This window comes from Halomonas cerina, assembly GCF_014192215.1.
Lineage (GTDB): Bacteria > Pseudomonadota > Gammaproteobacteria > Pseudomonadales > Halomonadaceae > Halomonas > Halomonas cerina.
In genome coordinates, this window is the sequence record NZ_JACHXP010000008.1 from 1 (window position 1) to 113,616 (window position 113,616).

The 113,616-nt window shown below is 66.7% G+C and carries 98 protein-coding genes, 3 tRNA genes, 3 pseudogenes and 2 riboswitches (1 of these 106 only partly in view); of the genes and pseudogenes, 34 read left to right on the forward strand and 70 right to left on the reverse strand.

Annotated features, from left to right (window positions below; translation table 11 throughout):
* Positions 1-148: 148 nt before the first annotated feature.
* The gene (locus tag FHR94_RS09220) at positions 149-1,273 is read right to left on the reverse strand and encodes a phospholipase D-like domain-containing protein (protein ID WP_183325396.1); all 1,125 of its coding nucleotides are present in this window, start codon (positions 1,271-1,273) and stop codon (positions 149-151) included.
* A gap of 126 nt (positions 1,274-1,399) precedes the next feature.
* Here FHR94_RS09220 and plsB point away from each other — a divergent pair, with 126 nt between their 5' ends.
* Complete coding sequence (gene plsB / locus FHR94_RS09225; RefSeq protein WP_183325398.1) at positions 1,400-3,841, forward strand: glycerol-3-phosphate 1-O-acyltransferase PlsB; 2,442 nt, start codon at positions 1,400-1,402, stop codon at positions 3,839-3,841.
* A 2-nt stretch (positions 3,842-3,843) separates the two neighbouring features.
* Here the strand turns inward: plsB and FHR94_RS09230 are convergent, their stop codons facing one another.
* The 6 genes from FHR94_RS09230 to ampD form a co-directional block, all read right to left on the reverse strand.
* Positions 3,844-4,617 carry a class I SAM-dependent methyltransferase gene (locus FHR94_RS09230; protein WP_183325400.1) on the reverse strand — a complete coding sequence of 258 codons (774 nt, stop codon included), beginning with the start codon at positions 4,615-4,617 and terminating at the stop codon, positions 3,844-3,846.
* Positions 4,614-5,318 (reverse strand): tRNA (adenosine(37)-N6)-threonylcarbamoyltransferase complex dimerization subunit type 1 TsaB, encoded by a 705-nt coding sequence (gene tsaB, locus FHR94_RS09235; protein WP_183325402.1) that lies wholly within the window; start codon positions 5,316-5,318, stop codon positions 4,614-4,616. The genes FHR94_RS09230 and tsaB overlap by 4 nt, the downstream gene beginning before the upstream one ends.
* Before the next feature lie 105 nt (positions 5,319-5,423).
* On the reverse strand, positions 5,424-6,080 hold the full coding sequence (adk, locus tag FHR94_RS09240) for an adenylate kinase (protein WP_183325404.1): 657 nt from the start codon (positions 6,078-6,080) through the stop codon (positions 5,424-5,426).
* A gap of 243 nt (positions 6,081-6,323) precedes the next feature.
* Entirely contained in the window at positions 6,324-8,327 is a 2,004-nt protein-coding gene (aceF, locus tag FHR94_RS09245; RefSeq protein ID WP_183325406.1) for a pyruvate dehydrogenase complex dihydrolipoyllysine-residue acetyltransferase, read from the reverse strand.
* Between the two features lie 76 nt (positions 8,328-8,403).
* Positions 8,404-11,076 (reverse strand): pyruvate dehydrogenase (acetyl-transferring), homodimeric type, encoded by a 2,673-nt coding sequence (gene aceE / locus FHR94_RS09250; protein WP_183325408.1) that lies wholly within the window; start codon positions 11,074-11,076, stop codon positions 8,404-8,406.
* Positions 11,077-11,389: 313 nt separating this feature from the next.
* Positions 11,390-11,962: a 1,6-anhydro-N-acetylmuramyl-L-alanine amidase AmpD gene (gene ampD / locus FHR94_RS09255; RefSeq protein ID WP_183325578.1), complete on the reverse strand. Its 573-nt coding sequence runs from the start codon at positions 11,960-11,962 to the stop codon at positions 11,390-11,392.
* A gap of 78 nt (positions 11,963-12,040) precedes the next feature.
* Here ampD and nadC point away from each other — a divergent pair, with 78 nt between their 5' ends.
* Together nadC and tsaA are read left to right on the forward strand one after the other, a co-directional pair.
* Positions 12,041-12,892, forward strand: a complete 852-nt coding sequence (gene nadC / locus FHR94_RS09260; RefSeq protein ID WP_183325409.1) for a carboxylating nicotinate-nucleotide diphosphorylase — start codon at positions 12,041-12,043, stop codon at positions 12,890-12,892.
* Between the two features lie 7 nt (positions 12,893-12,899).
* Positions 12,900-13,622, forward strand: coding sequence for a tRNA (N6-threonylcarbamoyladenosine(37)-N6)-methyltransferase TrmO (gene tsaA / locus FHR94_RS09265; protein ID WP_183325411.1), 723 nt, complete (start codon positions 12,900-12,902; stop codon positions 13,620-13,622).
* A 63-nt stretch (positions 13,623-13,685) separates the two neighbouring features.
* Here the strand turns inward: tsaA and purC are convergent, their stop codons facing one another.
* The 6 genes from purC to FHR94_RS09295 all read right to left on the reverse strand — a co-directional run bounded on the left by purC (position 13,686) and on the right by FHR94_RS09295 (position 18,739).
* Positions 13,686-14,399: a phosphoribosylaminoimidazolesuccinocarboxamide synthase gene (purC, locus tag FHR94_RS09270; RefSeq protein WP_183325413.1), complete on the reverse strand. Its 714-nt coding sequence runs from the start codon at positions 14,397-14,399 to the stop codon at positions 13,686-13,688.
* A 39-nt stretch (positions 14,400-14,438) separates the two neighbouring features.
* Positions 14,439-15,239, reverse strand: a complete 801-nt coding sequence (locus tag FHR94_RS09275; protein ID WP_183325415.1) for an MBL fold metallo-hydrolase — start codon at positions 15,237-15,239, stop codon at positions 14,439-14,441.
* Positions 15,239-16,204 (reverse strand): lipoprotein-34, encoded by a 966-nt coding sequence (locus tag FHR94_RS09280; protein ID WP_343064654.1) that lies wholly within the window; start codon positions 16,202-16,204, stop codon positions 15,239-15,241. Before FHR94_RS09280 ends, FHR94_RS09275 begins: the two co-directional genes overlap by 1 nt.
* Entirely contained in the window at positions 16,201-17,085 is an 885-nt protein-coding gene (gene dapA / locus FHR94_RS09285) for a 4-hydroxy-tetrahydrodipicolinate synthase (RefSeq protein WP_183325417.1), read from the reverse strand. Before dapA ends, FHR94_RS09280 begins: the two co-directional genes overlap by 4 nt.
* Positions 17,086-17,393: 308 nt before the next feature.
* The gene (locus FHR94_RS09290) at positions 17,394-18,494 is read right to left on the reverse strand and encodes an AI-2E family transporter (protein WP_183325419.1); all 1,101 of its coding nucleotides are present in this window, start codon (positions 18,492-18,494) and stop codon (positions 17,394-17,396) included.
* Entirely contained in the window at positions 18,491-18,739 is a 249-nt protein-coding gene (locus tag FHR94_RS09295; protein ID WP_183325421.1) for a sulfurtransferase TusA family protein, read from the reverse strand. Before FHR94_RS09295 ends, FHR94_RS09290 begins: the two co-directional genes overlap by 4 nt.
* A gap of 148 nt (positions 18,740-18,887) precedes the next feature.
* Between FHR94_RS09295 and FHR94_RS09300 the strand changes: the two genes are divergently transcribed.
* Positions 18,888-20,333 carry a M48 family metalloprotease gene (locus FHR94_RS09300; RefSeq protein ID WP_183325422.1) on the forward strand — a complete coding sequence of 482 codons (1,446 nt, stop codon included), beginning with the start codon at positions 18,888-18,890 and terminating at the stop codon, positions 20,331-20,333.
* Positions 20,334-20,509: 176 nt separating this feature from the next.
* On the opposite strand, the gene nadA is transcribed toward FHR94_RS09300, so the two are convergent.
* From nadA to radD, 9 genes are all read right to left on the reverse strand, one after another.
* A complete protein-coding gene (gene nadA / locus FHR94_RS09305) occupies positions 20,510-21,538 on the reverse strand; it encodes a quinolinate synthase NadA (protein ID WP_183325424.1) in 1,029 nt (342 codons plus the stop codon).
* 167 nt (positions 21,539-21,705) lie between these two features.
* Positions 21,706-22,767, reverse strand: coding sequence for a M14 family metallopeptidase (locus FHR94_RS09310; RefSeq protein ID WP_183325426.1), 1,062 nt, complete (start codon positions 22,765-22,767; stop codon positions 21,706-21,708).
* Positions 22,768-22,770: 3 nt separating this feature from the next.
* Positions 22,771-24,261 carry a glutamate-cysteine ligase family protein gene (locus FHR94_RS09315; RefSeq protein ID WP_183325427.1) on the reverse strand — a complete coding sequence of 497 codons (1,491 nt, stop codon included), beginning with the start codon at positions 24,259-24,261 and terminating at the stop codon, positions 22,771-22,773.
* A 136-nt stretch (positions 24,262-24,397) separates the two neighbouring features.
* Positions 24,398-24,473, reverse strand: a tRNA-Lys gene (locus FHR94_RS09320).
* 28 nt (positions 24,474-24,501) lie between these two features.
* Positions 24,502-24,577, reverse strand: a tRNA-Lys gene (locus FHR94_RS09325).
* A 66-nt stretch (positions 24,578-24,643) separates the two neighbouring features.
* Entirely contained in the window at positions 24,644-25,495 is an 852-nt protein-coding gene (gene rluB / locus FHR94_RS09330) for a 23S rRNA pseudouridine(2605) synthase RluB (protein WP_183325429.1), read from the reverse strand.
* The gene (gene scpB / locus FHR94_RS09335) at positions 25,492-26,367 is read right to left on the reverse strand and encodes an SMC-Scp complex subunit ScpB (RefSeq protein ID WP_183325431.1); all 876 of its coding nucleotides are present in this window, start codon (positions 26,365-26,367) and stop codon (positions 25,492-25,494) included. Before scpB ends, rluB begins: the two co-directional genes overlap by 4 nt.
* A complete protein-coding gene (locus tag FHR94_RS09340; RefSeq protein WP_183325433.1) occupies positions 26,364-27,302 on the reverse strand; it encodes a segregation and condensation protein A in 939 nt (312 codons plus the stop codon). Before FHR94_RS09340 ends, scpB begins: the two co-directional genes overlap by 4 nt.
* Before the next feature lie 84 nt (positions 27,303-27,386).
* Positions 27,387-29,210 carry a DNA repair helicase RadD gene (gene radD / locus FHR94_RS09345; protein ID WP_183325435.1) on the reverse strand — a complete coding sequence of 608 codons (1,824 nt, stop codon included), beginning with the start codon at positions 29,208-29,210 and terminating at the stop codon, positions 27,387-27,389.
* 94 nt (positions 29,211-29,304) lie between these two features.
* On the opposite strand from radD, the gene FHR94_RS09350 reads away from it, so the two are divergent.
* Positions 29,305-29,514 carry a hypothetical protein gene (locus tag FHR94_RS09350; protein ID WP_183325437.1) on the forward strand — a complete coding sequence of 70 codons (210 nt, stop codon included), beginning with the start codon at positions 29,305-29,307 and terminating at the stop codon, positions 29,512-29,514.
* A 76-nt stretch (positions 29,515-29,590) separates the two neighbouring features.
* Here FHR94_RS09350 and purL read toward each other — a convergent pair whose 3' ends face one another.
* Complete coding sequence (gene purL, locus FHR94_RS09355) at positions 29,591-33,526, reverse strand: phosphoribosylformylglycinamidine synthase (protein ID WP_183325439.1); 3,936 nt, start codon at positions 33,524-33,526, stop codon at positions 29,591-29,593.
* 157 nt (positions 33,527-33,683) lie between these two features.
* Here purL and mltF (FHR94_RS09360) point away from each other — a divergent pair, with 157 nt between their 5' ends.
* Positions 33,684-35,150 carry a membrane-bound lytic murein transglycosylase MltF gene (mltF, locus tag FHR94_RS09360; RefSeq protein WP_183325580.1) on the forward strand — a complete coding sequence of 489 codons (1,467 nt, stop codon included), beginning with the start codon at positions 33,684-33,686 and terminating at the stop codon, positions 35,148-35,150.
* Here mltF (FHR94_RS09360) and tadA read toward each other — a convergent pair.
* Positions 35,147-35,623, reverse strand: a complete 477-nt coding sequence (tadA, locus tag FHR94_RS09365; RefSeq protein ID WP_183325581.1) for a tRNA adenosine(34) deaminase TadA — start codon at positions 35,621-35,623, stop codon at positions 35,147-35,149. The two genes, mltF (FHR94_RS09360) and tadA, sit on opposite strands and share 4 nt — an antisense overlap.
* A 90-nt stretch (positions 35,624-35,713) precedes the next feature.
* Between tadA and FHR94_RS09370 the strand changes: the two genes are divergently transcribed.
* Both FHR94_RS09370 and FHR94_RS09375 read left to right on the forward strand, forming a co-directional pair.
* On the forward strand, positions 35,714-36,532 hold the full coding sequence (locus tag FHR94_RS09370; RefSeq protein ID WP_183325441.1) for an acyl-CoA thioesterase: 819 nt from the start codon (positions 35,714-35,716) through the stop codon (positions 36,530-36,532).
* A gap of 52 nt (positions 36,533-36,584) precedes the next feature.
* A tRNA-Thr gene (locus tag FHR94_RS09375) sits at positions 36,585-36,660 on the forward strand.
* A gap of 1,350 nt (positions 36,661-38,010) precedes the next feature.
* Here FHR94_RS09375 and FHR94_RS09380 read toward each other — a convergent pair.
* The 11 genes and pseudogenes from FHR94_RS09380 to FHR94_RS19970 form a co-directional block, all read right to left on the reverse strand.
* Positions 38,011-38,205, reverse strand: coding sequence for a ribbon-helix-helix domain-containing protein (locus FHR94_RS09380; protein ID WP_183325442.1), 195 nt, complete (start codon positions 38,203-38,205; stop codon positions 38,011-38,013).
* A 233-nt stretch (positions 38,206-38,438) separates the two neighbouring features.
* Positions 38,439-39,194: a hypothetical protein gene (locus tag FHR94_RS09385; protein WP_183325444.1), complete on the reverse strand. Its 756-nt coding sequence runs from the start codon at positions 39,192-39,194 to the stop codon at positions 38,439-38,441.
* A 44-nt stretch (positions 39,195-39,238) separates the two neighbouring features.
* Entirely contained in the window at positions 39,239-39,814 is a 576-nt protein-coding gene (locus FHR94_RS09390; protein ID WP_183325446.1) for a hypothetical protein, read from the reverse strand.
* A gap of 110 nt (positions 39,815-39,924) precedes the next feature.
* Positions 39,925-41,886: a DUF927 domain-containing protein gene (locus FHR94_RS09395; RefSeq protein ID WP_183325448.1), complete on the reverse strand. Its 1,962-nt coding sequence runs from the start codon at positions 41,884-41,886 to the stop codon at positions 39,925-39,927.
* Positions 41,876-42,844: a toprim domain-containing protein gene (locus FHR94_RS09400; RefSeq protein WP_183325450.1), complete on the reverse strand. Its 969-nt coding sequence runs from the start codon at positions 42,842-42,844 to the stop codon at positions 41,876-41,878. The genes FHR94_RS09395 and FHR94_RS09400 overlap by 11 nt, the downstream gene beginning before the upstream one ends.
* Before the next feature lie 87 nt (positions 42,845-42,931).
* Positions 42,932-43,174, reverse strand: a complete 243-nt coding sequence (locus FHR94_RS09405) for a hypothetical protein (protein WP_183325452.1) — start codon at positions 43,172-43,174, stop codon at positions 42,932-42,934.
* Positions 43,171-43,614 (reverse strand): hypothetical protein, encoded by a 444-nt coding sequence (locus tag FHR94_RS09410; protein ID WP_183325454.1) that lies wholly within the window; start codon positions 43,612-43,614, stop codon positions 43,171-43,173. Before FHR94_RS09410 ends, FHR94_RS09405 begins: the two co-directional genes overlap by 4 nt.
* The gene (locus tag FHR94_RS09415; protein ID WP_183325456.1) at positions 43,611-43,919 is read right to left on the reverse strand and encodes a hypothetical protein; all 309 of its coding nucleotides are present in this window, start codon (positions 43,917-43,919) and stop codon (positions 43,611-43,613) included. The genes FHR94_RS09410 and FHR94_RS09415 overlap by 4 nt, the downstream gene beginning before the upstream one ends.
* Positions 43,920-44,006: 87 nt before the next feature.
* Positions 44,007-45,020, reverse strand: coding sequence for a hypothetical protein (locus FHR94_RS09420; protein WP_183325458.1), 1,014 nt, complete (start codon positions 45,018-45,020; stop codon positions 44,007-44,009).
* A gap of 96 nt (positions 45,021-45,116) precedes the next feature.
* A complete protein-coding gene (locus FHR94_RS19965; protein ID WP_343064655.1) occupies positions 45,117-46,205 on the reverse strand; it encodes a tyrosine-type recombinase/integrase in 1,089 nt (362 codons plus the stop codon).
* 70 nt (positions 46,206-46,275) lie between these two features.
* A pseudogene (locus FHR94_RS19970) lies at positions 46,276-46,485 on the reverse strand (site-specific integrase); the annotation flags it as partial.
* 744 nt (positions 46,486-47,229) lie between these two features.
* On the opposite strand from FHR94_RS19970, the gene FHR94_RS09430 reads away from it, so the two are divergent.
* Positions 47,230-47,451 (forward strand): amphi-Trp domain-containing protein, encoded by a 222-nt coding sequence (locus FHR94_RS09430; RefSeq protein ID WP_183325460.1) that lies wholly within the window; start codon positions 47,230-47,232, stop codon positions 47,449-47,451.
* 966 nt (positions 47,452-48,417) lie between these two features.
* On the opposite strand, the gene FHR94_RS09435 is transcribed toward FHR94_RS09430, so the two are convergent.
* Positions 48,418-49,188: a VIT1/CCC1 transporter family protein gene (locus tag FHR94_RS09435; RefSeq protein WP_183325461.1), complete on the reverse strand. Its 771-nt coding sequence runs from the start codon at positions 49,186-49,188 to the stop codon at positions 48,418-48,420.
* Between the two features lie 59 nt (positions 49,189-49,247).
* Positions 49,248-50,000, reverse strand: a complete 753-nt coding sequence (locus FHR94_RS09440; protein ID WP_183325463.1) for an SDR family NAD(P)-dependent oxidoreductase — start codon at positions 49,998-50,000, stop codon at positions 49,248-49,250.
* Positions 50,001-50,358: 358 nt separating this feature from the next.
* Here FHR94_RS09440 and FHR94_RS09445 point away from each other — a divergent pair, with 358 nt between their 5' ends.
* Positions 50,359-52,332 (forward strand): acyl CoA:acetate/3-ketoacid CoA transferase, encoded by a 1,974-nt coding sequence (locus FHR94_RS09445; protein ID WP_183325466.1) that lies wholly within the window; start codon positions 50,359-50,361, stop codon positions 52,330-52,332.
* A gap of 29 nt (positions 52,333-52,361) precedes the next feature.
* Here FHR94_RS09445 and FHR94_RS09450 read toward each other — a convergent pair whose 3' ends face one another.
* Positions 52,362-54,257: a putative bifunctional diguanylate cyclase/phosphodiesterase gene (locus FHR94_RS09450; RefSeq protein ID WP_183325467.1), complete on the reverse strand. Its 1,896-nt coding sequence runs from the start codon at positions 54,255-54,257 to the stop codon at positions 52,362-52,364.
* A gap of 113 nt (positions 54,258-54,370) precedes the next feature.
* Between FHR94_RS09450 and FHR94_RS09455 the strand changes: the two genes are divergently transcribed.
* Positions 54,371-55,648, forward strand: coding sequence for an MgtC/SapB family protein (locus tag FHR94_RS09455; protein WP_183325468.1), 1,278 nt, complete (start codon positions 54,371-54,373; stop codon positions 55,646-55,648).
* Between the two features lie 76 nt (positions 55,649-55,724).
* Here FHR94_RS09455 and FHR94_RS09460 read toward each other — a convergent pair whose 3' ends face one another.
* Positions 55,725-56,180 (reverse strand): aminoacyl-tRNA deacylase, encoded by a 456-nt coding sequence (locus tag FHR94_RS09460; RefSeq protein ID WP_183325469.1) that lies wholly within the window; start codon positions 56,178-56,180, stop codon positions 55,725-55,727.
* A 181-nt stretch (positions 56,181-56,361) separates the two neighbouring features.
* Between FHR94_RS09460 and FHR94_RS09465 the strand changes: the two genes are divergently transcribed.
* Positions 56,362-56,811, forward strand: coding sequence for a RidA family protein (locus FHR94_RS09465; protein WP_183325470.1), 450 nt, complete (start codon positions 56,362-56,364; stop codon positions 56,809-56,811).
* 10 nt (positions 56,812-56,821) lie between these two features.
* On the opposite strand, the gene FHR94_RS09470 is transcribed toward FHR94_RS09465, so the two are convergent.
* Positions 56,822-57,358 (reverse strand): DUF4231 domain-containing protein, encoded by a 537-nt coding sequence (locus FHR94_RS09470; RefSeq protein ID WP_183325471.1) that lies wholly within the window; start codon positions 57,356-57,358, stop codon positions 56,822-56,824.
* 234 nt (positions 57,359-57,592) lie between these two features.
* Between FHR94_RS09470 and FHR94_RS09475 the strand changes: the two genes are divergently transcribed.
* A complete protein-coding gene (locus FHR94_RS09475; protein ID WP_183325472.1) occupies positions 57,593-58,063 on the forward strand; it encodes a glycine zipper 2TM domain-containing protein in 471 nt (156 codons plus the stop codon).
* Between the two features lie 8 nt (positions 58,064-58,071).
* Positions 58,072-59,058, forward strand: coding sequence for a hypothetical protein (locus FHR94_RS09480; protein WP_183325473.1), 987 nt, complete (start codon positions 58,072-58,074; stop codon positions 59,056-59,058).
* Here FHR94_RS09480 and FHR94_RS09485 read toward each other — a convergent pair.
* Entirely contained in the window at positions 59,055-63,356 is a 4,302-nt protein-coding gene (locus FHR94_RS09485; protein ID WP_183325474.1) for an nSTAND1 domain-containing NTPase, read from the reverse strand. The genes FHR94_RS09480 and FHR94_RS09485 overlap by 4 nt on opposite strands.
* Before the next feature lie 109 nt (positions 63,357-63,465).
* A complete protein-coding gene (locus FHR94_RS09490) occupies positions 63,466-65,343 on the reverse strand; it encodes an ABC transporter ATP-binding protein (RefSeq protein ID WP_183325475.1) in 1,878 nt (625 codons plus the stop codon).
* Between the two features lie 255 nt (positions 65,344-65,598).
* Between FHR94_RS09490 and FHR94_RS09495 the strand changes: the two genes are divergently transcribed.
* Positions 65,599-67,038, forward strand: coding sequence for an FAD-binding oxidoreductase (locus FHR94_RS09495; protein ID WP_183325476.1), 1,440 nt, complete (start codon positions 65,599-65,601; stop codon positions 67,036-67,038).
* Between the two features lie 89 nt (positions 67,039-67,127).
* Here the strand turns inward: FHR94_RS09495 and FHR94_RS09500 are convergent, their stop codons facing one another.
* Complete coding sequence (locus FHR94_RS09500; RefSeq protein ID WP_183325477.1) at positions 67,128-67,349, reverse strand: hypothetical protein; 222 nt, start codon at positions 67,347-67,349, stop codon at positions 67,128-67,130.
* 128 nt (positions 67,350-67,477) lie between these two features.
* The gene (locus FHR94_RS09505) at positions 67,478-68,665 is read right to left on the reverse strand and encodes a M24 family metallopeptidase (protein WP_183325478.1); all 1,188 of its coding nucleotides are present in this window, start codon (positions 68,663-68,665) and stop codon (positions 67,478-67,480) included.
* A 158-nt stretch (positions 68,666-68,823) separates the two neighbouring features.
* Between FHR94_RS09505 and FHR94_RS09510 the strand changes: the two genes are divergently transcribed.
* Positions 68,824-69,552, forward strand: coding sequence for a YebC/PmpR family DNA-binding transcriptional regulator (locus tag FHR94_RS09510; protein WP_183325479.1), 729 nt, complete (start codon positions 68,824-68,826; stop codon positions 69,550-69,552).
* Positions 69,553-69,561: 9 nt separating this feature from the next.
* Here the strand turns inward: FHR94_RS09510 and FHR94_RS09515 are convergent, their stop codons facing one another.
* Both FHR94_RS09515 and FHR94_RS09520 read right to left on the reverse strand, forming a co-directional pair.
* Positions 69,562-70,464, reverse strand: coding sequence for a PA4780 family RIO1-like protein kinase (locus FHR94_RS09515; RefSeq protein WP_183325480.1), 903 nt, complete (start codon positions 70,462-70,464; stop codon positions 69,562-69,564).
* A 48-nt stretch (positions 70,465-70,512) separates the two neighbouring features.
* Positions 70,513-70,689, reverse strand: a complete 177-nt coding sequence (locus FHR94_RS09520; protein WP_183325481.1) for a hypothetical protein — start codon at positions 70,687-70,689, stop codon at positions 70,513-70,515.
* A gap of 324 nt (positions 70,690-71,013) precedes the next feature.
* Between FHR94_RS09520 and FHR94_RS09525 the strand changes: the two genes are divergently transcribed.
* From FHR94_RS09525 to FHR94_RS09545, 5 genes are read left to right on the forward strand one after another with little or no spacing between them, the layout of a single operon-like run.
* Positions 71,014-72,198: a 4Fe-4S dicluster domain-containing protein gene (locus FHR94_RS09525; RefSeq protein WP_183325482.1), complete on the forward strand. Its 1,185-nt coding sequence runs from the start codon at positions 71,014-71,016 to the stop codon at positions 72,196-72,198.
* Positions 72,191-73,024, forward strand: coding sequence for an FAD/NAD(P)-binding protein (locus FHR94_RS09530; protein WP_183325483.1), 834 nt, complete (start codon positions 72,191-72,193; stop codon positions 73,022-73,024). The genes FHR94_RS09525 and FHR94_RS09530 overlap by 8 nt, the downstream gene beginning before the upstream one ends.
* Before the next feature lie 34 nt (positions 73,025-73,058).
* The gene (locus FHR94_RS09535; protein WP_183325484.1) at positions 73,059-73,877 is read left to right on the forward strand and encodes an NADH-quinone oxidoreductase subunit B family protein; all 819 of its coding nucleotides are present in this window, start codon (positions 73,059-73,061) and stop codon (positions 73,875-73,877) included.
* Positions 73,874-75,175 carry a Ni/Fe hydrogenase subunit alpha gene (locus FHR94_RS09540; RefSeq protein ID WP_183325485.1) on the forward strand — a complete coding sequence of 434 codons (1,302 nt, stop codon included), beginning with the start codon at positions 73,874-73,876 and terminating at the stop codon, positions 75,173-75,175. Before FHR94_RS09535 ends, FHR94_RS09540 begins: the two co-directional genes overlap by 4 nt.
* Before the next feature lie 7 nt (positions 75,176-75,182).
* On the forward strand, positions 75,183-75,683 hold the full coding sequence (locus tag FHR94_RS09545) for a hydrogenase maturation protease (RefSeq protein ID WP_183325486.1): 501 nt from the start codon (positions 75,183-75,185) through the stop codon (positions 75,681-75,683).
* On the opposite strand, the gene FHR94_RS09550 is transcribed toward FHR94_RS09545, so the two are convergent.
* The 3 genes from FHR94_RS09550 to FHR94_RS09560 form a co-directional block, all read right to left on the reverse strand.
* Positions 75,680-76,543, reverse strand: a complete 864-nt coding sequence (locus FHR94_RS09550; RefSeq protein ID WP_183325487.1) for an alpha/beta fold hydrolase — start codon at positions 76,541-76,543, stop codon at positions 75,680-75,682. The two genes, FHR94_RS09545 and FHR94_RS09550, sit on opposite strands and share 4 nt — an antisense overlap.
* The gene (ftsH, locus tag FHR94_RS09555; protein ID WP_183325488.1) at positions 76,540-78,465 is read right to left on the reverse strand and encodes an ATP-dependent zinc metalloprotease FtsH; all 1,926 of its coding nucleotides are present in this window, start codon (positions 78,463-78,465) and stop codon (positions 76,540-76,542) included. The genes FHR94_RS09550 and ftsH overlap by 4 nt, the downstream gene beginning before the upstream one ends.
* Before the next feature lie 74 nt (positions 78,466-78,539).
* Positions 78,540-80,531: a putative bifunctional diguanylate cyclase/phosphodiesterase gene (locus FHR94_RS09560; protein WP_183325489.1), complete on the reverse strand. Its 1,992-nt coding sequence runs from the start codon at positions 80,529-80,531 to the stop codon at positions 78,540-78,542.
* A 218-nt stretch (positions 80,532-80,749) separates the two neighbouring features.
* Between FHR94_RS09560 and FHR94_RS09565 the strand changes: the two genes are divergently transcribed.
* Both FHR94_RS09565 and FHR94_RS09570 read left to right on the forward strand, forming a co-directional pair.
* The gene (locus FHR94_RS09565; protein ID WP_183325490.1) at positions 80,750-81,679 is read left to right on the forward strand and encodes an aldo/keto reductase; all 930 of its coding nucleotides are present in this window, start codon (positions 80,750-80,752) and stop codon (positions 81,677-81,679) included.
* 11 nt (positions 81,680-81,690) lie between these two features.
* A complete protein-coding gene (locus FHR94_RS09570) occupies positions 81,691-82,365 on the forward strand; it encodes a DUF6064 family protein (protein ID WP_183325491.1) in 675 nt (224 codons plus the stop codon).
* Between the two features lie 60 nt (positions 82,366-82,425).
* On the opposite strand, the gene dbpA is transcribed toward FHR94_RS09570, so the two are convergent.
* The gene (gene dbpA, locus FHR94_RS09575) at positions 82,426-83,820 is read right to left on the reverse strand and encodes an ATP-dependent RNA helicase DbpA (RefSeq protein ID WP_343064656.1); all 1,395 of its coding nucleotides are present in this window, start codon (positions 83,818-83,820) and stop codon (positions 82,426-82,428) included.
* A gap of 276 nt (positions 83,821-84,096) precedes the next feature.
* On the opposite strand from dbpA, the gene mltF (FHR94_RS09580) reads away from it, so the two are divergent.
* On the forward strand, positions 84,097-85,494 hold the full coding sequence (mltF, locus tag FHR94_RS09580; protein WP_343064657.1) for a membrane-bound lytic murein transglycosylase MltF: 1,398 nt from the start codon (positions 84,097-84,099) through the stop codon (positions 85,492-85,494).
* 62 nt (positions 85,495-85,556) lie between these two features.
* Here the strand turns inward: mltF (FHR94_RS09580) and FHR94_RS09585 are convergent, their stop codons facing one another.
* Positions 85,557-87,224: a mechanosensitive ion channel family protein gene (locus tag FHR94_RS09585; RefSeq protein WP_183325493.1), complete on the reverse strand. Its 1,668-nt coding sequence runs from the start codon at positions 87,222-87,224 to the stop codon at positions 85,557-85,559.
* Between the two features lie 269 nt (positions 87,225-87,493).
* Here FHR94_RS09585 and FHR94_RS09590 point away from each other — a divergent pair, with 269 nt between their 5' ends.
* Positions 87,494-87,811 carry a hypothetical protein gene (locus tag FHR94_RS09590; protein ID WP_183325494.1) on the forward strand — a complete coding sequence of 106 codons (318 nt, stop codon included), beginning with the start codon at positions 87,494-87,496 and terminating at the stop codon, positions 87,809-87,811.
* A gap of 202 nt (positions 87,812-88,013) precedes the next feature.
* Entirely contained in the window at positions 88,014-88,289 is a 276-nt protein-coding gene (locus FHR94_RS09595; RefSeq protein ID WP_183325495.1) for a hypothetical protein, read from the forward strand.
* A 56-nt stretch (positions 88,290-88,345) separates the two neighbouring features.
* On the opposite strand, the gene FHR94_RS09600 is transcribed toward FHR94_RS09595, so the two are convergent.
* A complete protein-coding gene (locus FHR94_RS09600) occupies positions 88,346-88,999 on the reverse strand; it encodes a LysE/ArgO family amino acid transporter (protein ID WP_183325496.1) in 654 nt (217 codons plus the stop codon).
* Positions 89,000-89,133: 134 nt separating this feature from the next.
* On the opposite strand from FHR94_RS09600, the gene FHR94_RS09605 reads away from it, so the two are divergent.
* Entirely contained in the window at positions 89,134-90,003 is an 870-nt protein-coding gene (locus tag FHR94_RS09605) for a LysR family transcriptional regulator ArgP (protein ID WP_183325497.1), read from the forward strand.
* 22 nt (positions 90,004-90,025) lie between these two features.
* Here the strand turns inward: FHR94_RS09605 and FHR94_RS09610 are convergent, their stop codons facing one another.
* The gene (locus FHR94_RS09610) at positions 90,026-91,390 is read right to left on the reverse strand and encodes a glutamate--cysteine ligase (protein ID WP_183325498.1); all 1,365 of its coding nucleotides are present in this window, start codon (positions 91,388-91,390) and stop codon (positions 90,026-90,028) included.
* A gap of 219 nt (positions 91,391-91,609) precedes the next feature.
* Between FHR94_RS09610 and FHR94_RS09615 the strand changes: the two genes are divergently transcribed.
* Both FHR94_RS09615 and FHR94_RS09620 read left to right on the forward strand, forming a co-directional pair.
* Complete coding sequence (locus FHR94_RS09615) at positions 91,610-92,497, forward strand: S66 peptidase family protein (RefSeq protein ID WP_183325499.1); 888 nt, start codon at positions 91,610-91,612, stop codon at positions 92,495-92,497.
* Between the two features lie 75 nt (positions 92,498-92,572).
* Positions 92,573-92,683, forward strand: a riboswitch (TPP riboswitch).
* A gap of 88 nt (positions 92,684-92,771) precedes the next feature.
* Positions 92,772-94,217: a sodium:solute symporter family protein gene (locus FHR94_RS09620; protein WP_221188437.1), complete on the forward strand. Its 1,446-nt coding sequence runs from the start codon at positions 92,772-92,774 to the stop codon at positions 94,215-94,217.
* A 12-nt stretch (positions 94,218-94,229) separates the two neighbouring features.
* Here the strand turns inward: FHR94_RS09620 and FHR94_RS09625 are convergent, their stop codons facing one another.
* The 4 genes from FHR94_RS09625 to FHR94_RS09640 form a co-directional block, all read right to left on the reverse strand.
* Positions 94,230-95,525 (reverse strand): LLM class flavin-dependent oxidoreductase, encoded by a 1,296-nt coding sequence (locus tag FHR94_RS09625; RefSeq protein ID WP_246389882.1) that lies wholly within the window; start codon positions 95,523-95,525, stop codon positions 94,230-94,232.
* Positions 95,525-96,307, reverse strand: a complete 783-nt coding sequence (locus FHR94_RS09630; RefSeq protein WP_183325500.1) for a 3-oxoacyl-ACP reductase — start codon at positions 96,305-96,307, stop codon at positions 95,525-95,527. Before FHR94_RS09630 ends, FHR94_RS09625 begins: the two co-directional genes overlap by 1 nt.
* 38 nt (positions 96,308-96,345) lie before the next feature.
* A riboswitch (TPP riboswitch) is annotated at positions 96,346-96,446 on the reverse strand.
* 70 nt (positions 96,447-96,516) lie between these two features.
* Positions 96,517-97,398, reverse strand: a complete 882-nt coding sequence (gene yghU, locus FHR94_RS09635; protein ID WP_183325501.1) for a glutathione-dependent disulfide-bond oxidoreductase — start codon at positions 97,396-97,398, stop codon at positions 96,517-96,519.
* 113 nt (positions 97,399-97,511) lie between these two features.
* Complete coding sequence (locus FHR94_RS09640; RefSeq protein WP_183325502.1) at positions 97,512-98,990, reverse strand: extracellular catalytic domain type 1 short-chain-length polyhydroxyalkanoate depolymerase; 1,479 nt, start codon at positions 98,988-98,990, stop codon at positions 97,512-97,514.
* A gap of 256 nt (positions 98,991-99,246) precedes the next feature.
* Here FHR94_RS09640 and FHR94_RS09645 point away from each other — a divergent pair, with 256 nt between their 5' ends.
* Complete coding sequence (locus tag FHR94_RS09645) at positions 99,247-99,402, forward strand: hypothetical protein (protein WP_183325503.1); 156 nt, start codon at positions 99,247-99,249, stop codon at positions 99,400-99,402.
* Between the two features lie 62 nt (positions 99,403-99,464).
* Here the strand turns inward: FHR94_RS09645 and FHR94_RS09650 are convergent, their stop codons facing one another.
* Together FHR94_RS09650 and FHR94_RS09660 are read right to left on the reverse strand one after the other, a co-directional pair.
* Entirely contained in the window at positions 99,465-99,929 is a 465-nt protein-coding gene (locus FHR94_RS09650) for a DUF2267 domain-containing protein (RefSeq protein ID WP_183325504.1), read from the reverse strand.
* A 650-nt stretch (positions 99,930-100,579) separates the two neighbouring features.
* The gene (locus FHR94_RS09660; protein WP_183325506.1) at positions 100,580-101,014 is read right to left on the reverse strand and encodes a hypothetical protein; all 435 of its coding nucleotides are present in this window, start codon (positions 101,012-101,014) and stop codon (positions 100,580-100,582) included.
* Positions 101,015-101,191: 177 nt separating this feature from the next.
* On the opposite strand from FHR94_RS09660, the gene FHR94_RS09665 reads away from it, so the two are divergent.
* Complete coding sequence (locus FHR94_RS09665) at positions 101,192-102,862, forward strand: winged helix-turn-helix domain-containing tetratricopeptide repeat protein (RefSeq protein WP_183325507.1); 1,671 nt, start codon at positions 101,192-101,194, stop codon at positions 102,860-102,862.
* Positions 102,863-102,912: 50 nt separating this feature from the next.
* Here the strand turns inward: FHR94_RS09665 and FHR94_RS09670 are convergent, their stop codons facing one another.
* The 3 genes from FHR94_RS09670 to FHR94_RS09680 form a co-directional block, all read right to left on the reverse strand.
* On the reverse strand, positions 102,913-103,509 hold the full coding sequence (locus FHR94_RS09670; protein WP_183325508.1) for a cytochrome P460 family protein: 597 nt from the start codon (positions 103,507-103,509) through the stop codon (positions 102,913-102,915).
* 186 nt (positions 103,510-103,695) lie between these two features.
* A complete protein-coding gene (locus FHR94_RS09675) occupies positions 103,696-104,553 on the reverse strand; it encodes a CheR family methyltransferase (protein WP_183325509.1) in 858 nt (285 codons plus the stop codon).
* Positions 104,550-105,008: a YchJ family protein gene (locus FHR94_RS09680; protein ID WP_183325510.1), complete on the reverse strand. Its 459-nt coding sequence runs from the start codon at positions 105,006-105,008 to the stop codon at positions 104,550-104,552. Before FHR94_RS09680 ends, FHR94_RS09675 begins: the two co-directional genes overlap by 4 nt.
* Positions 105,009-105,257: 249 nt before the next feature.
* On the opposite strand from FHR94_RS09680, the gene FHR94_RS09685 reads away from it, so the two are divergent.
* Positions 105,258-106,874 (forward strand): sensor domain-containing diguanylate cyclase, encoded by a 1,617-nt coding sequence (locus tag FHR94_RS09685; RefSeq protein WP_183325511.1) that lies wholly within the window; start codon positions 105,258-105,260, stop codon positions 106,872-106,874.
* Between the two features lie 83 nt (positions 106,875-106,957).
* Here FHR94_RS09685 and FHR94_RS09690 read toward each other — a convergent pair whose 3' ends face one another.
* From FHR94_RS09690 to FHR94_RS09720, 7 genes and pseudogenes are all read right to left on the reverse strand, one after another.
* The gene (locus FHR94_RS09690) at positions 106,958-107,431 is read right to left on the reverse strand and encodes a group I truncated hemoglobin (RefSeq protein WP_183325512.1); all 474 of its coding nucleotides are present in this window, start codon (positions 107,429-107,431) and stop codon (positions 106,958-106,960) included.
* Positions 107,432-107,665: 234 nt separating this feature from the next.
* Entirely contained in the window at positions 107,666-107,917 is a 252-nt protein-coding gene (locus FHR94_RS09695; RefSeq protein WP_343064658.1) for a cation:dicarboxylate symporter family transporter, read from the reverse strand.
* Between the two features lie 69 nt (positions 107,918-107,986).
* Positions 107,987-108,250: pseudogene (locus FHR94_RS09700) on the reverse strand (glutathione-dependent disulfide-bond oxidoreductase); the annotation flags it as partial.
* A gap of 147 nt (positions 108,251-108,397) precedes the next feature.
* Positions 108,398-108,802 (reverse strand): VOC family protein, encoded by a 405-nt coding sequence (locus FHR94_RS09705; RefSeq protein WP_183325513.1) that lies wholly within the window; start codon positions 108,800-108,802, stop codon positions 108,398-108,400.
* A 168-nt stretch (positions 108,803-108,970) separates the two neighbouring features.
* Positions 108,971-109,750: a PhzF family phenazine biosynthesis protein gene (locus FHR94_RS09710; protein WP_183325514.1), complete on the reverse strand. Its 780-nt coding sequence runs from the start codon at positions 109,748-109,750 to the stop codon at positions 108,971-108,973.
* A 42-nt stretch (positions 109,751-109,792) separates the two neighbouring features.
* Positions 109,793-109,993 (reverse strand): annotated as a pseudogene (locus FHR94_RS09715) (type I restriction enzyme endonuclease domain-containing protein); the annotation flags it as partial.
* A 44-nt stretch (positions 109,994-110,037) separates the two neighbouring features.
* The gene (locus FHR94_RS09720; protein WP_183325515.1) at positions 110,038-110,556 is read right to left on the reverse strand and encodes a GNAT family N-acetyltransferase; all 519 of its coding nucleotides are present in this window, start codon (positions 110,554-110,556) and stop codon (positions 110,038-110,040) included.
* A gap of 107 nt (positions 110,557-110,663) precedes the next feature.
* Here FHR94_RS09720 and FHR94_RS09725 point away from each other — a divergent pair, with 107 nt between their 5' ends.
* Together FHR94_RS09725 and FHR94_RS09730 are read left to right on the forward strand one after the other, a co-directional pair.
* A complete protein-coding gene (locus FHR94_RS09725) occupies positions 110,664-111,056 on the forward strand; it encodes an HIT family protein (RefSeq protein ID WP_183325516.1) in 393 nt (130 codons plus the stop codon).
* Positions 111,053-112,171: an HNH endonuclease domain-containing protein gene (locus tag FHR94_RS09730; RefSeq protein ID WP_183325517.1), complete on the forward strand. Its 1,119-nt coding sequence runs from the start codon at positions 111,053-111,055 to the stop codon at positions 112,169-112,171. The genes FHR94_RS09725 and FHR94_RS09730 overlap by 4 nt, the downstream gene beginning before the upstream one ends.
* A 114-nt stretch (positions 112,172-112,285) precedes the next feature.
* Here FHR94_RS09730 and guaA read toward each other — a convergent pair whose 3' ends face one another.
* Positions 112,286-113,616, reverse strand: partial view of a glutamine-hydrolyzing GMP synthase gene (gene guaA, locus FHR94_RS09735; RefSeq protein ID WP_183325518.1) — the 3' portion only. Its footprint extends 247 nt past the window's final position; 1,331 of the gene's 1,578 nt are visible here — the last part of the coding sequence; its start codon lies off the right edge, out of view; the stop codon is at positions 112,286-112,288.

The following is a 113,616-nucleotide window of genomic DNA, read 5'->3' on the forward strand; positions in this document are numbered from 1 at the left end:
GGGCTTCGGGCTTCGGGCTTCGGGCTTCGGGCTTCGGGCTTCGGGCTTCGGGCTTCGGGCTTCGGGCTTCGGGCTTCGGGCTTCGGGCTTCGGGCAGTCTCCGTCACATCGGGTTCGCTGCCAACCGCTCGTAGCTCGTAGCTCGTAGCTAACGTAGCCGTGTCACCATGGCGTCGAGCACGCCGAACAGCCATTCCTTGAGGCGCTGCATGCGGGGCCGCCGCGACCAGGCCTTGGGGTCGATCTCCCGGCTGGCGGCGAAGTGTCGCTCGAAGAGCGCCGCCACCTCGGCGGCGAAGCGGGTGTCATCCACCTCCTGGTTCGCCTCGAGGTTCCACTGCAGGCTCCAGTGGTCGAAGTTGCAGGACCCCAGGCTCACCCAGTCGTCGGCCAGCGAGAACTTGGCATGGATGAAGATGGGCTGGAATTCGAAGATCCGCACACCGGCGCGTAGCAGCCGCCCATAGAAGCGCTGCCCGGCATAGCGCACGCCAGGATGGTCGTGGTGGGCGTCGCCGGGCAGTAGTAGGCGCACGTCCATGCCACGCCGGGCCGCCTGCACCAGGCGCCGCCGGAGGCTGAGCGTGGGTACGAAGTAGGGGGTGCAGATCCAGATGCGGCGCTGCGACTCGCCGATTTGACGCTGCAACGAGTGGCGGATCGCCTGGTAGCGGTAGCCCTGCCCCCACACCACGCGACCGCGCATGCCATGGTAGTCCGTATAGACCCGGGGGTGGGCCTCGATCCCCCGCACCAGGGAAGCGTCGCCACGGCCCCGAGTCATCGGCGAGTCCCAGAGACGACAGAACAGCCGCACCCAGTCGGCGACCACCGGCCCCTCGATACGCACCGCCAGCTCATACCAGGCCTCGAGGAACGCATCCACAGCCCCGAAACCACCGGTGAAGGCCACCTCGCCGTCCACCACCACCAGCTTGCGATGATCGCGGGTCAGATTGCGGGCCAGGGAGTGGAACCCCAGAGGATTGAACAGCCTGAGTGCCACCCCGCCGGCTTCCAGCCGACGACGATCCCCGGCCGCCAGGCTCATGGCCCCGTAGCCGTCGAGCAGCAGCAGAACGGTCACGCCCCGTGCCACGGCCCGCTGTAGGACCTCGATCAACGCCGTGGCCAGGCGCCCCGACTCCATCAGGTAGAGCTCGATCAGGATCGAGTCGCGAGCGTGCTCGATCGCCTCGAACATCGCGGGCAGAAACCGTGTCGCCTCGGGCAGCAATGTGAAGTGGTTGCCGTCCCGCCATATACCTTGCATGACCTTCATCCCTGTCGGACACGACGGGCATTGACGCATGTTTGTCTAGCCATGGAAAGCCGTCTCGACTGACCGGTCCAGACCGCATCGCTATACTGGCCACTCACCCCCGGCGAAGGCGGACCCATGGCCCCTGCCAGGACCTTGCGCACCCTGCTACGTGTCCCGCTCAAGCGGCTGCTGGCCGCCTGGGTGGAGATTCGATTGATCGAACCTTCCCCCGAGACGCTAGACCTCGACCCGGCCCTGCCCACTCTTTATGTCCTGCCCCGCGCCGCGCTCTCCGATACTCTGCTGCTGGAGACGCTGACCCGACGTCACGGCCTGCCCGGGGCGAGCGGACGCCGTCCTCTTGGGGGGCGCGAGATCGACGCCTGCCTGGCCCTGCCGTCGCCGGCCCGGCGTCGTTGGCGATGGGCCTTTCGCCCCCGATCTCCTTTCCTGCCGCTGATCGAGGCCTGTCGGGCCAGTGGGCAGGATGTACAGCTGGTACCGGTCAGCGTCTTCTGGGGGCGCGCGCCCGGCAAACCGTTCGGCATCTGGCCACTGCTGGCGTCCGACAGTTGGCGACTCACCGGTCGCCTGCGACGCCTGCTGTCGGTGGTGGTCAACGGTCGCGATGTGGAGGTCTACCTCGGCACACCGCTGCGCCTCGCGGCGCTACTCGATGACCGCGAGACCGAGCTGAACGGGCGCAAGCTCGCCCGTCTGCTGCGCGTCCACTTCCGGCGCCTGCGCACCCGAGTGCTCGGCCCGGATCTCTCCCATCGGCGAATGCTAATCGAGGGGGTGGTGACGAGCCCTGAGGTACAGCGGGTGATCGACGAGGTGGCCACGGCCGAACACCAACCGCCGGCACGCCTGGCGCGGCGTGCCCGACGCTACGGACGCGAGATCGCCTCGGACATGACCTATCCGGTGATGCGCTTCCTCGCCGGGGCGCTGAAGCACCTGTGGAACCGCCTCTACGATGGCGTCGAGGTGCACGGTCTGGCGCGGGTCAAGGCCCTGGCCGGCGACCATACGCTGGTCTACGTGCCCTGCCACCGCAGCCATATCGACTACCTGCTGCTCTCCTACGTCCTCTACCAGGAGGGGCTGATGCCGCCGCACATCGCCGCCGGGCGCAACCTGGACATGCCGCTGATCGGACCGCTGCTGCGCCGCGGTGGCGCTTTCTTCATGCGCCGCGGCTTCCGCGACAATCGCCTCTATGGGGCGGTGTTCAACGAGTACCTGCACCGCCTGCTCGCCAGGGGCCATCCGCTGGAGTACTTCATGGAAGGCGGTCGCTCGCGTAGCGGTCGCCTGCTGCCGGCACGGCCGGGCCTGCTGGCCATGACCCTGCGCTCCTTCCTGCGCAGTCGCGCGGGGGGCGGCCAGAGCGTGGTCTTCGTGCCGGTCTACCTCGGCTATGAACGGATCCTGGAGAACGCCAGCTACCAGCGTGAACTGCGCGGCGCGCGTAAGCGCAAGGAGTCGCCGCTGGCGCTGCTCGGCGTACTGGGTCGGCTGCGCCAGCCCTTCGGCCGGGTCGCGGTCAACATCGGCGATCCGCTGTCGCTGGACACCTTCCTCGACGAACATGCCGCCGACTGGCGCCAGGCATCCGGTACGACACGTCCCGCCTGGCTCGCCACGGTGGTTCCCCGACTGGGCCGGACACTGGCGCAGCGGATCAACGCCGCCGCCGCCCTCAACCCGGTCAACCTGGTCGCCCTGGCCTTGCTGGCCACGCCGCACCATGCCCTCGAGGCCAGCCAGCTCGAACGCCAGCTCGCCCTGCTGGTCGCCCTGCAGCGACGCCTCCCCGGGGGACCGGCGCTCAATCTGCCCGACGGCACGCCCGCCGAGTGGCTGGCCCGGGTGGTGGCGCTGGGCATGGTCGAGCGCCGCACCCACCCCCTGGGTGACCTGGTGGTGGCGAGTGCCGACCAGGCCGCCCTGCTGGCCTGGTATCGCAACAACGTATTGCACCTCTTCGCCCTGACCGGGCTCACCGCCTTCGCCTTTCGCCACCAGCCGTTCCATCGGCTCGACGGGCTGGAGGCCCTGCTCGCCCCGGCCTGGCCGAGCCTGGCCCGGGAGCTCTCGGTGGCCTCCCCCCGCCCCCTGCACGAGGCCCTGGAGAAGACGCTCGAGGCGCTGGCCGCCGAAGGCCTGCTGGAGCGGGAAAGCGATGGCTGGCGCCGGCCCCGGACCTCCCTGGCGGCCGGCGAACGGCTGAAGATGCTGGGCCGCCTGATGCAGCCCCCGCTGGAGCGTGGTTACCTGCTGCTCTCGGTGCTGCTCGGCGCCCCCTCAGGCCATTTCAGTCGCGAGGCACTGACCGAGCGCAGCCGCCAGTTGGCCGAGCGACTGGCCCTGCTCACCGGGCGCGATGCGCCGGAATTCTTCGATACCCGGCTGTTCGCCGGGCTGGTGGAGAGCCTGGTGGAAGACGGCTGGCTGGACGAGCGGCAGGAGCGGCTGTGGTTCGATGACCGCCTGCGCGACGCGGCCTACCGCTCGCAGGCCCTGTTCGACCCGACCCTGCGCCATCAACTGCAGCTGGTGGCTCGCCCCTGAGCTCAGTCGGCCAGCGCCCGGTGCACATAGAGGTCATAGCGACTGGTCTTGCCCGCGATGACATGGCGCGGCGCCGGTCCGGCGATAGGCGGCGCCTTGCGCGGCCGCTTGACCACCACCCGGTGGGTCGCCACGTCCAGGGCAGCCTCCAGCAGGCGCGGGGCATCCGTGTCGTCACCGGCCAGGTCGCGGAACAGGCGCATTTCCTTCTTGACCAGCGCCGACTTTTCGCGATGGGGGAACATCGGGTCCAGGTGGATCACCTGGGGCGTCACGCCACTGTCGACGACTAGCGACACGAGGTCGCGGGAGGCATCGCCATGGGCGAGACACATCCGCGCGGCGATCCTGCGGACCTCGGGATCGGATGCGGCCCGGGCACGGGCCAGGCCATCCTCCAGCAGCGCGGCGATCGCCGCCACCCGCTCCACCAGCAGTACCTCGGCGCCGAGCGTGGCCAGCACGAAGGCGTCACGCCCCAGGCCGGCGGTGGCGTCCACCACGCTGGGGGTCACCCCCTTGGCCAGCCCGCAGGCCCGGGCCACCAGCTGGCCACGTCCCCCGCCGAAGCGCCGCCGATGCGCCGCCTTCCCGGTGACGAAGTCCACCAACAGGGGATGGCCATAGCGCTTGAGGTCGCCGGCCAGCACCAGTCGCCCATCGTCGCGGCGCAGCACCAGGGGCGTCGCCTGGCCGGCCGGCGAGGCCTGTTCGGGTAACGACCAGCGCTTGGCCAGCGCGGTTTCCCCCTCGACGGCGACCGGCACCTGGGTCATCGGCTCTTCTGCCAGGCGACCCAGTTGCGCAGATAGACCGGCTGCACCTCATGGGCGAGCCGCCCCTCCCCTTCGGCGAAGGCCTCGGCGGCCAGCAGCACCATGTCCTCGGCGGACGCTTCCATCTCGGGCAGGCACTGGCCCAGCGCGGCCTGGACCTCGGCGGACATGCTGTCCCATAGCATCCAGCCTGAGCCGACCCCCACCCAGTCATGGTCGTCATGGCCCAAGGGCAACCGCAACCGTCCGGGGGGCATCACGGCCTCCTCGCTCAGGGCGTCCACCCCACCCTCGCGACACTGCCAGGCGGCCACGTAGATCTCGCCCATGCGGGCATCCAGAGCGGTGACCAGGTAGCGGTAATGGTGGCGGCGATGGGCCCCTAGCGCCAGGGCCTGCAGGGTCGAGACCCCGAGCAGGGGCCGGTCCAGACCGAAGGCCAGCCCCTGGGCGGCCCCGGCGGCGATGCGCAGGCCGGTAAAGGAGCCCGGGCCCCGGCCATAGGCCACCGCGTCCAGGGCCGACGCCGACAGGCCGGCCTCGGCCAGCACCTCATCGACCATCGGCAGCAGTCGGCGAGTATGCTCGCGAGGGGTCAGCGCGAAGCGGGAGAGCAGCTCGTCATCGAGGCCCTCGCGGCGGCGCAGCAGGGCGGCGGAACAGGCGCGCGAGGAGGCATCCAGGGCCAGCAGGATCGGCATGAGACAGATATCGTAGCAAGAAATGTCGAGGGCATTATACGCCCGCCATGCCCGACGACGAAGGCCCGCACAGGGCGGGCCTTCGCGACACGGCGGAATGGGGGATCAGCCTTCCAGGGCCTTGGTCACCTGGGCGGTGATATCGTCGACGCTGCCCACGCCTTCCACCCGGTGGTAGGCCGGGGCCGCCTCGGGGTCTTCCTTGGCCCATTGCCGGTAGTAATCGACCAGCGGGGCGGTCTGCTCATGATAGACCGCCAGGCGGTTGCGCACCGTGCTCTCCCGGTCGTCGTCGCGCTGGATCAGTGGCTCGCCGGTCACGTCGTCCTTGCCTTCCTCTTTCGGCGGATTGTGGTCGACATGGTAGACACGGCCGGAGGCGGGGTGGACGCGACGGCCGGCCAGGCGATTGACGATTTCCTCGTCGGGCACGGCGATCTCGAGCACATGGTCGATCTTCACGCTCGCCTCCTTCATGGCATCGGCCTGAGGAATGGTGCGGGGGAAGCCGTCGAACAGGAAGCCGTTGGCGCAGTCGGGCTGAGCGATGCGCTCCTTGACCAGGGCGATGATGATGTCGTCGGACACCAGGCCGCCACTGTTCATGATCTCCTTGGCCTTGAGCCCCAGCTCACTGCCCTCCTTGACCGCGGCGCGCAGCATGTCGCCGGTGGAAATCTGCGGAATGTTGTAACGCTCGCAGATGAACTGGGCCTGGGTGCCCTTGCCGGCACCCGGGGCGCCTAACAGGATCAAACGCATCTGGCTGCTCCTTGAAGTGTGAATCGCAGTACGAAGAAAGGGGTGAAACGAACGATAACCGCGGCGTCCCCGGCAGACAAGCAAGCGACGCCCGAAAATCCGGCCAGGGGCAAAAAGTTTCCCTGTATTTCATGGCATTAGTCGCTGAATTACACTTTGGTCTCCCGCGACCGGCAATCACCTTGCCCAAAACGACGACGGCGCCGCAGGGCGCCGTCGTCGAATCTCCTCACCGGCCGTGCCTCACAGCAACAGGCGACGAATGTCGGTGAGCACCTGGCCGAGAAAAGCGGTGAAACGGGCCGCATCGGCGCCGTTGACCGCCCGATGGTCATAGGAGAGACACAGCGGCATCATCAGCCGCGGCGCGAAGTCGGCCCCATTCCACACCGGCTTCATCTGCGCCTTGGAGATGCCGAGGATGGCGACCTCCGGGGCGTTGACGATGGGCGTGAAGGCGGTACCGCCGATCGAGCCCAGGCTGGAGATGGTGAAGCAGCCACCGGTCATCTCCTCGCGCTTGAGCTTCTTTGACTGCGCCTTGCCGGCCAGCTCCACGGACTCCTTGGCCAACTCGATCAGCGACTTCCGGTCGGCATCGCGGATCACCGGCACCATCAACCCGTCCGGGGTATCCACGGCCACCCCGATGTGCACGTACTTCTTGTGCACCACGGTTTCGCCGTCGCTCTTCAGGCTGACGTTGAACTGCGGGAACTTCTTCAGTGCGAAGGCACAGGCCTTGATCAGGAAGGGCAGCGGCGTGAGCTTGGCGCCCTGGGCCTCGGCCTCGGCCTTCATCGACTTGCGGAAGGCCTCGAGCTCGGTGATGTCGGCCTCGTCGAACTGGGTCACGTGGGGCAGATTGACCCAGCTGCGGTGCAGGTTGGTGGCGCCCATCTTCATCAGGCGCCCCATGGGCTTTTCTTCCACCTCGCCGAACTGGCTGAAATCCTGATCCGGGATCGGCGGGATGCCGCCCCCCGCCTGGGCCGCCGGCGCGGCGGCCGGGGCCTGGGCCTTGCCCGCCATCACCTGCTTGACGTAGGCGTGGACGTCTTCCTTGAGCACTCGGTCCTTGGGCCCGCTAGGCTTGACCATCCCCAGGTCGACGCCGAGCTCACGGGCCAGCATGCGCACCGCCGGACCGGCGTGGACCAACTTGCTATCGCGGGGCTTGTGGGCCGCCATCTGGGCCTCGGGGCTCGGTGAGCCCGAGGGTGTGGCCGACGGCTTGTCGGCACTGGGGGCCGGTGCCTCGGCCGGCTTCGCCGCGCCTTGCTGTGGCGCCGCCTTCTGGGGCGCGGGCTTGCTGCCGGCCACCGGGGTGCCGGCCACCTCGATATAGCCGATCAGGTCGCCCTCGGAGACGGTGTCACCCTCCTTGACGGTCAGCTCGATGAGCTTGCCCTTGTAGGGGCTCGGCACGTCCATGGAGGCCTTATCGGACTCCAGGGTGATCAGCGGGTCCTCTTCCTCGACCTCATCGCCGGCGCTGGCCGCGATCTCGATGATCGGCACATCGCTGGACCCCGAGAGATCCGGCACGCGGATTTCCTTGCGCTCCGGCTCGCCGGAAGACGCTTCTTCCTCTTGCGGCTCGGGCTTCTCCGCCTCAGGCGCGGCGGCAGCAGGCGCCTCGGACGGAGCTTCATCACTCCCCTCTCCCGCGACTTCCATGGTGCCGATGACGTCGCCCTCGGAAACGGTGTCCCCTTCCTTGACCGTCAGGCTGACCAGCTTGCCGGCATGGGGGCTCGGCACGTCCATGGAGGCCTTGTCGGACTCCAGGGTGATCAGGGTATCTTCCTCGGCGACCTCATCGCCTTCGGCCACCGCCACCTCGATGATCTCCACATCGGAGGAGCCGCCGAGATCGGGCACCTTGATGTCTACGGTACGGCTGCCGCCAGCCTTGGCCGCGGGCTTCTCCGCCTCGGGCGCCTTCTCGCGCTCGGCCGCCGGGGCCTCGGCAGTCTCGCCGGCCTCACCGCCGGCATCGCCACTCCCCTCGGCCTCGAGTTCGACGATATCGTCGCCCTCTGAGACGCTGTCGCCCTCCTTGACCAGCACCTTCAGTACCTTGCCGCCCTTGGGGGCCGGCACGTCCATGCTGGCCTTGTCGGACTCCAGCGTGATCAGGGTGTCCTCGGGCTCGATGACGTCGCCTTCCGACACCGCGATCTCGATGATTTCCACATCGGTATCGCCACCGATGTCGGGCACTTTGATGATTTCGCTACTCAAGGTCGCGCTCCTTCAAACTCTTGACGGGGGCGGGTCCCTCGGGCCCGCCATGCCACCGGATCAGCCGGTCGACGCCTCACACCTCAAGCGGGTTGGGCTTATTGGGGTCGATGCCATACTTCTTGAGCGCCTCGCCCACGACCTTGCGATCCAGCTCACCGCGATCGGCCAGCGCCTTGAGCGCGGCCACGGTGACGAAGTAGCGATTGACCTCGAAGAAGTGACGCAGCTTCTCGCGGGTGTCGGAGCGGCCATAACCATCGGTGCCCAGCACATGGTAGTCGGCGGGCACCCAGGCACGAACCTGGTCGGCGAACAGCTTCATGTAGTCGGTAGCGGCGATCGCCGGGCCCTGACGCCCCTCCAGGCACGCCGTGACATGCGGCTTGCCCGACTCGGCCTCGGGATTGATGAAGGCCTGGCGGTCGATCTCGAGGGCCTCGCGGCGCAGCTCGTTGAAGCTGGTGACGCTCCAGATGTCGGCACCCACGCCCCACTCCTCGGCGAGCAGCTCGGCGGCGGCCTCGACCTCGCGCAAGATGGTGCCCGAGCCCAGCAGTTGGACGCGCCCTTGATCGCCACGAGTCTCGCGCAACAGGTACATGCCCTTGATGATGTCCTCGGCGGGCACCTTATCGAGCGCGGGATGCTCGTAGTTCTCGTTCATCACCGTCAAGTAGTAGAAGCAGTTTTCCTTGTCGGTGAACATGCGCTTCAGGCCATCCTGGACGATCACCGCCACCTCGTGGGCATAGGTGGGATCGTAGCTGCGGCAGTTGGGGATCATCGAAGCCTGCAGGTGGCTGTGGCCATCCTGGTGCTGCAGGCCCTCGCCGTTGAGGGTGGTACGACCGGCGGTGCCACCGACCAAAAAGCCCCGCGCCTGCATGTCACCGGCCGCCCAGGCCAGGTCGCCGATGCGCTGGAAGCCAAACATCGAGTAGTAGACGTAGAACGGCAGCAGCGTGGTGGCGTTGTTCGAGTAGGAGGTCGCGGCGGCGATCCACGCCGACATGGCCCCGGCCTCGGAGATGCCCTCCTCGAGGATCTGCCCCTTCTGATCCTCCCGGTAGAACATGATCTGCCCCTTGTCCACCGGCTCGTACTTCTGCCCCTCGGAGGTGTAGATCCCCAACTGGCGGAACATGCCCTCCATGCCGAAGGTGCGCGCCTCGTCGGGAATGATCGGCACCACCCGGTCGCCGATCTTCTTGTCCTTGACCAGGCCATTGAGGATGCGCACGAAGGCCATGGTGGTGGAGACCTCGCGCCCCTTGGACCCCCCGGTCTGGGTGGCGAAGGTCTTGTCCTCCAGCGCCGGGATCGGCAGCGGATCGATCTCGCTGCGACGCGTCGGCAGGTAGCCGCCCAGGCGTTCGCGCTGCAAGTGCATGTACTTGAGCTCGGGGGAGTCGTCCTCGGGCTTGTAGTACGGCACCTCCTTGAGCTGCTCGTCGGACAGCGGAATACCGAAGCGGTCGCGGAACTTCCTGAGCGCCTCGTATTCCATGGTCTTGACTTGGTGGGCCTCCATGGCGGCCTCGCCTTCGCCGCCCCCCATGCCGTAACCCTTGACGGTATGCGCCAGGATCACGGTGGGCCGGCCATTGGCGTTCTGGGTCGCCTCATGGTAGGCCGCATAGACCTTGAACGGATCGTGGCCCCCCCGGTTGAGCTTCCAGATGTCCTCGTCGGACAGGTCCTTGACCATCTCGGCGGTTTCCGGGTACTTGCCGAAGAAGTGCTCGCGGGTGTAGGCACCGCCGAGGGCCTTGTAGTTCTGGTACTCGCCGTCGACCGCCTCGTCCATGCGCTTTTGCAGGATACCTTTCTTGTCCTTCTCGAACAGCGGATCCCACAGGCGGCCCCAGACCACCTTGAGCACGTTCCAGCCAGCGCCGCGGAACACGCCCTCGAGCTCGTCGATGATCCGCGAGTTGCCGCGTACCGGGCCATCGAGACGCTGCAGGTTGCAGTTGACGACGAAGATGAGGTTGTCGAGCTTCTCGCGGCTCGCCAGGTGGATGGCCCCCAGGGATTCCGGCTCGTCGCACTCGCCGTCCCCCATAAAGCACCAGATCTTGCGATCGTGCATGGCCTTGAGTTCGCGCGCATCCAGGTACTTCATCACGTGCGCCTGATAGATGGCCTGGATCGGCCCCAGCCCCATGGACACGGTGGGGAACTGCCAGAAGTCCGGCATCAGCCAGGGGTGAGGGTAGGACGAGAGCCCGTCGCCGTCCACCTCCTGGCGGTACTTGTCCATCTGCTCTTCGGTGAGACGCCCCTCGAGGTAGGCACGGGCATAGACGCCCGGCGCCACGTGCCCCTGGATATACACCAGGTCACCCTCGAAATCACCGCTGGGGGCGCGAAAGAAGTGGTTGAACCCCACGTCATAGAGCGTCGCCGCCGACATGAAGCTAGCGATGTGCCCGCCCAGCCCCGGATGGGCCCGATTGTTGCGGATCACCTGGGCAATGGCGTTGTAGCGGATCAACGAGCGGATGCGCCGCTCCATGAAGAGATCGCCCGGCATCGGTGCCTCGCGGTGCACCGGGATGGTATTGCGATGCGGGGTGGTCACCGAGAAGGGGACCTGCATGCCGTCACGCCGCACACGGTCGGCCAGGCGGGTCATCAGGTACCGGGCACGACCCTCGCCCTCACGATCCAGCACCGATTCCAGGGAGTCCAGCCATTCCGTGGTTTCGACCGGATCGAGATCCTCTCTTGTCTCCAGACTCATAGACGTCTCTCCGAATGACGATGGGGACTACCACCCCACGGGTGGGGCGAATAACGCTGCGGTTCGATAGGAACCGTAAACGCCATTGTGTAGTTGTTTTACAAGACAGTGCGGACCTGCCGCCACATGCGGGCGAAGATACCGGAAACCCTACCTTCTGCCAATCCAAGATATATTGGAAATGGCTTCCATAAATTTAACATTGCACCTCAGCACAGGATGTTACCGCCTTCCTACCTCGGGAACCGACCTGATGTCAGGCAGTTGTAGCCCAACTACCGTATGAATCGAACGTGCCAAACGCCGTGAACGATCAAGCGCCCCGATCGCGTAGTCTTTCCAACGTCTGGCGGAAGAAGGCCCAGTCGAAGGCGGGGCCCGGGTCGCGCTTGCGCAGTGGGGCGACGTGGGCATGGCCGGTGATACGCTCGGCCGTGAGGGCCGGGTAGGCCGTCAGCAGGGACGCGGTGGCCTTGGCCAGCGCTCGGTACTGGGCGGCGGTGTAGGGAGTGACCTCGTCGCCTTCCAGCTCGATGCCCACAGCGAAGTCGTTGAGCGCCTGGCGCTCGCGCGTGCCGTCCCGCCATCGGGAACGACCGGCATGCCAGGCCCGCGCCTCGAAGGGCACGAACTGCACGCATTCACCGTCGCGACGGATCAACAGGTGCGCCGAGACCTCGAGCCCGGCGATCTCGGCGAAGAAGGGGTGCGCGGCCGGGTCCAGGCGGTTGGTGAAGAGTCGCTCGATGCTGTCGCCACCGAACTCGCCCGGTGGCAGGCTGATGGAATGCACCACCAGCAGCGAGACCTCTCCTTCCGGGCGCTGATCACAGTTGGGTGAGGGAACCCGGCGGGCCCCCTCGAGCCATCCCGCTCCGATATGCATGGTGTTCCCCTGACGTCGATGCATGATTTTCCCCTATAATGGCCGCTTCACGCTTCCCAGCACAGAGACGCGCTCGCCATGCACTATCAGGACGCCCTTGCCGAAGAGATTCGCAACAGTGCCGCCCGCCTGCTGGCCGAAGATGTCGGCCCTGGCGACATCACCGCCCAGCTGATTCCTGACCGCCGCTGGGCCACGGCCCGGGTAATCACCCGCGAGGCCTGCGTGCTGTGCGGCGTGGCCTGGGTCGACGAGCTGTTCCGGCGGCTCGATGCCCGGGTGGTGCTGCGTTGGGCCGCCGCCGACGGCGACCGCCTCGCGGCCGACCAGGCGTTTTTGACCATCGAAGGCCCGGCACGCAGCCTGCTCACCGGCGAGCGCGCCGCGCTCAACCTGCTGCAGACCCTGTCGGGTACGGCCACCCGCACCCGTCACTATGTGGACCTGCTCGAGGGTACCGGGGTAAGGCTGCTGGACACCCGCAAGACCCTGCCCGGGCTGCGCCTGGCCCAGAAGTATGCGGTCACCTGTGGCGGGGGGCACAACCACCGCATCGGTCTCTATGATGCCTTCCTGATCAAGGAGAATCATATCGCCGCCTGCGGGGGCATCGCGGCGGCCGTGAAGGAGGCCCGCGGCATCGTCCGCGACCTGCCGGTGGAGGTCGAGGTGGAGACCTTCGCGGAGCTCGACCAGGCCCTGGCCGCCGGCGCCGACGTGATCATGCTCGACAACTTCGGCCTCGACGAGCTGCGCGAGGCGGTCCGCCGCACCGCCGGCCGGGCCACCCTCGAGGCCTCCGGCAATGTCGATGACTCCACCCTCAGGGCCATCGCCGAGACCGGGGTGGACTGCATCTCCAGCGGCGCCCTGACCAAGGACGTCAAGGCCGTCGACCTGTCGATGCGCATCGCCGAAGAGGACGCCTGACGCCCGCATGAGCGACATGTCCCACGAGGCCTTCGCGATGACGCCCATCGGGTACCTCGAGAGTGACTTTCCCGACAAGTTCGGCATTCCCCGCCAGCCGGGCCTCGCCGAGGCCGCCCGGGCCCGCCTGGTGCTGACCCCGCCCTTCGACGACCCGCTAGGCGTACGCGGCCTGGAGGCCTTCAGCCATCTGTGGCTGACCTTCGTCTTCCACCGCAGTCCCGAGCGCTGGACGCCCCTGGTGCGCCCACCGCGCCTCGGGGGCAACGCCAAGGTGGGGGTCTTCGCGAGCCGCAGCACCCACCGGCCCAACCGGCTGGGGCTGTCGCTGGTCGAGCTCGACGACATCGACACAGGCGGCGGGGTGAGCCTGACACTTCGCGGTGCCGACCTGGTGGACGGCACCCCGGTGCTGGACATCAAGCCCTACCTGCCGTGGGTCGAGGCACGCCCCGAGGCCCGAGCCGGCTTCGCCCCGGCCCCCCCGCCCGCACTCCCCGTGCGCTTCACCCGCGACGCCGAGGCCGCCCTCGCCACTCGGACGGACCGTGACACCCTGCGCGCCTTGATCACCCAGGTGCTGGCCCAGGATCCCCGCCCCGCCTACCGCCGGGGAGCCGAGACGCGGGTCTACGGGGTATCGCTGCGTGACGTCGACGTGCGTTTCCGGGCCGTGGCCACCGCCGAGGACGAGACGTTGCTGGAGGTGGTCGAGATCGTGGCGGTGTAGACGCCGGAGACGACGATGCCTTCACCGGGAGGGCATCGGAGGTAGGCCGGATAAGCCGATGGCTCAGTCGAACTCGACGCCGATGCGACGGCCCACTTCCTCATAGGACTCGATCACGTTGCCCAGCCCCTGACGGAAGCGGTCCTTGTCGAGCTTCTCGCGGGTCTTGGCATCCCACAGCCGGCAGCCATCCGGGGAGAACTCGTCACCCAGCACGATCTTGCCCTGGAAGACACCGAACTCGAGCTTGTAGTCCACCAGCAGCAGGCCGCCGTCGGCGAACAGCGCCTTGAGCACCTCGTTGACCCGGAAGGTCAGGGCCTTCATCTCGGCGAGTTGCTCGGGGGTCGCCCAGCCGAAGGTCTCGGCCAGGGACTCGTTGATCATCGGGTCGTGGAACTCGTCATTCTTGAGGAACAGCTGGAAGGTCGGCGGGTTGAGCTCGCGGCCTTCCTCCACGCCGAGGGTCTTGACCAGGCTGCCCGCGGCGAGGTTGCGTACCACGCACTCCACGGGGATCATCTCGAGGTTCTTGACCACGCACTCGGTATCGGAGAGCAGGCCTTCGAAGTGGGTGGGAATCCCCGCCTCCTGAAGCTTGCCCATGATAAAGGCATTGAAGCGGTTGTTGACCTTGCCCTTGCGCTCGAGGGACTCCATGCGCCGGCCATCGAAGGCGCTGGTATCGTCGCGGAAGTGCAGGATCAAGCGATCCGGATCATCGGTGGCGAAGACCGACTTGGCCTTGCCGGCATAGAGTTCTTGGCGCTTTTCCATGGGAAGCCTCCACAGGCGGTAGATAATAGGGTGCGGGTGTCAGGTGATCGCCTGCCAGTCCAGCCCCGGGTCCTGGGCGGCCATCGTCAGGCGTGAATCGTCGCCGTCGAGCAGGGGCACCAGGGCCTCCAGGGCCAGTTCGGGGCGGTTGTTGTGTTCCGACAGGTGCGAACAGACGATGCGCTGCAACCGGTCCAGCCCCAGCCGCCGAAGGAGCCAGGCGGCCTGGGCGTTGGCCAGGTGGCCCCACTGGCCACCGACCCGGCGCTTGAGGCGCGGCGGGTAGGGACCGGTCTGCAACAGGTGGACATCGTGATTGCACTCCAGCAGCAGGGCATCACAGCCGCGGAAGGCCTCGATGACATGCACGCTGGGATGGCCCAGGTCGGTGAGCAGGCCGAGGCGCCGGCCGGCGGCGGCCAGGCGAAACTGCACCGGTTCCCGGGCATCATGGGGTACGGTGACCGGGTCGATCTCGATCCCCTTCACCCGGAAGCGCGCCTGAGGGGTGATCCAGTGACGAGAGGGCACCTCGCCGAGCCTGCCCGACAGCCAGGTGCCCGGCGTCAGATAAACCGGGACGCCGTGGCGGCGCGCCAGGGGGCCGACGCCGCGCAGGTGGTCCCTATGCTCATGGGTGACCAGCACGGCATCGAGCTGCCCGGGATGCAGGCCGAGCCGGGCGAGGCGCCGCTCGGCCTCGCGCAGCCCGAAGCCACAGTCGACCAGCAGGTGTGTCTCGCCGTCGCTGACCAGAGTGGCATTGCCCTTGCTGCCGCTGCCCAGCGAGGCGAAACGCAGCCGGTCGCGTGCCCCTGCCGTCGATGCCGCTGCTTCCATCAGCGCAGCAGGCTCGCCATCCGCTCGAGCAGTTCTCGCCGATCCTCGGCGGAGAGCTCGTCCGTGTCGGCGGGCCGGACGCGCAACACGGTCCGCTCGGGACCCCTGGCCTCCAGCACTACACGGATGCGCTGTGGCGATTCCTGGCCCAGGCTGACCAGGGTGCCCAGCAAGCCGGTGCTGCGCTCGCTCAGGGTCATGTAGTCGACCAGGAAGGTATGCGCCTTTGCATCACGCTCGATCAGCTCGCGACGTCCCGCCACCGAGAAATCGGCCGCCAGCTGGTGGCTCAGCTCGGCCCAGGTACGATCGATGTCGACGGGCACCATCACCTGCCATTCGCCTCCCTGCTGCATGAGGCGCGGACGGGGATAGTCCCCGACCGGCTGGGTCGCCAGGGACGAGGCGCTGGCGGCCACGTGGCGCGACGCGAGATGCCGCGACAGGGCCTGCAGACAGCGGGACACCGGCCTGCCGCCCTGCTCGCAGCGCACCTCGCTGACGCCAGGGCGCAGGCCAGGATGCACGACGAGCCGCACCTGGTCGGTCTCGAGTACGCCGCGGGCAGAATCGCGGTTGACGACCTCGAGACCGCGCAGACGGGCGAAGCGCTCGAGCTCGGGCCACACCGCCGCTGGCTCCGCGCCGACCACCAGCCAGCGCTGCTCGCCGATCTCGCGACGCTCCACGGCCCCGGCCTCTAGCCCACGGGCGGCCGAGAGCGGCTGCGGCCGCGGCGCCTCGAATGCGTCGCCCCGAGTCTGGAGCGGCACCGCGGCCTCGGGCACCGGCATGGCGTCGCGGTAACGTCGGGACTCGCGGGCGTCCGGCAGCACCAGGGGCGCACTCTCCTCGGCCTCGACGTAGTCGGCCTGACGGTCATCGTAGTAGCCCTCCCGGGCACAGCCGGCCAGAGCCAGGGCGATGACCGCCGTCAGCGGCATCCATTTCAGCGCAGCGCTCACTCCTCCACCACCCCGGCCAGTTGCATGGCCTCGCTGACGGTGGAGTGGTACTTCTCCGACAACCAGGTGAGCGGCAGGCGGATGCCTGGCGCCATGAGCCCCATGTGATTCAGCGCCCACTTCACCGGGATCGGGTTGGACTCGATGCCCAGGTTGGTGTGCAGGGGCATCAGGCGGGTATTGATCTGGTGGGCCCGATCGGCCTGCCCGGCCACCGCCGCCAGGCAGAGCTCGTGCATGGCGCGCGGGGCGACATTCGCGCTCACCGAGATGTCGCCGTGGCCCCCCATGAGCATGAACTCGCAGGCGGTGGCATCATCACCAGAGTAGAGCATGAAGCCGCTGCCCTCGAGGCGCGCGATGAGGTCCTCGGCACGCTCGAGGTTGCCGGTGGCATCCTTGAGGCCGATGATGTTGTCCACCTTAGCCAGGCGCAGCACGGTCTCGTTGTAGAGATCGGAACAGGTGCGGCCCGGCACATTGTACAGGATCACCGGCAGCTTGCTGCCCTCGGCCACCGCCTTGAAGTGCAGGTAGAGCCCTTCCTGGGTCGGCTTGTTGTAGTAGGGACACACCGAGAGGCAATAATCGGCCCCCACCTCGCTGGCATAGCGCGCCAGCTCGACCGCCTCCGAGGTGGCGTTGGCGCCGGTGCCGGCGATCACCGGAATGCGACCATCGACCTCCTCCACCACGGTACGGATCACGTCGAAGTGCTCGGCGAAGGACATGGTGGTCGGCTCACCGGTGGTCCCCGCCGCGACGATGCCATCGGTCCCGTTCTCGAGGTGAAAGTTCACCAGGCGGCGCAGGGCCTCCCAGTCGATGTCGCCGTTAACCTTCATCGGCGTCGCCAGCGCGACGATACTACCCGTGATCATCCTCTCGATTCCTCTCGCTTCGCCTGCATTGCCGCCTCGGTGGCCGCGGCCATCGTTCAGGGGGGGAGCCGGCCCGACACCGAAGGCCGGACACCAGACGACAAATGGTACTCAGCGGCCGTGACCCTGTACAGCCGCGACTTTACAGCGCCCTGCACAGCGCCCTGCGGGTTGCGTGTAATCAGGGGTTTGTCTCGCCCCATCTTCCGGAGGAACGCCCATGAGCGTCAGCATCGGCCAGCCCGTTCCCGACTTCACCGCCACGGCCACCGGCGACACCCTCGTGACCCTGTCGGCTCGCACCGGGGTCACTTATCGGCCAGGGCCTTGTCGGTCTGCAGCCGCTGGCGCTGCTGGATGCCCCGAGGCCAGGCATAGACCAGCGCCTTGAGCAGGGTCGCCAGGGGAATGGCGAAGAAGACCCCCCAGAAGCCCCAGATGCCACCGAAGAACAGCACCGCCAGGATGATCGATACCGGGTGCAGGTTGACCGCTTCCGAGTACAGGATCGGCACCAGCACGTTGCCGTCCAGCGCCTGGATCACGCCGTAGGCGATCAGCACGTAGAGGAACTCGTCGCTGATGCCGAAGTGGAAGCCGGCCACGGCTGCCACCGGCAGGGTGGCCACCGCCGCGCCGATAAAGGGGACCAGCACGGATAAGCCCACCAGCACGGCCAGCAGGGCCGTGTAGGGCAGCCCGAAGAAGGCGAAGGTGAAGAAGGTCACGGTGCCGACGATGGCGATCTCGGTGACCTTGCCGCGCACGTAGTTGGCGATCTGGTCATCCATCTCCTGCCAGATGCGGGTCATCAGCTCGCGGCGCTGCGGCAGCAGGGAGACGGTGAAGCTTACCAGGCGATCCCGGTCCTTGAGCATGAAGAACACCAGGATCGGCACCAGTACCAGGTAGATGATCAGGCTCACGACATTGCCCAGCGAGGCCAGCGACAGGGTCAGGGCGCGCTGGCCGAGCTGGGTCACCTCGCGGCCGGCCATGCCGATCCAGTCCTGGATCTGGTCCGGGGTCACCAGCTGGGGATAACGGGCCTGGAGGTCATCCAGCAGCCGCTGGCCGCTGGCAAACATGCGCGGCGTCTCCTGGACCAGGTTGACCAGCTGGTTCCAGATCAGCGGCAGCAGCACCAGCGCCATGGCCAGCAGGACGCCGATGAAGGCCAGATAGACGAGCATCACCGCCAAAAAATGCGGCACATGGCGACGCGTCAGGGCGTTCACGCCGCCCTGCAGCAGGAAGGCGATCACCAGGGCGGTGAGGAAGGGGGCGAGCATCCGCCCGAGCCAGATCACCACGGCAAACCCCAACACCAGCACCACCAGCAGGATCAGCGCCTCCTCGTCGGAGAAGTAGTGCTCGACCCAGCTACGGAACACCGACCTCAGGGTCATGGGGCCTGCTCCCCCCCCTTGCGGATCCAGTAGTGGTAGACATCGCCACGTTCCTCCCGGCCCAGCATCTCATGGGCACTCTGGGCCACGAAGGTGTCGAAGTCGCGCCAGGAGCCCGCATCGGTAGCCTGCACTTCCAGCAGCTGGCCAGGCGTGAGGCGGGCGAGCGCCTGCTTGGCCTTGAGCAGCGGCAGTGGACAGGGAAGACCCCGGGCGTCGAGCACATCATCGGGTTGCACAGCCATGTTGTCTCCCAGGAAAATGCCAGAGGCATGCCGAAGGCCCCTCGGGCTCTAGCCGGCATGAATCCTAGGGATTTAAAGGCACTTTGCAGGGTGAATCAATGTCACAGCCTCATCTTCACCCGAGGCGATGCCATCGACGAGGAAGGCCATGCTGCGACGATCACTAGCCGGTGTCACCCTCGGCGCCCTGTGTCTGATGCTCCCTCTACCCGCGCCGGGCGCTGGCGACTACGGGCTGCCCAGCCTGGTCAGCAACAGTACCCAGGCGGTCAGCGGCGAGGAGTTCCGTCTCGGGCGCGCCTGGCTGCGCCAGTTCCGCGCCCATGCTCCGGCCTGGCAGGACCCCATCGCTCAGGACTACGTGGAGTCCCTGGTCGCCCGACTGCTCCCTCATAGTAGCCTGATCGGCCTCCAGCCCATCGTCACCCTGGTCGCCAGCGAGCGACTTAACGCCTTCGCGGTCCCCGGCGGGGTGATCGGCGTCAATGCCGGTCTCTTCGCCTTCGCGGAGCAGGAGGCGGACCTGGCCTCGGTGGTCGCCCACGAGCTCGGCCACCTCTCGCAGCGCCACTACGCCCGAGGCAAGGCGCGAGCCGAGCAGACCCAGATCCCGGCCATGGCCGCCATGCTAGCCGGCATGCTGATCGCCGCCGGGGGCGGCGGCGATGCCGGTATCGCCGCCGCCATGGGCTCCCAAGCCGCGCTGTTTCAGGATCAGCTGGCCTACTCGCGGCGTTTCGAGCAGGAGGCCGACCGCATCGGCCTGCAGGCCATGGCGGATGCCGGCTACCGGCCGCAGGCCATGGTCGAGATGTTCCGCGCCATGCAGCGCCTGGTCAGTCTGCAGGGCGGCAACCCACCGGAATTCCTGCTGACCCACCCGGTCACCGAATCACGCATCAGCGATGCCCAGGACCGTGTCGATCAGTTGCCGTCGGTCGCCGGGGAAACGAGCCTCGAATATCACCTGGTCCGGGCCCGGGCTCTGTTGGCCATCCATGACCATGATGCTCCGCAGGCTGCGACCCGGCTGGCCCGCAGCGAGGCGCCCCCCCCGGCCCGCCGCTACCTGGCGGCGCTGACCGAGGCCCGGGCCGGACAGACCGACACCGCGCTGCGCGAGCTCGATGCCCTGGCCCGGCAGCTCCCCGACCTCGCTATCCTGCCGGCCACAGCGGCGCGTGTCGCCTTCGAGGGGGGCCGCGTCGAGGCGGCCATCGAGCGCAGCCGACGCCTGCTGCGCCTGATGCCCGATCACCCGCCGACCCGTCTGTTGCTGGGCGAGGCCCTCCTGCAGCGCGACCCCGACGAGGCCTGGCGCGTGTTGCGCTCGCTGGCCGACCAGCGCCCCGAGGACCCGCAGGTCTTCACCCTGCTCGCCGAGGCCGCCGGACGCAGCGGCCGTGAGGCCTGGGGGCACCTGGCCCGGGCCGAGCAGCTGCAGCTCACCGGCCGCATCGACCGGGCCATCCGCCAGCTGGAGGTGGCACGCCGGGTCGCCGAACGCGAGGGGGACCGCACGGCACAAAGCCGCATCGCCCAGCGCCGTGAAGCCTTCCTCGGCTACCGAGAGACGCTGGAGGAGTTTCAGTAACAGCTGCGGGCAACGGGCAACGGGCAACGGGCAGGCCAATGATGTAGAGGACAAAAAGCCCGTGACATCCGTCACGGGCTTTTGCTCGTAGCTCGTAGCTCGTAGCTCGTAGCTCGTAGCTCGTAGCTCGTAGCTCGTAGCTCGTAGCTCGTAGCTCGTAGCTCGTAGCTCGTAGCTCAGGAATTGAAGTTGAGCATCCGCTCCAGGGGCTTCAGGGCGGCGAGACGCAGGGCGTCATCGACGAAGATCTCGCCGCTGCCGTCACGCAGGCTGCCGGCCAGGTTGTCTAGGGCGTTCATCGCCATCCAGGGGCAGTGGGCACAGCTCTTGCAAGTGGCACCGTTGCCGGCGGTGGGCGCCTCGAACAGGGTCTTGTCCGGCACCGCCTGCTGCATCTTGAAGAAGATGCCGCGGTCGGTGGCCACGATCAGCTTGTCGTTGGGCAACTCCTTGGCCGCCTTGATTAGCTGGGACGTCGAACCCGCCACGTCGGCCAGCTCGACCACCGATTCCGGGGACTCAGGGTGCACCAGCACCGCCGCCTCCGGATAGAGGCCCTTGAGGTCCTCGACCCCCTTGGCCTTGAACTCCTCATGGACGATGCAGGCACCGTCCCACAGCAGCATGTCGGCGCCGGTCTGCTTCTGGATATAGCCGCCCAGGTGCTTGTCCGGGGCCCACAGGATTTTCTCGCCGCGGGCCTTGAGGTGCTCGATCACGTCCACGGCAATCGACGAGGTCACCACCCAGTCGGCGCGGGCCTTCACCGCCGCCGAGGTGTTGGCATAGACCACCACGGTGCGGTCGGGGTGGGCGTCACAGAAGGCGCTGAACTCCTCGGCCGGGCAGCCCACGTCGAGCGAGCAGGTGGCCTCCAGGGTCGGCATCAGCACACGTTTCTCCGGGGAGAGGATCTTGGCCGTCTCGCCCATGAAACGTACCCCGGCCACGACCAGGGTCTCGGCCTCATGCCGGGCACCGAAGCGCGCCATCTCCAGGGAATCGGCCACGCAGCCACCGGTCTCCTCGGCGAGCTGCTGGATGGCATCGTCGGTGTAGTAATGGGCCACCAGGACGGCATTGTTCGCCTCGAGCAGCGCCTTGATCTCCTCGATGCGGGCCTCGTCCTCGGCGGGAATACGGGTAGGGCAATAGGTACGTGCCAGCTGGTCGCGCAGCTCGGCACGGGAAGTCATGATCGTCATCGTGTCTACCACTGTGACCGGCAGGGGCTCCCCCTGCGTTACACCAGGTGCCGCCGCTCGTGCGCTCCGCACGGTGCAGCACGCCACAGGGTCAACCGCCGCGTCTCTCGCCATGGCCGACCCACGCCCATTCTAGACCAGATTGCCCGGCCAGTGTTCGATTCGCGTCAGAAATCTGTCACCCCGTGCGCCTCATCGGCGGGTACCGCGTAGAACAGGCAATCGCTACGGGCGATCTCAACATGGGTGGTGGCCATGAACAGGCGCAACGGGTGGCGAGGATAGAGACCGCCGCCGCGCTCGCACAACAGCTGCCGAATGCGGTCCTCGCCGCGGGCGTCACGGGCCTGCAGCGTCGTCAGCCCTCTCCGCCCCAACCAGCCGAGGCACACGTTCGGCATGGTCACGCCTTGATTGCATGCATCGATACGCGACCACAGCGTCACGTCCATGCCGGGTTGCGGCGTCCGCGCGTAGTCGAGGCTGGCACCGGGGGCAAGCTCCACGCGCAGCGGATGCACCAGCACCTCGAGGGCGGGATCGGCCTCCAGGCCCGTCACGTCCTGCCACTCGGCCAGCTGCCGGTAGGCCTCGATCGCCACCTCCACGGAGGCGGGCTGCATGGCCCCCCCACACTCGAGGGTGAAGACGGGACACCCGGGGGGGAACGGATGGGTGAACGGCAACTCCATCAGGCTACCCAGGCGGAAGTCGGTGACGATCAGCCGGTCGCAGAAATGGCTCGCCAGGGCCTCGACGTGGGGGTCACGGTGCGTGGCGACCGCGAAGGCAGGACCGTCGCCCGAGGTATTGTGCACATCGATCACGCATTCCGGGCAGCGCGCCACGATGTCCCGGGCGATGGCCTGGGCAAGCACGCCGGAGGCATCCGCCCAGGGCGGTCGAAAACAGCGGTTCAGGTCCCGGCCGGCCGGGGCGATACGGCGAGTGAGCACCGGCGACGCCAGCGCTGCCTCGACGTTGGCCACCAGCACCGCCAGGCGGGTCTGTGGTCGCGGGCGCTCCGCCAGCCAGCGATGCAGCGCCAGCAGGCCGGAGGGCTCGTTGCCGTGCAGCAGGGTGGTGATCACCCGGCAGCGCTGGTCATCGATACCGGACAGCTCGATCCAGGTGGGACCATCGAGTGACGCAAGCCAGGCCACCACATCGTGGTGATCGACGGGGGGGTCGACAAGGACAGGCAGGGTCGATGACAGCGTCGATGACACGGTTCACACCTCCGTCGACCAGTGCGCCACGGGTTGGTTGGTAGCCACCGCCTCGCAATAGCGCTGGACCACCAGGCGACAGGCCTCGAGACGCTGGACGCCTCGCTGCTCGAACTGCGCCAGCATCCGGCGCTGCCAGCGGGCCCCACTGGTACGCGTTGCCAGACGCTCCTCGATCACCGCAAGATAGCGGCCGACGTCGGCGTCCGTCACCCCGGCGGCGCGCAGGCCCGACCAGGCATAGGGCAGCAGCCTCTCCAGGAGTTCCACGACCGGCACCTCCACCAGCCGATGGTGCTGACGATGGGGCCACAACAGGCAGGCATCCAGCCCCGCCCGGGCAGCGCGATAGAAATTATGCTCCGCATACCGGAAGGGGATGGCGCTCACCCATCTCTCGACGTCATCGCGCATCCCCAGCACCAGGCCCAACATCAAGGCCGTGTTGGCGACCATGTCTTGCGCGGTCGGCCCCGCCGGCAGGGAGCGGATCTCCACCCGCAGGTGCCCCCCGTCGACGGGGTCATAGACCGCCCGATTCCAGGACCAGATGGTGCTCATGTGCAGGCGCAGCTCTGCCAGTGGCGGTGCGTCCTCCCCGGGACACCACGCCTCGGGTGGCGTGTCACTGTTGCGGGGGATCAGCGGCGGATGCAGGGCGACCGCCTCGGCGAACAGCTCCCAGGCACTGCGGCGCATCCACCCCTGGCCGAAGGCGACCCGTGACGGCTGTTGCCAGCGCCCTCTGCCGTGGGCGCGACAGTCCACCGACTGCGGGAACAGGGCGATGCGGGTCTCGTCCCACAGGCGCCGCTGCAGGAACAGCGGGGAGTTGGCCGCCAGCGCAAGCACCAGTGGCGTCACCAGTTGCACGGTGTTGAAGGTCTCGGCATAGCGTGTCGGCGTTACCCGCAGGTGCACCTGGAAGGAGGTATTGGCGCCCTCGAGCACCACGTGAGCGCTGGAGACGTGGACACTGTCCACACCGTGAATCTCGACGTCGAAGTCCTCGCCACGCAGCCGCTTGAGGGCCCGCTCGAGCGCCCGATAGCGCGGCAGATCGGTCATCGCCCGGGGGCCGAGGTCGTCGCGTCGCAGGGTGGGCAGGATACCGATGGGGATGATCTGTCCCTGGTAGGCCGCCGCGGCCTTCTGCAAGCGTGCCAGGGCCTGGCATAGCTGTCGCTCCAGGGCCTGCAGGGGGGAGCCTGCCAGCGGCAGGGGGGTGAGGTTGTATTCGATGTTGAAGCGGTTCAGCTCCAGCTGCAGCTGTGGATCCTGCAGGGCCGCCATGAGCTGCCGGTTGATCGGCAGCACGCGCCCGTCGCCATCGGCGATATAGGTCTCCAGTTCCGCACCGAGGCTTGGCTCACCGCTCCCGAACCCCGGCTGGCGCAGCAGGGTCTGCAACATGGCAAGACTGGTCTGCAGGCGCTCGTCGAACCGCCTGGCCTCGGCCTCCGTGAAGTCGTCACGGTCCACGCTCGACCCCATCGCCCGGCCCCCTGTCAATGTCCGGCATCATTGTCAGTCTAGGCGGGCGGCATGCCGTACCGACAACAAAAAAGCGCCCGTAGGCGCTTTTTTGCTGGCTTTCCGGGGTCTTCTGGGAAGTCCTGAAGCCTATGTATGGTGGGTCGTGTAGGATTCGAACCTACGACCAATTGGTTAAAAGCCAACTGCTCTACCAACTGAGCTAACGACCCATGCTGCATGCAGCATCTCAGGTCCGGATGGTGGGTCGTGTAGGATTCGAACCTACGACCAATTGGTTAAAAGCCAACTGCTCTACCAACTGAGCTAACGACCCGTCCGAACGGGTGCAGATAATACGGATATGCCCCTGGACTGGCAAGTGTTTTTTTCCGGCCACCGCCTATCGGCGCGGCCGGGGCTTGCGCATGGCCTGGACCGGCTTGCGCTTGTGCTTGTCACGACTCCAGCGGTTCTTCTCGTCGGGGGTCAGCTCCGGCACCTTGCGGGGCGGCAGGCCGGCCAGCTCGGCGAGGTCGTCGACCTCGTCCTGGCCCAACTCCACCCACTCGCCGGCCTTGGCCCGCTTGTCGAGGAAGATATTGCCATAGCGCACCCGCTTGAGGCGGCTGACGGTGAGCCCCTGGGACTCCCAGAGCCGGCGGACCTCGCGGTTGCGCCCCTCCATGATCACCACGTGGAACCAGGTGTTGATGCCCTCGCCGCCGAACTCCTGGACATCGGTGAACCGCGCCGGGCCATCATCGAGCATCACACCCTCGACCATGGCCTTGACCTGGTCCGGCTTGACCTCGCCCATCACCCGCACGGCATATTCCCGCTCGACCTGGGTGGAGGGATGCATCAGCCGGTTGGCCAGCTCGCCGTCGGTAGTGAACAGCAACAGCCCACTGGTATTGATATCCAGGCGGCCAATGGCGATCCAGCGCTCGCCCTTGAGACGCGGCAGGCGATCGAAGACCGTGCGCCGGCCCTCCGGGTCCTTGCGGGTGCACAGCTCGCCCTCGGGCTTGTTGTACATGATCACCCGGCGCGGGACCTCCTCGGCGCCACGCAGCGTCACCGGACGATCATCCAGACTGACCCGGTCGCGCGGCTCGACGCGATCTCCCAGGGTCGCCACCTGGCCATTGACCTTGACGCGGCCCTCGGCGATGACGCCTTCCATCTCGCGGCGCGAGCCCAGCCCGGCACGGGCCAGGACCTTTTGCAGTTTCTCGGTGGTGGTACTCATCGGTCATCTGTCTCACTGGTAGTGGATACCGTGTCCGTGGTGGCGTCCTCGTCGACGCGGCCACGGGCACGCTCGGACAGGCGCGCCTCCAGATCGGCGAAGCTCAGCCCTGCCCGCTCTGACGCCTTCCCGGCGTGGGTCTCGGCGGCCCTCCCGGCCGTCGTCTCGCCTGGCCCCGGCTCGTCCGGTGTCGGTGCCCTCTCGCCGTCCGTCTCGGGCGGCGTGGCGGCAGTCGGGGTCTCCTCGCTCTCCGGCCCGTTGTCCGGGGCCTCATCCGCCTGAGTCAGCAACTCCTGCTGAGGCGGGGGCGCCGCCTCCTCGAGGCGCGGCTCGTCGAACGTCTTGAGCTCGTGCATCGGCGGCAGCGCGTCCAGGGTCTTCAACCCGAAGTCGTCGAGGAAGGTCCGGGTGGTGGCATAGACCGCCGGGCGTCCCGGCACATCGCGGTGCCCCACCACCCGCACCCATCCCCGATCGTGCAGGGTGCGCATGATCGAGCCACTCACCGTGACACCGCGCACCTCCTCGATGTCGCCGCGCGTCACCGGCTGACGGTAGGCGATCAGCGCCAACGTCTCCAGCAGCGCCCGGGAGTAGCGCTGCGGCCGCTCGTCCCACAGCCGCGACACCCAGGACGAGAGGCGCGGCCGGATACGCAGCTGGTAGCCCGAGGCGGTCTCCAGCAGTTCCATGGCTCCGCGCGCATGGCGCCCTTCGACGCGGCCCAGGGCCTCGCGCAGGGACCGCCTCGGGGGGCGCTCGTGATCGTCGAACAAGGCCTCGAGGCGCTCGAGGGATAGCGGCTCGCCAGCGGCCAGCAGGGCCGCCTCGAGAATATCGTCGAGGGCCTCGGGGAATTCCATGGCGGTCATGATGGCGCGCCCTTGTGCTCCTCGAAGGGGCTCTCCCCCCCCTCCTCTTCCAGGGCCTTTGTCTCGACTGCTCCCTGTTCCTTCAGCCGGGCCCTTACATGGATCGGCGAGAGCGGCGCGTTCTGCACGATCTCGAGCATGGCCTCCTTGGCAAGCTCGAGGATCGCCATGAAGGTGACGACCATGCCGGCTCGCCCCTCCTCCAGGGTAAAGAGTGACTCGAAGGAGGTGTAGTGCGCATGGTGCAGGCGTTCCATGATCGCCAGCATGCGCTCCCGGGTAGAGAGCACCTCGCGACTGATCTGGTGAACCTGGTTGAGCTCGGCGCGACGCAGGATGCCGGCCAGCGCCCCCAACAGCTCATCGAGCCCCACCTCCGGGTGAATCACCCGCGATTGAAGCGGCGGCAGCGCCGCACGAGCCGGGAACCAGTCGCGACCCAGCCGGGGCAACTCGGCCAGTGCCTCGGCGGCCTGCTTGAGCCGTTCGTACTCCTGCAAGCGACGAATCAACTCGGCCCGCGGATCCCCCTCCTCGTCATCGCCGTCCTCCTTCGGGGGGCGGGGCAGCAGGGTACGCGACTTGATCTCGGCGAGCATCGCCGCCATCAGCAGGTACTCGCCGGCCAGCTCGATCTCCATGGCCTTCATCAGCTCCACGTACTCGATGTACTGGCGGGTGATGGCCGCCACATCGATGGCCAGGATGTCGAGGTTCTGTCGCCGGATCAGGTAGAGCAGCAGATCCAGCGGGCCTTCGAAGGCCTCCAGGAACACCCTGAGGGCTTCCGGGGGGATATACAGATCCTCCGGCAGCTGGGTGATCGGCTCATCGAACAGTCTGCCCAGCGCCACCGCCTGCTGGGCGGCAGGTGCAGGCGGCCCGGTGGTGTCGTCACGCGACGGCGCGTCAAGGGTCTGGGGCGTCTCGCTCACGCGGGTCTGGCCTCCCGGCTGTCACGGTGGCGGATGGTCGATCGCACAGTCTACAAGAGCCGCCTCATCAGGGTAAGCCGTGGCTCAGCCCGCGACCTCGGCCCGTCGGTAACGCCCCGTATAGTCGAACAGCTTCTCACGCACCCGCCAGTGGCGCCCTGCCTGGCGCCCAACCACGAAGTCCGGGGCGCGTAGGCGATGCTGCTCGGTGATCACTTCTTCCGGCGTGCACGGCGACCAGCGGCTTCCCGGGGCCCGCAGGTGGTCGCGCAGGAAGGCGACGGCGAAGGCGGCCCGCTGAGCCGGGGTCTCCAGGGCGAACCATTCGGCGAGTGTCGCGCCATCCTCGTCGTGGTAGATGACCTTGAGCCGCGGCAGGCCGCGGCCGTTGACGGTGGCCTCCAGGGCCATGCCCGAGACGCGCAATACCCGGGCATCGCGCAGCTTGAGCGCCTCGCGCAGCTTGTCGTCAGGGTCGACCAGCCGCGCCCGACAGCCGTGGCACTGCCGCGCGGCGATATCGTTCTCGGCACCGCACGCCTCGCAGACCTTGAAGCGATAGCGGAACGCGCACTGTCGCGTGCGCCGCGCCTCTCCCGGCAATGCGGGCTCGGCGGTGTCGACATTTACCAGCCCCTGGCAACGCCGTCCGAAGTGCTCGATGACCAGGTCGCCGTCGCGCCGGCCCCAGTACAGGTTGGCATGACCGCAGGCCGGGCATTCCACCTGCACCGGTTCGGTATCGTTGGCGGGTTTCGGCGAGCCTACCTCCGGCGCATAGAGGTCCCAAGGATTCCCGGCATAGTCCAGCACCAGGCAGTCGGTCTTGCCCGGCGCCAGGCGCAACCCCCGACCGACGATCTGCTGATAGAGCCCTACCGACTCGGTGGGGCGCAGGATGGCGATCAGGTCCACATGGGGCGCATCGAAACCGGTGGTCAACACCGCCACATTGACCAGATACTTAACGCTGCGGGCCTTGAAGGCTGCAATAAGCCGTTCGCGCTCGCGCCCGGCGGTGGCGCCGGTGACCAGCGCCGCTCGCCCCGTCGGCAGATAGCCCAGGATCTCCTCGGCGTGGGCCACGGTAGCGGCGAAGAGCATCACCCCCCGGCGGTCCCGGGCGCGCTCGATCACCTCCGCGACGATGCCCGGGGTGGCCCGGTGGCCTGCCACCACCCGGTCGAGCTCATCCTCCCGGAACAGACCGCTCGAGGCCGGCCGCAGCGCCGAGAAATCGTAGCGTTCCACGGCAGCATCGCGGTGCACGGGAGGCGCCAGATAGCCCCGCTTGACCATCAGCCGCAGCGGCTGCTCGAAGACACAGTCACGGAAGAAGCAGTCCGCGTCGCCGCGCACCATGCCATGGTGGTGGCGATGATAGATAAAGCCCTGACCGAGGCGATAGGGCGTGGCGGTGAGCCCCAACACCTTGAGGCGCGGATTGGCTTGGCTCAGGTGATCGATCACCTTTCGATAACTGGTACCCTCGTCCGGCGAGACCCGATGGCATTCGTCGATCACCAGCAGGGTAAAGGCACCATCCGAGAAAGTGCCGAGATTTCTGACTACCGACTGCACCGAACCGAACACCACCTGGCGTCCGGCCTCCTTGCGCCCCAGGCCGGCGCTGAAGATATCGGCCTTTAGGCCGTAGGCCCGGTACTTGGCCTGGTTCTGCTCCACCAACTCGCGTACGTGGGCCAGCACCAGCACCCGGCCGCGGGCCAACCGGGCCAGTTCGGCAATCACCAGCGACTTGCCACTGCCGGTGGGCAGCACCACCACCGCGGGAGCGTCGAAATGGCGGAAGTGCGTGACCACACGGGCTACCGCCTCGCGCTGGTAGGGGCGCAATGACGGGGCACCGCCATGCTCCGTCGCGGGGGTGTCCAGGGAGTCTGCCATGGATCAACGCTTGACCTCGGTGTGGAGTGCCATGATACCTAAAGGGGAATCCAGGACGATGCGCGTCGTCCAATTTAAAAGAGGAGGGACGCGAATGAAACTCAAGACCAGCCCCGAGTGCCCCAAGTGCGGAAGCCGGAGCAAGCGCTTCCCACCGGGCCGCGAGGACCAGTATCACGTCTACTGCGACGACTGTGACTACGATTTCGGCCGCTTCGACTACTTCCAGGCCCAGTTTCGCCACGCCGTCGAGGACCTCGAGGCTCGGCTCAAGGGCCGAGAAGGTGACGCCAGTACATCCTGATCATCCTGCACTCCCTGAGATGCCGATGCCCGGGCAAGCGTCCCGGGCATCGGTCTGTCACGGGGCGAGTCCGCGATCAGCCGAGCCAGACGCGGGCGTTGCGAAACAGGCGCATCCAGGCGCCGTCCTTCGTCCATTCGGCGGGACGCCAGGAGTTGGTCACCGCCCGCACGACCCGCTCCGGGTGGGGCATCATGATGGTGACACGACCATCGGTGGTCGTCAGACCGGTGATGCCCGAGGGCGAGCCGTTGGGATTGGCTGGGTAGCGGGTGGTCACCTGGCCGTGGTTATCCAGGTAGCGTAGGGCGACCTGGCCGCTGCCCTGGATACTGCGCAGGTGGGCGCTGTCGCGGAACTCGGCGCGGCCCTCGCCGTGGGCCACGGCAATCGGCAGACGTGAACCTTCCATGCCGGCCAGCAGGATCGATGGACTCTCTTCCACCTGGACCATGGCCACCCGGGCCTCGAACTGCTCGGACTCGTTGCGCACGAAGCGCGGCCAGGCCTCGGCGCCAGGGATCAGCGCCTTGAGCTGGGCGAGCATCTGACAGCCGTTGCACACCCCCAGCGCGAAGCTGTCGTCGCGGCCGAAGAAGCCGGCGAACTGCTCCCGGGCGCGCGCGTTGAACAGCACCGACCGGGCCCAGCCGCCGCCGGCGCCCAGCACGTCACCATAGGAGAAGCCGCCACAGGCCACCAGCCCCTTGAAGTCCTCCAGACGCACGCGTCCTTCGAGGATATCGCTCATATGCACGTCCACGGCTTCGAAGCCAGCATGATCGAAGGCCCAGGCCATCTCCAACTGGCCGTTGACCCCCTGCTCGCGCAGCACCGCCACCGGGGGCCTGGCGGTATTGACGAAGGGTGACGCGATGTCCTCGTTTACCTCGAAGGTCGGGCTCGCCGAGAGGCCCGGATCGCGGCCATCGAGCAGGCCGTCGAACTCGCTCTTGGCGCAGTCGGGGTTATCGCGCAGCGCCTGCATGCGGTAGCTGGTCTCGACCCAGGTGCGCTGGGCCAACAGCCGGGTGGTCTCGAGCAGCGGCTCCTCGAACAGCGTGACGCGCACCTGATCGTCGTAGCGCGGCCGGGCGATGACCCCGCAGGTCTCGATCCCGGCGGCGGCGAACTGCGCCAGCACGTCCTCGGTATATTGGCGGTTCACCTGGATCACCGCACCCAGTTCCTCGGCGAACAGGGCATCGACCGCCTCGACGGCCTCATCGATCAGCCAGTCGAGCTTGATCTCCAGGCCCGCGTGGGCGGCGAAGGCCATCTCCAGCAGGGTTACCAGCAAGCCGCCATCGCTGCGGTCGTGGTAGGCCAGCAGCCGGCCCTCGGCGTTCAGGCCCTGGATCACCGCGAAGAACGCCTTGAGGTCTTCCGCGTCGTCCAGGTCGGGGCAGGCGTCGCCCACCTGGCCGTAGACCTGGGCCAGGGCCGAGCCCCCCAGGCGGTTCTGGCCGCCGCCCAAGTCGATTAGGATCAAGTCGGACTCGTCCTGCTCCAGATTGATCTGCGGGGTGAGGGTCCCCAGCGCATCGGTAACCGGGGCGAAGCCGGTGACCGACAGCGACAGCGGCGAGGTGACGCTCTTTTCCTCGACGTCGCCCTGGGCATTCTCCTCCTGCCAGGCGGTACGCATGGACATGGAGTCCTTGCCCACCGGGATGGCGATGCCCAGCGCCGGGCACAGTTCCATGCCCACCGCGTGCACGGCATCATACAGGGCCTGGTTCTCGCCGGGATGGTCGGCGGCGCTCATCCAGTTGGCGGAGAGCTTGATGTCACCGAGCTTCTCGATGGGCGCGGCGGCCAGGTTGGTGATGGCCTCGGCCACCGCCAGGCGGGCGCTGGCCGCGGGGTCGATGAGCGCCACCGGGGGGCGCTCGCCCATGGCCATGGCCTCGCCGGCATGGGTATCGAAACTGGCCGTGGTCACCGCCACATCGGCCACCGGCACCTGCCAGGGGCCGACCATCTGGTCACGGGCCACCTGGCCGGTGATGGAGCGGTCGCCGATGGTAATCAGAAAGCCCTTGGCGGCCACGGCAGGCAGGCGCAGCACCCGGTCCATGGCCTCGCGCAGGTCCAGGTTGTCGAGCATCACCCCGGACAGCGTATTGGTCCGGCGTGTGAACTCGCGCTGCATCCTGGGTGGCTTGCCGAACAGCACGCTCATCGGCAGGTCGACCGGCTGGCTCTCGAAATGGCCGTCGGTCACCGTCAGGTGGTGCGCCTCGCAGGCCTCGCCCACCACGGCATAGGGGCAACGCTCGCGCCGACACAGGGCGTCGAAGGTTTCCAGGTCCTCGGGGGCCACCGCCAGCACGTAGCGCTCCTGCGCCTCGTTGCACCAGATCTCCAGAGGGCTCATGCCCGGCTCGGCGTTGGGCACGGCGCGCAAATCGAAGCGCCCGCCACGCTCGCCGTCCTTGACCAGCTCCGGCAGGGCATTGGACAACCCGCCAGCGCCCACATCATGGATGAAGCGGATCGGGTTGGACTCGCCCAGCGCCCAGCAGCGGTCGATGACCTCCTGGGCGCGGCGCTCGAGTTCGGGGTTATCGCGCTGCACCGAGGCGAAGTCCAGGTCGGCGCTTGAGGCGCCGGAGGCCATGGAGGAGGCCGCCCCACCGCCCAGGCCGATCAGCATGGACGGCCCGCCCATCACGATCAGCTGACCGCCGACCGGGATCTCGCCCTTCTCAACATGGCCGTCGCGGATGTTGCCGTAGCCACCGGCGAGCATGATCGGCTTGTGGTAGCCGCGCCGCTCGATGCCGTCGCTGCCCAGCGCATCCTGCTCGTAGGTGCGGAAGACCCCGGCCAGGTTGGGACGGCCGAACTCGTTGTTGAAGGCGGCCCCGCCAATGGGCCCCTCGAGCATGATCTGAAGCGCCGACTGGATGCGCTCGGGCTTGCCATAGTCGAAGGCCTCCCAGGGCTGCACGAACTCGGGGATGCGCAGGTTGGAGACGGTGAAGCCGGTCAGCCCCGCCTTGGGCTTGCCGCCGATACCGGTGGCGCCCTCGTCGCGGATCTCACCGCCGGCGCCGGTGGCCGCGCCGGGATGCGGCGCGATGGCCGTGGGATGGTTGTGGGTCTCCACCTTCATCAGCATCTGGATCGGCTCCCGGGACATGCCATAGGTGGCCCGCTCACCGGCCAGGCCGGCGAGCGGCATCGGGAAGAAGCGGCCGGCCTGGCTCCCGCGGATCACCGCCGCGTTATCGCTGTAGGCGGAGAGGATGTCCGTGGGCGAGCGCTCAAAGGTGTTCTTGATCATCTGGAACAGCGAGCGCGGCTGCGCCTCACCGTCGATCATCCAGTCGGCGTTGAAGATCTTGTGGCGACAGTGCTCGGAGTTGGCCTGGGCGAACATCATCAGCTCGACATCCGTGGGGTTGCGGCCCAGGTCGCGGAAGGCCTCGACCAGGTAGTCGATCTCGTCCTCGGCGAGCGCCAGCCCCAACGCGACGTTGGCGGTGGCCAGCGCCTCACGACCGCCCTTCAGGATATCCACGCTGCCCAGCGGCGCCGGCGCGTGGTGGGCGAAAAGCTTCGCCGCATCGCTGGCATCGGCCAGCACCGTCTCGGTCATGCGATCGTGCAGGGCGGCCTGGATCTGCTCGAAGGCGGCCTCGGAGAAGGTGCCCTCCACCTTGACGCGATAGGCAACGCCCCGTTCGATACGCCGCACCCGCGTCAAACCGCAGTTGCGGGCGATGTCGGTGGCCTTGGAGGACCAGGGTGACTGGGTACCGAGGCGTGGCACCACCAGGAACAGCTGGCCCTCGGGGCGGCCTTCCTCCTCCCGTACCGGACCATAATCGAGCAGTTGGGTCAGCCGCCGCTGCTCGTCGTCATCCAGGTCGGCCTCGTGGTCGACGAAGTGCACATGCTCGGCATACAAGGCCTCCACCTCGGGGACGGATTCACGCAGTGCGGCCAGCAGCTTGGCATGACGGAAAGCGGAAAGGGCGGGCGCACCTCGCAGTTCGAGCATATCCTGGAGCCTCTGAAAACGGGGGGAGTTCGGGGGCCGCGGCCGGCGGCAATGAGCGCACATGATACTGGAAAGCGCCGGGTGCGAGAAATCGGTGTTGGTGACAGCCACCGTCGCGCTGGTTATGGTGAAGGACTCATCGCTGCACATCGCCGATATGCCCGACGCCCTGAACACCCTCTTCCGGCTCCGCCGGCGCGGTAACGCCCTGCTGTGTGTCGCCGCGCTGCTAGCCCTGGTCCCCGGATACTCCGCCCAGCCCCCCGGCCCTCACCTGCCGGAGGTGCTGGCCCGCGATTTCCTCAGCATGCATACCCGCAACACGCCCACCACCTACTATGAGGGCCGTCAGGGACCCACGGGCTTCGAGTACGACCTGGTACGGCGCTTCAGCGACTACCTCGGCGTCAGCCTGACCCTGGATGCCAATCACAATATACCCAGTGTGCTGGAAGCCGTGCGACGAGAGGGCGACCTGGGCGCAGCCGCCTTGCCCCTGGATCCCACCCGAGACGGGCTGCTGTTCAGTCGGGTGATCATGCCGCTGCAGCCGCTGCTGGTCTATCGCCGCGGCCTGCCCCCACCCGAGACGATCGCAGACCTTGAGGGCCTGGAGATCGGTACCCTGAGCGGGGCCGGCACCGATCTGGTGCTGCGCGAATTGCAAGCCCAGCACCCTTTCCTGAGTTGGCGGGAATCGGCGGAACTCGAGGTGGCCGAGCTGCTCGGTCAAGTGGAGGATGGCACCCTGGACGCGGCGGTGATCTTCGCGCATCAGTTCCGGCTCAACCGGCTGTTCTTCCCCGAGGTCGAGGACGGCTTCCCCCTAGGCCAGCCACTCTCCCTGGCCTGGGCCTTTCCCGCCGGCCAGGGCCTGGGCCTGCTCGCGGCCGCCAACCGCTTCCTCGATGACCTGCGGCGCAGTGGCGAGCTCGACGCCCTGATCGCCCGTTACTTCGGCCACGACGACTACCTAGAGTATGTCGGCGCTCGTACCTTCATCGGGCATGCCCAGGCACGGCTGCACGAGTACGACGCCCTGTTCCGCGAGGCTGCCCGCCACACTGGCTTCGACTGGAAGCTGCTGGCCGCGATCGGCTATCAGGAGTCCCATTGGGATCCCCGGGCCACTTCCCCCACCGGGGTCCGCGGCCTGATGATGCTGACCAACCCCACCGCCGGCGATCTCGGTGTCGACAATCGCCTCGACCCCGCCCAGAGCATCCATGGCGGCGCCCGCTATCTGCGCCAGCTGATCGAGCGGCTGCCCGAGAGCATCCAGGGAGACGATCGCCTGTTCATGGCCATGGCCGCCTACAATGTGGGGCTGGGCCACCTCTATGATGCCCGTCGCCTCGTTGAGATGCGCGGCGGCAACCCGGATGCCTGGCCCGACGTGCGCGAGGCGCTGCCGCTGCTGCAGGAACGCAAGTGGCACAGCCAGACCCGGCATGGCTACGCCCGCGGTGGCGAACCGGTGATTTACGTGCGCAATATCCGGCGCTACTACGAGATCCTGACCTACGTGGATCGCAGCCAGCGGCAGTTCCACCGGCTCGACGCCCGCCTGCCCGATGAACCGAAGAGCGCCACACGCTTCGAGCGTGTCCCCCCGGCGCTCTAGTCGGGGGGGGCCGCCCCGGTGCCACGGCGCTCGGCGAAGAAGGCCTTGAGCAGGCGCGAGGCCTGGGCCGCCAGCACCCCGCCCTCCACCACGACCCGATGGTTGAACCAGGGCTGGGCAAAGAGGTTGGCCTTCGACTCCGCCATGCCGGTGCGGGGCTCGGCGGCCCCATAGACCACCCGGGCCAGGCGCGCCTGGATGATCGCCCCGGTGCACATCAGGCAGGGCTCTAGGGTCACGAAGAGGGTACAGCCTGCCAGGCGGTAGTTGCCGAGGCGTGCCCCGGCCGCACGCAGCGCGCGGATCTCGGCATGGGCGCTGGGGTCATGGCCGCTCACCGGGGCGTTGAAGCCGGCCCCGACGATCTCGCCGGCACCGTCCACCACCACCGCCCCCACCGGCACCTCACCGGCCGCCAGGCCTTGACGGGCCTGGTCCAGTGCCCGGTGCATGTAGAACTCGTCGCTGCGCAATGGCGTGAACTCCCGTAGACTGGATACCATTAAGACGATCGTATGACACCGGCGGCGGCCCTGCACGCCGTCGCGCCACGGAGGAGCCGGATGACCCACGATGCCCTGAACACCCTGGTGGATCTGCTGGGCCTCGAGGCCCTGGAAGAGAACCTGTTTCGTGGCCACAGCCAGGATCTCGGCCTGCCGCAGCTGTTCGGCGGTCAGGTACTCGGCCAGGCGCTCTCCGCCGCCACCCAGACCGTCGACCCCGTCCGGTTGGTCCACTCCCTGCATGGCTACTTCCTGCGCCCGGGGGATCCCCACCGCCCGGTGCTCTACCAGGTCGACACGGTCCGCGACGGTGGCAGCTTCACCACTCGCCGGGTTACCGCCATCCAGAAGGGCCGCCCGATCTTCTTCTGCAGCGCCTCCTTCCATGGCCGCGAGGAGGGGCTGGCCCACCAGCCGACGATGCCTGACGTCCCGTCACCGGAAACGCTGGCGGTAAGCGATGCCCGGCTCGAGCGCTTTCCAGGACATCCCATCGAGTTCCTGCACCTCGACGAGGACGACGAGCCTGACGGGCCGCCCGCCCGCCAGCGGCTCTGGTTCCGCCTGGACGGCGAGCTGCCCGACAACCCGGCGTTGCACCGCTATCTGCTCGCCTACAGCTCCGACTTCAACCTGCTCCTTACGTCGCTGGCGCCCCACGGTCTCGGCTTCCGCGACCCGAAGTTGCAGATCGCCAGCCTGGATCATGCCCTGTGGTTCCACCACGACGTGCGCCTCGACGACTGGCTGCTCTACGATATGGACAGTCCCTGGGCCGGTGGGGCCCGCGGCTTCGCCCGCGGCAGCCTCTACGACCGCCAGGGCCGCCTGGTCGCCTCCAGCGCGCAGGAAGGGCTGATACGCCTGCGGCCCTGAGCCCTCGATCACATTGGCAGAGCGGCATCGCCGGCAGTATCATGCCGGCAGCGCCGCAATAGCTCAGCTGGTAGAGCAACGCATTCGTAATGCGTAGGTCGGAGGTTCGAGTCCTCTTTGCGGCACCATAAAAACCAATGAAAACGGCCACTTAGCGAATCACGCCGGCGGCCGTTTTTCGTTGCTTGGCTTCTAGGTAGCAAATAGGTAGCAGTCAGCGAAATCAGGCGGGCCAGGTAGCAACCGGCCGGCAGGTGGGCGCACCTTGCACACGGCACCCTGCTACCTGTCCGGCATCAGCGGCCCTTTTCAGCCTGCCCGGTGCGGATCGCCTGGGCTGCCCTGCCAGGGGTAGGGGGCCAGGTGCGGCTGGCGCTTGAGCATAACGCCGGCCACCAGCCGCTCAGCCGGAAAAACTGGGTTAGCGATTCAAGACAAGTGCCGCCCCGGTGGCTGGCGCCAGCGGCTCAAGAATCGGCCCGCCCCCTGCCCTGCCGGGAAAAAATCTCTTATTTCGCGGGCATGAAAAACTGACGGGGGCGGCGGTGTCCGGGCCTTGGCGCTCCAGGTATTCGACCTCCCCCTACCCTGCCGGCGCGTTGGCTTTTGACTACCAGCGGGCAGACTGACGTTTTCTGACGCAGCGGCCTCGCCTGTCAGGTAGTCCAACGAGTAGGGTCCACTTCAGGTCACAGATACAAGTTTTGCCTAGTAGCGGTACGCGCCGCCGGGTGCGTACCTATGGTGCGTACCAGCCGTGCGAACCAAAGCCGCGAACCAGCGCCTCAACAAACCTCAACATCAAATCGGCAGCTTCGGCACCTCGAAACCGCTCAACCATGCAGGTTTGCGTCAGGTGGTGGTGGCGAACATGAAACGCCGAAAAAAGGTCGCGGGCCGGGACTCGGCGCCCCCGTGGCCGGTGGGATGGGTGCCAGCCAGTACCTTGGATTTCTCCAGCGCCCTGGCCCGACCAGTTCCGGTTGTCGGATCGGCGCCAGCCCAGCAGCGGCGCGGGCTCGGCCATCAGCAGCAGGCGGAAGCGGAAACGAAACGAAACGGCATACGCCGTACATAGCGCGCGCTCGGGCCTCGACGCCCCCTCAAGGCCGGGTAGGGGCGGGAGCACCTTATATATCAGAAATGTCTTACATTATCTCGCCCCGCCCAGTGCCATGCTGGTACCGGCGCCTTGAATCGCGGCTTTTGTCGCCTACGGGACACGCCCAGCGGACAGCAGCACGGCCACGGACGGACGGCCCATCAGCGGGCACCGATGTTAGGTTTTGTTAGGTAGCTGGCGCCCTCGCCATGTCAACATTTGTCAGCATGCTGGCGCCTTGGCCGGCGCGTGAAGGTGGTGCGTGACGCCCGCGCGCGTACTGGTATGAAAATCATCAGACGGCCAGGCACAGCAAAGGCGCCCAGCCTGGGGCGCCCTTGATAAATCTTGATTGTTTTTCAAGCTACCGGCCCTTTTAGGGGCTCACGAAATCATCAGACTGGCATCGCGCCAGCTCTCGCTCGATGGCCAGGCGCACGAACTCGGCGCGGTTACGGTGGCCATGGTGCCGCCCTTGGGTCATCAGTTGGTCGATAGTCGTCACCAGCTCAGCCTCGACACTCACTATCAGGCGCACGGGCCGGGCCAACCGCCTAGGATTCTTGCTCATAGGGTCGGCTCCTCTCCAATATCGTGAGACAAGTCTACCTCGGCCAGCGTCAGGTCTAGCGGGGGCAGGGTGTCCAGGTCGATAGCCGGCGGATCCAGGTTGATGCCGCTTTTTTCTAGTCGGGAAGAATCATCATTGCCACTCACCAGCAGCCGGCAGCATGGTTTTCCCCAGGTCGTTCTGCAATGAAGCTTATGGCCCCAATTTTACTGCTTTACTGTGAGGAGGCACTATCACAGCTCATGCGTTCCTTCTTGGATTTCGGTTGGCATATCCTCCTTTTCTAGATAGCCTTTTCTCGCGAGACGGTAATAGAAGGTCTGATACTTTAGAGCATAATACTTTGACAGCACAGAGTTCTCGGCCAGCTCATCATGCTTTTCGAGATATAGCCTAAGATTTGTCAACATTATTGCGGCCATAGATGCTGTATCCCAAGCCTTAACTGACTCATCTTCCTCTGGGTCAATGTCAAATCCATTCATAATTGCTTCTTGCCGCGGACCAAATTTTTTACATTCAGGCAATTTATTCCACTCGCGCCCCCCTACATCTTTTAGCAAGTCAAAGACTGTCTTAGCATGGCAACCCTTCCCTGCTTTTACCTGAACAGCCCTGCTCTTAGCAAGTTCATTCAAATCCCGATCAAGACGATCAACAACTTGAAAAATACCTGTTTTTTCCGCATCTCTTTTCAAAGAACTAAGCTGCTCTTCTTGTATTTTAAGTTGTTCCTTTTGGTTTTTAAGCTGCTCCTCTTGTTGTTTAATGAGATAATTCTGCTGCCCCAACGTTCGAAGGAAGGCCATCAACGAAATAAGAGCAATGATGGGTGTCATGACCCCACCGTAATAGATGGCGAACTGCACGATATCATCGGCCGCTAGCATATCAAGGTGCGTGTCCTCGAAGAGCCAGAACCAAAGCAATGCTGCTAGAATAAGAATAAGAATAGCGACATTTCTTATATTAAAATGCGATTGCACCATATTGACATTACCCCCGGTAACACAATCTCGTTATGGGATTGATTCTAGCAGCCAGCACCTATCAGAAAAGCATTAGCGGTCCGCCTGCCGGCATTGGCGCGACGGTGGACCTGGGACTCGGCAGCGGCAGCAGCGGCCCACGCCTCAACGTAGCGATGGGCCAGGCGCATGGCCTCGGCATCGGACCGGGCGGCCAGGTGGTGCAGCAGATAGCGGCGGTCATCCGGCACCAGCTCGCAGTGCCGGGCGATATGCGCCAGCCAGGGCGCCACGGGCTCAACGCGGCTCGCTGCCGGCGCCTGGGCATCAGTGGAAGCCGGTGGCTCAGGGTAGGCCGGCCATACCGCCTTGGCGGCCTCCAGCGCCTTAGCATTACTTAGCAAGCGGTGGGCCTGCCGGCGGGCGGCCTCCACGTCGGGGGCCACCTCGAAGGCGTCGTCTATTACGGCCACCAGCTCGGCCCGTACCTGCCGGCTCAGGGGCGCCAGCGTCTCGCGTAGGCGATGCGCCAGCGCCGGCCCAAGGTCGCGGCCCGCGTCAGCCAGGGCGGCCAGCAGCGTCTCGACCTCATGCGCCGGGCCGGCCCTGCCCTGCCCCGCCTGCCTTTCATGGTGTCCCATGTGTCCCACGTGTCCCATTCGCTCAACCGTGCGGGCTGGCGCCGGGACACGTGCGGGACACGTTGCGGGGCCAGGTGTCCCAGCGAAGGCACGATAAACATCGTCCAGGCTCATGCCGCGTCCTCCTCGGCCTCAGCCGGGCGGATCGCGTAGACGCGCTTTCGGACCTTGGGCTTGTTGGGCTTGGTGTCGTCCAGCACGTGGGCGCGAACCGAACGCTTATCGCCGCCCCTATCCACCAGCCAGCCGGCCACCTCCAGGGCTTCGGTGCCGCGCTTCAGGTCGAAGCCGCCCAGCGCCTCGGCCAGCCCACCAGGCGTAAACAGATAGGTGCGGCCCTGGGCATCATCGCGCCACCAGCCGGCCCGGTCGCGCACCATAGGGGCATGGGCCGGATCGCTCTCGACGCTGCTGAAACGAGCATCACCATGTCGGTCGATGAAGTCGGACACGCTGGCCAATATCTGCTCATGCTCGCTGCGCACGCCTCCTTGGCCGGCGGCCCATGCCTGGAACGTCTCGATAGCGGCGGCCATGGCCTCGCCTGGCTCCCAGCCCACCAGCTCATACTCGGCGGCCATCTCGCCGGCCAGCCCTATCAGCGCCAGCACCTTGGCGGCCCGGCCTTGCAACGGTCGGGACGAAGCGAAGCCCGGTAGCTGGGCGAACTTGTCCACCTCGCCGGCCAGGTCGCGCTCCTCGCTCACCAGCCGCTCGATGAACGCCGGCCCAAGGTGGCCATGGTGGCGCGTCACCTCGCTTTTCAGGTGGTCGGCAAAGGCGCGGCCATCGGCCAGGTGGTGCAGGGTGTCGAAAGCGCCATGCGCTCGCTTGGCCGGTATATCCAGCAGCCGGACCGCCTGCCCGGCATGGGGGCGCTTGCCGGCCTCGCTCATGTGGGCGGCCAGGGTGCGCTCGCCGCTGCTCAATACTGCGATGCGCCAGCGGTGCGGGCGCCTTGCGGTGCCGGTGCGGCTGGCGCGGGCCTTGCCGGTGCCGTTGCCCAAGGCGTAGATGGTGGCGCCTATCTCGCGGCCATCGGCCTCGCCTATCTCGTCCAGTATCAGCGCCGTGTCGCTCAGGGCGGCGGCCACGCCCTCCAGCCCGTTGCCGGTGGCGCGCCAGGTGCGCTTGAAGTCGGGACCGCCCCAGACGCTCGCCGCCACCTCCAGCCAGGTGGTTTTGCCGTTGCTGGAATCGCCCACCAGATGGATGCCCGCCGTTTGCCGGTGACACAGGTGCAGCAGCGGGCCGGCCAGGGCGGAGGACACGGCCAGCACGCCCAGCGGGTTGCCGCTGCATAGCCGGCCAATGTGCGCGCGCCAGCTCTCCAGGCTGCCGGCGGTGGCGTAGTCATCTTGGCCGGCCACCTCACTCTGGAAGGTGATTCGACGCGCCAGCTCGCCCTGGGCGATGGTGCGCCGGGGCATCACAAACGCCAGCGCCTCCTCGACGTGGTGCCAGCCCACACGGGTCGCGGCCACCACCACTTCCTCGGGCCGGCATTGGGACGCCCAGCGGTGCAACGGCTTGAAGCCGTCGGGGCTGATACGAACGCCCATCCGCATCAGCTCTCGCCGCATCTCCTCGCCGCTGCCGCTCAAAAGCTCCAGGGGCATCGCCCATTGCCGCCACGGCCCATACGGCGGCTTGAAGCGCAGCAGCAGCCCGTGGTTATCGTGTCGCTCGTCATGGGTGGCGGCCAGGCACTCGATGGGGCTGCATATCCACACGTCGAAGGGGGCGGGGTCGCCGTCGCCCTTGGGCTGGCGCTGCCCGTGGTAGTACAAGCCCGGCGGCCCGTATTGGCTGGGGGCCAGGTAGCAGGCGAAGGTGGGGCGTCTGGGCTCCTTCACCTTGGCCGGCGCTGCCTCGCTGGGGTCCACCTCGCGGGCGATGGGACACGTTGGGACAGGTGGTGTCCCGGTGGTGTCCCGGCGGGAAGCCACGCCATTGCTGGGCTGGGACACATAGGACACGTGGGACACGTCCAACGGGGTAGGGACGAACTCAGGGGCCGGCGGCTGCCCGAACATATCGACGGTATCGGGATCGCGGTATTCAGCCACCATGGCCACCTCCCAGCCGGCACAGGCGCACGTCGGCAAAGTCGGTACAGCCCTCGCAGCCCTCGCAGAATTGCGGCATCAGCAGCTCGGCACCAATGGCCAGGGCAGCGTGGCGGGCCTCAACCGCGCCCTTGTTGGCCTTGCCTTGGGCCGGCAAGTGGCGGTCATCGTCGCCACACACGGTAATGCCCACCTCAGCCGGCAGCCGTTGGCGAAGGCGCCGCGCAACCGGGGCCAGGTTGTCGGCATTGCGGGCCACCACCACGGCGCAGCCCATGGCCTCATGCAAGGCGGCGGCGGTACTCCAGCCCTCAGCCACCAGCACGCGCTCGGCGACAGCCAGGTCGCCTATCAGGCTCGCCGCGCCCTTGACGCGCCCGCCGGGCAGGGTGCGCTTGTTGCCGTTGGGGTGGATGCGCTCCAGGTTGACCAGCTCGCCCTCGAAGAACAGCGGCATCAGCAGCACGTCGCCGTGCTGGCGCAAGTTGTAGGGCGGTAGCCGCTTGCGGGTCAGCCAGGGGAACGCTGCATCAGCGGGGCCGGCCTGGGGCCACCAGCGGTTGGCCGTGGCCTTGGCTTGCGCCTCACGCTGGCGCCGCTCACGGTCGCGGCGCTCACGGTCGCGCATGGCGTCCAGCCGGGCCTGGGCGGCGGCCTCGGGGTCGTCGGTGGGGCCATCCAGGGTGACGGTTTCGGCCAGGTCCAGGTGCCAGATGCCAAAGCTCGCCGCTTGGGGGCTATGGATGCGATACCAGCCGTTGCCGTTGCCCTTGGGCTTGTCGGGCGCGTCGAACCGCTCGAACCGCCCTGACGTCCTGGGCGCCAGCGTCACGCCATGCCGGGCCAACGCCTCAGCCAGTGCGGCCTCGATGGTGGTATGCTTGTGGGGCGCTTTCGGCGGCGCTTCGGTACGGGTCCGGCTCTCCTCGGGGAGTCGGACCTTTGTCGTTTCTGGCGTCATGCCTCGCCCTCCTCGCGTCTACCTTGTCCGGTTTGTCCGCCTTGGCCAGCGATCCAGCGCCAGGCGCCGGCCAGCAGGTGGGAAAGCTCAAACATCGTCGCCCTCCTCGCCAAGCACTTCGACGGCAATGAAAACGGCGCGGTCGTCCAGGCTTTTGGCGGCCAGCTTGAGCGCCTGAATCAGTCCCTCGCGTTGGTGGCCATTCAACTCGATGGCCTCGTCTCCGAGCACATCGGCAATGGCGTGTATGGCCAGACCGGCCTCCTCCATGCAACGAACGTCACCGCTGAAGGCGGCACGGTTGAGCATCAGTTGATCGGTCGGGGTCATACCGTCACCTCCATGGGCTGCCAGTGGCCGTTCTCCAGTCGCTCGGCTTTCAGCTCCCCCAGCGGTAGGGGGCCAACCAGCGCCAGCCATTGGCGCGGATCACCGCCGGCCTCCATGCCTACGGACTCCATCGCCCAGCGGTCGCGCTTGGGAATACCGGCAAACTTGCACGCCCGGCGCCAGCTCATCAGCCGGCCATCGGCGGCGGGCAGTGCGAAGCGCACGCAACCGAACTCGTCGCAGTATTCATCGAAGGTTTGCGGGACCAGCAGGCCGCCGATCCAGCGCGGCTTGGTGGCGGTGGGTTCCCAGAACGGATGCGTAGAAAACCAGACCAGCGGGCGCTCGCCCTCCATGTCGGCGCGGCCTCGAAGCTCACCGCTCGCCAGGATCGCCGGCAGGTGATGGCGCTCGCTGGTGTAGTGGTAGACGACGCTCATGATGCTGCCCTCCCTGCCACGTTGGCCTCGGCGGTGCTGGCGTAGCTCTCGCCATCGGCCAGCCAGTCCAGCACGTCTTTAAGCCGATAGCGCACGGCACGGCCACGCTTCACGAAACGCGGTGCCGGCCGGCCTAACAGACTACCGGTGGTGCGGGCCTTGCGGGCGGTCGCCGGCTGGGCAGGTATCAGATGGGGGAAAACAGCAGCTTCGGGTAGCTCAATGAGCGCCGGGTCGAAGCCGTCGCGGTAACGGGCCAGGGCGCTGGCCAGCATGTGGCTGGGGGGTTGTGTCTTGGTGGTCATCGCAGAGTCTCCACGTTGCTGGTTGACTCTGCGATGGTGGCCACGGCCGGGGCTGCCGTGGTGCAGGTGCAAAATGCAGATTGCAGACTAGAGGCGCTTCTTGGCCTCCCATGCCTTGATTGCCGCGCCAACATGGTCTTTCAGCTTGCGGTCGCCCATGTTGGTCACATCATCGGGTACGGCAGCCAGCATATCTTCGACAATGCGTGACGCCTTCGGCCGCTCCCCATGCCGGTAATCAGGGCCATGTTGGCTGGCATACAGCTCCACCAACAGGCCGAACGCCTCAAGGGCTCGAATCACCTCACCTTCAGCGGGTTGGCCTGTTGATTGCTCTGGACCCTCTAAGCTGGCAATAAAAGCATCCAGATTGCACCTCCTGACAACTATAGAGCAGTTATCCGGCAACCTTCCGGCAGGATAATAGTGATTAGGATTATTATACTCAGAATAATGCAACCCCTCCTCCCCATAAACCTCTTTAATATGCTGCTTAGAAAAGCGCTCTTGAATGCAATACAAGAACCCCTCTTCGGCTTTAAGCCAAGGGCCATTTAGAGAAATCAAGTCAACTTCCGGCCCGCCCACAGATTCTTGATACATTTCCTCGACATCAATTCGCTCAGCAGAAATGAGAGGAAGATCCCATATCCCCTCCACATTCATCACCTCACCCTTAAAAGAAACAAACTCATCGTCAGAAACAGCATCACCCAAAGGGCACACTACAAAATCCCCTTTCTTTATACCCTCAGAAAGCCTTTCGCTATACTCCAGCGCTTCTTTTAGTGTCTTTCCCGAAATTTTTCTTGCATCATCAGCAACCGTATCGGGTGGGGGAGCCTCTTTGGCCAGGGAAAGTAAGTTACCACTTCCTTTTGGAGCGAGAGTGACAGGCGTACCCAGCCATCCTGTGATTTCCCCCTTCTTCACCTTAACGCCACCTATCAGGTTTACAGAAATAATTAACTGGCCTTCAAGAGCAAGTTGAAGCAAGTCAGAAACACCAACCTTTTCAGATAACAAAGTGCTTAAATGGGATGCCGCGTCCTCCAGAGTCAGCCAGCTTTTTAAGCGGTAAAGACGTGACTGCATTGCCATGCGCTACTCCTCGCGCTCACTCCATATAAGGTTGGCCGGCGGGCGCGGTGGAGTCGCCGCGCTTTCGGGTGTACGGCCCTAGCCGGCCAATTCGGCTTAATCGTTGGTGACGGCCACGCGGATCGCTGGCGCCTTGTCGCTGTCGCCCTCCTTCTCGGCTGGCGCCTTGGGCACCGCCTTGGCAAACGCCTCGACCGCATCGCGGGAGTGGTCCGGCCGCAGGTGGGCGTAATACTTGATAGTGGTCTGAATGTCGGCGTGGGCCATCAGCTTGGAGACGGTCAGCAGATCCACGCCGGCCATGACCAGTTGGGACGCGAAGTTGTGCCGCAGGGTGTACAACTGCAAGTCATCGGGCAGGTCGGCCAGCTTGCGAACGGCAGCCCACGGCTTCTGCATGGCGGTCGCGCTCATGCGCTTGCCATTGCGGCCTGACGGAAAGACCAGGCCGGTGGACGGCTTACCTTGCTGCCGGTGCCAGGTCTTGAGTACGTCCACGGCGGCGGTGGACAGCGGGAAGGTCTGGGGCTCCTCACGATGGTGCGCCGTCTTTTCAATCGTCTTGCGGACGGTGCGGAAGTCCAGATTGACGTGATCCCAGCGCAATCCGAACAGGTCGCCCGGCCGGAAGCCGGTGTAGTACATGGTCAGAATCCAGGGCGCGACGTGATCCACATAGGTCACGCCGTCCAGGTCCGGCAGATACGCCTTGCCGTGGGCGCGGCTGCTACGCCGCTGCTCTCGCTTGGCCTCTTGGTACGCCTCCAGCCCGGCAAACAGCGCCTTCACCTCCTCGGGCTCAAGGTAGCGCCGCTGGGATGCTTGCTCGGCCATCTCCTCCTCGGTCATGGCCGGCCGTTGCAGCTTCACGCCCTTCAGCGGGTGAGCCGGTATCACCTTGCGCTCGGCAGCATGCGCCAGCAGGCCGCACAAAGCGTCATAGGACCGCTTCAGGGTGCCAAAGGCGCGGGGCTTATCGGCTGCCTCTTGCTCGGCCTGCCAACGTTCCACATCAGCGCGGCTAAGGCTGCCCATGGGCTTATCCAGCCAGCCGGCAAAGTCCTTCTCGATGCGCCGCAGGTTGGCGGCGCCGTCCTTCATGCGATTCTGGTAGGCGGTATAGGGGCCGGACAGGTAGGCAGTAAGCGTCTGCTGCTGCTGGCGCTCCTCCTCGGCCTTGGCCACCTCCAGCACCGCGCGGGTCGCCGCCTTGGGAAACAATGGCCAACGCATCTTTGGCCTGGGCGCGGGCCTCGGCAACGGTGCGGGTGCCGTAGCGGCCAATGGTCAGGATGCGCTGCCGGCCCGTCTTGGTGCGGTAGTACAGCCGGAAGGTCAGGCCGCGCTTGCTGGGTCGCACGTGGAAGCCAGGTAGCACGGTGTCGAATACGCTATCGGCCGGCGGCTCCTTGGAAAGCCGCTCCAGCGCCTTGGTTGTCAGCTTCAGCTTGTTTTCGCCCGCCATGCCCGGCCCCTTTTTCTAGGTAGCAAATAGGTAGCAGGAACAGGATATAACGGGCCTACATGAGCAACAAGCGGAAAACAGCGTAGCAAGCCTATAGCATTGTTTTTCGTGGGATAGCTGGCGATTCTTGTTTCTAGCCGTTTCTGCTGAAATACGCTGTTAACGCACTCGTAATGCGTAGGTCGGAGGTTCGAGTCCTCTTTGCGGCACCATAAATAACAGAAAAAACGGCTATTTAGCGGTTCATCGCGGTAGCCGTTTTTGTTGATCGATGCTTCTAGGTTCCAATATAGGTTTCAGGCGCCCGAAACTCCGATAGCCAGGCTCCAAACAGCCGGCCGCCTGTTCTGCCCTGCAACCAGGGTGGCCGCCTTGACGGCAGGGCGGGGCCGGCAGTGACCACCTAACTAGCCCGGTCAGCTCATGCCCGAAAAGTTTTGTTATTCCACGGGCGTGAAAATCTGCCTGGGCAGCCGGTGTCCGTGACCCGAGGCCGTAGAAATTCGGCCTCCCCTCCCCTCGGCGAGCACCTCCATAGACCAAGCCAGGCCGATCACCAGGCCAACTGCCATCCACCAACCTGTCCGCTTCATGGCTCGCCTCCTCGCGACCCGTCGCTCACGAGGGAACTGTCGAGAAACGGCCCTCCGCTGTCGGGGGAAGGGAGAATTACCTGCTAGACTGGATCCAAGCCTGGTGGTGCATCGGGCGTCGTCGATAACCCGGTCATCGAGGAGAGAATATATGGGGTCCAAGGCAGAGCGGGATGTGGAAAAAGGTTACCCGAAGGCCGACTTCGTGGCCAAGCTACGACGCCTGGCAGATGCCATCGAGAAGGAGGAGCGTTTTGAGATACAGATCGCGGGCGAGCGCATCTATGTGCCCGTCCGCGCCGAATTCACTATCGAACACGAACGCTCAGATGATGAGGAAGAAATAGAGTTCCAGCTCAAATGGGAACGCTGAAGGCTTGATGAATATCACCTAATCACCTCAACTTCACAGCCTCCCAGGCAGATAACACCCCCAAGTGGAAGGCAGGTCGTGTACAGATGAGCCATCTTCGCCGCCATGGCAGAGGGGCTTGAGCAGCAGAGGCGCGATGATCGACCCCCATCACTCGGGGTCCGCGCGACTAAGCGAATGAATATACACCTGCCGGGTCATTTATGACAACTGCCACTTGGTTTATTAACCCGGCAATCAAACAGATTGCTCACAATGTTCTGTATGTCCCATGGTTACGGGATCTGCGGCATACATGAAAGGTTGCCGGGTTAATAGTGTCGGCTGGCTAGCAAACAAGATACGCACTAGCTTTGTGGGCACTGCCTTTCTGGAAAGTTTTCTGGGCTTGGGGCTGAGCTTGTTAGTGGATGCTTGGGGCTTTTTGGCCGTTTTTAGTGCAGCGGTTGCTCTGCGTCATACCGGAAGTCGCTCTGGAATTGATACACCTGACCCTGGTGGTGGTTGCCTTGTCGATTCTGGTTCACGGGGTTAGCGTAAAGCCTACTATTGCTCGTTATTGGCGTTCGCGGGGGTCTCGGTAATCCCGCCTCACTCATCAGGGTGTCGAACGAGCGTGTCGAGCCGAGTGCTTGCCGGTACCGGCTCACTTCACGTCGAGTTGATCCGGGCTGCCTGGTTCCAAGAATGTTGTTTCTCAACCGTGCTCAGCGATTTCCTACACCACGGCATGAGGATAACGCCATGCCCTCCAGCCATCGGCATGGCATCCTGCAGCCATGTGGCAGCCCCTTGATCCTTGCGTCCAACTCGGTGGAAAGCCTGGCCACATGCTCAGGAGGAACGCCATGACAATGGCATGCCCAAGGATGGGCCCCTTGCATAGATCTCCCTAGCCGGTTCGCCATCGCCCCGAGTAGCCTCGGGGCGATGGGTTTTTGTCCCCCCAGCCGGGGACATCTCCGGTCAGGCGACGCCCACGCCAAACACGCTGTGCGCCACATGCCCGGCCAGGAAGGCCAGGCCAGCGGCCGCCCCTCCCATCAGCAGGGTGCGCAGTCCCGACTGCAGCATCGGACGATGATAGACCAGGCTCTTCAGCATGCCGATCAGGAAGAACATCAGCGCGGCGATGACGAGGCTCGCCACGAACTGCTGGGTGGCATCGAGACCGCCCAGGGTATAGGGCAGCAGAGGCATGGCCCCGACCAGCAGGAAGGCGGCAAAGGTGGTCAGTGCCGAGCGCAGCGGACTCAACCCGGTGGTCTGCAGGCCGTGCTCCTCGGACAGCATGGTGTCGACCCACACCTGGCGGTCCTGGCTGATGGTGCTGACCACCCGTTCCAGGGTCTCGCCGCGCAGGCCCTTACGGCGATAGATCTGGCGGATCTCCTCGCGCTCGCCCTCGGGCGAGCGGTCGATGTGTGCCCGTTCGCTCTTGCGGATTCCTTCGATGTACTCGCGCTGGGCCTGGATCGCCTCGTAGTTGCTGATCGCCATGCTGAAGCCGTCGGCCAGCAGGTTGGCGAGCCCCAGCACCAGCGCCACCGTCGCCGAGAAGCCGGCACCGAAGGCCCCCGACACCACGGCAAAGGTGGTCACGCAGCCATCGATGCCCCCCAGGATGGCGTCTGGCACCGTCTGCGCCTCCCGAGGCCGCTCCAGCCGACGCGCGATCGAGGCCGGATCATGGTCGTGATCCAGTGCCTCGTTGCGGCGTCGCTTGAGCCTCACCATGTGTCATCCCGCTGGCGGTCTCTTCCTTCTTCCCGGTCTGTCACGCCTTAGTCTCTCCCTCACGACTTGCCGGTGGTGAAGCCGCCATCCACCAGCAGGTGTGCCCCGGTGACGAAGCTGGCCTCGTCGCTGGCCAGGAACAGGAAGGCGTTGGCGATCTCCTCTGGGCGGCCCAGGCGGCCGAGGGGGTGCAGGTCGATCAGCCCCTGCAGCATGTCGTCATCCAGGGCCTCGAGCAGCGGGGTATCGATATAACCCGGGCCGATGGCGTTGACCCGCACGCCCTTCGGTGCCGCCTCGAGGGCCAGCGTGCGGGTCAGATTCACCACCCCACCCTTGGCGGCGGTGTAGGCGGCGGTCTGGGACTGGCCGAAGACCCCGAGGATGGAGGCGCAGTTGACAATGCTGCCGCTGCCCTGGCGGACCATTACCCGCAGCGCGGCCCGGGCCACCCGGAAGACCCCGTTGAGGTTGATGTCGATAACCTTCAGGTAGTCATCGTCGCCAAGCTCGTCGGTGGGGCAGATGCCGCCGATGCCGGCGTTGTTGAACACCGCCTCCACGCTGCCGAGCTCGGCCACGGTGTCCGCGAACAGGCGATCGACCTGGACGGTGGCGGTGACGTCGCATGCCTTGAACAGGCAGTGGCCGTCGTACTGCTCAGCGAGCCGGGCGGCTCGCGCCTGGCCGTCGCCGCCCTCGAGGTCGGCGATGACCACGCTGGCGCCCTCCTCCAGGCAGCGCTCCACGCTGGCCAGGCCGATGCCGCTGGCGCCGCCGGTGACGATGACGTTCTTGGCCTTCATGCGCATGGCCCTTCTCCCTGTCGATGCCCTTCCGGCGCGCCGAACGGCCCGCCGGTGCGCCCCCAGTGTAGCCAATCGCCCCGCCGCGGAAACCCCGCATCGCCCAGGCTTGCGGCACTTTCTCAGCGCGTCTTGACCCGCATCAACTCGTCCCAGCGGGTGGTGTAGCGCGAGGGGCATCGCTTACAGCGCCGGGCCCTGACGCTGGACAGCCTGCCTGTCGATCTCACGCAATACCTTGCAAACCGATTGCTTGCACGAATAACTACAGCATTTTCCAGATCCCGCCTCCTGGCAACCCTCATCCATAGTGCCGTGCTAACGTGACAAGACAACAAGAGGTCAGTCATCAGGAAGCCCGCTCATGCCCCACTCGACCCATCCCCTGCTCTCCCACCGCCCTTTCACCGAGAAGGGCAAGATCGTCTCCGCCCGGGAGGCAGTCGCCCTGATCCGTGATGGCGATGCCGTGGCGACCGGCGGTTTCGTCGGCATTGGCTTCGCCGAAGCCCTCGCGGTGGCCCTGGAGGAGCGTTTCCTGGAGACCGGCGAGCCCCGCGACCTGACCCTGATGTATGCCGCCGGTCAGGGCGATGGTGGCAACCGGGGCCTCAATCACCTGGGTCACGAGGGGTTGGTGACGAAGGTGATCGGTGGCCACTGGGGACTGGTGCCGGCCCTGCAGCGGCTCGCCCTCGCGGGCCGCATCCAGGCCTGGAACCTGCCCCAAGGGGTGATCTCGCACCTCTTTCGCGACATCGCCGCCGGCAAGCCCGGCACCCTGAGCCGGGTGGGACTGGGCACCTTCGTCGACCCGCGCCTGGACGGCGGCCGCCTCAATGCTGTGACCACCGAGGCCCTGGTGGAGCGGGTGACCCTGGGCGGCGAGGAGCTGTTGTTCTATCGGGGACAGCCCCTGCAAGTGGCGCTGCTGCGTGGCACCACCGCCGACACCCTGGGTAATGTCAGCATGGAGCGCGAGGCCCTGATCCTCGAGGCCCTGGCCATCGCCACGGCGGTGCACAATGCGGGGGGAGTGGTGATCGTGCAGGTGGAACGACTGGCCGAGCGCGGCACCCTGCACCCGAAAGACGTGAAGATCCCCGGCATCCTGGTCGACTGCGTGGTGGTCTGCGAGGATCCGGCTCACCACTGGCAGACCTTCCGTACCGCCTACAACGCGGCCTACTCCGGCGAAATTCGGGCCCCCATGGCCGCTCCGGAGCCCCTTCCCCTCTCGGCCCGCAAGATCATCGCCCGCCGTGCAGCCTTCGAGCTCCGGCCCAACGGCGTGGTCAACCTGGGCATCGGCATGCCCGAAGGCGTGGGCGCGGTGGCCAGTGAGGAGCGCCTGCTGGAGCATCTGACGCTCACCGCCGAGCCCGGGGTGATCGGCGGTTTGCCGGCCGGCGGCCTCGACTTCGGCGCCGCCACCAATACCCAGGCGATTATCGACCAGCCCGCCCAGTTCGACTTCTACGACGGCGGCGGGCTCGATATCGCCTTTTTGGGCATGGCCCAGGTCGATGCCACCGGCAACGTCAACGTCTCGCGGTTCGGCGCACGGCTGGCCGGTGCCGGGGGCTTCATCAACATCAGTCAGAACGCCCGCCGGGTGGTGTTCATGGGCACCTTCGTGGCGGCGCAGGAGACGCTCGCCATCGTCGACGGGGCCCTTCGGCTACCCGAGGGCGGCCAGCCTAAGTTCGTGGCCGAGGTGGAACACCGTACCTTCAGCGGTGCCCTGGCCGCCGCGGACGGCAAGCCGGTGCGCTATGTCACCGAGCGGGCGGTGTTCGACCTCACCCCGGAGGGGCTCACCCTCACCGAGATCGCCCCGGGGGTCGACCTCGAGCGCGACGTCCTGGCATTGATGGCCTTCACACCGCGGATGCCCGAGCCGCCCCGCCCCATGGACGCGCGGATCTTCCGCGAAGTGCCCATGGGGCTCGCCGAGGAGCTGCTCGACCGGCCGCTGGCGCAGCGCTTTAGCCTCGACGAGGAGGAAGGTATCCTCTTCATCAACTTCGAGCACCTGCGCGTCGCCTCCCGGGCGGACATCGACGCCATCGAGCAGGAAGTGGAGCGTCGCCTCGCCCCGCTGGGCCGACGGGTCCAGGCCATCGTCAACTACGACCACTTCCGCATCGACGATGCCCTGCTCGGTCCCTACACCGAGATGGTGCGCGGCCTCGAGCAGCGCTTCTATAGCCGAGTGACCCGCTACACCACCAGCGGCTTCATGCGCAAGAAGCTCGGTCACGCCCTGGAGGCGCGGGCCGTCTCCCCGCATATCTACGAGAGCGCCGAGGAGGCACGGCATCATCTCAAGGGCTGACGAGGTCCCTTCCCCGACGTGGCTCGAGATCAGGCGACGGCAATCATCAACTCGGAGGCCGGCACCGGCCGGCCGAACAGGTAGCCTTGAAAGGCTTGGCAGCCATGCGTCGTCAGCCAGGCCCGCTGGGCCTCGGTCTCGACCCCCTCGGCGATCACCTCCAGGCCCAGGCTCTCGGCGAGCGCGATGGTACTGGCGACGATGGCGGCGCTGGCTTCCTCTTCGAGCAGGTCATGCACGAAGGACTGGTCGATCTTGAGCTGGTCCAGAGGCAGGCGCTTGAGGTAGGCCAGCGAGGAGTAGCCGGTACCGAAGTCGTCCAGCGCGAAGGTCACGCCCTGTGCCTTGAGACGCAGCATCTTGTCGCGGGCATCGTCACGATCGTGAACGAACAGGGTCTCGGTCACCTCGAGCTTGAGACGCCGGGCCGGGGCGCCGGTGCGCGCCAGAATGGCCTCGACCTGCTCGACGAAGTCGGGCTCATGAAACTGCTGGGGGCTCACGTTCACCGACACCGTTAGCCCGGCCATGGCAGGTTCGCCAGCCCAGCGGGCGAGCTGGCGGCACGTCGCCTCCAGGGCCCAGTCGCCGATGGCGATGATCAACCGGCTCTCCTCGGCCAGAGGAATGAACTCCCCGGGGGACACCATGCCCCGCTCGGGATGTTGCCAGCGCAGCAGCGCCTCGAGGCCACACACTCGAGCATCGGCGTCCACCTGACGCTGGTAGTGGAGCCGCAGCTGCCCACGCGGCAGCGCCTGGCGAAGATCGGCCTCGAGCCGCGCCCGCGCCTGAACCCTCGCCTGGATGGCAGGATCGAAGAAGCTCAGCGTATTGCGTCCTGCTTTCTTGGCCTGGAACAGGGCCATGTCGGCCTGCTGGAGCACCTCGTCGACCGTTCTCTCCGGGTCACGAAAGAGCGTGATGCCGATGCTACCGGTCATCGTGAGCGGCTCTGCCCCGAGCATGACCGGGGTCTGCAGCACGCCGAGCAGCTTGTGGGTGACCCGCTCCGCGACCCGCTCGACCTCCTCCTGGTCCTGGCCGAGGTCCTGAAGCAGCACGGCGAACTCGTCGCCGCCCAGGCGCGCCAGGGTATCGACATCCCGGAGCACCCCTTCCAGTTGCCGGGCAATGTGTTGCAGCAGTTCATCGCCCTGGTGATGCCCCCGGCTATCGTTGACCCGCTTGAAGTTGTCCAGGTCGAGATAGAGCAGGGCCCCGAACTGACCATTGCGGCGACTGTCCTTGAGCGCGCTCTGCAGGCGGTCGAGCAGCAGGCGCCGATTGGGCAGTCCGGTCAGGGGATCGAAGAAGGCCAGCTGGTGGATCTCCTGCTCGGCCGCCTTGCGCCGGGAAATGTCGCTGAAGGTGGCCACGTAGTGGGTCAACTGCCCGCGGTCATCGCGCACCGCGCTGATGGTCAGCCACTCGGGAAACACCTCACCACTGCGATGCCGGCTCCAGATCTCCCCCTGCCAGCTGCCCTGTCGTTTCACCTGTCGCCACAGCCGACGGTAGAAGGCATCATCGTGGCGACCGGCGCTCAGCATCCGCGGGTTTCGGCCCACCACCTCCTCCTCGCGATAGCCGGTGATGCGCGTGAAGGTGCGGTTGACCTTGAGGATGCGGCCCTCGGCATCGGTGATCAGCATGCCCAAATGGGTCTCGAAGGCCAGGGCGGCGATACGCAGCGACGCCTCCCGTCGTCGCAGGTGAAGGTAATGGCGCAGCCCCAGCAGCCCCAGCAGCCCCAGCAGCCCCAGCACCGTCACCAGCAGATAGCCCCCACCCAGCAGCCACAGGCGCTGCCACCAGCCGGCCAGGACGACCATGGCCATCAGGGTCAGGCCGATCGCCAGACGACGGATCCGATGATAGCGAGGCGCGGCCGCCACGCGGGGCTCGCGTTGGGGTCCCTTCATGCCACCGTGGGTCCTTGTATCGACATGTAGGCCCAGTGTAATGCGTTGTTATCCCTTATGCTCTTCTTGAGGACCGCCGGGATGTCCCGGCCCGACGACGAGGAGGCTTGATCATGGACGAGGTCGCCAGTCAGTTCGTGACCGGCAACGAGAGCGCCATCCGGCTGGCCGTGGCCCTGCTGCTGGGGACGCTGATCGGCATCGAGCGCGGCTGGGTGGCCCGGTCCCAGGCCTCCGGCTCCCGCATCGCCGGCGTCCGCACCCATGCCCTGGTTGGGCTGCTCGGAGGTCTCGCCGCGCTGCTCTCCGCCGTCAGCGCCTGGGCCTTCCCGCTGGTCTTCCTGGCGGTGGCCATCACCAGCCTGGTGGCCTGGCGCGCCCAGCTGGAGCAGCACCAGGACTACAGCATCACGGGCCTGATCGGACTGCTGCTCACGTTCTGCTTCGGCGCCATCGCGGTGGCCGTTGACCTGGCCCTGGCGGCGGCCTGCGCGGTGGTCACCGCCGTGATCCTCGACAACAAGCGCGAGATCCACGGCCTGTTGAACAAGCTGCAGGCCCATGAACTCGATGCCGGCCTCAAGCTGCTACTGATCACCGTGGTGATGCTGCCGCTGCTGCCCGACCAGGGCATGGGCCCCGGCGGGGCCCTCAATCCCTACGAGATCTGGTGGATGGTCGTGCTGATCGCCGCGATCTCCTTCGTCGGCTATTTCGCCATCCGGGTCGGTGGCACCGAGAAGGGAATCCTCTTCACCGGGCTCTTCGCCGGGCTGTCCTCCTCCACCGCCCTGACCCTCCACTTCGCCCGTCAGTCGCGCCAGAACCAGAAGATCGAGACGCTGCTGGCGGCCGGCATCCTGCTGGCCTGTGGCACCATGTTCCCGCGTATCCTGATCTACGCGGCCGTGGTCAATCCCGGCCTGCTACCAAGGCTGCTGGTGCCGATCACGACCATGGGGGCCGTGCTCTATGTGCCCGCCCTCTACTATTGGCACACCCAGCGCCGCTCGCCCAAGGTCGACCGGCCGGCGCTGATCCAGAACCCTCTGGAGCTGCGCACGGCGCTGCTGTTCGGTGCCCTGCTGGGGGTGATCATGCTACTCGGCGAATGGCTGCGGACCTGGCTCGGTGAGGCCGGGATCTACCTGCTGGCCGCCAGCTCGGGTGTGGCCGATGTCGATGCCATCACCCTGTCGTTGACCCGCATGTCACTGGAACGCATCGATGCCGCCACCGCGGTGCTGGGCATCATCATCGCCGCCGCCGTGAACAACCTGATGAAGGTCGGCCTGGCGGCCGGCTTCGGAACCCGTCACCTCGGCCAGCGCGTCGCCCTGCCGATGATCGCCTCGCTGCTGTCGGGCCTGGCACTGGCCTGGCTGGTCTGACCGGCCATCGGGGGCACCTCGCCCAATAGACCGCAACAGGCCCCGCGTCGGTCGCCGACCGGCACGGGCCCTCGGGTCACATCGCCACCTCCACCGGCGCGACCAGGCGATCGAAGACGTCATAGGACAGCTGCATCACTTCCGTATGGCTGCCGGCGTTGAACGCGATCAAATCGGCCTGGGCCAAGTGCGGCGAGACGAACACCTCCATGTCGAACAGGTTGCCGAAGGGGGGCATGGCACCGGGTTCACAGTCCGGAAAGCGGCTCTGGAACGTCTCCTCCTTAGCCAGTGCCACGGCCTTGGCGCCGGTGGACTTGGCCAGGCGGTCCAGATCGACCTGGTCGGTGGCTGGCAGGACCGCCAGCGCCAGCCGACCATCGATATCCACCATCACGGATTTCGCGAAGCGTCTGCCCGGCACGTGTACGGCTTCGGCCACCTCCTGCGCGGTATAGGCCGGGGAATGCTGCATGATGACGTACTTGACGCCCTTCTCATCGAGAAAGCGTCGCACTCGTTCCATGGACATGACGATCTCCCCCATGTGAATGGTTCAACGGGTACTCCTCATCCTCAGCATAGTCAGGGTCCTCCCCGCCCTGAAACCCCAATCACCGCTGGCCCCGTCACAACGGACGTGACACTCGTCGCCCTGGCATCCAAGGAGCACTCTGGCTAGGCTGAGAACGCGTCAGCAAGGAGGTCCGACGATGCCGGAATACCACAACGATGCCACCCTGCCGGTGCCGACCTTCCCCGGCAGCCATCTGGTGCTGGATGACGACTATGTGTTCGTGTCGGGGCTGGCCGCCTCGGACATCCAGGGCGGCGACACCGTGCTCGGCGACATCGTCGAGGAGACCCGCTGGGTGATGCGCCGGTTGGAGCATATGCTGGCCAGCGTCGACTGTGACCTGACCGATGTGGTGCGGGCCGATATCCATCTGGCCGACCTCGACGACCTCAAGGACATGAACGCCGTCTATGCGGAATTCTTTCCCGCGGACCACTATCCCGCCCGGACCTGCACGGAGTCGCCGCGCCTCTCCGGAGACAGCCGGGTGGAGATCACGCTGATGGCACGCCGCCGCTGCTCTCCTCGTCGCCAAGCATCGGAAACTGACGACCGAAGGCAAGGAGAATCGTCGGAGTCGGAGTAGGAGCTCCCGATCACGACTCATCCTCGCCTGACCGTGATCGAGCGTCGGCCTGCCCGACGACCGGCGTCGCCACCGCCTGTTCCGAGGCACGTACCCAGCGCGCATGCTCGCCAGACACCCGCTCCTCGACCCGTTCGGCCAGCAGCCGCAGGGCCTCGGCACGCGCCAGTTCCCGATAGGGGCCCGCCCCGGCCAGCAGCAGATACTTCTCGTGCTTCAGGCTCTCGGCGGTCGCCCGGTACTGGATCCACAGCGGCCCGAACTGGTTGATCTGCTCGACCGCCTCGAGCACCGCGATCAAGGCCCCCAGCGAGGCGGTCAGCCAGCGGGCCCATGGCAGCTCCGCCAGGGAGATCACCGGAATGGCGGCGGCGAAGACCACCTGCACCAGGCGCAGTCCCTTGTGCCAGCGTCGGCAGGCGCGACTACGCTGCCCGTACCAGGCCAGCTGGTCCTCCAGCCGTCGCCACTCGTGGCGTCGCGAGAGGCCGTCGTCCCGCCGTTCCCCGTCGCCGGCCGGCGCCTCATGGTGGTCCGCATCGTCCATGGCAGCCTCCCAGGCTTGTTGCCGGAAAAGCTCATCGCTCGCCGGGTTGTGAAAGAAGCTCTAAAGATAGCAGCCGGCCGCCGCCGACATGGAGGGGTGCGGCCGAGGGTGCAATACTGATAACCAGGGACTCGACGAATGCCCCAGTGAACAAGACGGGGTAGTGGTCTACCTGCGCTTCCGAGCCCCGGTATCCGACCTCGCGGACCGGCCCCGTCGACAGGAGGAATCGGCATGATGATTCGCCTGGCACGTACGCTCTTGGTGGCCTTGCTGAGTCTGTTGCTGCTCGGCGGCTGCCAGAATCTCAGCACCCGCGAGGGGGTGGCGACCGGTATCGGCGGGCTGGTCGGCGGCGCCCTGGGCCACCAGGTCGGCGGCGGCTCCGGCCGGACCATCGCCACGGTGATCGGCGCCGGCCTGGGGGCCTGGATCGGCAAGGAGATCGGCACCCGGCTGACTCCTGCAGACCAGCAGGCAATGGATGCGACGCTCGACCACGCCCCCGACGGGCAGTCGGAGCGCTGGCGCAACCCCGAGACCGGCAATGCCTACACCATGACTCCTCGGCGCACCTACCAGGATGGGGCTCGGCAGTGTCGTGACTTCAACCTCGAGGTTGTCGTCGACGGCGAGCGACGCAGCACCAACGGCACGGCCTGTCGACGCCCGGATGGCCAATCCTGGAATACGGTGGAGGCCTAGGAGGGCAGATGCGGCACAGGTGGATACGCGGGCTTGCGGGCCTGCTGGCAGCGCTGATGCTGCTCTCGTCGGGTCTGTCGGCTCAGGATCGTTTCCCCGACTACGACACCGGGAGCCAGGATACCGCGGATGACGGTGGCCACGACGACCCGCGCTACCCCGACGAGGGAGGCGACGGGGATAACGACGACTGGAAGGTCCCGGCCATCGTCGCCGGTGTGGCGGCCCTGGCACTGGTGGGACGCTGGCTGCACCAGCGCAGCCAGGAACACTCGATGTCGAACGACGACGCCATGATGAAACGGCTGCAGCGTCAAGGCCCGGTCTTCGCGTCCCTCTACAACACCAGCGCCTTCGCTGCCATCGGCGTGGTGCGTGGCGACTGGCCCTTCGTGCTGAACTTCTCCCACGAGGCCCCGGTGATCGTCACCCTGCGCCTCAGTGCCCGCGATGTCCCGGATATTTACACCTTTCGTCTGCCCTTCGGCTCCGGCGAGATCGGCCAGCATCGCCTGCAGTTCCGGCTGCCGCCCGCCTTCGGCGCGAGTGAGCGGCCCGCCGCCATCGGCGTGACCGCGACGGACATGAGCGGCGAGCGCCCCGCTCCCTCCTTCCGGATCCTGGCCCTCGGGTGCGGCCCTCGGGCGGTCGGGTCGGTGGCCATCGAAGAGGTCTCGTTCCTGCCCCGGCGCATCCGCGCCCAGGCCCAGGAGCGTGCCTCCTACCGCTTCTTCTCCCACTCCGCCTTTCCCCGTGCCGTGGCAGAGTTCGTGCGCGTGGAAGAGGCCATCGACGGCGAGCGCCAGTTCTTCGTCGACGAGGCGCCCATCGGCGGCGTTGCCGCCGGCCGTAGCATCGCCCCCCGCCAGTGGGATGGCCGCGACAGCTTCCAGCGGGTCTCACCCGGCACGCATCGACTCAAGGTCCGCGCCTGGGCACCGACTGGAGGCTGGGTCACCGCCTGGTCGAACTCCCGGGTCAACGTCATGCCTTAGCGACTGTCTTCGGCCTGCAATCGCCGCCACGCCTCCCCCGGTAGCGCCACGACCTCGCCCTGGGGCGTCAGCCGGCTGCCGGTGGCGATCTCGTGGTGGCGAACCGGCTCAGACGGCGGGGCGGCGAAGGGGGGGAGGCGCCATAGCCGGCCTCGATCGCCCGCGGTGACCAGCAGGCGGATCGCCGACGTCGAGGCATCGATGTCGATCGTCGGCGGCTCGCGCCCTCCGCCGCCCAGCGGCGGCGTCAGCGGCTGGCCGGCGAGCGCATCCCAGAGGCGCACGACCCCGTCGGCCTGCCAGCTGATCAGGCGCTCGCCACCGGGCGTGAAGGCCGCGCCGGCAACGACGCCATCATGGGAGAGGGAGGCGAGCGGTGCGCCGCTGTCCGCGTCCCAGAGCCGTACGTTCTCCCCACCCCAGCCGAGGACCCGCCGGCTTCCGGCATGCAGGCGAGCCCCGCGCACCCCGGGATGCGCCAGGTCGAGGGACTCGGCCGACTGAATCAGGCGGATACGGCCATCCGCGGTGGCGACCAGCACCGGCGTCCCCTCGCCCGCGAGGCGGGCGTCACGTACTAGCGTGTCCTCGAGCAGCGTCGCCAGCGCCGCGGGCACCGACGCCTGGGTATCCCACAGACGCAAGCGTCGATCCTCCCCCCAGGTCAGCGCCCGCCGGCCTTCGCCATCGTCGGCAAAGCTCGCCCCCCGCAACCGGCACTCGGTGTCCGTCGTCTCGCCATGCGTGACCGGCAACACCCGGACGGTGCCCAGTCGCCACAGCCAGGCGGTGCAGCCCCGCTCCCCCCAGAAGAGCAGGCGGTCGGCGGCCTTCCCCCAGACCACTCCCGCCAGAGGATCGTCGCCGACGGTGCCCCCCGGTGTGGCCAGTTCCAGGAAGTGCTCGCCCTCGCGGTTCCAGATGCGTACCTCACCGTCGGCCGTGGCGGTGAGCAGGCGATGACCATCCGGGGAGAAGGCCGCGAACACGGCCCTCCGGTCCAGCCACTGTGGCGTGGCGGCGCCGTCCGGCGACCAGGCCTGGAGCCGGCCCTCGAGGGTGACGGCCAGGACCTGCTCCTCGTCCAGCAGCGGCACGGCATCGAGAACCGCCGCTGCAAACCGCCATTGTGCCGAAGCGACGCCCCCTTCCGCCGGGCCCCGCCACAGACGCAGGTCACCCACCTCCGACCAGCCGAGCAGGCGCCGTCCGCCCTCGCTTGCGACGACCCCCGCCACCGGCCCGGCATGGCGCAGCGGCAGGCCCAGGGGGCTCCCGTCATGGCTCGACCAGAGCCGTGCCTGCAGGCCGTGCCAGGTGATCAGCGGCCCCGACGGCGCCGCGAAACGGGCTCCGGTGACGGGTCCGGGAAGCGTCGCCAAGGCCTCGCCGGTCGCGGCATCCCAGAGCCGCGCCGGTCCGCTCCCCGGGCTCCAGGTGAGGAGGCGCTCGTCCCCCACCCGCGGTGGTGCGAGTTCCTCGTCGTGGCGCATGCCCGACCCCAGGGTCGTTAGGGTGCCGAGGGCCCACAGCCGGGCGGTCCCGCAGGCGCCATGGTTCCATACCAGCAGGCGGGCCGGTCCCGTCAGGAAGCGGGCGCCGATGGCCCGGGGGCTACACAGCCCCTGGCCGGAGGGCCTCAGGACATGACCGGACCGGGCCGGCAGCCACAGGGTTCCCGCGGCGTCCCACAGCGCCAGCGCCCCCGCACCTCGGCCCAGCATCCCGCCGACGACACGATGTTCCTCCCCGGGCCCTGTGTCGGCCACCGGCGTCAATGTCCCCTCCTCATGGAGGAAGGCTGACCCATCGCGGGTCCAGGTGAGCAGCCGCGTGCCGTCGGGGGCGAAGGCCACGCCGGCCAGCGTCGCCCCCGGCAGCGTCCCCCGACGCTCGCCGCGGCGCAGGTCCCATACCCAGGCCTCGCCACCGGTGTGGCGTGTCACCGCCGCGGCCTCCTCGGCGCCGCCGATCCACAGTCGCTCCAAGGCCGGTGGCGTCTCGAGCAGTAGCTCACCGCTGCGGCGATCACGCACCTCGACGCGGCCATCCGGCAAGTGAACCGCGAGGCGTTGCCGCCAGGGAGTGCCTGTGGGATCGACCGTCTGCACCGCGCCCGGCCCCGGCGGCACTATCGGTGCCGCCGCCCTCTCGCGTTCGGACCACGCCAGGCTACCGCCTCCCTGACTCCACAGACGCAGCGTCTCACCCGAGGCCTCGACATCGGCCACCACTAGCCCCGGGCCGGCCTCGACGATGGCCTCGAGCCTCGGGCCCCGGCCCAGGCGCTCTCCGGCCCAATAGGCACTCGCCGACCGGGGAACCTCCAGCGCCAGGGCCGCCACCTGCATGAAGTGATGACTCGCGCGAAGCGGCTCGTCGTCCCGGTCACGGGCGCTCACCGCATTGGCCCAATGCAGGTCGGCCAGCCCCTGGCGGGTGGCCCGTTCCTGGTGATGCAGCGACCAGGCGAATCCGCCAAGCCCGATGACCCCTCCCACCAGCGTCAGCCAGGTGGCGACGACCCAGCGCCGCTTGAGCCGGTCACGGCGCCGGCGCTCCTCGAGCTCGGCGGCGCGCAGGGCGTGACAGGCCTCCAGGTAGCGGCGCTCCCGCGTGTCGAGCGGCAGGGTCGCCTCCCGCGCCAGCGCCTCCGCCTCCTCGAGGCGTCCCCCCCGGTGGACCAGCAGCTCGTCGCTGGCCCCTCCCTCCTCCCAGTCGGCGGCGGCACGACGCAAGCCTTCGTGGATCCTCAGGGCCTCGCGATTGGCCCATAACCAGTGATTGAGCCGACGCCAGACTCGGAACAGCGATTCGTGCGCCACTTCCAGGGTCCGCTCGCCCTGACGGTCGCCGGCGATCAGCAGGCGCGCCTGAACGAAGCGCTCCAGCAACGGATGGCTCTCCGCGGGCACGTCCTGCCAGCGCACGACCTGACGGGTGTAGCGGCCCTCGTCGTCGAGACGGACCAGGGCGAACAGGGCCCGGCGCAGCGCATGTCGCTGCGCCGGCGTGGGCCGGGCGGCGTCGAGGACCGCCTCGGCGGCCTTCGCCACTGCACCGTGCAGGCCCCCGAGGTCACGGTACTCGGCCAGGGTGAGCCGGCCCTCGGCCTTGCCCCTCTCCCACAGCTCTCGCAGGGTGAAGGCCAACAGCGGCAAGGCATCCTCGGTGACCGTATCGGCGACCATTTTCTGCGTCAGGCCGGCCTCGAGGTCGAGGCCGGCCAGTTCCGCCGGGCCCTCGATGACCGCCGAGAAGCCCTCCACCGACAGCGGCGCCACGGTCACGGGGGCCAAGGGGATATCACGCCAGTCCGGCTGGGCCTGCAAGGCGCCGAGGAAGTCGGAGCGCAGGGTGGCGATCATCAACACGTCGCCATCGGTGGCCTGCAAGACGGGACGCAGGAGGCGCAGGAAGGCCGCCGCCTGCCCGGTGTCCTTCAGCACCTCTTCGAGCTGGTCGATGACCAGCACCAGCGCCGTGCGCGTCCGGCCGGGGCGCGCCTGCAGGGCCTGCAAGGCCGCCGGCAACAGATCCGGCGATGCCTCGTCCTCCCCGGCCATCGCCGCCAACGCGTCGGTTGCCACGCCCTGTGCCTCGAGCCCGGCCAGCAGGTGGTCAACCAGGGCTTGCTGCGGCCGCTCCCCGGGGCGTAGCGGACCGATCAGACTCCAGGCCTCCGGTGCGGCGCGCAGCCGCGGCAGGATGCCGGCCCGTACCAGGGATGACTTGCCGCTCCCCGAGGCGCCCAGGAACAGCAGCAGGCGCGGTCCACCGAAGCGGCGCAGCCGGTTGAGGCGGTCCAGGGCCCGCTGGATCTCGGCGTCGCGGCCGAAGAAGATGGCCGCGTCTGCCTCCTCGAAGGTCATCAGGCCGGGATAGGGTGGCCGGCGGGTATCCCAGGCGAAGACCCCGGCGAGCGCCCGACGCAACCGCGCGTAGCCCACCTCCGGCTCCCGGGTCAGGTCGATCACCTGCAGCTCGCGGAGTTGCGGACGCAGGGTACAGGGGGTGATGCGAATCGGCAGGATACGTTTACCGAGCGCCCGGGCATGGCTGATCTCGGCGAGGCACCAGCAGGAGGCCATGGAAGACTCGCTGCACAGCACGATTAACGCCTGGCAGGCACGCAGGCGACGATAGAGCTCGCGTTCCCAGTCACGCCCGGCCGGGATGCCGTGCTCGACGTCGAAGTCGAGAAACAGCGAGTGATGGCCGTGTCGCTTGAGCCAGTCGGCCAGGTCGGCGGCAGCCTCGGCATCACCGCTGCTGTGGCTGATGAAGAGCGTGCTCATCCTAGCGGTCCGTATCACCCGCGAAGGGAAACATCGATGGCATTACCCCTAGCCTAGGAGGTTATGCCCAGCCTAGGAGAGGGTCGCCATCGTGTCCGACCGCCTCGCCTCAGGCATCCAGCGCCGGCTGGGCATCGGCCACCCGGGTATCGAGTCCCAGGAAGCCGCCGGACTGGCGGCGCCACAGGGCCGCATAGAGGCCGCCGCGGGCCAGCAGCTCGTCGTGCCGGCCGCTCTCGACGATGCGTCCCGCATCGATCACCACCAGCCGGTCGAGCATGGCGATGGTCGACAGTCGGTGAGCGATGGCGATCACCGTCTTGCCCGCCATCAGGGCGTAGAGCTGCTCCTGGATCGCCGCCTCCACCTCGGAGTCCAGCGCCGAGGTCGCCTCGTCGAGCACCAGGATCGGCGCATTCTTGAGCAGCACCCGAGCAATGGCGATGCGCTGGCGCTGGCCGCCGGAGAGCTTGACCCCGCGCTCACCCACATGGGCATCCAGACCACGCCGTCCCCGGGAGTCGACCAGGTCCGCGATGAAGGTATCGGCGTGGGCGCGTCGCACCGCCTCAAAGATCGCCGCCTCGCTGGCCTCGGGGCTGCCGTAGCGAATATTGTCGCGCACCGAGCGATGCAGCAGCGAGGTGTCCTGGGTGACCATGCCGATGTGACGACGCAGCGACTCCTGGGTCACGCCCGCGATGTCCTGGTCGTCGATCAGGATGCGCCCGCCCTCCAGGTCGTAGAAGCGCAGCAAGAGGTTGGCGAGCGTCGACTTGCCGGCCCCGGAGCGTCCGATCAAGCCGACCCTCTCACCTGGGGCGATGGTCAGGTCGAGCCCATCGAAGACGCGCTGCCCCTGGCCGTCGGGGCGCGCATAGCCGAAGCGCAGCGCCTCGAAGCGGATCTCGCCACGGGGCACCGCGAGTTCGACGGCATCGGGCCGGTCCTTGACCGCCGGCTCGCGGGCGATGGTGTTGATGCCGTCCTGGACCGTGCCGATGTTCTCGAACAGCCCAGCCACCTCCCAGAGGATCCAGTTGGACATGAAGCGGATACGCATCACCAGGGCGATGGCCACGGCGATCACCCCCAGCGACACCGCCTGCAGGTACCAGGCGCCGATGGCCATGGCGGCGATGGCGGCCAGCAGTAGCGAGTTGAGCAGCGTCAGGCTCACGGTGAGCAGCGTGGCCAGGCGCATCTGCCGGTGCACGGTAACCATGAAGGTCTCCATGGCGTCGCGGGCATAGGCCTGCTCGCGCTGGGTATCGGCGAACAGCTTGATGGTCTGGATGTTGCTGTAGCTGTCGACGATACGTCCGGTCATGCGTGCCCGGGCATCGGCCTGGGCCATGGAGACGGCGCGCAGCCGCGGCACGAACACCCACATGATGGCCAGATACCCCAGGAACCAGACCACCAGCGGCAGCATCAACCAGGGCTCGGCCTGGCCCATCAGCAGCAGGGCACCGGCGAAGTAGACGATCACGTAGACCATCAGATCCATCAGCTTCATTACCGTCTCGCGGATCGCCAGGGCTGTCTGCATCACCTTCTGGGAGACGCGCCCGGCGAACTCGTCCTGATAGAAGGCCAGGCTCTGGCGCAGCATGTGGCGATGGGCCAGCCAGCGACCGATCATCGGATAGTTGCCGAAGATGCTCTGATGGGTCACCAGCGCCTGCAGCAGGGTCAACAGCGGCAGGCCGATCACCACCAGCGCCGCCATGCCGGCCAGGCGCCAGCCGTACGCGTCAAGAAAGCCCGCCCGCTCGGCCTGTGTCAGCCAGTCCACCAGCTCGCCCATGTAATGGAAGAACAGCACCTCGGCCGCCGACACCAAGGCGGTCAGCAGCGACATCAGCAGCAGCAGCGGCAGCACCGGGCGCGAGAAGTGCAGGATGAAGGCGAACAGTCCCCGGGGCGGGGTGCCGTCCGCCTGCGTGGGATAGGGATTCACCAGGTTCTCGAAGAAGCGGAACATGAGGGATCACCGCGGAAAAACGCCGACGCCCGCCAGCGTGACGGCGGGCATCGCAGCCTGCCTGACAGCATAGACCGGACCTGGGACTCGAGATAGCGCTGGTCGGTCCACCCCAGCGGCGACGGTTTGGCCTCCCCACACCCTCGGTAGCATTACTGTCGCTCGGCCGGCCGGGCCGGCGCCCGGACTCCTATACTGTATTTCACCGCATCACTGATCCCCTTTGTTGCGCGCATGAATAACAAGGAGAACGCCATGCAACACCTGACCTATCAGACCCTCGACGGGAGCCGCGCCGCGCTGTCGCCCGACGCGCTCGATGCCTTCTCGGGGGGCATTCGTGGCGGGGTGCTCACCGCCGCCGAGGCGGACTACGAGCAGGCTCGTCGCGTCTGGAACGGTATGGTCGACCGTCATCCGGCGCTCATCGCCCGTTGCCTCGGGGCTCAGGACGTTCGCCATGCGGTCGACTTCGCCCGCACGCACCGCATGCTGGTGAGCGTACGCAGTGGTGGCCACCATATCGCCGGCAACGCCGTCGCCGACGGCGGCTTGATGATCGACCTGTCGACGATGCGCACCGTACGTGTCGACCCGGAGACGCGCACGGCACGCGTCGGTGCCGGGGCGCTGCTCGGCGACTTCGACCACGAGGCCCAGGCCTTCGGGCTGGCGACGCCACTCGGCATCAATTCCACCACGGGGGTGGCCGGCCTGTGTCTGGGCGGCGGTTTCGGCTGGCTGACCCGCCAGTACGGCCTGACCATCGACAACCTGCTCTCCGCCGATGTGGTGACCGCCGACGGCCAACTGCATGTGGTCTCGGCCACCCAGGAACCCGAGCTGTTCTGGGCCATTCGCGGTGGAAGCGGCAACTTCGGCGTGGTGACCTCCTTCGAGTTCCGGCTGCATCCCGTCGGGCCTCAGGTCTATGCCGGCCTGGTCGTTTACCCCTTTGCCCAGGCGCGCCAGGTCCTGCAGGCCTGGCGCGACTTCACCGCCGACGCCCCCCGGGAGCTCAGTGTCTGGGCGGTACTGCGCCAGGCCCCGCCTCTGCCCTTCCTGCCCGACTCGATTCATGGCAAGGAAGTCGTGGTCTTTCCCCTGCTGTACAACGGCGCTCCCGAGGAGGGCGAGCGCCTGGCGGCCAGGGTGCTCGAATTCGGCGACCCGGTCGGCAGCATGCTCGGCACGCAGCCCTATGCCGGCTTCCAGACCGCCTTCGACCCGCTACTGGTTCCCGGGGCACGCAACTACTGGAAGTCGCACAACTTCGTCGCGATCAGTGACGAGCTGATCGACGCGGTGATCGACGCGGCCTCGAGTCTGCCCGGCCCGGAGTGCGAAAGCTTCATCGCCCAACTCGGTGGCGCCCTGGGGGATGCCGCGGAGACGGATACCGCCTACGCCGGACGCGATGCGAACTTCGTGATGAACGTCCACGGCCGCTGGCAGGATGCCGCCGACGATGACAGGGTGCGCGACTGGGCACGCCAGGTCTTCCGCGACACCGCGCCGTTCGCCACCGGCGGCGGCTACGTCAACTTCCTGACCGAGGACGAAGGCAACCGCGTCGACAGCGCCTATGCCCAGAACTACGCCCGGCTTCAGCAGCTCAAGCAGCGCTTCGACCCCGACAACCTATTCCGCATGAACCCCAACATCACCCCCGTGGCACATGCCAGGACGGCCTGACGAGACTCGGCCCGCCCCATGCGGGCGGGTCCCTTATCCGATCGAGAGACTCGGCAGCCGGCAGTGATCAGCCGCCCCGCCTTTTTCGTTCAGGACCCGGAGTAGGGATGCGAGCGCAGGTCGTCCGGCTCATGACGATTCAGGATCTCCTCCACCTCCCGGTGTCCCGGATCGTTGATGATCACCTTGAGCTCGTTGCGATCCTCGTCGAGGAACAGCGATTCCCGGGGAAAGCCATCGGAAACCAGTTCATCGAACGCATTGCGTGCCTTGAGAGAGCTGTCGTACGACGCTGTGATGGTCTGGGTCATGGCAACCTCCTGGAACATCTCGTGGGAGCCCGGCGCTATCGACCACCGGGCATGCACTGCACTGTCAATCCTGTTGTCACTTCACCAGCGTAGCCACTCCCTCGCCGGATTGGCGACCGGCACACGGCTCAGCCCAGCTCGTGCAGCCGCCAGTCGTTATCGGTGAGCGGCTCACCGCCGGTCGGGGTGACCCGTATCGTATCGCTCAGGCCGATGCCCCACTCGCCGGGTCGGCGCAGGCACAGCGGCAGGTGGAAGACCATATCGGCCTCGAACTCACGCGCCTGGCCGCGGGCGATGTAGCCGGTGCCTTCGACCCAGCTGGGGGGGAACTGGGCGCCTACCGCATAGCCGAACACCCCGGAGAAGAACAGCTCGGAAGTTTTTGGGGCGAGTACTGCCTCGGCGGCTCGGGCGGCGTCATCGAAGGTGTTGCCGGCGCGCATCGCCCCGAGCAGGGCCTCGAAGAGCGCCCGGCACAGATCGCGCACGCCTTGCATCTCCCGCGTGGCCCGGCCGGCCACGGCGGTGCGCATCATCGGCGCCGTATAGCGCTGGAAGGCCGCGCCGAACTCCAGGAACACCGGGTCGTCGCGCTCGATCACGGTGCGCTTGTGGTTGACGTGGATGATGCCGATGCGTGGCCCGGTGGTGACGATGGGCTGCAGGCTCATGAACTCGCTGCCGGCGGCGATCAGGGCCCGGGCGCCTTCCGCCGCCACGTCGTTGTCGGTCACCCCGGGGGCGATCACCGCTTCCGCCGCCCGCAGCCCCGCCGAGGTAATCCGCGCGCTCTCGCGCAGGCAGTCGAGCTCGGCAGGGGTCTTGACCAGGCGGATGGCATCGAGGAGTGCCCCGCCGTCGTCGCGGAAGCGCTGCGCGCCCAGGCGCGCCTGCAGCTCGCGGATCACCCCGTGGCGCAGCCCCGCCCCGTAGAGGTCCAGACCGACCTGGCGGTACGGCGCCAGGGCCTCGGCCAACGGCGCGATCACCTCGTCGATGCCCTCCCAGCGATAACCGAGGATCTCATCGACCGCGGCGGTCACCACCGCCGGCCCGGTCTCGATGGAGGGCACCTGCAGCACCAGCCAATCGGCCGCGACCACCAGGGCCGTATGCACCGAGACCTCGAAGGTGTGGTAACCGGTCAGGTAGAAGAGATCGGCGGGATCGGTGAGCAGCAGGGCATCGAGGCCCGCCTCGTCCATGGCCTGGCGCACCCGGCCGAGGCGGCCGGCGAATTCGGCAGAGGGAAACGGTCGTTCGCTGCCTTCGAGGGTCGCGGCCAGGGCGTGACGGTAGGCGTGATGATCCATGGTGGCGCTCCGTGCGGGTGAGACCTTCCGGCAGTGTAGCCACGCTGCGCAGGCTTTCGAGGGAGAAGCGCTCGCGACCCGAGAAAATTAAGGACTGTTCGCCCGTGGCGCGGTTTCGTAGAATCCAGCCTCGAGTTTCGATGCCACAGGACGATGCAATGGGCAGGGCCTTCCAGAACCGCAAGGAATCCATGGCCAAGACGGCCGCCGCCAAGACCAAGGTCTACAGCAAGTACGGTCGCGAGATCTACGTCTGTGCCAAGCAAGGCGGCACCGACCCCAACGGCAACCTGGCCCTGCGCGGCCTGATCGAACGCGCCAAGAAGGACCAGGTGCCGAGTCACGTGATCGACAAGGCCCTGGACAAGGCCAGCGGCGTCGGGGGCGAAGACTATGCCACGGCCCGCTACGAAGGCTTCGGGCCGGGCAACTGCATGGTCATCGTCGACTGCCTGACCGACAACCCCAACCGCACCTTCGGCGACGTGCGCGCCTGCTTCAACAAGGCCAAGAGCAAGCTCGGCACCCCGGGCAGCGTCAGCCACATGTTCGACCACTGCGCCATCCTGTCCTTTGCGGGTGATGACGAGGAGGCCGCCCTCGAGGCGCTGATGGAGGCCGATGTCGACGTCACCGACATCGAGAACGAGGAGGGCCGGATCACCGTCTTCGCCCCCCATACCGAGTACGCCAAGGCCAAGCAGGCGCTGATCGATGCCTTCGGCGAACTCGACTTCGAGGTCGACGAGATCCAGTTCGTGCCCCAAACCACCACCCCGGTGGAGGGCGATGACGTGGCGCTATTCGAGAAGCTGATCGACACCCTCGAGGACCTGGACGACGTGCAGAACGTCTATCACAACGCCGACATCGACGCCGAGGCATAAGACCCGGCCTCACCGCTCGTTGTGGGCCGTCCGCCAGTCCGCCGCGGCCTCCTCCACGCCGGGCTCGCGGTCGCCGGTCAGCGCGGCCCGTCGCTCGGCCTCCTCCTTGCGCACGTCCTCGATCACGGTCATCAGCTCCTCCACGTCCACCTCGCGGGTGTCGTGTTCGAAGCAGCCGGTCAGCGGGCTGTCCGGGTGCAGGTCGCCGGCCGCATAGAGCGCCCAGATCTCCTTGCCGTAGTCGGTGGCGAGCAGCTCCGGGGCGAAGCGGCCGAAGTAGCGGCGCATGTTGTCGACGTCGCGCTCGAACATCCTCTCGGCGCTGTTGTTGCCGGCGGCATCCACGGCCTGGGGCAGGTCGATGATCACGGGGCCATCGGCGGCGAGCAGCACGTTGAACTCGGACAGGTCGCCATGGATCAGGCCGGCGCAGAGCATGCGCACCACGTCGTCGATCACCTTGGCGTAATGGGCCCGGGCCTCGTCGGCCGTCAGGGTCACGTCATCCAGCCGCGGCGCGGTCAGGCCTTCGGCATCGGTGATCATCTCCATCAGCAGCACGCCGTCGATGAAGCCATGGGGCCTGGGCACCCGCACGTCGGCGGCCGCCAGCCGGTAAAGGGCATCGACCTCGGCATTGAGCCAGGCCTGTTCCTGCTCCTTCTGGCCGTAGCGGGTCTTCTTGGCCATCGCCCGGGACCGGCGGCTGTTGCGCTCGCGGCGGCCCTCCTGGTACTGCACGGCCTGCTTGAAACTGCGCTGCTTGGCCTCCTTGAAGACCTTGGCACAGCGCCGCTCGCCATGGGAGCGCACCACGTACACCTGGGCTTCCTTGCCGCTCATCAGCTGGCTCTCGACCGCGTCGATCAGGCCGTCGTCGATCAGCGGTTGCAATCTCTTGGGTATCTTCATATCACCACGTTGGCATAGAACCCGTCGGCTGAGTATCCCGCGGGCGTATCATGTTTCCTTCCGGTCAGCGGCGGATGCGGCGAGCAGAAAGGGCTGATGCGCCAGCATCGGCGGCAGGCTCTCGGCCGGGATTGGCGTCATGGTGCGATAGCCCAGCGTGGCGAGGTTGGACAGCAATTCCGACGCCAGCGGCAGCGTGGCGAAATCGGCAGAGGAATCAGACACGTGAATAGACCTGCTGGAAAAAGGAGGGCACTGGGGCAAGGACAGCGGGCGCCGTTTGACCGGGGAGCGATGATGGAAGTCAGGCAGGATAACAGAAAGTGCCGCCTATCACTCGGATCGGTGACGTCGCGCAGGAACGGCCCTGCCGAAAGGCAGGTCGATCTTCTATAGTGCAGGTACGCGAGCGCATCCCCCGCCCGCGCGCCTTACGCCACCTGACGAGGGAGGCCGACTGCAGACCATGTGCCAGACCCTTCCCATGCGCATCACGTGGATCGATAGTGCCGCCGCCCGGGCCGCTTAGCGAGGCACGAGGGAGACCCCATGAAGGTACAGCGCTTTCTGCCCCGAGACCGTTTCCCGTCGCTGCTCGACCGGCTCAGCGAGGCCGGTTACGACATCCTCGGCCCCCAGGTCCGCGACCACGCTATCGTCTTCGACACCCTCGCCTCGGTCGATCAGCTCCCGCTCGGAATCACCGACGAGCAGGCCCCCGGGCACTACCGACTCTCGGCCTCGAGCTCGGGGCGCTACTTCGACTGGGCCACCGGGCCCCAGGCCCTCAAGCCCTTGACCTTCGTGCCTCGCGAGCCCCTGTGGACCAGCGAGACGCGGGACGACGGCACCCTGGTGTTTCGCGAATCGCCTCCCGAGGCCCGCCCCACCGCCGTGATCGGTGTGCGCGCCTGCGACCTGGCGGCCCTGGCGATTCACGACCGCCACTTCCTTCACGGCGCCGTGCCCGATCCGCACTATCGCGCGCGACGGGAGAGCCTGTTCCTCATCGCCGTGAATTGCTCGCGCTCGGCGGACACCTGCTTCTGCATCGCCACCGGCGATGGACCGCGGGTCCGGTATGGGCACGACCTGGCGCTCAGCGAGCTTGACGACGGCTTCGTGGTGGAGGCCCATACCGGCCGCGGCCGGGATCTCCTCGATTCCCTGGCCACCACGGAAGTCACTCTCGACCAGCTCCAGGCGGCCGAGGCCGGAAGTGCCCAAGCCGCCGACCAGCAGCATCGCCGCCTGCCCGCCGGCTCGCTGCCGGACCAGCTCCAGGCGGCGGTCGCGCATCCCCACTGGCAGGATCTCAACGACCGCTGCCTGACCTGCGGCAACTGCACGTCGGTGTGTCCCACCTGCTTCTGCCAGACCCATGTCGACGAGCGTTCGCTGGACGGCCGTGAGGCCCACCATGCCCGGCAGTGGGAGACCTGCTTCAATCCCGATCACAGCTATATCCACGGCGTGACCATCCGCGCCGAACGCCCCCAGCGCTATCGCCAGTGGCTGACCCACAAGTTCGGCACCTGGGTGGAGCAATTCGGGCGTAGCGGCTGTGTGGGCTGCGGCCGCTGCATCACCTGGTGCCCGGTGGGCATCGACGTCACGGAGGAGCTGGCCGCGCTCTGTCAGGCGCCCGACACCGCGCCAGGTCAGGCGCCCGATACCGCGCCGGGTCCAGTGTCAGGGGCGGCGCCCGACCGCCAGGAGCCCGGTGATGACTAGTGGCCTGCTGCCCCATGAGGCCGAGGTCGTCGACCGCCAGGACGAGACTCCGGACATGTTCAGTCTCCGGCTGCGCTTCACCGACCCCGAGATACAGACCACCTATCGCTTCGCGCTGGGCCAGTTCAACATGCTCTGCCTGCCGGGCCTGGGTGAGGTGCCGATCTCGATCGTCTCCGACCCCGACGACCGGCACGCCATCGACCACACCATCCGTCAGGTCGGCTCGCTGACCCGCAACCTGGGGCGACTCGAGGTCGGCGACCGGCTAGGACTGCGCGGCCCCTATGGCCGCGGCTGGCCGGCCGAGACGGCCGAGGGGACCGACCTGCTGATCGTCACCGGAGGGCTGGGCTGCGCCCCCTCGGTCTCGCTGATCGAGTATGCCCTGCGCCGGCGCTCGCGCTATGGGCGCATCCATATCATCCAGGGGGTCAAGCACGCCCATGACCTGATCTGGCGCGAGCGCTACTCGGCCTGGCGCCAGCACCCCGATGTCGAGGTTTACCTGACCGCCGACACCGGCGACACCTTCTGGCCCTTTCATGTCGGCCCGGTGACCCAGTTCTTCGAGCGGATCGCCATCGACCCGGCGCACTGCTCGGTGTTCCTCTGTGGGCCGGAAGGCATGATGCGGACCGTGATCCAGGAGATGGTGCGGCGCGACGTGCCGGCGGGGCGGATCTGGCTGAGCATGGAGCGCAACATGCACTGCGCCCTGGGCTCCTGCGGACGCTGCCAGCTGGGCCCCAAGTTCGTGTGTCGCGACGGGCCGGTCTTCTCGTATGCCGAGCTGGCCCCCTATCTAGCCCACAAGGGCGTCTGATGCGCCCATTAGGGCATCGACCAGGAGGCTACCGATGATCACGCCACAGCGACGCCCGCGCCTCGCCGTGCACAAGTTCAGCTCCTGCGATGGTTGCCAGCTGGCCTTCCTCAACCTGGGGGAACCGCTGCTGGACCTGGCCGAGCGCGTCGACATCCTGCACTTCGCCGAGGCCGGGCCGGTGGACGAGGCGGCCGAGGTCGACATCGCCTTCATCGAGGGCAGCGTGGCCACGTCCGAGGACGCGGCCCGGCTCAGGGGCATCCGCGAGCGCAGCCACTACGTGGTCACCATCGGCGCCTGTGCCACCGCCGGCGGGCTCCAGGCCCTGCGCAATCTGAACGACGGCGCGGCCTGGATCGAGGGCCTCTACGCCCGGCCCGAGCACATCGACCTGCTGGCCGACTCCACCCCCATCGCCAAGACCATCAAGGTCGACCTGGAGCTGTGGGGCTGCCCGGTCAACGGCGAGCAGGTGCTTGGCGCGACCCAAGCCCTGCTGGCCGGCCACCTGCCGCGGGTGGATCACAGCGCGGTGTGCACCGAATGCAAGCGCCAGCAGACGGTCTGCGTGATGGTCGCCCGCGGCACGCCCTGCCTGGGGCCGGTTACCAGCACCGGCTGCGGGGCGCTCTGTCCGCAGCTGCAGCGCGACTGCTACGCCTGCTATGGCCCCGCCGTCCAAGCCAATGTCTCGGCGCTGACCACCTACCTGGCGGACACCGGCATGCCCGCCGACGAGATCGCCCGCCGCCTGCTGTTCATCAACAACCAGGCCGAGCCCTTCCAGACGGCAGGCCGGGAGTGGCAGGCCCGGGTCATCCAGCGCAGCGGCGGCGAGGAGACGTCATGAACGATGACAAACACACCGGGAGGATCCATGTCCCCATCCTGGCTCGGGTCGAGGGCGAAGGGGCCCTGGAGGTCAGCATCCGCGAGGGCCGCCTCGAGGACCTCAAGCTGCGCATCTTCGAGCCGCCGCGGCTGTTCGAGAAGCTGCTGGAAGGGCGCAGTGCCCAGGACGTGATCGACAGCGTGGCACGCATCTGCGGGATCTGCCCCGTGGCCTACCAGATGAGTGCGGTGGCAGCACTCGAGGCCATCCTCGGGATCACGCCGTCGTCCTGGGTGGCACGGATGCGCCGAGTGATGTACTGCGGCGAGTGGCTGCAGAGCCACAGCTTGCATATCCACCTGCTGGCCGCCCCGGACTTCCTCGGCTTCGACAGCGCCCCGGCCATGGCCACGCGCCACCCCGACGAGGTGCGCCGCGGCCTGCGGCTACAGGGGCTGGGCAACGCGATCATCCGTACCTTCGGCGGCCGTTCGGTGCATCCGGTCGGCGTGTGCCCCGGCGGCTTCTTCCGCGCGCCCGATGCCTCGGCCATGGCCGCCCTGCGCGCCCGGCTCGAGGCGAGCCGCGACGAGTCCCTGGCGCTGATCGACTGGGTGGCCGGCCTGCCGTTCCCCGAGGACGACCAGGAGTTCGTCTCGGTCTCGCTGCGCCACGAACGGGACTACCCCATCACCGAGGGCTGGATCGTCTCGGACCGCGGGCTGGATATCCCCATCGACGACTATGAGCAGCACTTTCGGGAGTTCCAGGTGCCGCACTCGACCGCCCTGCACGCCCTGCTCGACGACCGTCCCTACCTGGTGGGCCCGCTGGCCCGGCTCAACAACAACCTCGACCGGCTGCCGGCCGAGCTGCGTGATCGGCTCGAGGCCACCGGCATCCGTTTCCCCAGCCGCAACATGTTCCACAGCATCATCGCCCGGGCGGTGGAGATGCACCTCGCCCTGAACGAGGCGCTGCGGCTCACCGAAGACTACGCGACGACCACAGCGCCCCACGTCGAGGCGGTTCCCCGGGCCGGCGTCGGTTTCGGCTGCACCGAGGCGCCGCGGGGCATCCTCTGGCACCGCTACACGCTCGACGCGCGAGGCCTGGTCGAGAGCGCCCGGATCGTGCCCCCCACCAGCCAGAACCAGGCGCGCATGGAGGAGGACCTCGCCACGGCGCTGACCCGTTTCGGCCTGGAGCGGGACGATGACGCCCTGCGGCTGCACGGCGAGATGGTGATTCGCAACTACGACCCTTGCATCTCCTGCGCCACTCACTTCCTGGACTTCCATGCCCTGCGGGGATGAGCGGCGCATGGCCGAGGGACACATCTACCTGTTCGGGCTCGGCTCGCCCCACGGGGCCGACCGGCTGGGCTGGCTGGCCGCCGAGTGGCTGCATGCCGCCCTGGCCGGTCGCGATGGCCTCACGGTCGACACCCTCGGCCAGCCCACCGATCTGTTCCTCCATCCGGTGACGGCGCGCGACCGGCTGCTGCTGGTCGATGCCATGCGCGGTCAGGGGCCGCCCGGCACGGTCATGGCCTTCGCCCCGGACGCGCTCCCCGAAGGCGTCGGGGCACTGTCGACGCACGGCCTCGACCTGGCCAGCACCCTGGCGCTGGTCGAGGCCCTGGGGGTCTTCCGGGCGGGCATCCGGATCATCGGGATCGAGATGCCGAGCGCAGCCGGGCAAGGCGCGATTGCCACGACGCTTCCGGCGCCACTCGCCAAGCGGCTGCGCACGGCGGTCCTGGCGTGGCTCGATGCCCCCGGCACCGACCGCGCCAGAGGCGAAGGCCACGCGAAGGCCTAACCCCCCCGATGGCTGGCGGAAAGACACGGCAGCCCGGCCTCGTCGATCAGGAACGCGGCGATACCATCCGAGTAGGCCGGCTCGCTGTCGAGAAAGGCGCTATTGTGGCCACCCTGGATGACCAGCTTCTCCTTGGGCTCGCGGGCCGCCTCGAATACGGCCTGGCCCTCGCTGAAGGGGATGATCTCGTCATCCCGGCTATGGATCACCAGCAGCGGCGCCGTGCGCTGCGTCACGTAGGTCGCGACATCGTAATCGAAACGCGACAGCCAGCGCACCGGCAGAAAGGGGTAGAGCCGCTGGCCGAGCTCGGGCACCGAGCGAAACGCCGACTCCAGAATCACCGCCGCCGGCGCCTCCTGGCGGTCAAGGGCCGCGGCCAGCTCGGCCGCCACAGCGGCGCCCAGGGAGCGGCCGAACAGCACCACCTCCTCGGGGGGGAGGCCGCGCACGTCGACCAGCCAGCGCCATGCCGCTCGGGCATCGCGCGCCGTGCCGGGCTCGGAGGGTCGCCCGTCACTGCGACCGTAGCCCCGGTAATCGAGGATCAGGACCGACAGCCCCAGACGATGAAACTGCTGGATCGAGGCCAGCCGGTGGGAGATATTGCCGGCGTTGCCGTGAAAGAACAGCAGCGTGCCACACGCCGCCTCGGCCGGTATCCACCAGGCATCCAGCGCCAGCCCGTCTTCGGTGTGCAGCGTCACCGCCTCCCAGTCCAGGCCGATATCGGCGGGTGTGCCCACGTGCTCACGCCCCACATGAGGCAGGTAGAGCAGCCGAGGCTGGAGCGCCCAGGCCAGCAGCACCACCAGCGCATAGACCGCCAGTAGCACCGTGAGCACACGCAGCCCCGTCACGACGACGCGGAGGCCCGGTCGCCGAGAAGCTCGCGGATCGCCTCGACCTCCAGGGTTTCCTCCTTCTCGAGAGCCGATGCCAGGGCATCCAGGTCGGCACGATGCCTCTCGAGCAGTTTGCGGCCATGCGCTTCCAACTCGGTCAGCAGTCGGTGTATCTCCTCGTCGACCAGGCGTGCCATGGCCTCGCTGTGCTCCCGGGCCTGGGCCATTTCCTTGCCCAGGAAGACATGCTCCTGGCTCTGGGCGAACATCACCGGCCCGATGCGATTGCTCATGCCCCAACGTGCCACCATCCGGCGTGCCAGCCGGGTGGCCTGTTCCAGGTCATTCTCCGCACCGCTCGACACCTCGCCGAAGACGATGGACTCCGCCAGGCGACCGCCGAACATCACGGTGATGCGATCCCGCAGGTAGGACTCACCGTGGTTATAGCGCTCCTCGTCGGGTATCTGCGCCGTCACCCCCAGGGCGCGGCCGCGCGGGAGCACCGTGACCTTCTCCAGGGGATCGGCCTTGGGCAACAGGTAGGCGAGCAGCGCGTGTCCCGACTCGTGATATGCCACGATATGGCGCTCTCGATCGGAAAGGCCGGCATCCTTGGTCGCCCCCAGCAAGAGACGATCGCGTGCCGCCGAGAAACACGCCCAGTCCACCGTCTGCTGGTCATTGCGGCCCGCCTGAAGGGCGGCCTCATTGGCCAGATTGGCCAGATCCGCCCCCGAGAAACCGATGGTGATCTCGGCCAGTCGCTCGAGGTCCACGTCATCGGCCAGTGGCATGTCGCGGGTATGCACACGCAGGATGTCGCGGCGCGCCTCGCGATGCGGGTTCTCCAGGGTCACCTTGCGGTCGAAGCGGCCGGGGCGCAGCAGCGCCGAATCGAGCACGTCCGGGCGGTTGGTGGCGGCCAGCACGACGACCGACTCCTCGGCCTCGAAACCGTCCATCTCGGCGAGGATCTGGTTGAGGGTCTGCTCACGCTCGTCATGGCCGCCGCCCATGCCGGCTCCCCGAGAGCGGCCGATGGCATCCAGCTCATCGATGAAGATCACCGCCGGCGCCTGCTCCTTGGCCTGCTTGAACAGATCACGGACCCGCGACGCCCCCACGCCCACGAACATCTCGATGAACTCCGAGCCGCTGATGCTGAAGAACGGCACCTCGGCCTCACCGGCCACCGCCTTGGCCATCAGCGTCTTGCCGGTGCCGGGCGGTCCCATCATCAGGATGCCCCGGGGAATCTTGGCCCCCAGGGCCTGGAAACGCCCCGGCGCCTTGAGAAACTCGATCACCTCGAGGACTTCCCGCTTGGCATTGTCCGAGCCGGCCACGTCGTCCAGGCGCACATCGCTCTCTTCACTGCGTACCTGGCGGGCCTGGGACTTGCCCATGCTAAACAGCCCACCACCCGACATGGCACGTTGCTGCATCCGGTTCCAGAACCAGAACAGCAGGCCCAGGATTAGGATCCACGGCAGGGCACCGATAAGGATGCGCTGCCACCAGGGCGGTTCCACCGGTTCCGCCGCCATGCCCACGTCATTAGCCTCCAAGCGCTCGAGCAGACGCTCACCCTCGACCTCCGGCCGGGTGGTCTCGAAGGTCTCGGCCTCGCCGATATCCCGCGTCTCACGGCCAACGTCGGTGAATTGCCCTTCCACCGACTGCCCGCGCAGCGTGACCGATTCGACATGCCCCGCTTCCACGGCCTCGAGAAACTCGGAATAGGTGAGCTCGGCCTGCACCTGGCGCTCGGTCGCATCGAGATAGTGAAAGAGCAGCACGATCGCCAGCGCGACCCAGACGAACAGCAACCACTGTCGTCGCGGCGGCTGGGTTTCCTCGGGGTACCACAGAGGAGAACGCCGAGTCTTCTTTTCGGACCGGCGCGATGACGGGTCTTGATCGGATCGGGACATGGGGGGCTCGACGTTGGAGAGTGTCGTTTAGAACATGCCGATGCCCGCCGGGGATTACAAGATCCCTCTGGGGTCTAGGGCCGTTCCCCTCCACGCCCGGGATCCTCAGCCGGGGTCTCCCGATACTCCATCCGCGACCAGAGCGGGCCCTGCAGGAGGTCACAACCCTGCTGGCGCAGGTAATCGACTTGATCACGATGCTCCACCCCGCTGGCGACCACGGCCATGCCGAGCTCATGGGCCAGGGCGATGATGGAACGGATAAGCGCCCGGTGCCGCGGGCTGTCGAGACAACCTGCGACGAGTCGCTCATGGAGCTTGAGGGTAGTGAAGGGACACGCGTCGCCTTGTCCCAGCAACCACTGGCCATTGCCGAGCGGGTCGAGGGTCAACCTCACCCCCAGGGCCTTGAGCCGATCGAGGATGATGTCCGCACGCTGGGGCGCCGAGGTCAGACCGCTCCTGTCCAGATCGATCTCCAGCATGTCGCTCGGCAGGTCGCTGTCGGAGAGGGCCACGGTGACGCGCTCGACGAAGCCCTCGCCCAGCAGTTCGGCACTCGACACTTGGATCACCACACGCAACTCGACGCCCGCCTCGAGCCAGGCACGGGAGTGCCGACAGGCACTCGATAGTACCCATCGCCCGATGGCGGAGACTTCTCCCGCCGCCTCGGCGGCGATCTGCCAGTGGGGGGGTGTCGAGTCTGCCACGTCACTCGCGTGCCAGCAGGGCTCGACCGAGACGGCCACGATCTGGCCACCATCGGCATCGATCAGGGGACGATAGTGGAGCGCGAGCTCTCCACGGGGCAGGGCCTGGCGCAGGGTCATGGGCAAGGCCCGCGGCGAGGAGCCGGTGTCGAGCAACGCCGCGGAGAAGAACTGATAGCGGCGGCGACCGAGGGCCTGGGCATGTCGCCTTGCCAGGTTGGCATGGTGCATCAGCGCCGGCACGGTGTCGCCATGATCGGGGAACAGGCTGACGCCGATGCAGCAGCTGGTGAAGACCTCCTGGTCACCCATCACCACCGGGGCACTGGTCCAGTCGAGCAGGCCCTCGAGGATCGGCCACAACGCCTCCGTGCGGTCGAAACCGGTCACCACCGCCACCATCTCGTCACTGCCTAGCCGGCTGACGACGGCACGGCCGCCCAGGCAACGCTTGATGCGCTGGGCGGTTTCATGAAGGAAATAATCGCCCATCTCCAGCCCCAGCGCGTCGTTGATCGCCTTCAGCTGATCGATGTCGATGTGCAGGACCGCTACCTTGCCCGACGGGCCAGGCGGGTCGGCGATGCAGGCCGCCAGGCGCTGTTCGGCGTACTGGCGATGGGTCAGACCGGTCAGCCCGTCGTGGAGGGCATGGTCGGCCAGCGTCAGCAGCATGTCGTTGCACAACGCCTGCACCGCCCCCAAGGTAGTCTCCGCCTGCAAACGTGCGGCGTGCTCGTGACGCAGAGACAGCGTCTGCTGCTGCAGGCGGGACACCTCGCGCCACTGTTGGTGCGGTGTCAGCTGGCTGAACGACTCGGCCGGCAGCACGCGGGAATGGTGGTCGCAGATGGACTCGAAGGCATCGGGGGCCGTCTCGAAATGCCGCATGGCGTAGCTGCACAGCAGGGTCAGCGGCAGGCGGTGGCAGGCCACATGCCAGAAGGTTTCGAGACGTATCGCCGCCGCGTGATTGCCCGCGGCGCTCAGCAGGTTGACCAGCTCGCCGAAGGCACGGGTGTGACGCGGCGCCAGGGCCTCAATATCGGCCAGGAGGTGCTTCTCGAAGAGGGCCTCGACCGGCATGCCGTCACGCATGATGGCCTGCAGCATCGTCTCGGCATCGTGCATCACCAGCTGTCCACTGGCCCGGGCCGCCGCGATGTCCAGACCCGACGCTTCCAATCGTCGCAGTACGGCCGACAGGTGGGGCGCCGTCAGCAGTACCAGCAGATGGTCGCCGGCTTGTTGGCCGGCCTGGAGGTAATCGGCCACCATATCGGCAAGAAAGGCATCGTCTTCGTAGAACTGGACGACATGATCATGGGGGTGGTACCGGGAGGGAACGGGCATGAAGGTCCTTCCACGAGTGTCACTCAACCGATTCGCCTCTCTTGTTATTAGCAGTCACTGACGTAAATCGATCGAATTATTATTTGGTGTGCAGGACACTCCTCAATATCACGCTCACGGCCGGTCGTCAAAGTCGAATCTATAAAGCCTCTTTTGGGTGCCGTGATCGTCCCGCTACCTGGCAGCTACACTGTGCCCAGCAGCCTCAGGAGACCCGTATGGCCCATCGCGCGCCCCCGCTCTCGCGTCGCTTGCTGCTGCATGGCCTGCTGTCGGTGGCCGCCATGGCGGTGCTGCCGCCCCTGGCGGTGCCGGCGTCGTCACCCTTGACCCGCCGGCTGTCCGGCACCGACGTGCATCTGCCCCGGGTCGGGCTGGGCAGCTGGATCACCTTCAATGTGGGCAGCGACCCGGTGCTGCTCGAGGAATGCACCGCGGTGATGGCGGCCTTCTTCACCGCCGGTGGACGCCTGATCGATTCCTCGCCGATGTATGGCTCATCACAGGCGACCATCGGTCATGGCCTCGCGGCGCTCGACGCGATGGACCGGGTCTATGCCGCGGACAAGGTCTGGACCACGAGCCCTGCCGAGGGGCCCGCACAGATCGAAGCCTCGCGCCGGGAGTGGGGCGTGCCGCGCTTCGACCTGCTGCAGGTCCACAATCTGCTCGCCTGGGAACGCCACCTCGAGACCCTGCAGGCGATGAAGGCGTCCGGCGAGGTGCGTCACCTGGGCATCACCACCTCGCATGGCCGACGCCATGACCGCATGGAGCACATCATGCGTCACGCCCCGCTCGATTTCGTACAGCTGACCTACAATATCGTCGACCGCGAGGCCGAGCGGCGCTTGCTGCCCCTGGCCCGCGAGCGCGGCATCGGCGTGATCGCCAACCGCCCCTTCCAGCAGAAACGCCTGATCCGACGCCTGGCCGACAAGCCGCTCCCGCCCTGGTCCGGGGAGATCGGGGCGACCAGCTGGGCGCAGTTCATCCTCAAGTTCATCATCTCCCATCCGGCGGTGACCTGCGCCATCCCCGCCACGACCCGCGTCGATCACGTCCGCGAGAACCTGGCCACCGCCAGTGATCCCCTGCCCGACCACGGGCAGCGCCGGCGCATGGCCGAGTACGTGCGGTCGCTGTGAGGGGGCCGGGGATGGGCGACTGGTGGACCTATCACCCCGAGGACTTCCTGATGTTCTCGGAGCGGGTGTATACGCGGCTCTTCATGTTGCACAACCAGGCGCTGTGGCCCGCCCAACTCCTCGCCCTGGCGCTGGGGGGGCTGGTGCTGTTCGCCCTGCTGCATCCCCGCCCCGGGTCGAGCCGGCTGGTCGCCGCCCTGCTGGCGATGGCCTGGGTCTTCGTGGCCTGGAGCTTCCTCTGGCAGCGCTATGTCCCCATCAACTGGGGGATCCGCTACCTCGTGCCGCTGTTCGTGCTGCAGGCCCTGCTGCTGATCATCGTGGGGGCCACCCGGCGGGACGGGCTCGGCCTGCCGACTCGCTGGAGCGTGTCCCGCGGCCTGGGGCTGGTGCTGTTCACCTATGCCCTGGTTGGGCATCCGTTCGTGGCGCCGCTGGTCGGCCGTGGCCTGACGGGAGCCGAAATCATCGGCCTCACCCCCGACCCGCTGGCCTTCGCCACCCTGGGCGTCGCGGTGATGGCGTCGCCGGCAGGACGGACCTGGACGCTGGCCGCCATTCCGGCCCTGTGGTGCCTTATCAGCGGGGTCACCCTGGCCATCCTGGACGCTGCGGGGGCCTGGCTCCCGCCATTGGCCGTGGTCCTGGCCTTGCTGGCACGGTGGTGGCCCGAGGCACGTCGATGACGGCAGGTCGGGAGTCCGCATCGACCGTCGGTGGCGACATGGGCAGACGCCTTGTGCCCCTCAGCGCTCGACCCGGCGGGCCCGGAAGGCGCGTCCCTTGATCCGCCCGCCGGTCAACCGCACCAGGGCCTGCCGGGCCACCTCGCGCCGGACGGCCACGTAACTGCAGTTGGCGAGGACCTTGATCCTGCCCACCTGATCGCCGGCAAGGCCGGCATCGCCGGTCAAGGCGCCGAGGATGTCGCCGGGGCGCAGCTTCTGCTTCTTGCCGCCGCCAATCTGCAGGGTGGCCATGGGCGGACAAAAGGCTGGGGCCTCCAGGACACGTCGGGACGGCAGCGGCTCCGGCGCGAGTGTCTCGCCGAGCAGCTCACCGAGGCGCGTCAGCCGGTAGTTTTCCTGCTCGCCGACCAGAGTAAAGGCCACGCCCTGGCCACCGGCCCGGCCGGTGCGCCCGATGCGATGCACGTGCACCTCGAGCTCACGGGCGATGCGGTAGTTGAACACCGCCTCCAGGGCGTCGATGTCGAGGCCGCGCGCCGCCACGTCGGTGGCCACCAGGATCGAGGCACTGCCGTTGGCGAACAGCACCAGCAGGCGATCGCGGTCTGCCTGCGCCAGGTCGCCATGCAGCGCCAGGGCGCTGAAGCCCGCGTCGTTCAGGGCCTCGGCGACCTCGTCAGTCTCGCGCTTGGTATTGCAGAACACCACGCTCGATGCGGGTCGAAAGTGCAGCAGCAGTCGGTGCAGCGCCTCGAAGTGGGCCGATTCGTCTGCCACCCGGTAGAAGTGCTGACGGATCGTGGTCGCGTCATGAGGTTCGGCCACCTCCACCATGACCGGTTCACGCATCAGCCGCTCGGCGATGGGCCGGATGCCCTCGGCATAGGTGGCGCTGAACAGCAACATCTGGCGGCTCGCCGGGGCCTCGGCAATGATCGCCTCCATGGCTGCCTGGAAGCCCATGTCGAGCATGCGATCGGCCTCATCCAACACCAGAGTCTCGAGTGCCCCCAGAGCCAGCGAACCCTTGCGCAGGTGCTCCTCTACCCGCCCCGGCGTGCCGACCACGATGTGGGCCCCATGCTCCAGCGAGCCCAGCTGCGGACCGAGTGGGGCCCCGCCGCACAGGGTCAGCACCTTGACGTTGGGCAGGCTGCGCGCCAGGCGGCGAAGCTCTCCGGCCACCTGGTCGGCCAGTTCGCGGGTCGGGCAGAGTACCAGCGACTGCACCTGAGAACGGGCCACCTCGAGGCGTGACAGCAGCCCCAGACCGAAGGCCGCGGTCTTGCCCGAGCCGGTCCTGGCTCGGGCGATCACATCGCGGCCGACCAGCATCGGCGGCAAGCTCTCGGCCTGAATCGGCGTCATGGTGTGATAGCCGAGTGACTCGAGGTTGATCAGCAGGGCCGGCGCCAGCGGCAGTGTGGCGAAGGCAGGCAGGGAATCGGACACGAGAGGAAACCTGAGAAAAGTAGACCTGAAAGACAGGAGCCGGATGAGAGAAGGCCAGCAGAATAGCAGAAAGCCGTGTGACATGTCGGTACGGCCTGGCGCCGCTTTCAGGCCTGCAACAGCTTCCCCAGACCACGATCGCTCAGCTGCGGGGTGGTCCCCGTGCTCATATCCTGGACAGGGGGTATGCTGATGGAGAGTCCCGGCTTCCGGTCGGGCTCACCCGATCCCGGACGGTCCCGGCGACAAGCCGATACCCCCCGACAGGAGCCTCCCGTGACACATCTCTCTGTGTTGGCGACCGCCTTGCTCGTGCTCATGCTCCAGGGCTGTGATCGCGAAAGCGAACCGCCCGCCGCGGGCGACCCCCTCAAGGTAGCGACCCGCAATGCCGCTACCACCTACTACCTCGATCGCCACGGACAGCCGGCCGGGCCGGAGCACGACCTTGCCACGGGCTTCGCCGAGGCCCATGGCTGGCACATCGAGTGGATCCTGCATGATTCCACCGCCGCGGTGCTCGAGGCCCTCGAGGCCGGCGAGGTCCACCTGGCCGCCGCCGGCCTGACCCGACTGCCCTCCCGCGATGACCGCTTCCTGCCGGGCCCCGCGCATACCGATATCGTCGAGCAACTGGTCTGCCATCGGGACGGGCGTCCACTACCCCAACGGGTGGGGGACCTGGCCGACGTGGAAATCCGTGTCACCGCCGCCTCCAGCTATTCGGAACAGCTCGAGAGCCTGGTCAATGCCCATACCGGCATCGCCTTCGAGGAGGACCCACGCACCACCGAGGTGCTGCTCACCGCCGTCGCCGAGCGAACGCTGGAATGCACCGTGGCCGACTCCAACATCGTCAGGGTGGTACGCCGCCACTTCCCGCACCTGGAAGTGGCCATGAACCTGACCAGCGGCAGCCGGCTGGGCTGGTACCTGCCGCCCGGTCAGCAGGCCCTGGCCGAGCTGGCACGCGAGTGGATGGCCAGCGCGGAGGGCCAGGCGGCCATCGCGGCAATGGAGCATCGCTACTACGACTATATTGGCGAGTTCGACTTCGTCGACCTGCGGGCCCTCAACCGACGCATCGATGAGCGCCTGCCTCGCTTCCTCGACCTCTTCCTCGAGGCCGAGGCCGAGACCGGCATGCCGGCAGACCTGCTGGCGGCGCTGGCCTATCAGGAGTCGCACTGGGACCCCCAGGCCGTCTCCCCCACCGGGGTGCGTGGCATCATGATGCTGACCCGCAACACCGCCGCGTCGCTGGGCGTCGACGACCGGCTGGATCCGGTGGCCTCCATCGACGGCGGTGCCCGCTATCTTGCCGACCGCCACGACCGGCTGTCCGACAGCATTCCCGAACCCGACCGTACCTACCTGGCGCTGGCCAGCTATAATATCGGCCGTGGCCACCTGCTGGATGCCCGGGAACTGGCCCGCACCCTGGGCCGCAACCCCGACTCCTGGGCCGACATGAAGGAGGTCCTGCCGCTCAAGGCCGACAAGCGCTACTACCCGCAGACCCGATACGGCTACGCCCGTGGCTACGAGCCGGTGCACTACGTGGAGCGCATCCGCAACTACCTGGACGTGATCCATGCCGCCCTGCAGGCCCGCGAGACCGAACTGCCGCCCGACGAGGTCGGGCCCGCGACCGCCAAGGCGTCATCAGGCTGACGCTCGCGCTCAGGCCATTTCCACCGCACCGCCATCGGCCCTCAAGAAACGCCGACGCCGCTTCATGGCTGGCCCGGTTCATGGCGACGCGTCACATCCCGATGGCTGATGACCATGACCTCCCTGGGCCACCACTCGGGATGCTGCGCCCGAATGAACGCCAGCAATCGCTCCCGCAGATTCATCTCCGCCATCCACCCGGCCATGGGATCCGACGTCATCAGGTAGAAAGAGATCTCCTGGGCTTCCGCGGTCTGGTCGGTCACGTAGCACAGCAGCTTGTCGTATTCGATGACGCCCTCTTCCTCTTCCGCGAACGCCTTGAACGTCTCTCTCAGGCACTGCACGTCGGCACTAAGGTGGAGCCTCAGGATGATCCGCCGGTACATCTTCGCATTCTTGGCCGACCAGTTCTCGAATGGCTTGGAAATGAAGTACTTCACCGGCACGATCAGCCGGCGCTCATCCCAGGTCCTCAGGCGAATGAAGGTGTAGAAGATACCCTCCACGTAGCACCACTGATCCTCGAAGAGCACGCTGTCCCCGATGCGCACCGGCTTGGCCAGCGACACCTGGAACGACGCCAGGATATTGCCCAACACCGCCTGCCCCGCGATCCCCACCAGCACCGTCAGGACACTGGCCGACGCCAGCAGCGTCATGCCCAGCGACTCGAAGATGTTCAGCTTTCCCAGCACGTAGACGGCGGCGATGACGATCGTGACCAGGATGATGGTCCGGCGCAGGGCATAGAGCGAGGTCAGCAGCTGGCGCTCATCCCGGTGCCTGGTGTCATCGATGTCCCCCACCAGGCGCGAGGTCACCTTGAGCAGGATCACATCCACGAAGCGCAAGGCGATGAGCCCGACTCCCCAGGCCATGATGATCGCCAGCAGGATGCGGAAAAGGGTCGTCGCCGCCCCCGAGAAGGAGACCACATAACCGAGCAGTAACTGGGCCACCAGGGACATCATGAGGAAGGCCAAGGGCACCCCGACCCGACCGGCGAAGATACTGTAAAGGCCCGCTGGCAGCCAGCGGGCCATCATGTCGGCCAGCCGGTAGACACCGAAACCCAGTAGGCCGATGGCCATGAGAAACACCGGAATGGCCACCCATTCCCACATGCGCAGCATGCCGAACGATGTCTTGAAACGCTCGGGAATATACTGCTCCAGCCACGACGGACCGAAGGCTTCGTAGAGCTCGGGGACGACCGAGAGCGTTTCCGGCGTGAATAGCCAGACCGGCTGCTGCTCACCGACCTTGTAACGTGCCAGGCGAACATCATGGAGCTGGCCGCGTGCTTCGAGCGATGCCAGCTTGAGGTTTCGGCGCTCTTCCCCCGCACGCGGATGCTGGCCGGATTGGTCCTTGATCATGGCATCGCGCCGCGCCGGCAGCGCCGACACATTAACCCACTCGCCTCGCTGGAGGACCGAGGCCAGTTGCCGGGCCAGCTCACGCCCCCTTTTCGCCTGCTCCGCGGCGGGCAGATCCGACAGATTGAGGAGATGGGCAGCGGTATCGAAGTCATTTTGCTCGGTGAGCTCGAAGAAGCTCCTGACGGCCTCACGGGGTGTCAGCCGCTGCACCTCCTCGGGCGCTTTTCCCAGCCCGGTATTCAGCGAGCTGACCGAGAACCAGGTGCCCTCTTCGTCCTGGGCCACACACATGCAGGAGAACACGAGGGTCACTGCCAACAGGATCACGCTGTAGCGTCTTCTCATAGCAACCGGGCCAACTTATCAGATTGAAAGAACCTGCCTGTCCAGGGCGCACCATCGCTCGAGGCCAGCCTCTTTCTACACAGCGCCTCACGGCGTATCAAGCCGATCCGGTGAGCCGGCCGCAGGCTGTCATGCGCGATGTCCCGCCGACGGTGGCCGCCCTACCCTGTGACGGCGACGGAAAACCGGTATGATGGGCGCGCAACATCGACAGTTACGGAGCAGAGCCCACGATCGAGCATTCATTCCAAGCCAGCACGGAGGTTCTCATGAAGGTCTACAAGCCTGAATGGCGGTGCACGTTTAGCGTAAACGAAGGCCCGGAAGAATCGGCAAGCTGGAAGGAGAGGATCGCCTGGCAGCTACGAGGGGTCGCCGACCGGCTGAACGGCGGCGGAAGAACGATCAAGATTGACTGCAACGTCACCCCGGAGGTGAGCCGGGAGGAAGTCGACGCCTGCCTGGGCAAGGGATTCGCCCTGACCCAGAGCCTGCTCACCCAGCTCGCTCACCAGGCCGCCTGCGAGGACGTGATGCGTGACGCCAAGGCGGAGCTGTTCGAGCCTGAGGAAGAACAGAGGCACTAAGGGCGGAACCTACCCATCGCCCCTGCACCCCATCCGGTCAGGCCCCGGATGGGGTGTTCTGCTTTCGGGGCCCCAAAAAGCCTGCCGTTAATCCGGTGCGGCCCGAAACAATCCCTTTGACGCTCATGCCATCTCACGCTATTCACATAACATGGGTTAATGTTGCTGTATCGTACCATCGTGTTGCTGTGAGGTAAGCGCCATGGACGTCTCGATACGCTTGAGTGCGCAGCCCGGTGCGCTGGTGGATCAACTGCTTCCCCTTCCCGAGGTTCCCTCTGCCTGCCTCGGGTTCGATGCCCTCCTCGCCTGTCGCCTGGCCCGAGCCAGAATCAATCTGAACCGACTGGAACGCGATACCGGCTCCCGCGACCACAGCGCCCTGGCAGCGGCACGGGTGGAGTTCGCCCTGGCGGCCCGGGCCCTGGCCGATGACCTGATTGCCCGGGGGCTGCATAGCGGCCGGGACGGCGACTGATCGAACCTCGCGCCGACCCAGGCGACGCGCTCCCCGACCACGGGGAGCGCCACCTTTCAGACCACGGGCGGTCCTTCCCCCATCGCCAGCTGAAGCGCGATGGCGGCCATCATCACCCCGATGGCCGCATCGATCAGCCGCCACGCCCGCGGACGCGACAGCCAGGGCGACAGCGCCGCCCCGCCCCAGGCCAGCAGGCTGAACCACAGGATCGAGGCCGTGCCGGCCCCAGCCACGAAGGTGGTCGCGCTCTCCTGCTGGGCACCGATCGACGGGATCAGCAGCAGCGTATCCAAATAGACCTGCGGATTGAGCAGGGTCACCGCCAGGGTGGCCAGGATCACCGGCCGACGGCCAAGCCCTTCGCCGTCCGTCCCGCTCAACCTCTGACGCCCACTCACCGCCCGTCGCCAGGCCTGCAGCGCCAGCCAGCCAAGGAAGGCGACTCCCGCCCAGCGCAGCGCCTCCAGGGCGCTCGGCATAGCCAGCAGCAGCGCACTGACACCGAACATGCCGACGCTGAGCAGTGCCAGGTCGGTCCCCATACACAGACCGGCCGACCACCAGTGATGCCGGCGACGCATCGCCACCCCCAGCACGTAAGCATTCTGCGCCCCGATCGCCATGATGATGCCCCCGCAGATCACCAGCCCCGTCAGATAGCTTTCCACGTAACCGGCCAGATGACCTTCCAGACCCCCTTCCAGCATCTCCGCGCCCTCGCCTCGTCATCGAATGGCGCCAGCCTAAGCTCCACTTCCTCATGCATAAAAATCATCCTGTTAATATTGTATCAGTTTTGCTTATCTTGAAAACGAAAGCCATCCATCACGAAAACACTGACATGCTCGACTACAAGCTGCTCGAGGCGCTGGCCGCGGTGATCGAATGCGATGGCTTCGAGCGTGCCGGCGAGGCGCTGGGACTGTCGCAATCGGCGATCTCACAGCGTATCAAGGCCCTGGAGATTCGCCTGGGCCAGCCCGTCCTGGTGCGCACCCCGACGCTCGCACCGACACCCGCCGGTCGGAGCCTGCTCAACCATGTTCAGCAGGTGCAACTGCTCGAACGCGACCTGCGCCGGGCGCTGCCCACCCTGGACAGCGCCTCGCCGCGGCTGCGCATCGCGCTGAACGCCGACAGCCTGGTGACCTGGTGGGCCGCGACGGTGGGACCGCTGTGCGAGACGGAGGGCTTGCTACTCGACCTGGTGGTGGAGGATCAGGACGTGGGGCTGAGGCGACTGCGCGACGGCGACGTGGCGGCCTGCCTGTGCGCCAGCCCCCAGCCGATCGCCGGCGCCCGCTGCGTGCGACTCGGCACCATGAGCTACCACCCGCTGGCCACCCCGGCCTACCGCGAGCGCTACTTCCCGGCCGGGCCAAGGCCCGAGGCCTTCCGTCGCGCCCCGGCCATCGTCTTCGGCCCCCATGACCAGCTCCAGCACCGCTTCCTGGCCCAGTGCGGCTATCACGGCGTCTTCCCCTTCCACCTCTGCCCCGCCTCGGAGGGCTTCGTTCGCCTAGCGCTGGCCGGCATGGGCTACGGCATGATGCCGCTGATGCAGGCCAGCGAACGGGTCGATGCCGGCGAACTCATCAGCATCGCCCCCGGCCAGGCGCTGGAGGTGCCGCTCTACTGGCACTTCTGGCGCCACAGCGGAAGGTTGATGAAGCGTCTGACCGACGTACTGAGCCAGGTGGTGCTGACGTGAACAGCGAGACCGACACGACGGCTCAGAAAGCGGCGTCCCGATAGAGCGGACCGAGATCGCCTTGCCAGACACCATGGAACCGCGCGCGCCAGCGCTCGGCGGGACTCTGGCCGGCCTCGACGATCGCCTGGAGCGGACGCAGGTAACGTCGCTCGTCTTCTCCTTGGGCATCGAGCCGGTGGCGACGCCGGAGCCCGGCCTCGGCCAGGCCCAAGGCGCGATGCAGGGCCTCGTGGAAAGAATCGGCCGCGTAGATCCCCGCGACCGGAACCCGCTCGCTGCCCACCAGGCCGAGCCGAGGCAAGGCATGGCGCAGCTCGTTCAGGCGGGCCACGTCGCAGCCTTCCACCAGGGCCAGGGCGCCTTGCAGGGCCTGACGGTCGTAGAGGATCCCCGTCCAGAAGGCGGCCACGGCCATGCTGTGCTCGAGATCCAGGGAGTCGTTGCCCCGCAACTCCAGGTGATCCTTCAGGCGGACATCATGCATCAGGGTATTGAGGTGCGCCGACCAGTCCTGAAGGCTCGGCCGCTCGCCGGGCAGTGCCGGCAGGGCGCCGCGCATCATGTCGGGGAAGAAACGTCCGGCGAGATCGAGGTGCTCGCCGTGGCGCGCCACCGAGTACATCGGCGTCGCCAGTGCCCGGTCCACGTACTCGGCGAAGGAGAGCGCCGGCGATAGCGCCAGCGGCAGGATGCCACAGCGTGCCGAGTCGGTGTGCAGCCAGACATAGTTGCGGTAGGAGGTCATCTCGCTGTCGCGCCCCTCGGCGAAGGGCGAGTTGGCCAGCGCCACCATCACCAGCGGCTGCAGCGCCATGGCCACCCGGTACTTGGCGCGCATGTCCTCCTCGCTGCAGAAATCGATGTTCAGCTGGAAGGCGCAGGTGCGCGTCATCATGTCCTTGCCATGGACTCCCACCTGGGGCATGTAGGCCCGCATGATCCGATAGCGACTCTTGGGGATCCAGTCCACGTCCCGGCGGGTCCACTCCGGCGCGAAGCCCAGGGCCATCACCCCCAGACCCATCGCCTCGGCGATCTCGGCCAGCTCGCGGCGGTACGTCACCAGCTCGCCGTGCACGTCGTGCAGATCTTCCCAGGGCGCGCCGGACAGCTCCAGCTGCCCGGCCGGCTCCAGGGTGATCGCCGACGCGCCGCGCGTCAGGCCGACGAGCCGCTCCCGCTCTCGGCTCGGTCGCCAACCGAAGCGCTGGAAGGCCTCGAGCACGGCCCGGATGCCGACCGGTCCCGCATAGGGCAAGGGACGGTGATCCTCGCGGGTGAAGAGGAATGCCTCGTGCTCGACGCCAATCAGGCACCGATCCACGGCCGTGCAGTGCGCGGCCAGGTCGTCGTAGAGCTGCTGAACGTCGGTGATCTCCGTCATGTCGGGACCTCCTCGACTCTCAGTAAAGCCTAGTCCAGGGCCACGACGCAAAGGCATCGATCGGCGATGGTCACCGTGCCGGGGTCGAGCAGGTCAGGAGGGGGACGCAGACGCGCGTCGCGAGGAGTGGCCCGGCGCGCTGCCCGGGAAGTGACAGGCGGTACCTTCCTGCCGACAATACCCACCTGCGCGCTTCCCTTGCCACAGGATCCCGTCATCATGCCGCTCGCCGTCAGCCTGATCGCCCCTTCCTCCTTCACCGCCCCCGAGGCCGTGGCCGACGGCATCCGTGGCCTGGCGTCGCTGGGCGTCGCGGTGCACTTCGATGAGCCGCTGCAGGCGCCGGACCGCTACCTGGCCGCGAGCCGCGAGCGACGCCTGGCCCAGTGGCATGCCGCCTATGACGACCCCGAGACCCAGGCGGTGTGGGCCGTGCGCGGCGGCTTTGGGGCCGCCCAGCTGGTGGACGGCATCGACTGGGCTCGCCTCGCCCGACGCCCCAAGCCGCTGATCGGCTATTCCGATGTGACCGTGCTGCTCGACCAGTGCCATCGCCACGGCCTGCCGGCCCTCCATGGCCCGGTGGCCAAGGCCGCCGGCGGCCTGCTCGAGGGCGATGACACCCGGCGCGCCGTCATCCACCGCCAGTTCGAGGAGACCCTGGCGCTGATTTCGGGTCCGGCCCCGCTCGACTACCCGTTGACCCCCCATCGAGACACGCCCCCGACGCTCACCGGCCCGGTGGTAGGCGGCAACCTCACCACCCTAGCAAGCCTCGTCGGCACCCCCATGGCCTTCAGCGCGCCCCGGGGCGCCCTGGTGATCCTCGAGGATGTGGGCGAACCCTACTACCGCCTGGAGCGCGCCCTGTGGCAGCTGGTGCACGGCGGTGCCCTGAACGCCGCCGCCGCGGTCTGCCTGGGCACCTTCGAGGGCTGCACGCCCTACGGCGAGACACCGCTGGAGGTGATCGTTGCCGAGACCCTGGCGCCCCTGGGCCTGCCGCTATTCAGCGGCCTGCCCATCGGTCACGGCCTGCACAACCGCCCCTGGCGCTACGGGGCCACGGGATGCATCGCGAACGGACGGCTGCGCATTCCGAGATGAATCACCTTTCCCGGGTATCGGGAACGGTTGCCGATGGCGATCGATTGACAGCCTCCGCCCACCCGCCTAGGCTGAACGCTCTCCTGGGGGAGCCCTTGCGGGCTGAGACTCCGTGGCCGTTTGCCGCGGTAACCCTTTGAACCTGATCCGGGTCATGCCGGCGAAGGGAAGGATGCACCGCACCACGTCCTCTTCTTCCTCGCTCGCCGCCCGCGGCATGCCATGACCCAGCCCCGGGCCTGCCGACACGCCAAGGTAAAGAGGACCACCCGTCATGATGCTCGACCCTACCTGGACAGCCCTGTGGCTGCTGCTGTGCGCTGCCGTCTTCGCCGTGCCCGGCCTGCTCTACGCACGCCGCCAGCGCGACGACCTCGACGACTACATCGCGGCCCGCAACAGCCAGAATACCCGGGCCACCGTGCTGACCCTGGTGGCCACCACCCTGGGCACTTGGATCCTGTTCGGCCCCGCCCAGGCCGCCACCTGGGGCGGCTTGGCCGCGGTGCTGGGCTATGCCCTGGGCTCGATGGCGCCGCGCCTGGTGATGATTCCCCTGGGCCGGCGCATGCGCGAGCTGATCCCTGAGGGTCACGGCCTGACCGAGTTCGTCATCCATCGCTACGGGCGCCCCATGTACGCCTTCACCCTGGCAATCATGCTGTTCTACCTGTTCATCTCGCTGGCCGCCGGCCTCACCGCCATCGCTCACATGGTGACCCTGCTGGCACCGATCCCCCTGTGGCTGACCGCCAGCGTGGTCATGGTGGCGACCCTGCTCTACACCTTCTACGGCGGCCTGCGCGCCTCCATCTACACCGACAAGGTGCAGATGGCGGTGATCCTGCCGCTGCTGGGGCTGTTGCTGGTGTTCGGGTGGCAGGCCGCCGGCGGCATCGCCCCGACCCTGGCGGGGCTCGAGCAGCGCGCGCCCCAGCTGCTCCAGCTGAGCGACCCCGGCGGTCTGCGTGCCGGGCTGACCTTCTTCATCGCCGTGGTGCTCACCGGGCTCTTCTATCAGGGCACCTGGCAGCGCATCTACGCCGCCCGGGACGCACGGGTGCTGCGTCGAGGCTTCTGGATCAGTGGCCTGTGCAATCTGCCGGTGGTGGTGTTGATGGGCCTGTTCGGCCTGGCCTTCGTGGGCCTGGGGCTGGAAGGCGACGGCTCGGTGGCGCTGTTCAGCGTGCTGCTGGCCGAGGTACCGCTATGGTTCGCCCTGGCGCTGATCCCTCTGGGCCTGGCGCTGGTGATGAGCAGCGCCGACACCACCATCAGCGCCACCTCCAGCATCATCGCCGTGGACATGGGCCGGCTGCTGCCCGGGGCCAGTGACGCCACCCTGATGCGCCTGGCGCGCTGGCTGATCGTGGTCGCCGCGGTGCCGGTGACCTGGGTGGCCGCCCAGGGCTACAGCGTGCTCTACCTGTTCCTGCTGGCTGACCTGCTGTGCTCGGCGGCCGCCTTCCCGGTGTTCTTCGGCCTCTTCCATCGCGGCTACGACGGCCGCAACGCCGTGATCAGCACCGCCTGCGGCCTGGTAACCGGCCTGGCCATGTTCCCCGCCCCGGGGGGCGGCACCGCCACCCTGCTGGAATCCTTCCTGCTCGCCGCCCTGGTGCCCGTCGGCGTCTCGCTCGCGTTGATGCGCCTGCTGCCGACACGCCCGGACTACGACTTCACCACCCTGAGCACCCTGGTGCGCCGCTTCGAGAACTAAGCCGGCGACGGCTCAGGCCGCCGGGCGCGCCAGCCCCAGGTGCTCGCGCAGGGTGTGGCCGACGTAGTCGCGGCGGAACAGCCCGCGGGCCTGCAACACCGGCACCACCTGGTCGACGAAGTCCTCGATGCTGCCCGGCAGCGACGGCGGCATCAGGTTGAAGCCGTCGGCCCCGCCCTGCTCTACCCAGTGCTGCATCTCGTCGGCGACTTGCTCCGGTGTACCCACCAGGGTGCAGTGGCCGCCCCCCGCGGCCAGTCGCCCCAGCAGCTGGCGCAGCGTCGGCTTCTCGCTTTCGATGATGCGCAGAATGGTGGCATAGCGCCCCTTGGGGCCGCTGAAGGCCGAAAGCGGCGGCAGCGACGGTACCGGTGCGTCCAGCGCCCAGCCACGGCAGTCCTGACCGATGAACTGGCCGAGCTGGCGCAACGAATCCTCGGTAGGCAGCAGCTCGTCGAGCTCGCGCTGGCGCGCCCTGGCCTCGGCCTCGGTAGATGCCACATAGGTCACCAGCCCCGGCATGATGCTCACCGGCGGACGTCCCGCCGCCTTCACGCGTGCCTGGATGTCACGGTAGTAGGCCTGGGCCGAGGGCAGGTCGTAGGCCACGGCGTAGATCGCCTCGGCGTAGCGGGCGGCGAGATCGCGCCCCGGCTCGGAGGCGCCGGCCTGGAACAGCACCGGATGCCCTTGGGGCGGGCGTGGCACGGTCAGCGGGCCATCCACCAGGAAGTGCTCGCCATGATGCTGGATGGGCCGCACCTTGTGCGGATCGGCAAACTGGCCGTGACGATCGAGGCGCAGCGCATCGTCGGCCCAGGAATCCCACAGCGCCAGCACCGTCTCGGCGAACTCCTCGGCGCGGGCATAGCGCACCTCATGGGGCGGCATGGCCTCCCAGCCGTGATTGCGCGCCTCGCTGTCGAACATCGAGGTCACCAGGTTCCAGCCCAGGCGCCCGCCAGAGATATGATCCAGCGAGGCCAGCATGCGCGCCGCATGGAAGGGCGTGAAGAAGGTGCTGGAGACGGTGGAAATCAGACCGATCCGCTCGGTGGCCCGCGCCATGGCAGACAGGGCCGTCAGCGGCTCCAGGAACCACTGCGGACCGCCGGCCACATTGCTTGCGGCATGGCCATCGGCGAAGAACACCGCGTCCAACTTGCCACGCTCGGCGGTGCGCGCCAGCGCCTCATAGTAGCGGATATCGCCCAGGCGCTCGACGGCCGACTCGGGGTGTCGCCAGGCGGCCTTGTGGTGCCCGCAGCCCATGATGAACAGGTTGAGATGCATGGAGGGGGCCGCCATCAGTCTTTCACCAGGCCACCGTCGACCACTAGGTTCTGACCGGTGATGGCCCGTCCCCAGGGCGAGGCGAATAGCAAGGCGGCGTCGGCGAACTCCTCGGGGGTGGTGACGCGACGCAGCGGCGTGCTGGCAGCGATCAGCTCGAAGACCGCCTCGGGCGTGGCGGCGGAGGCATCGGTGGTGCGCAACAGCCCGCCGGAGATCATGTTGACGGTGATGCCATCGGGCCCCAGGTCGTGGGCGAGCGTACGGGTCAGTGACAGCAGCGCCGCCTTGGCGGCGGTGTAGTCGTGATAGGGCACCACCGGGTTCTGGAAGAGGTTGGTACCGATATTGACGATGCGCCCGACGCCACGCTCGCGCATTCCCGGCAGTGCCGCCTGGACAGTGTTCAGCGCGCCGCGAGCCACACCCTGCAGCTGATGGTCGAGGTGCTCCCAGGTCAGGGTGTCCGGCCCGGGGCGGGCGTCGCCGTTGAACGAGAAGTCGGGCAGGGCATTGTTGATCAGCGTGGTCACCGGTTCGCCGAAGTGCACGCGGGTGGCGGCGAACATGGCCCTCACCGCCTCAGGATCGCGGACGTCGGCCTGTACGGCCAAGGCCCGCTCGGGGGCCTCGGCCGCCAGGGCCTCGGCCGCCTCAGCGCTATTCAGGTAATTGACGACGACACGCGCACCCTGGGCCAGGAAGGCGCGGGCCAGGCAGGCGCCGAGGCCGCGGCTGGCGCCGGTGACGAGAACGAGCTGCTCGGAGAGCGGTAGTGCACTGGGAGAAGCGGTCATGGGACGTCCCCTATGAAGGCGAAGGACGCACGCCGAGCAGGCCGCTGCGCTGACATCCCTTCGCCGGTATGAACTGGATCAGGTTCAACGGGTATCATCTCAGCCCCGGCCTGCGGCCGGGACACCCCGTGTCATGCGCCTCCGACCATAGCCCATCGCCTTCCGGCCAACAAGCACCCACCGCCAGCGCCACGACCACGGCACCGCTTTCAGTCGCGCTCGTTGTCCTCGAGCTGGTCCTGGGTGCGGTGCTCGAAATCGCTGGCATCATGACGCTCGTGGAGTTGCATCGCCGGGTCACCAAAGGTGCGATTGACCATGCGTCCGCGCTGCACCGTCGGGCGGGCGTCGATCTCGCGGGCCCAGCGCTGCACGTGCTGGTATTCCTGCACCTGTAGAAACTCGCCGGCGTCGTAGAGCCGGCCCAGGGCCAGCTGGCCGTACCAGGGCCAGGTGGCGATATCGGCGATGGTATAGTCGTCGCCGCCGAGATAGACCGCCTCGGCCAGGCGCCGGTCGAGCACGTCGAGCTGGCGCTTGGTCTCCATGGTGTAGCGGTCGATCGGGTACTCCAGTTTCTCCGGCGCATAGGCGTAGAAGTGGCCGAAGCCGCCGCCCAGGAAGGGCGCGCTGCCCATCTGCCAGAATAGCCAGTTCAGTGTCTCGGTGCGGCGCGCCGGGTCGCTCGGCAGGAACTCGCCGAACTTCTCAGCCAGATAGAGCAAGATCGATCCCGACTCGAACACTCGGATGGGCTGGGACCCACTGTGATCGACCAGCGCCGGGATCTTGGAGTTGGGGTTGACCTCGACGAAGCCGCTCCCGAACTGATCGCCCTCGCCGATGCGGATCAGCCAGGCATCATATTCGGCGTCCTTATAGCCCCGCGCCAGCAGCTCCTCGAACATCACCGTGACCTTCACGCCGTTGGGCGTACCCATGGAGTAGAGCTGGAAGGGATGCTGGCCCACCGGCAGTTCCTTGTCGTGGGTGGGCCCGGCGACGGGCCGGTTGATGCGGGAGAAGGTGCCGCCGCTGGCCTTCTCCCAGCTCCAGACGCGGGGCGGGGTATACTCGGTCGCTTGGCTCATGCGGTCTCCTGTCAAGCATCGTGGCTGCATACCATCTCGTGCAAAGACATCCTGACCGTACAATCGCGACCTGACAAACGGAAGCCGCCGCATCCTCGATACCGCGCTCGCCCCTACTGAGGGCATCCCTCCCTCGGTTGCGTGACCCACTGTCGCTCTTCGTCTTCGTACAGCGTCACGCGGGACCAGTCATCCCAGGCGAAGCCGATATCCCGCCGATCCCCACTGGCAAGCGCGCGGTGGAAGAAGAACCAGCTGAAGACCACCGCACGCCCGGTGGTGACATGCGTGCGTGGGGAAGCGCTTACCTCGACACAGGCATTGGGGTCGGTGATGTCCACCTCGCGCGTCACGGAAACCATATTCCCATCACTGTCGGTGGCGCTGTAGGTGCAGGTATAACGGCCGGCACGCGTCGTATCGACGCTGGTGCAATCAGCGCTGACCGGCAGGTTGCCGTCCTCAGGATCCGTCGCGGTAGCGCCCGGATCGACAAACGCCTGCCCCACCTCCAGTGGCAGGGGATCAGGACCGAGCAGGGTGATGCGTGGTCCCGCGGGACCCGCGGGAACGCGTGGATGACGTGCGAAGAAGTCCCACGTGATGTCCGGCAGGCTGGGGCCGTGGCGCAGTGACCACTTGCCGTTGTTGCCGTCCTCGCCGCCGATCCAGTAATGACCATGGTCGGTATCCTGGCTGTTCGGCGTCGCCAGGGGCCCTGCATAGAACAGGGTTTCCACCACCGAGCGGCTCCCGGGGTCGCCGTCCGTGGTGAAGGTCTCATGGCGGCAGCCATGGTTCTCGACGAAGAAGGGCGTGCAGGGTACCGAGCTGGCCGAGGCCTGTGGCGCACCGCTGCCGAAGACCGCGAGGTGCGCATCGCGAAGATTGAGCCCGGCCTGCTCGATGACCGTGCAGTCCCGCTCATTCTGGATCACCATCAAAGGGATGGGGTAAGGATCGTCGAGTTCGTCGCGCATGTCGCCGACGACCCGGCTGAGCGCATGAAAGCTCGCCGTACCGGGACACTGGAAGGACACCGAGGTGGCGTCCTCCCCATAGGGAAGCCCCGCGGCACTCGCCGCCGCGGCCCAGTATTCGTTGTGCGTCACCGCGGCCACGACCGCCATCGCGCCGCCCGAGGAAAGCCCGGCGATATAGCGGCGAGCCGGGTCAATCGCGACGCGCTCTTCGACGTCTTGTGCGATACGGTGCAGGTCTTCCGGTTCGCCACGGCCTTCATGCTGATGGTGATCGAACCAGAACCCCCAGCAATTCGGATTGCGCAGGCCGTCGTAGCTGGTGATGAAGGGCGTGACGAGCACGAAGCCATAGCGGTCGGCGGCGGCCGTCAGCCCCCAGTCCTGCAGCACGTCGTCCTCCGTCTGTCGACAACCATGCAGCACCATGACCATCGGAGCGGGAGTGCCCAGGTGGTCGGGGCGGTAGACGCTGTACTCCCGATCGCGAGAGCCCGAATAGCTCTCGGCCTCGAAGGTGAACGTCTCCGTGGTACCGGCGAAAACGCTAACACCGACTGATAAAAGGAGCGCCGCGGCAAGCGAAGCCTGGCCCAGCAAGCGAATACACATGAGGCCATCCACCCGGTAAAAGCAAGGATGAGCCAACTCAGACTAGTACACTTTTTCTCATCGGCATGGTGGTGCTTGACACACTGCGCCGCTTGCGACCATACAGTGAGGAAAGTGACATTCTGGCAGCCCGTCGACGGGTCCGAAGACCACCTTGAAGATAGCACAGCGAAGTAAGGAGGCAGCGAGCACAGGGGTGCCGGGCGGCCCCATCCCTCCCCGCACTAAAAATACGGGGTATCTCGCGGAAAATCTGATGAAAAAATGGATAGGAATGGCGATCGCTAACTGGTTCCGCAAGCCGGAGAACCGTGAGAAGGCCAAGCGGACCGCGAACCGGTGGCTGGACAAGAACAAGAACAGGAAGCGCGACAACAACCCAGACAACGACTCAGGCCCGAACCAGCGGTAACCGGTAGCCGCGCCCGGGGCCAGAGCGGAGGCAATCGAGGTCTGTCCCCGATTGCCCCCGGTTCACACCGGCGGGGCGCGCCACAGGTCGGCGATATCCGAGGGAAGCTGGCCCTCGACATCCTGGCACTCGCCATCGCTGATCTGGTCGCGCACCGTGGCGAAGACCCGGCGCGCCACCGATTCCGCCTGCTCGGGCGTGATATCCAGATCCGCAGCGACCCGGTCGATGAAGGCCTCCTTGCCGAACCGTTGCGGCGCTTCTTCCTTGCCATGGCGGCAGTGCGCCAGCAGTTCCTGCAGCTTCCGGGGAAGCTGGGCCTCCATGTCCTGCGACTCGTCGGGATGAATGCGGTTTTCCAGGGTGCACAATACCGCCGCGGCGGCGCACTCCGCCTCGCCCTGGTCCATGTCGCCGGGCTGGCACAGTTCGTTGATGAAGGTCTTGTAGGAACTCTCGAGGTGCGCCTCATGGCGTTGCTCGCGTTCTCTTTGCAGTTCCTCCTCGGACTTGCCGTGATGGGCCATCGTGAGATCCTCCCTTGGTTGACGGTGGTCGATCCGGCCGCACCGCAACGACGCAACGCGACACCGGCCGTGCGTGATGCATGGCGTTACTCCCAGTGTGGTCAAGATTCCGCTGGAAGCCCAAACCGGGCGAGCCAGGCCCCGCTCACAGTTCCACCGCGGTGTCCAGTCGGTCAGTGGCCGCCCTCGTCAGCACGCCGATCACCACGCCGGCGGCGATGCTGGCATGGCCGCAGGAGCTCACCTCGGCCTCGGGGCTGTAATAGCGATTACCGCCCGGGGGTCAGCGGTGAAGGCAGCGAAGCGATAGAGGGTTCTCGGGCGGTATCCGAGCCGCCTTGACGCGACAGCGTTCCAGGCTCGCCTGCGCAAGCCGGAGGAAATTCGATTAGGCTAAAAGCAAGAGTGCGTATCCGTATCAGGCCCCTACCGCCGTCAGGCGGCACAGCGGGCTGCCGCCGGGGACGACGGCACCGCATGTCGCGATCCCGTAGGCGGTAGCGTGGGAAAGGTCTGGGCCTGGCCATCGCCAAGCCATTGATTGTGTGGCTGCAGCGGCCAGGTACTACAAGATAGCAGGCTGTCTTGCGACAGCCTGCGAAGGGAAGTCCGTGTTGGGGGCTCGCGGCCGCTCAACGGTGAGTCACCTCTCAGAAGGTCTTGCCGTCTTCGAATTTCTCGTAGGAGCCATTCAGGCTGCCGTCGACATTGAACTTCGTCACCACGTCATCCACTACGAGAACCTCCAGACACCGTAGTCGTCCCTCGTCCACATGATCCCAGGAAACGCAGATACTGTCGTCGTTGGCCACACCATAGTAGCCTGATCCAGACCACTCCCCCTTGACTTGCTTACCGGTGAGGACGTTGTCCTCGCTGTAATGGATCCTCATCTTCCTGTCCCCAGACGCGGACACCCAGATACCTGTCTTGCCGACGAATTGTTCGGCAATTTCATCGGCGGTGAGTTGCTGGGCACCGTTGTTAAGCGCCTTCTCCATTTCGGTTTCTGCTGACGCACTGAGCGAAGTGCCTGCCAGCACGACGAAAGCCGCTATGCCGACCAGAGATAGCTTGATGTTCATGTGCAAACCTCCTCGGGTTCCTTGAAAAGAATCTGAAGCCTGAGAGCACCACAACGTTCGGCGCTCCTCGGTCCATGGCTAGAATTAATACTAGTCCAGAGGAGAGCGTTCCACTTGAAGAGCGTATGAAGTTTGATGTTTTTTTCATGAATTTTCATGGCGAAGCTGTTGTAAGAGATGATCTATCGATTCGAAAGGTTTGTCTTCGACCCGGAGGCGGCCAGACTGCTCGATTCCGGCCAGCCCGTCCCGCTTGAGCCCCAGGTCCTGCGCCTGCTGACGTACCTTGTCGAGAACCGGGACCGTATCGTCTCCAAGGACGAGCTGAATGACGAGATCTGGCAGGGGCGCGTCGTCTCCGACGCCGCACTCAACACGCGCATCCGCGCGGTTCGCAGAGCGCTGGGTGACGATCACGTACAGCAGCGGTTCCTGCGGACCTATCCCAAGCGGGGCTTTCAGTTCGTGGCCAAGACCGACTGCCTCGAAGCGGACGACGCCGCCGAGGCCCCGGTCATGGCGCCCCGCGAATCGGCCCTTCGTCGTGCCTGGTTGTGGGTGAGTCCGGCTCTTCTGGTCCTCATTTTGGTGATTCTGAGCGCCGTGTGGTGGCTGGATGAAAGCGAGATTACCGCAACCTCACTGCGGCTACCGGCCAAACCCTCTATTGTCGTCCTGCCGTTCGAAAATCTCTCCGGCGATATCGACCAGGAATATTTCGCCGATGCCTTCACGGAAGACCTGATTACGGACCTGTCTCGCATCCGAGGCGCTTTCGTTATCGCCCGTCGCACCTCCTTTACCTTCAAGGACAATCCAGTAGACGTGAAGCAGGTGGCCGCCGATCTGGGGGTTCGCTATGTCCTCGAGGGAAGCGTCCGTCGATCCGGCGACCAGGTTCGCATCAATGCCCAGCTCATCGATGGCCAGACCCGTCATCACGTCTGGTCGGACCGTTACGACCGCGCCTTGACGGATGTGTTCTCGGTGCAGGACAACGTGACGGGGCAGATCGCCTCGGCGTTGAAGGCCGAGCTTCGAGTGGCGGAGAGTCAGCGACAACGGCCGACGGCGGGCCTCAAGGCCTGGGACTATGCATTGCGAGGTAATGTACGGCTGTTCAATCCCAAGAGCGCCGAGGACTTTCAGGAGGCGAAGACCCTCTTGGACAAGGCCGTGGAGCGTGACCCCGGCATCGCCTCGGCATGGAGCGGACTGGCGTTCGTCCATTTCGCGGCGAGCACGCGCCCCATCCCCGGCGTCTCGGCGCCGAACTCGAAAGACCTGTCTCTGGAAGCGGCACAGCGGGCCATTTCGCTCGACCCGAAGGACGCCGAAGGGTACTGGATGACTGGCGTGGGATATGCCCGTAACGGTCAGCCGGAACGGGGTATGGCTTCGTGTAACACCGCCATGGCACTCAATCCCAACAACGACTGTGCTTATGTGTGTGCCGGATTGGCGAATATGGCACTGGGAAAGCCGGCCGAAGCCTTGCCGCATTTTCAACAATCGCTGCGTCTGAACCCCAGGTTTCGGCCATCCACGAAATATAAATATATGGGGCTTGCTTATTTGCACAACGAACAGGATACGCAAGCCATCACCGCACTGAACCGCGCCATCGCCGGCTCGCCCGATGATCCCATGGCGAACTTTGCCTTGGTGTCCGCTCTGGCCTTGACGGGCCGTATGGAAGAGGCGCGTGCCGCGCTCGAAACCTCCATGACCCTGGCTTACGGCAACCGAACCACGATCGAGACGTTGCGCGCCAGCCACTCCTGGATGGGCCCGGGATTCGAACGCGTCCTCGATGGCCTTCGTCTCGCCGGTCTGCCCGAGCAGTAATCCGGTCGCCACCGGCGACGAAGCGCCGCTTTACCGCCGGCCCGTGGCCCCTACCGGGCTGCCTCGCGAAGCGTCGGATAGCCCTCGATGAACACCCAGCCGGTGTCCTCTGCCGGCAGGTGACAGCCATGGCAATTGCTGAGGCCCTCGCCCTGCCAGGATTCGGCCACGCTCTGCTCGGGACTCTCTTGGGTAAACAGCGCCCAGCCCCAGCCTTCGCCCCAGGCGGCGTTGTCGGGGAAGCGCTGCTCGCGGTCGCGCACCATCACGAACCACACCCCCGTCTCTCCGGCCCACTGGGCATGGCCGGTGGTCATGGAGCCCTCCTCGATGGCATTGATCTCCTTGACCAGGGTGGCGCCGTCGGGCCACTCGCCCGAGGCGAGAAAGCCCTCCACGGCGGCGGGGTCGGCGTAGACATCGTGGACCCCCGGTCCGCTGGCCTCCTCGTCCGCGCGGACGAACCAGCTGCCGAGGTGCACCCAGTCGGTGCGGTAGTCCCGGGGCTTGCTGATAGAGCCCTGGGCATCGACCCAGGGAGAGAAGCCGTCGCCAGCCGCTGACGGCTCGTCAGCGGCCAGGGCCACTACGCCATAGCCCCCCAGCGAACCGGCGAGCAGCGCGGCCAATGCAAGTGTCGAGCGCATGAGAGTGGCCTCCCTCGAGTGGTCTCACCCAAGAAAGCTAGTGCACCCTCGGCAAGGTTTCACCTGTTTCCGCCCACCCTGTTCAGGCCAACACCGCCGCGACGTCGTAATCCAGCCGCTCGAGCCGGGCCTTTACATCCACCTACTCCATGGTTTCACGCTCGGACCGAGGACCGACCGGCACCCTCAGGTGCTGGTAGTCGGTGCCGGCCCGACACATCCCTCGCCTTCCCGGCGCCGGTAGATCCGGATCCGCTCATGGGCGGGCTCGAACCCCGTCACCGCCTCGGGCAGCGCTTCCTTATTGCCCAGCACGACCAGGCCACCGGGGGGCAGGGCATGGTAGAGACGACGGGCGATGTCGCACTGCAGTTCCCGGTCGAAGTAGGTGAACGCCAGGTAGCGACAGGCGATGAGGTGGAAGCGCCGAGCGGGAAACGTCTCGCGGATGTCGCGACACTCCAACTCGACGCCGCGGACGTATTCACGCTTGAGGCAGTAGCGATCATCATCGCGCTCGAAGGCGGCGCGCTTGAGCGGTTCGGGAAGGTCCTTGAGGACGCTTTCCGGATAGCAGGCTCGCTCGGCGCGGGCGAGTTGGTACACCTCGATATCCGAGGCCAGGACCGTCAGGTCGAGCCCCGGGAAGCGAGACTGGAGGCGCTCACGCCAGAGGATTGAGAGGGAGTAGGGCTCTTCCCCGGCGCCACATCCCAGGCTCCACAGTCTCAGGGTCTCGGCGTCCTCCTCCCGGGCGCGCCGGGCCAGCTCGGGGAGGAAGCGCCGCTCGAGCAGCTCGAAGACCCGCTTGTCGCGCCAGAAGCGCGAGATGGTGATGGGCAGGAGGCCGTCGAGCACCTGCCACTCCTCCGGGTGGGTGTTCAGGTACTGCCGGTACTGGCCGACGTCCTCGAGGCCGAGGGTATCCAGGCGCCGCTGTACCCTCCGGCATACCTGGCGACGGACCTTGCGAAACCCCCGCCAACGCCTGTCGAGGCGGGGCAGCGCCCACTGCAGGAAGTCGATGCAGTCCTGATCCTTCATGAGGGGCCGCAGCAGGTCTTGAACTTGCGCCCGCTGCCGCAGGGACAAGGGGCGTTGCGGCCGGGCTTCACGCGATGGACGGCGGGGTTGCCATCGAGATAGAACCAGCCCCCACCCTCGCGCACGAAGCGCGACGACTCCTCCAGCACCGCCCAGCGCCTGCCTTCACGGAAGGTAGCGCGAAAGTGTACCCAGCCCCGCTCGCCCTCCTCGCCGCTCTCGAGCACCTCGAGGCGCTTCCAGTCGGTCGCACCATTCGCCGCCAGCTCCGCCGGGCGGGTGCTCGCGTGCCAGGTGGCCAGCAGGTAATCGGTGAGATCGAGCACGAAGGCGCTGTAGCGCGAGCGCATCAGCGCCTCGGGGGTCGGCGCCGGCTCACCGGCGTGATGGCGAGCGCAGCAATCGGCGAGCGGCCTGCCGCTGCCGCAGGGACAGGCTATGTGGTCGTGTGTCATGGGGGGGAAGCCTTCACTCCGGTAACGACGATCACCATGATACATCACGACTCTCCTGGCCCTGTTCGATCTCAAGGCGTGACGGTCCGGGGAAGATCACGAATGCCGGATTACCGACGTCAGCGGCAGAGGATGGCTGATGTATCCGGCATTCGATGGTAGGGTTACCGATCAATAACGATACGGATCCGCCCGGCTTGACCAGGCCTGGCGGAAACCCGCGGACCCTTCCAGGATCCTTCCTCTCTCATGCCCTCCTTCCCTAACACCTTCCAGTCGGCTACTCGCACCCACGACCCCCTCCTCGATCGGCTCCAGACACCCGTCTGGATCTTCGATATCGAACAGGAGCGGATGCACTATGCCAATGCTGCTGCCGTGAGGCTCTGGGAGGCCAAAACGCCGCAGGGACTCTATGCCCGTGACTTCTCCTCGACGATGAGCGAGGCGACGCGGCGACGCCTGGCGGACTATCTCCCTCGCCTGGCAAAGGGGGAGGTCATCGATGAACACTGGAGCTTCTACCCCGGCGGCCAGGCCATCTCGTTGCACTGTCGCTGCAGCCGGTTCGTCATGAATGATGGGCGAACCGGCATGCTGGTGGAGGGGCTCGAAAGCGACATCTCCCTGGATGCCTCCAGCCTGCGCGCCCTGGAGGCCGTGAGACACACGCCCATGATGGTCTCGGTGTTCGACGGGCAGGGGTGCTTGCTGGTACGCAACCCGGCCGCCCTCGAGGCTCGCCGGGACCTGACCGCCTTTGGGGCTTGCTTCACGGATCACGACCTTGCCGAGCAGATCCTTCAGCAGCTGGAGGGCGAGCCGAGATGTTCCCTGGAGGCGATCATGCGGGTCAACGACAGCGAGCGCTGGCATCATGTCGACCTGTGCCGCGCCACCGACCCCAAGACGGGTCAGCCGATGATCGTGATGGGGGAGTTCGACATCACGTCGCGCAAGAGGCTGGAGACCGCTCAGCTCGTCTCCAAGCGCCAGCTGGAAGTGGTCATCGAGGGCCTCGAGGTGGGCCTGCTTCTCGAGGACGAGAGTCGCCGGGTCATCGTGGCCAACCAGGCCTTCTGCGACATCTTCGCCATCGAGGCGTCTCCCGAGACTCTCGTGGGCATGGATTGCCGGGAGGCCGCCCAGTCCTCGAAGGCGCACTTCACGGAACCGGAGGGCTTCGTGACGCGCATCGAGGAACTCGTCGGGAAAAAGCGCAGGCAGGCCCGCGACCTGCTGGCCATGGCGGATGGCCGTTTCCTGGAACGCGCCTACACGCCCCTGTTCGTCGCCGACCAGTATCATGGCCACCTCTGGGTGTATCGGGACATCACCCAAGAGCGGCGTCAGGAGGCCGACTGGGCCCGCAAGGCCAGCACCGATCCCTTGACCGGGCTGGCCAACCGGCGCTCCTTCGATGATTCCGCCAGACGAGTCGCCAGATCGGTCAAGGACGACGGGGCTCTGGCGGCCCTGCTGATGATCGATATCGATCGCTTCAAGGCCATCAACGACACCCTGGGCCACGCCGAGGGTGACAAGGGCCTGCGACTGCTGGCGGATACCCTGCGACACAACTTGCGCGAAAGCGACCTGCCCTGTCGCACCGGGGGTGAGGAGTTCATGGTGATCATGCCCGGCATGTCCCTCGAGAACGCCCAGGCCGTCGCCCGGCGCCTGCTTCGTCAGATCGCCGAGGCCACGATCGAGGCAGAGGCGCTGCCCTTTCACTTCACGGTGAGCATCGGTGTCACCGGCTTCAAGCCGACCGATGCGAGCATCGAGGCCGTCACTCGGCGAGCCGATGCCGCCATGTACCAGGCCAAGCACGAGGGCAGAAATCGGGTGGCGGTGCGCTGGTGACCGTTCCCGATGAGGGGCTGTCCCCCATCCTCCGAAGCGCACCACGGACGACGCCATCCCCCGTGGTGCGCCGATCGACACGCTCAGCTGCCGCCCTCGGCGGTCACGATCTCGCCCTTCGTCGACCCGATGATGGCGAGCAGTTCCTGGGTCTCCTGATCAGGAACGCCATGCTCGTCGAGTAGCTCCGTGAAGAGCATGACCATGTGATCCCACTCGGCCTCGGTGATATCGAGATGGGCGTGCGCCTCGTACATCGAGCGGCCCTTATACTCGCAGGGGCCGCCGGTGGCCTGACATACCAGCGACGTTACCCGGTACTTCAGGTAGGGCGCCGGTACGCGCTCTCTCGCCTTATTGACCGCCGGATTGGCGTTGATCACGTCATCCACCAGCAGAATATCGATGAAGTCGCTGACCACCACCGTGATCGGGGCGAGGCCCCCCAACCGGTCGTAGAGCGATGCCTCGGTATCCTCCTGGGCCTGGGCCATGCCGGCCGCCATCATCAGGCAAACCGCCAGCCCGACCCCGAGATACTCACTGCGCTTGATCATGATTCCCCCCTCTTGCCTGCCGAGGGCCAGTGGAAGAGGGGCGCACGCCCTTCCGTGTCGAAGCGCCACACGACGGCGGCTGCCGCCTTCACCGCTGGCGACCTCGGCGCCGTGATCGCCGCATCAACCGACGCGGCGCCGTGTGACCTCGGGTGGCTTCCTGGCTCCCCTTCCCTGCAGTAAAGCCGGCGCCGGGAGAACGCGCAAAGTGAGCCCCGCCGGGGGTTCACGGGGTCACGTGTGATCGGGGCGCGGGGCGGCGTCGCTGCCCTGGTTAATCCCCGACATCAGGGTGAACAGCACGATGGGCAGGATGATGAACTTGAGCAGCCGCATCAGCAGCTCGCCCAGCGAGGCCAGCGCTTCGGCGACGCTCGGCCCGCCGACCAGGCCGACGGTTACGCCTAGCACCAGGGCGAGGCTCACCCGCAGGATCAGCGAGGCATCGCGATAGCCGCGCCATAGGGTCATCAGCAACACTGGCATGTCGTTCCCCTTAAAATACCAACGCCGCGGCCCCGAGGGCCGCGGCGTGGATGGCGCGCGTTACCGTGCTCAGGACGTCAGCACATCCTGGGTCTTGTGGGTGAAGTCGCTGGCATCGTGGCGCTCGTGGAGCTGCATGGCCGGGTCACCGAAGGTGCGGTTGACCATGCGCCCGCGCTGTACCGCCGGACGGGCATCGATCTCCTTGGCCCAGCGCAGCACGTGCTCGTACTGGTGCACCTGCAGGAATTCGGCGGCGTCATACAGCCGGCCGAGGACCAACTGGCCGTACCAGGGCCAGGTGGCGATATCGGCGATGGTGTAGGCGTTGCCTTGGCTCATAAGGGCTCCTCGATAGCGAGTGGCATGGCTGAGCCCCTACATAGGGGCACGTTAGCGTGCTATCAACCTGTGACAGGCGGCGGCCAGGCACTCGATAGTCCCGACGGCAAGGCCGAGCATGTTGGCGCCGCTTGCTACCTATGCGCTGCCGTCGCGATAGCCGTCTCCGATAAATTCGATCAGACAGAACCCATGACCGAAGGGGTCGGAGAACGTGATGCATTTCGAGCCTCGCCATGCGATGCCCTCGCTTTCCTGAACGGCGCCGCAACCGAGCACACGCGCGGCGGCCTGCTCGATATCCTCGACAACAAAATCGATATGCACGGGCGTCCAATGCCGCGCATAGTCCCGATACGCCATGGGCTCCTTCACGCACCTCGAGCCACGATCGTTCTCGAGCAGATAGATCGTCGACTCACCACCCGCCAGCTCGGCAACGTCATCATCAAGCACACGATTGAGCACCAGACCGAAGGCAGCGCAGTAGAACGCGATGGCCGGTGCCAGCTCGGGCACGTCGATATTGACCAATATCTTCATGGCGCAGACCTCGTTTCACCATCGACAGGTAACTCTGCCCCCCAATCGGTGTACGTCCCCGGTTTTGCTTCGGAACGCCGCCATTGTAACGGCCTCGATGGCAGCGGCATCGTCGGGTGTTTCGGGGCGGATGGCGGGATGCGGCGATGTCGTCATGGGGAGGGTTCCTCAGAATCGGATCGTTCCTCGCAAATAGGGAGCGACTTGACCGATGAGGATGACCCGGTCGCCCCGACATTCACATGTCAATTGCCCTTGGCGGGAGCCTCCCTGCCGGGCCGTCATTTTCGTCTTGCCCAGCCGCCCGGCCCAGTACGGCGCCAGCGTGGTATGGGCCGACCCCGTCACCGGATCTTCCTTGACGCCAACCTTGGGCCCAAACCAGCGCGAGACGAAGTCGAATTCCCGCCCCGGTGCCGAGACCGCCACACCACGCCCCGGCAACGCCGCCAGCTTGGCCATGTCCGGCACCAACGTCGCGACAATGTCCTCGTCCTCCACCGCAACGAGAATGTCGTCGGTCATGACGACGTCGCCTTGCGTCAATCCCAGGGCGGCCCGCACCATCTCGGGATCGGCCATCGGCTCGGGCCGTTTGGCGGGAAAATCCATCGCCAAGCCTTCCTCGGTGCGGCTGACTCGTAGCTCGCCGCTGCGGGTGGCGAAACGCAGCGTCTCGCCCTTCTCGCCCAGTTCGTTGAAGATCACCCAGGCGCTCGCCAGCGTAGCATGTCCGCACAGGTCGACCTCGACCGTTGGCGTGAACCAGCGCAGGCGATACCCCGCCCCCTCGCGCACGAAGAAGGCGGTTTCGGACAGATTGTTCTCCGCCGCAATGGCCTGTAGGGTGGCATCATCCAGCCACTCGGTCAGCGGGCATACCGCCGCGGGATTGCCCTCGAAGGGGCGACGCGCGAAGGCGTCCACTTGGTGGAGATTGAGTTTCATGGAATCCTCAATGCATGTTGTCGGAGGACGTGAGCCTGGTGATCACACTGCCACCCAACTGCTCGACAGTGCTTCAGCCTGCTTCAACACCAGCTCGACGGCCTCCGGCGCCTTGTCGGGCGGGTACTTGTAGCGCTGCAGGGTGCGCCGCACCAGGATGCGCAGCCGGGCGCGCACGCTCTCGCGCACCTGCCAGTCCACGGTGGTCGACTTGCGTAGCTTGTCGGTAACCTCGACGGGAATGAAGGTCTGTCCCTGATTTGCTGATTTCGGATTAGCACCGGTGATCACGCCGTCACCGTGAAGGCCGGATGGAAGGCTACCTCGCCCTGGGGCCATTCATCGCCCCAACTCAGCGCCATGAAGTACTTCGATGGCACCCCCGACAACACCAGTTCCGGCACCGCCCGGAAGCCGAAGCGCTGATAGTAGCCGGGCTCACCCACCAGCACACAGCCCCGGGCGCCACGCTCCCGCAGGCGCGTCAGACACGCCTCTACCAGCGCCGAACCGATGCCCCGGCCCTGCCACGCCGGCAGCACCGACACCGGCCCCAGCCCGAACCAGTCCGGCGTGCCGTCCGACAGCGTCACCTTTGAGGCCGCCACATGGCCCACCAGCTCGCCGTCACACTTGGCGACCAGCGATACGCTCAATGCCCCCGCCTCGCGCAGCGCCCGGACAATATGCTGCTCGGTATGGCTTGTATGCGGCGCCTCGCGGAAGGCCGCCACGGTGACGACCTCGATGGCCTCAGCGTCGGCAGGCGTCTCGGGGCGGAGGGCGGGTGGAGGTGTTGTCGTCATGGCTGGGACTCCTGTCAGGAGACAGTCTTTATCATGGCTAATGGATGGACCTATAAGATACGCTGACCGTTGTCGCCAACGTCTCCGTTACCGAAAGGAGCCCGCGCATGGAACGCGCCGCCGATGCCGAATGTCCCTTCTGCCATCCGGAATGTGCCAGGGTCATCGCCCGGCACCCGCATTTCTTCGTGTATCAGGATGGCTTCCCGGTATCGCCGGGGCATGCCTTGGTGATCCCCAACCGACACGTCGCGACGATGGCCGAACTCAGTGCCGATGAGCAGGCGGCGCTGCTCCCTGCGGTGCTCGATGCCCAGAGACACCTCGACGAGCGCCACCGGCCGAATGGCTACAATATCGGCATCAACCAGGGGGCGGCAGGTGGCCAAACGGTGCCGCACCTGCATGTACATGTCATCCCACGCTATCACGGCGACCAGCCGGACCCTCGGGGCGGGGTTCGCTGGATCTTCCCCGACAAGGCGGATTACTGGATATGACAATACAGCCGCCCCCTTGTGGCGAGATCGATATCCACGCCTTCAGCCAGCTCTTCAACAGCACGACCAACTCCTACAAGCTGGCCTTCTTCCAGGCCCTGCTCAACACCCTGATGGAAAGGGAAAGGAGCGGCGCTCGCGACGCCATCATCGAGCTACGGGAACTGGCGACCGAGATGCTGGCGCTGGCCTGGTACCCTCACAATTTCTTCCGACTATCATTCGGGCTCCAGGACCAGACCGGCAGCGTTCTCGATCGGCTGGATTTCAACCTGGACGAGCGATCGCTGACCAACCCGAACACCCACGCTCGACTCAGGCAGGCGATTGCGGACCAGTACGATACGATCCACGCTGCCGGTCTGCTGCGCTTCGTGCCTTACCGGCTGCTGTCGCCGTTCTTCACCTCTGAGCTGAAGGGCCTCAAGGACAGCCAGAAGGACAGGCGCATTCGGGAACTTTCCAATGCCCGATTCTCGAGCCATTCGCCGCCCATCTATCGCTTCACGGAAGGGGGTAATGCGATCGATGTCTACCCCGCCTGGCGAGACTATCTTGTTCAGCACATCGCCATCATCGATGGCTGGGTGAAGCATAACTGGATCGGCTACCTGCAGGACCGAAATCCCAGCACGCCCGCGATCATCAAGAAGATCACGCCACCGCTGCAACGCTCCCCCCTGACTCGGCAGACACGCTTCTGGCAGGCGGTGATGGCACAATCCACACAACAGTGCATCTACACGGGAAACCCGATAGAGCCGAGTGACTTTGCACTGGACCACTTCATTCCTTGGTCATTCGTCTGCCACGATCAGCTGTGGAACCTGATCCCGGTATCCAGCACGGTCAACTCATCGAAGGGAAGCCGCCTGCCCCTGGAAACGCATGTGGGCCGGTTCATCGAAGCTCAGTACCACGCCTTGAAGATTGGCCGCAGCCAGCTGACAGACACGGCTTGGAACAAGGCCACCGAGCCCTATGTCAGCGACCTCCAGCTCTCCCCACAGACCCTGCTCGATGGCCCGAGGCTCGACAGCGCCTATCGCAATACCTTGAGTCCACTGATCTCGCTCGCCAGGCAAATGGGATTTGCTGATTTCCATGGGCCATAAGACGTGTCTCTGACTAGCCCGGGTGTGAGGAGATTTTCAGTATTTACATACTTTGGAATGCAGGATACCCGCCACGCGGGCGGGTTTCCTGAAGGGGTCAGAGCATCGAGATGATCACTCCCACTCAATCGTTGCCGGCGGCTTGCTGCTCACGTCGTAGGTCACGCGGGACACGCCGCTGATCTCGTTGATGATGCGGTTGGAGACGGTCTCCAAGAGCTCATAGGGCAGGTGCGCCCAGCGGGCGGTCATGAAGTCGATGGTCTCCACGGCGCGCAGGGCGATCACCCACTCGTAGCGGCGGGCGTCGCCGACCACACCCACGGACTTCACCGGCAGGAATACGGCGAAGGCCTGGCTGGTCTTGTGGTACCAGTCGGCCTTGTGCAGTTCCTCGATGAAGATGGCGTCGGCCTCGCGCAGGATGTCGGCGTATTCCTTCTTGACCTCGCCGAGGATGCGCACGCCCAGGCCTGGCCCCGGGAAGGGGTGGCGGTAGACCATGTCATAGGGCAGGCCGAGCTCGACGCCGAGCTTGCGCACCTCGTCCTTGAACAGCTCGCGCAGCGGCTCGACCAGCGTGAGCTTCATGGTCTCGGGCAGGCCCCCCACGTTGTGGTGGGACTTGATGACATGCGCCTTGCCGGTCTTGGCGGCGGCGGACTCGATCACGTCGGGGTAGATGGTGCCCTGGGCCAGGAAGTCGACGCCCTCGATCTTGGCGGCCTCGGCGTCGAAGACGTCGATGAAGGTGTTGCCGATGATCTTGCGCTTGGCCTCGGGGTCGGCCTCGCCGGCGAGCTTGGTCAAAAACAGCTCCTCGGCGTCGACGCGAATCACCTTCACGCCCATATGGCGGGCGAAGGTCTCCATCACCTGTTCGCCCTCGTCCTTGCGCAGCAGGCCGTTGTCGACGAACACGCAGGTCAGCTGGTCGCCGATGGCCTTGTGCAGGAGCGCGGCCACCACGGAGGAGTCCACGCCGCCGGAGAGGCCGAGCAGCACGTGGCGGTCGCCCACCTGCTCGCGCACCCGACTGATCTGGTCCTCGATGATCTGGGCCGGGGTCCACCACTTCTCGGCGCCACAGATATCCAGTACGAAGTGCTCGAGGATGCGCTGGCCCTGACGGGTGTGGGTCACCTCGGGGTGGAACTGCACCCCGTAGAAGCGCTTGGCCTCCCAGGCCATGGCGGCGATCGGGCAGCTGGGGGTGGAGGCGGTCACGGTGAACTCGGGCGGCACCCGGGCGACCTTGTCGCCGTGGCTCATCCACACATCGAGCAGGCCCTTGTCGGTCTCGAAGTCGACGTGGTCCTTGATGTCCTTGAACAGCGCCGTCTCCTCGTCGATATGCACCTGGGCGTAGCCGAACTCACGCTTGTGGGAGCCTTCCACGGCGCCGCCGAGCTGCTCGGCCATGGTCTGCATGCCGTAGCAGATGC

Excerpts from the sequence above, each read along its gene's own strand:
- FHR94_RS09220 (WP_183325396.1), bottom strand. The coding sequence starts at position 1,273 with ATGCAAGGTATATGGCGGGACGGCAACCACTTCACATTGCTGCCCGAG.
- plsB (WP_183325398.1), top strand. The coding sequence starts at position 1,400 with ATGGCCCCTGCCAGGACCTTGCGCACCCTGCTACGTGTCCCGCTCAAG.
- FHR94_RS09230 (WP_183325400.1), bottom strand. The coding sequence starts at position 4,617 with ATGACCCAGGTGCCGGTCGCCGTCGAGGGGGAAACCGCGCTGGCCAAG.
- tsaB (WP_183325402.1), bottom strand. The coding sequence starts at position 5,318 with ATGCCGATCCTGCTGGCCCTGGATGCCTCCTCGCGCGCCTGTTCCGCC.
- adk (WP_183325404.1), bottom strand. The coding sequence starts at position 6,080 with ATGCGTTTGATCCTGTTAGGCGCCCCGGGTGCCGGCAAGGGCACCCAG.
- aceE (WP_183325408.1), bottom strand. The coding sequence starts at position 11,076 with ATGAGTCTGGAGACAAGAGAGGATCTCGATCCGGTCGAAACCACGGAA.
- ampD (WP_183325578.1), bottom strand. The coding sequence starts at position 11,962 with ATGCATATCGGAGCGGGATGGCTCGAGGGGGCCCGCCGGGTTCCCTCA.
- nadC (WP_183325409.1), top strand. The coding sequence starts at position 12,041 with ATGCACTATCAGGACGCCCTTGCCGAAGAGATTCGCAACAGTGCCGCC.
- tsaA (WP_183325411.1), top strand. The coding sequence starts at position 12,900 with ATGAGCGACATGTCCCACGAGGCCTTCGCGATGACGCCCATCGGGTAC.
- purC (WP_183325413.1), bottom strand. The coding sequence starts at position 14,399 with ATGGAAAAGCGCCAAGAACTCTATGCCGGCAAGGCCAAGTCGGTCTTC.
- FHR94_RS09275 (WP_183325415.1), bottom strand. The coding sequence starts at position 15,239 with ATGGAAGCAGCGGCATCGACGGCAGGGGCACGCGACCGGCTGCGTTTC.
- dapA (WP_183325417.1), bottom strand. The coding sequence starts at position 17,085 with ATGATCACGGGTAGTATCGTCGCGCTGGCGACGCCGATGAAGGTTAAC.
- FHR94_RS09290 (WP_183325419.1), bottom strand. The coding sequence starts at position 18,494 with ATGACCCTGAGGTCGGTGTTCCGTAGCTGGGTCGAGCACTACTTCTCC.
- FHR94_RS09295 (WP_183325421.1), bottom strand. The coding sequence starts at position 18,739 with ATGGCTGTGCAACCCGATGATGTGCTCGACGCCCGGGGTCTTCCCTGT.
- FHR94_RS09300 (WP_183325422.1), top strand. The coding sequence starts at position 18,888 with ATGCTGCGACGATCACTAGCCGGTGTCACCCTCGGCGCCCTGTGTCTG.
- nadA (WP_183325424.1), bottom strand. The coding sequence starts at position 21,538 with ATGACGATCATGACTTCCCGTGCCGAGCTGCGCGACCAGCTGGCACGT.
- FHR94_RS09315 (WP_183325427.1), bottom strand. The coding sequence starts at position 24,261 with ATGGGGTCGAGCGTGGACCGTGACGACTTCACGGAGGCCGAGGCCAGG.
- rluB (WP_183325429.1), bottom strand. The coding sequence starts at position 25,495 with ATGAGTACCACCACCGAGAAACTGCAAAAGGTCCTGGCCCGTGCCGGG.
- scpB (WP_183325431.1), bottom strand. The coding sequence starts at position 26,367 with ATGACCGCCATGGAATTCCCCGAGGCCCTCGACGATATTCTCGAGGCG.
- radD (WP_183325435.1), bottom strand. The coding sequence starts at position 29,210 with ATGGCAGACTCCCTGGACACCCCCGCGACGGAGCATGGCGGTGCCCCG.
- FHR94_RS09350 (WP_183325437.1), top strand. The coding sequence starts at position 29,305 with ATGAAACTCAAGACCAGCCCCGAGTGCCCCAAGTGCGGAAGCCGGAGC.
- purL (WP_183325439.1), bottom strand. The coding sequence starts at position 33,526 with ATGCTCGAACTGCGAGGTGCGCCCGCCCTTTCCGCTTTCCGTCATGCC.
- mltF (WP_183325580.1), top strand. The coding sequence starts at position 33,684 with ATGCCCGACGCCCTGAACACCCTCTTCCGGCTCCGCCGGCGCGGTAAC.
- FHR94_RS09370 (WP_183325441.1), top strand. The coding sequence starts at position 35,714 with ATGACCCACGATGCCCTGAACACCCTGGTGGATCTGCTGGGCCTCGAG.
- FHR94_RS09380 (WP_183325442.1), bottom strand. The coding sequence starts at position 38,205 with ATGAGCAAGAATCCTAGGCGGTTGGCCCGGCCCGTGCGCCTGATAGTG.
- FHR94_RS09385 (WP_183325444.1), bottom strand. The coding sequence starts at position 39,194 with ATGGTGCAATCGCATTTTAATATAAGAAATGTCGCTATTCTTATTCTT.
- FHR94_RS09390 (WP_183325446.1), bottom strand. The coding sequence starts at position 39,814 with ATGGGACACCATGAAAGGCAGGCGGGGCAGGGCAGGGCCGGCCCGGCG.
- FHR94_RS09395 (WP_183325448.1), bottom strand. The coding sequence starts at position 41,886 with ATGGTGGCTGAATACCGCGATCCCGATACCGTCGATATGTTCGGGCAG.
- FHR94_RS09400 (WP_183325450.1), bottom strand. The coding sequence starts at position 42,844 with ATGACGCCAGAAACGACAAAGGTCCGACTCCCCGAGGAGAGCCGGACC.
- FHR94_RS09405 (WP_183325452.1), bottom strand. The coding sequence starts at position 43,174 with ATGACCCCGACCGATCAACTGATGCTCAACCGTGCCGCCTTCAGCGGT.
- FHR94_RS09410 (WP_183325454.1), bottom strand. The coding sequence starts at position 43,614 with ATGAGCGTCGTCTACCACTACACCAGCGAGCGCCATCACCTGCCGGCG.
- FHR94_RS09415 (WP_183325456.1), bottom strand. The coding sequence starts at position 43,919 with ATGACCACCAAGACACAACCCCCCAGCCACATGCTGGCCAGCGCCCTG.
- FHR94_RS09420 (WP_183325458.1), bottom strand. The coding sequence starts at position 45,020 with ATGGCAATGCAGTCACGTCTTTACCGCTTAAAAAGCTGGCTGACTCTG.
- FHR94_RS09430 (WP_183325460.1), top strand. The coding sequence starts at position 47,230 with ATGGGGTCCAAGGCAGAGCGGGATGTGGAAAAAGGTTACCCGAAGGCC.
- FHR94_RS09435 (WP_183325461.1), bottom strand. The coding sequence starts at position 49,188 with ATGGTGAGGCTCAAGCGACGCCGCAACGAGGCACTGGATCACGACCAT.
- FHR94_RS09440 (WP_183325463.1), bottom strand. The coding sequence starts at position 50,000 with ATGCGCATGAAGGCCAAGAACGTCATCGTCACCGGCGGCGCCAGCGGC.
- FHR94_RS09445 (WP_183325466.1), top strand. The coding sequence starts at position 50,359 with ATGCCCCACTCGACCCATCCCCTGCTCTCCCACCGCCCTTTCACCGAG.
- FHR94_RS09450 (WP_183325467.1), bottom strand. The coding sequence starts at position 54,257 with ATGAAGGGACCCCAACGCGAGCCCCGCGTGGCGGCCGCGCCTCGCTAT.
- FHR94_RS09455 (WP_183325468.1), top strand. The coding sequence starts at position 54,371 with ATGGACGAGGTCGCCAGTCAGTTCGTGACCGGCAACGAGAGCGCCATC.
- FHR94_RS09460 (WP_183325469.1), bottom strand. The coding sequence starts at position 56,180 with ATGTCCATGGAACGAGTGCGACGCTTTCTCGATGAGAAGGGCGTCAAG.
- FHR94_RS09465 (WP_183325470.1), top strand. The coding sequence starts at position 56,362 with ATGCCGGAATACCACAACGATGCCACCCTGCCGGTGCCGACCTTCCCC.
- FHR94_RS09470 (WP_183325471.1), bottom strand. The coding sequence starts at position 57,358 with ATGGACGATGCGGACCACCATGAGGCGCCGGCCGGCGACGGGGAACGG.
- FHR94_RS09475 (WP_183325472.1), top strand. The coding sequence starts at position 57,593 with ATGATGATTCGCCTGGCACGTACGCTCTTGGTGGCCTTGCTGAGTCTG.
- FHR94_RS09480 (WP_183325473.1), top strand. The coding sequence starts at position 58,072 with ATGCGGCACAGGTGGATACGCGGGCTTGCGGGCCTGCTGGCAGCGCTG.
- FHR94_RS09485 (WP_183325474.1), bottom strand. The coding sequence starts at position 63,356 with ATGAGCACGCTCTTCATCAGCCACAGCAGCGGTGATGCCGAGGCTGCC.
- FHR94_RS09490 (WP_183325475.1), bottom strand. The coding sequence starts at position 65,343 with ATGTTCCGCTTCTTCGAGAACCTGGTGAATCCCTATCCCACGCAGGCG.
- FHR94_RS09495 (WP_183325476.1), top strand. The coding sequence starts at position 65,599 with ATGCAACACCTGACCTATCAGACCCTCGACGGGAGCCGCGCCGCGCTG.
- FHR94_RS09500 (WP_183325477.1), bottom strand. The coding sequence starts at position 67,349 with ATGACCCAGACCATCACAGCGTCGTACGACAGCTCTCTCAAGGCACGC.
- FHR94_RS09505 (WP_183325478.1), bottom strand. The coding sequence starts at position 68,665 with ATGGATCATCACGCCTACCGTCACGCCCTGGCCGCGACCCTCGAAGGC.
- FHR94_RS09510 (WP_183325479.1), top strand. The coding sequence starts at position 68,824 with ATGGGCAGGGCCTTCCAGAACCGCAAGGAATCCATGGCCAAGACGGCC.
- FHR94_RS09515 (WP_183325480.1), bottom strand. The coding sequence starts at position 70,464 with ATGAAGATACCCAAGAGATTGCAACCGCTGATCGACGACGGCCTGATC.
- FHR94_RS09525 (WP_183325482.1), top strand. The coding sequence starts at position 71,014 with ATGAAGGTACAGCGCTTTCTGCCCCGAGACCGTTTCCCGTCGCTGCTC.
- FHR94_RS09530 (WP_183325483.1), top strand. The coding sequence starts at position 72,191 with ATGACTAGTGGCCTGCTGCCCCATGAGGCCGAGGTCGTCGACCGCCAG.
- FHR94_RS09535 (WP_183325484.1), top strand. The coding sequence starts at position 73,059 with ATGATCACGCCACAGCGACGCCCGCGCCTCGCCGTGCACAAGTTCAGC.
- FHR94_RS09540 (WP_183325485.1), top strand. The coding sequence starts at position 73,874 with ATGAACGATGACAAACACACCGGGAGGATCCATGTCCCCATCCTGGCT.
- FHR94_RS09545 (WP_183325486.1), top strand. The coding sequence starts at position 75,183 with ATGGCCGAGGGACACATCTACCTGTTCGGGCTCGGCTCGCCCCACGGG.
- ftsH (WP_183325488.1), bottom strand. The coding sequence starts at position 78,465 with ATGTCCCGATCCGATCAAGACCCGTCATCGCGCCGGTCCGAAAAGAAG.
- FHR94_RS09560 (WP_183325489.1), bottom strand. The coding sequence starts at position 80,531 with ATGCCCGTTCCCTCCCGGTACCACCCCCATGATCATGTCGTCCAGTTC.
- FHR94_RS09565 (WP_183325490.1), top strand. The coding sequence starts at position 80,750 with ATGGCCCATCGCGCGCCCCCGCTCTCGCGTCGCTTGCTGCTGCATGGC.
- FHR94_RS09570 (WP_183325491.1), top strand. The coding sequence starts at position 81,691 with ATGGGCGACTGGTGGACCTATCACCCCGAGGACTTCCTGATGTTCTCG.
- FHR94_RS09585 (WP_183325493.1), bottom strand. The coding sequence starts at position 87,224 with ATGAGAAGACGCTACAGCGTGATCCTGTTGGCAGTGACCCTCGTGTTC.
- FHR94_RS09590 (WP_183325494.1), top strand. The coding sequence starts at position 87,494 with ATGAAGGTCTACAAGCCTGAATGGCGGTGCACGTTTAGCGTAAACGAA.
- FHR94_RS09595 (WP_183325495.1), top strand. The coding sequence starts at position 88,014 with ATGGACGTCTCGATACGCTTGAGTGCGCAGCCCGGTGCGCTGGTGGAT.
- FHR94_RS09600 (WP_183325496.1), bottom strand. The coding sequence starts at position 88,999 with ATGCTGGAAGGGGGTCTGGAAGGTCATCTGGCCGGTTACGTGGAAAGC.
- FHR94_RS09605 (WP_183325497.1), top strand. The coding sequence starts at position 89,134 with ATGCTCGACTACAAGCTGCTCGAGGCGCTGGCCGCGGTGATCGAATGC.
- FHR94_RS09610 (WP_183325498.1), bottom strand. The coding sequence starts at position 91,390 with ATGACGGAGATCACCGACGTTCAGCAGCTCTACGACGACCTGGCCGCG.
- FHR94_RS09615 (WP_183325499.1), top strand. The coding sequence starts at position 91,610 with ATGCCGCTCGCCGTCAGCCTGATCGCCCCTTCCTCCTTCACCGCCCCC.
- FHR94_RS09620 (WP_221188437.1), top strand. The coding sequence starts at position 92,772 with ATGATGCTCGACCCTACCTGGACAGCCCTGTGGCTGCTGCTGTGCGCT.
- FHR94_RS09625 (WP_246389882.1), bottom strand. The coding sequence starts at position 95,525 with ATGGCGGCCCCCTCCATGCATCTCAACCTGTTCATCATGGGCTGCGGG.
- FHR94_RS09630 (WP_183325500.1), bottom strand. The coding sequence starts at position 96,307 with ATGACCGCTTCTCCCAGTGCACTACCGCTCTCCGAGCAGCTCGTTCTC.
- yghU (WP_183325501.1), bottom strand. The coding sequence starts at position 97,398 with ATGAGCCAAGCGACCGAGTATACCCCGCCCCGCGTCTGGAGCTGGGAG.
- FHR94_RS09640 (WP_183325502.1), bottom strand. The coding sequence starts at position 98,990 with ATGTGTATTCGCTTGCTGGGCCAGGCTTCGCTTGCCGCGGCGCTCCTT.
- FHR94_RS09645 (WP_183325503.1), top strand. The coding sequence starts at position 99,247 with ATGAAAAAATGGATAGGAATGGCGATCGCTAACTGGTTCCGCAAGCCG.
- FHR94_RS09650 (WP_183325504.1), bottom strand. The coding sequence starts at position 99,929 with ATGGCCCATCACGGCAAGTCCGAGGAGGAACTGCAAAGAGAACGCGAG.
- FHR94_RS09660 (WP_183325506.1), bottom strand. The coding sequence starts at position 101,014 with ATGAACATCAAGCTATCTCTGGTCGGCATAGCGGCTTTCGTCGTGCTG.
- FHR94_RS09665 (WP_183325507.1), top strand. The coding sequence starts at position 101,192 with ATGATCTATCGATTCGAAAGGTTTGTCTTCGACCCGGAGGCGGCCAGA.
- FHR94_RS09670 (WP_183325508.1), bottom strand. The coding sequence starts at position 103,509 with ATGCGCTCGACACTTGCATTGGCCGCGCTGCTCGCCGGTTCGCTGGGG.
- FHR94_RS09675 (WP_183325509.1), bottom strand. The coding sequence starts at position 104,553 with ATGAAGGATCAGGACTGCATCGACTTCCTGCAGTGGGCGCTGCCCCGC.
- FHR94_RS09680 (WP_183325510.1), bottom strand. The coding sequence starts at position 105,008 with ATGACACACGACCACATAGCCTGTCCCTGCGGCAGCGGCAGGCCGCTC.
- FHR94_RS09685 (WP_183325511.1), top strand. The coding sequence starts at position 105,258 with ATGCCCTCCTTCCCTAACACCTTCCAGTCGGCTACTCGCACCCACGAC.
- FHR94_RS09690 (WP_183325512.1), bottom strand. The coding sequence starts at position 107,431 with ATGATCAAGCGCAGTGAGTATCTCGGGGTCGGGCTGGCGGTTTGCCTG.
- FHR94_RS09695 (WP_343064658.1), bottom strand. The coding sequence starts at position 107,917 with ATGCCAGTGTTGCTGATGACCCTATGGCGCGGCTATCGCGATGCCTCG.
- FHR94_RS09705 (WP_183325513.1), bottom strand. The coding sequence starts at position 108,802 with ATGAAGATATTGGTCAATATCGACGTGCCCGAGCTGGCACCGGCCATC.
- FHR94_RS09710 (WP_183325514.1), bottom strand. The coding sequence starts at position 109,750 with ATGAAACTCAATCTCCACCAAGTGGACGCCTTCGCGCGTCGCCCCTTC.
- FHR94_RS09720 (WP_183325515.1), bottom strand. The coding sequence starts at position 110,556 with ATGACGACAACACCTCCACCCGCCCTCCGCCCCGAGACGCCTGCCGAC.
- FHR94_RS09725 (WP_183325516.1), top strand. The coding sequence starts at position 110,664 with ATGGAACGCGCCGCCGATGCCGAATGTCCCTTCTGCCATCCGGAATGT.
- FHR94_RS09730 (WP_183325517.1), top strand. The coding sequence starts at position 111,053 with ATGACAATACAGCCGCCCCCTTGTGGCGAGATCGATATCCACGCCTTC.